109 protein-coding genes, 1 pseudogene and 2 riboswitches (2 of these 112 running past the window's edge) are annotated in these 111,134 nt (G+C 72.1%); of the genes and pseudogenes, 39 read left to right on the forward strand and 71 right to left on the reverse strand.

The features are described from left to right. The 15 genes from ACTWPW_RS01030 to pyrR all read right to left on the reverse strand — a co-directional run. A protein-coding gene (locus tag ACTWPW_RS01030) for a primosomal protein N' (RefSeq protein ID WP_443167696.1) crosses the window boundary here: on the reverse strand, positions 1–1,465 show its 5' portion. Its footprint begins 644 nt before the window's first position; the window shows 1,465 of its 2,109 coding nt (coding positions 1–1,465); it begins with the start codon at positions 1,463–1,465; the stop codon falls past the left edge of the window. 389 nt (positions 1,466–1,854) lie between these two features. Next, positions 1,855–3,048, reverse strand: coding sequence for a methionine adenosyltransferase (gene metK, locus ACTWPW_RS01035; RefSeq protein WP_364134946.1), 1,194 nt, complete (start codon positions 3,046–3,048; stop codon positions 1,855–1,857). 128 nt (positions 3,049–3,176) lie between these two features. Next, entirely contained in the window at positions 3,177–3,500 is a 324-nt protein-coding gene (locus tag ACTWPW_RS01040; RefSeq protein WP_443167697.1) for a hypothetical protein, read from the reverse strand. A 167-nt stretch (positions 3,501–3,667) separates the two neighbouring features. After that, the gene (coaBC, locus tag ACTWPW_RS01045; RefSeq protein WP_443167698.1) at positions 3,668–4,879 is read right to left on the reverse strand and encodes a bifunctional phosphopantothenoylcysteine decarboxylase/phosphopantothenate--cysteine ligase CoaBC; all 1,212 of its coding nucleotides are present in this window, start codon (positions 4,877–4,879) and stop codon (positions 3,668–3,670) included. An 8-nt stretch (positions 4,880–4,887) separates the two neighbouring features. After that, positions 4,888–5,157: a DNA-directed RNA polymerase subunit omega gene (rpoZ, locus tag ACTWPW_RS01050; RefSeq protein WP_043638590.1), complete on the reverse strand. Its 270-nt coding sequence runs from the start codon at positions 5,155–5,157 to the stop codon at positions 4,888–4,890. A gap of 5 nt (positions 5,158–5,162) precedes the next feature. After that, positions 5,163–5,756, reverse strand: coding sequence for a guanylate kinase (gmk, locus tag ACTWPW_RS01055; RefSeq protein ID WP_364134994.1), 594 nt, complete (start codon positions 5,754–5,756; stop codon positions 5,163–5,165). A gap of 115 nt (positions 5,757–5,871) precedes the next feature. Continuing rightward, complete coding sequence (gene mihF / locus ACTWPW_RS01060; RefSeq protein WP_020541698.1) at positions 5,872–6,195, reverse strand: integration host factor, actinobacterial type; 324 nt, start codon at positions 6,193–6,195, stop codon at positions 5,872–5,874. Between the two features lie 527 nt (positions 6,196–6,722). Next, entirely contained in the window at positions 6,723–7,415 is a 693-nt protein-coding gene (pyrF, locus tag ACTWPW_RS01065) for an orotidine-5'-phosphate decarboxylase (protein WP_375109225.1), read from the reverse strand. Between the two features lie 25 nt (positions 7,416–7,440). Further along, positions 7,441–8,418 (reverse strand): dihydroorotate dehydrogenase, encoded by a 978-nt coding sequence (locus ACTWPW_RS01070; protein ID WP_364134958.1) that lies wholly within the window; start codon positions 8,416–8,418, stop codon positions 7,441–7,443. After that, entirely contained in the window at positions 8,408–9,259 is an 852-nt protein-coding gene (locus ACTWPW_RS01075; RefSeq protein ID WP_443167699.1) for a dihydroorotate dehydrogenase electron transfer subunit, read from the reverse strand. The genes ACTWPW_RS01070 and ACTWPW_RS01075 overlap by 11 nt, the downstream gene beginning before the upstream one ends. Positions 9,260–9,297: 38 nt before the next feature. Further along, positions 9,298–12,585, reverse strand: a complete 3,288-nt coding sequence (carB, locus tag ACTWPW_RS01080) for a carbamoyl-phosphate synthase large subunit (RefSeq protein WP_364134963.1) — start codon at positions 12,583–12,585, stop codon at positions 9,298–9,300. Continuing rightward, positions 12,572–13,678, reverse strand: a complete 1,107-nt coding sequence (carA, locus tag ACTWPW_RS01085; protein ID WP_375109224.1) for a glutamine-hydrolyzing carbamoyl-phosphate synthase small subunit — start codon at positions 13,676–13,678, stop codon at positions 12,572–12,574. The genes carB and carA overlap by 14 nt, the downstream gene beginning before the upstream one ends. After that, positions 13,675–14,961, reverse strand: coding sequence for a dihydroorotase (locus tag ACTWPW_RS01090; RefSeq protein WP_375109223.1), 1,287 nt, complete (start codon positions 14,959–14,961; stop codon positions 13,675–13,677). Before ACTWPW_RS01090 ends, carA begins: the two co-directional genes overlap by 4 nt. Next, positions 14,958–15,875: an aspartate carbamoyltransferase catalytic subunit gene (locus tag ACTWPW_RS01095; protein ID WP_375109222.1), complete on the reverse strand. Its 918-nt coding sequence runs from the start codon at positions 15,873–15,875 to the stop codon at positions 14,958–14,960. The genes ACTWPW_RS01090 and ACTWPW_RS01095 overlap by 4 nt, the downstream gene beginning before the upstream one ends. After that, on the reverse strand, positions 15,872–16,417 hold the full coding sequence (pyrR, locus tag ACTWPW_RS01100; protein ID WP_364134974.1) for a bifunctional pyr operon transcriptional regulator/uracil phosphoribosyltransferase PyrR: 546 nt from the start codon (positions 16,415–16,417) through the stop codon (positions 15,872–15,874). The genes ACTWPW_RS01095 and pyrR overlap by 4 nt, the downstream gene beginning before the upstream one ends. Positions 16,418–16,691: 274 nt before the next feature. On the opposite strand from pyrR, the gene ACTWPW_RS01105 reads away from it, so the two are divergent. From ACTWPW_RS01105 to bldD, 6 genes are all read left to right on the forward strand, one after another. Next, a complete protein-coding gene (locus tag ACTWPW_RS01105) occupies positions 16,692–17,936 on the forward strand; it encodes an arginine deiminase (RefSeq protein ID WP_375109221.1) in 1,245 nt (414 codons plus the stop codon). 18 nt (positions 17,937–17,954) lie between these two features. After that, positions 17,955–18,959 carry an ornithine carbamoyltransferase gene (gene argF / locus ACTWPW_RS01110; RefSeq protein WP_375109522.1) on the forward strand — a complete coding sequence of 335 codons (1,005 nt, stop codon included), beginning with the start codon at positions 17,955–17,957 and terminating at the stop codon, positions 18,957–18,959. Continuing rightward, positions 18,960–19,895: a carbamate kinase gene (gene arcC, locus ACTWPW_RS01115; protein ID WP_375109220.1), complete on the forward strand. Its 936-nt coding sequence runs from the start codon at positions 18,960–18,962 to the stop codon at positions 19,893–19,895. Between the two features lie 10 nt (positions 19,896–19,905). Next, the gene (locus ACTWPW_RS01120) at positions 19,906–21,327 is read left to right on the forward strand and encodes an amino acid permease (protein WP_443167700.1); all 1,422 of its coding nucleotides are present in this window, start codon (positions 19,906–19,908) and stop codon (positions 21,325–21,327) included. Then, positions 21,328–22,194: a universal stress protein gene (locus ACTWPW_RS01125; RefSeq protein ID WP_375109218.1), complete on the forward strand. Its 867-nt coding sequence runs from the start codon at positions 21,328–21,330 to the stop codon at positions 22,192–22,194. 301 nt (positions 22,195–22,495) lie between these two features. Then, on the forward strand, positions 22,496–22,990 hold the full coding sequence (bldD, locus tag ACTWPW_RS01130; protein WP_026214021.1) for a transcriptional regulator BldD: 495 nt from the start codon (positions 22,496–22,498) through the stop codon (positions 22,988–22,990). Between the two features lie 563 nt (positions 22,991–23,553). Here the strand turns inward: bldD and ACTWPW_RS01135 are convergent. From ACTWPW_RS01135 to ACTWPW_RS01145, 3 genes are all read right to left on the reverse strand, one after another. Continuing rightward, entirely contained in the window at positions 23,554–24,504 is a 951-nt protein-coding gene (locus ACTWPW_RS01135; protein WP_443167701.1) for an SAV_6107 family HEPN domain-containing protein, read from the reverse strand. Between the two features lie 272 nt (positions 24,505–24,776). Beyond that, positions 24,777–24,968, reverse strand: coding sequence for a ferredoxin (locus tag ACTWPW_RS01140; protein ID WP_364136727.1), 192 nt, complete (start codon positions 24,966–24,968; stop codon positions 24,777–24,779). Positions 24,969–24,974: 6 nt separating this feature from the next. Further along, positions 24,975–26,165 (reverse strand): cytochrome P450, encoded by a 1,191-nt coding sequence (locus ACTWPW_RS01145; RefSeq protein WP_375109217.1) that lies wholly within the window; start codon positions 26,163–26,165, stop codon positions 24,975–24,977. A 96-nt stretch (positions 26,166–26,261) separates the two neighbouring features. Between ACTWPW_RS01145 and ACTWPW_RS01150 the strand changes: the two genes are divergently transcribed. Together ACTWPW_RS01150 and ACTWPW_RS01155 are read left to right on the forward strand one after the other, a co-directional pair. Beyond that, positions 26,262–26,867, forward strand: coding sequence for a TetR/AcrR family transcriptional regulator (locus ACTWPW_RS01150; RefSeq protein WP_375109216.1), 606 nt, complete (start codon positions 26,262–26,264; stop codon positions 26,865–26,867). Positions 26,868–26,977: 110 nt separating this feature from the next. Further along, a complete protein-coding gene (locus ACTWPW_RS01155) occupies positions 26,978–27,511 on the forward strand; it encodes a hypothetical protein (RefSeq protein ID WP_375109215.1) in 534 nt (177 codons plus the stop codon). 11 nt (positions 27,512–27,522) lie between these two features. On the opposite strand, the gene ACTWPW_RS01160 is transcribed toward ACTWPW_RS01155, so the two are convergent. Both ACTWPW_RS01160 and ACTWPW_RS01165 read right to left on the reverse strand, forming a co-directional pair. Then, positions 27,523–29,217: a hypothetical protein gene (locus tag ACTWPW_RS01160; protein WP_443167702.1), complete on the reverse strand. Its 1,695-nt coding sequence runs from the start codon at positions 29,215–29,217 to the stop codon at positions 27,523–27,525. Between the two features lie 88 nt (positions 29,218–29,305). Beyond that, complete coding sequence (locus tag ACTWPW_RS01165) at positions 29,306–30,136, reverse strand: L,D-transpeptidase family protein (RefSeq protein ID WP_443167703.1); 831 nt, start codon at positions 30,134–30,136, stop codon at positions 29,306–29,308. Between the two features lie 98 nt (positions 30,137–30,234). Here ACTWPW_RS01165 and ACTWPW_RS01170 point away from each other — a divergent pair, with 98 nt between their 5' ends. Further along, positions 30,235–30,711 (forward strand): YbaK/EbsC family protein, encoded by a 477-nt coding sequence (locus tag ACTWPW_RS01170; RefSeq protein ID WP_443167704.1) that lies wholly within the window; start codon positions 30,235–30,237, stop codon positions 30,709–30,711. Positions 30,712–30,721: 10 nt separating this feature from the next. Then, the gene (locus tag ACTWPW_RS01175; protein ID WP_375109211.1) at positions 30,722–31,294 is read left to right on the forward strand and encodes a GNAT family N-acetyltransferase; all 573 of its coding nucleotides are present in this window, start codon (positions 30,722–30,724) and stop codon (positions 31,292–31,294) included. A 152-nt stretch (positions 31,295–31,446) separates the two neighbouring features. Here ACTWPW_RS01175 and metF read toward each other — a convergent pair whose 3' ends face one another. Next, complete coding sequence (gene metF, locus ACTWPW_RS01180; RefSeq protein WP_375109210.1) at positions 31,447–32,367, reverse strand: methylenetetrahydrofolate reductase [NAD(P)H]; 921 nt, start codon at positions 32,365–32,367, stop codon at positions 31,447–31,449. Positions 32,368–32,460: 93 nt separating this feature from the next. On the opposite strand from metF, the gene ACTWPW_RS01185 reads away from it, so the two are divergent. Further along, a complete protein-coding gene (locus ACTWPW_RS01185; RefSeq protein ID WP_375109208.1) occupies positions 32,461–33,528 on the forward strand; it encodes a polyprenyl synthetase family protein in 1,068 nt (355 codons plus the stop codon). Positions 33,529–34,023: 495 nt separating this feature from the next. Here ACTWPW_RS01185 and thiE read toward each other — a convergent pair whose 3' ends face one another. Genes thiE through ACTWPW_RS01200 form a run of 3 tightly spaced genes read right to left on the reverse strand, consistent with a single transcriptional unit; the run spans position 34,024 to position 36,208 of the window. Further along, positions 34,024–34,662: a thiamine phosphate synthase gene (gene thiE, locus ACTWPW_RS01190; protein ID WP_375109207.1), complete on the reverse strand. Its 639-nt coding sequence runs from the start codon at positions 34,660–34,662 to the stop codon at positions 34,024–34,026. Next, complete coding sequence (locus ACTWPW_RS01195) at positions 34,640–35,014, reverse strand: Rv2175c family DNA-binding protein (RefSeq protein ID WP_364136707.1); 375 nt, start codon at positions 35,012–35,014, stop codon at positions 34,640–34,642. Before ACTWPW_RS01195 ends, thiE begins: the two co-directional genes overlap by 23 nt. 30 nt (positions 35,015–35,044) lie before the next feature. Continuing rightward, a complete protein-coding gene (locus ACTWPW_RS01200) occupies positions 35,045–36,208 on the reverse strand; it encodes an NAD(P)/FAD-dependent oxidoreductase (RefSeq protein ID WP_375109206.1) in 1,164 nt (387 codons plus the stop codon). 58 nt (positions 36,209–36,266) lie between these two features. Then, positions 36,267–36,383, forward strand: a riboswitch (TPP riboswitch). Between ACTWPW_RS01200 and ACTWPW_RS01205 the strand changes: the two genes are divergently transcribed. From ACTWPW_RS01205 to pknB, 4 genes are all read left to right on the forward strand, one after another. Continuing rightward, positions 36,373–37,557: an FAD-dependent oxidoreductase gene (locus tag ACTWPW_RS01205; protein ID WP_443167705.1), complete on the forward strand. Its 1,185-nt coding sequence runs from the start codon at positions 36,373–36,375 to the stop codon at positions 37,555–37,557. (Overlaps the previous riboswitch by 11 nt.) Continuing rightward, on the forward strand, positions 37,554–37,754 hold the full coding sequence (gene thiS, locus ACTWPW_RS01210; RefSeq protein ID WP_443167706.1) for a sulfur carrier protein ThiS: 201 nt from the start codon (positions 37,554–37,556) through the stop codon (positions 37,752–37,754). Before ACTWPW_RS01205 ends, thiS begins: the two co-directional genes overlap by 4 nt. Next, complete coding sequence (locus ACTWPW_RS01215; protein ID WP_375109203.1) at positions 37,747–38,502, forward strand: thiazole synthase; 756 nt, start codon at positions 37,747–37,749, stop codon at positions 38,500–38,502. Before thiS ends, ACTWPW_RS01215 begins: the two co-directional genes overlap by 8 nt. Before the next feature lie 153 nt (positions 38,503–38,655). Continuing rightward, the gene (gene pknB, locus ACTWPW_RS01220; RefSeq protein WP_443167707.1) at positions 38,656–40,563 is read left to right on the forward strand and encodes a Stk1 family PASTA domain-containing Ser/Thr kinase; all 1,908 of its coding nucleotides are present in this window, start codon (positions 38,656–38,658) and stop codon (positions 40,561–40,563) included. A gap of 39 nt (positions 40,564–40,602) precedes the next feature. On the opposite strand, the gene alc is transcribed toward pknB, so the two are convergent. The 4 genes from alc to ACTWPW_RS01240 form a co-directional block, all read right to left on the reverse strand. Beyond that, positions 40,603–41,547, reverse strand: a complete 945-nt coding sequence (alc, locus tag ACTWPW_RS01225; protein WP_443167708.1) for an allantoicase — start codon at positions 41,545–41,547, stop codon at positions 40,603–40,605. Then, entirely contained in the window at positions 41,548–42,870 is a 1,323-nt protein-coding gene (allB, locus tag ACTWPW_RS01230; protein WP_443167709.1) for an allantoinase AllB, read from the reverse strand. It abuts the gene before it with no gap. Continuing rightward, complete coding sequence (locus ACTWPW_RS01235) at positions 42,867–44,024, reverse strand: glycerate kinase (protein ID WP_375109199.1); 1,158 nt, start codon at positions 44,022–44,024, stop codon at positions 42,867–42,869. The genes allB and ACTWPW_RS01235 overlap by 4 nt, the downstream gene beginning before the upstream one ends. Positions 44,025–44,122: 98 nt before the next feature. Further along, on the reverse strand, positions 44,123–45,433 hold the full coding sequence (locus tag ACTWPW_RS01240) for a nucleobase:cation symporter-2 family protein (RefSeq protein ID WP_375109198.1): 1,311 nt from the start codon (positions 45,431–45,433) through the stop codon (positions 44,123–44,125). A gap of 153 nt (positions 45,434–45,586) precedes the next feature. Between ACTWPW_RS01240 and ACTWPW_RS01245 the strand changes: the two genes are divergently transcribed. Next, on the forward strand, positions 45,587–46,750 hold the full coding sequence (locus tag ACTWPW_RS01245) for a winged helix DNA-binding domain-containing protein (RefSeq protein ID WP_443167710.1): 1,164 nt from the start codon (positions 45,587–45,589) through the stop codon (positions 46,748–46,750). On the opposite strand, the gene ACTWPW_RS01250 is transcribed toward ACTWPW_RS01245, so the two are convergent. From ACTWPW_RS01250 to ACTWPW_RS01285, 8 genes are all read right to left on the reverse strand, one after another. Further along, positions 46,745–46,957 carry an EF-hand domain-containing protein gene (locus tag ACTWPW_RS01250; protein ID WP_364136688.1) on the reverse strand — a complete coding sequence of 71 codons (213 nt, stop codon included), beginning with the start codon at positions 46,955–46,957 and terminating at the stop codon, positions 46,745–46,747. The two genes, ACTWPW_RS01245 and ACTWPW_RS01250, sit on opposite strands and share 6 nt — an antisense overlap. Before the next feature lie 113 nt (positions 46,958–47,070). Continuing rightward, positions 47,071–48,474, reverse strand: coding sequence for an 8-oxoguanine deaminase (locus tag ACTWPW_RS01255; RefSeq protein ID WP_375109196.1), 1,404 nt, complete (start codon positions 48,472–48,474; stop codon positions 47,071–47,073). Continuing rightward, positions 48,471–48,941 (reverse strand): (2Fe-2S)-binding protein, encoded by a 471-nt coding sequence (locus tag ACTWPW_RS01260; protein ID WP_375109195.1) that lies wholly within the window; start codon positions 48,939–48,941, stop codon positions 48,471–48,473. Before ACTWPW_RS01260 ends, ACTWPW_RS01255 begins: the two co-directional genes overlap by 4 nt. Continuing rightward, positions 48,941–49,801 carry an FAD binding domain-containing protein gene (locus tag ACTWPW_RS01265; protein ID WP_443167711.1) on the reverse strand — a complete coding sequence of 287 codons (861 nt, stop codon included), beginning with the start codon at positions 49,799–49,801 and terminating at the stop codon, positions 48,941–48,943. The genes ACTWPW_RS01260 and ACTWPW_RS01265 overlap by 1 nt, the downstream gene beginning before the upstream one ends. Positions 49,802–49,805: 4 nt before the next feature. After that, positions 49,806–50,669 (reverse strand): factor-independent urate hydroxylase, encoded by an 864-nt coding sequence (gene pucL / locus ACTWPW_RS01270; protein WP_375109193.1) that lies wholly within the window; start codon positions 50,667–50,669, stop codon positions 49,806–49,808. Next, on the reverse strand, positions 50,670–50,969 hold the full coding sequence (gene uraH, locus ACTWPW_RS01275) for a hydroxyisourate hydrolase (RefSeq protein ID WP_364136678.1): 300 nt from the start codon (positions 50,967–50,969) through the stop codon (positions 50,670–50,672). Then, positions 50,966–51,466: a 2-oxo-4-hydroxy-4-carboxy-5-ureidoimidazoline decarboxylase gene (gene uraD, locus ACTWPW_RS01280; RefSeq protein ID WP_443167712.1), complete on the reverse strand. Its 501-nt coding sequence runs from the start codon at positions 51,464–51,466 to the stop codon at positions 50,966–50,968. The genes uraH and uraD overlap by 4 nt, the downstream gene beginning before the upstream one ends. A gap of 95 nt (positions 51,467–51,561) precedes the next feature. After that, a complete protein-coding gene (locus ACTWPW_RS01285) occupies positions 51,562–52,506 on the reverse strand; it encodes an NADP-dependent oxidoreductase (protein WP_443167713.1) in 945 nt (314 codons plus the stop codon). Between the two features lie 182 nt (positions 52,507–52,688). Here ACTWPW_RS01285 and ACTWPW_RS01290 point away from each other — a divergent pair, with 182 nt between their 5' ends. Beyond that, a complete protein-coding gene (locus ACTWPW_RS01290) occupies positions 52,689–53,528 on the forward strand; it encodes a deoxyribonuclease IV (RefSeq protein ID WP_364136672.1) in 840 nt (279 codons plus the stop codon). A gap of 380 nt (positions 53,529–53,908) precedes the next feature. On the opposite strand, the gene ACTWPW_RS01295 is transcribed toward ACTWPW_RS01290, so the two are convergent. The 5 genes from ACTWPW_RS01295 to ACTWPW_RS01315 form a co-directional block, all read right to left on the reverse strand. Then, on the reverse strand, positions 53,909–55,399 hold the full coding sequence (locus tag ACTWPW_RS01295; protein WP_443167714.1) for a sodium:solute symporter family transporter: 1,491 nt from the start codon (positions 55,397–55,399) through the stop codon (positions 53,909–53,911). After that, positions 55,396–55,689 (reverse strand): hypothetical protein, encoded by a 294-nt coding sequence (locus ACTWPW_RS01300; RefSeq protein WP_375109189.1) that lies wholly within the window; start codon positions 55,687–55,689, stop codon positions 55,396–55,398. Before ACTWPW_RS01300 ends, ACTWPW_RS01295 begins: the two co-directional genes overlap by 4 nt. A 13-nt stretch (positions 55,690–55,702) precedes the next feature. Beyond that, positions 55,703–56,443 carry a LytR/AlgR family response regulator transcription factor gene (locus tag ACTWPW_RS01305; protein ID WP_375109188.1) on the reverse strand — a complete coding sequence of 247 codons (741 nt, stop codon included), beginning with the start codon at positions 56,441–56,443 and terminating at the stop codon, positions 55,703–55,705. 66 nt (positions 56,444–56,509) lie between these two features. After that, positions 56,510–57,682: a sensor histidine kinase gene (locus tag ACTWPW_RS01310; RefSeq protein ID WP_443167715.1), complete on the reverse strand. Its 1,173-nt coding sequence runs from the start codon at positions 57,680–57,682 to the stop codon at positions 56,510–56,512. Between the two features lie 52 nt (positions 57,683–57,734). Beyond that, positions 57,735–58,331, reverse strand: coding sequence for a molybdopterin-dependent oxidoreductase (locus tag ACTWPW_RS01315; RefSeq protein ID WP_364135903.1), 597 nt, complete (start codon positions 58,329–58,331; stop codon positions 57,735–57,737). A 252-nt stretch (positions 58,332–58,583) separates the two neighbouring features. Here ACTWPW_RS01315 and aroF point away from each other — a divergent pair, with 252 nt between their 5' ends. Both aroF and ACTWPW_RS01325 read left to right on the forward strand, forming a co-directional pair. Next, positions 58,584–59,615, forward strand: coding sequence for a 3-deoxy-7-phosphoheptulonate synthase (gene aroF / locus ACTWPW_RS01320; RefSeq protein ID WP_443167716.1), 1,032 nt, complete (start codon positions 58,584–58,586; stop codon positions 59,613–59,615). 122 nt (positions 59,616–59,737) lie between these two features. After that, positions 59,738–60,025, forward strand: coding sequence for a YiaA/YiaB family inner membrane protein (locus ACTWPW_RS01325; protein WP_375109184.1), 288 nt, complete (start codon positions 59,738–59,740; stop codon positions 60,023–60,025). Here the strand turns inward: ACTWPW_RS01325 and thiI are convergent. The 3 genes from thiI to macS form a co-directional block, all read right to left on the reverse strand. Continuing rightward, the gene (gene thiI, locus ACTWPW_RS01330; protein WP_443167717.1) at positions 60,022–61,218 is read right to left on the reverse strand and encodes a tRNA uracil 4-sulfurtransferase ThiI; all 1,197 of its coding nucleotides are present in this window, start codon (positions 61,216–61,218) and stop codon (positions 60,022–60,024) included. The genes ACTWPW_RS01325 and thiI overlap by 4 nt on opposite strands. 62 nt (positions 61,219–61,280) lie before the next feature. Further along, the gene (locus tag ACTWPW_RS01335) at positions 61,281–61,934 is read right to left on the reverse strand and encodes a response regulator (RefSeq protein WP_443167718.1); all 654 of its coding nucleotides are present in this window, start codon (positions 61,932–61,934) and stop codon (positions 61,281–61,283) included. Between the two features lie 201 nt (positions 61,935–62,135). Continuing rightward, on the reverse strand, positions 62,136–63,281 hold the full coding sequence (macS, locus tag ACTWPW_RS01340) for a MacS family sensor histidine kinase (RefSeq protein ID WP_443167719.1): 1,146 nt from the start codon (positions 63,279–63,281) through the stop codon (positions 62,136–62,138). A gap of 112 nt (positions 63,282–63,393) precedes the next feature. Here macS and ACTWPW_RS01345 point away from each other — a divergent pair, with 112 nt between their 5' ends. Both ACTWPW_RS01345 and ACTWPW_RS01350 read left to right on the forward strand, forming a co-directional pair. Further along, a complete protein-coding gene (locus ACTWPW_RS01345) occupies positions 63,394–64,245 on the forward strand; it encodes an MHYT domain-containing protein (protein ID WP_375109180.1) in 852 nt (283 codons plus the stop codon). Positions 64,246–64,383: 138 nt separating this feature from the next. Further along, positions 64,384–65,124 (forward strand): MHYT domain-containing protein, encoded by a 741-nt coding sequence (locus tag ACTWPW_RS01350; protein ID WP_443167832.1) that lies wholly within the window; start codon positions 64,384–64,386, stop codon positions 65,122–65,124. Between the two features lie 136 nt (positions 65,125–65,260). Here the strand turns inward: ACTWPW_RS01350 and ACTWPW_RS01355 are convergent, their stop codons facing one another. Continuing rightward, the gene (locus tag ACTWPW_RS01355) at positions 65,261–66,286 is read right to left on the reverse strand and encodes a 6-phosphofructokinase (protein WP_375109178.1); all 1,026 of its coding nucleotides are present in this window, start codon (positions 66,284–66,286) and stop codon (positions 65,261–65,263) included. Between the two features lie 130 nt (positions 66,287–66,416). On the opposite strand from ACTWPW_RS01355, the gene ACTWPW_RS01360 reads away from it, so the two are divergent. Further along, entirely contained in the window at positions 66,417–67,886 is a 1,470-nt protein-coding gene (locus ACTWPW_RS01360; RefSeq protein WP_443167720.1) for an FGGY family carbohydrate kinase, read from the forward strand. Here the strand turns inward: ACTWPW_RS01360 and ACTWPW_RS01365 are convergent. Next, positions 67,874–69,205: a N,N-dimethylformamidase beta subunit family domain-containing protein gene (locus ACTWPW_RS01365; protein ID WP_443167721.1), complete on the reverse strand. Its 1,332-nt coding sequence runs from the start codon at positions 69,203–69,205 to the stop codon at positions 67,874–67,876. The two genes, ACTWPW_RS01360 and ACTWPW_RS01365, sit on opposite strands and share 13 nt — an antisense overlap. Before the next feature lie 52 nt (positions 69,206–69,257). Next, positions 69,258–70,160, reverse strand: coding sequence for a lactonase family protein (locus tag ACTWPW_RS01370; RefSeq protein ID WP_443167722.1), 903 nt, complete (start codon positions 70,158–70,160; stop codon positions 69,258–69,260). Between the two features lie 94 nt (positions 70,161–70,254). Between ACTWPW_RS01370 and ACTWPW_RS01375 the strand changes: the two genes are divergently transcribed. Then, a complete protein-coding gene (locus ACTWPW_RS01375) occupies positions 70,255–71,103 on the forward strand; it encodes a bifunctional helix-turn-helix transcriptional regulator/GNAT family N-acetyltransferase (RefSeq protein ID WP_443167723.1) in 849 nt (282 codons plus the stop codon). Between the two features lie 12 nt (positions 71,104–71,115). On the opposite strand, the gene ACTWPW_RS01380 is transcribed toward ACTWPW_RS01375, so the two are convergent. Together ACTWPW_RS01380 and ACTWPW_RS01385 are read right to left on the reverse strand one after the other, a co-directional pair. Beyond that, positions 71,116–73,281, reverse strand: a complete 2,166-nt coding sequence (locus ACTWPW_RS01380) for an MMPL family transporter (protein ID WP_443167724.1) — start codon at positions 73,279–73,281, stop codon at positions 71,116–71,118. 34 nt (positions 73,282–73,315) lie between these two features. Beyond that, positions 73,316–74,122 carry an SDR family NAD(P)-dependent oxidoreductase gene (locus ACTWPW_RS01385; RefSeq protein WP_443167725.1) on the reverse strand — a complete coding sequence of 269 codons (807 nt, stop codon included), beginning with the start codon at positions 74,120–74,122 and terminating at the stop codon, positions 73,316–73,318. A gap of 90 nt (positions 74,123–74,212) precedes the next feature. Here ACTWPW_RS01385 and ACTWPW_RS01390 point away from each other — a divergent pair, with 90 nt between their 5' ends. Further along, positions 74,213–74,806 carry a TetR/AcrR family transcriptional regulator gene (locus ACTWPW_RS01390; protein WP_375109171.1) on the forward strand — a complete coding sequence of 198 codons (594 nt, stop codon included), beginning with the start codon at positions 74,213–74,215 and terminating at the stop codon, positions 74,804–74,806. A gap of 95 nt (positions 74,807–74,901) precedes the next feature. Here ACTWPW_RS01390 and ACTWPW_RS01395 read toward each other — a convergent pair whose 3' ends face one another. Then, on the reverse strand, positions 74,902–75,924 hold the full coding sequence (locus ACTWPW_RS01395; protein ID WP_443167726.1) for an alkaline phosphatase PhoX: 1,023 nt from the start codon (positions 75,922–75,924) through the stop codon (positions 74,902–74,904). Positions 75,925–76,323: 399 nt separating this feature from the next. Continuing rightward, positions 76,324–76,791 (reverse strand): Dps family protein, encoded by a 468-nt coding sequence (locus ACTWPW_RS01400; protein WP_375109169.1) that lies wholly within the window; start codon positions 76,789–76,791, stop codon positions 76,324–76,326. Positions 76,792–76,907: 116 nt separating this feature from the next. On the opposite strand from ACTWPW_RS01400, the gene ACTWPW_RS01405 reads away from it, so the two are divergent. Both ACTWPW_RS01405 and ACTWPW_RS01410 read left to right on the forward strand, forming a co-directional pair. Next, positions 76,908–78,035 carry a MerR family transcriptional regulator gene (locus ACTWPW_RS01405; RefSeq protein WP_443167727.1) on the forward strand — a complete coding sequence of 376 codons (1,128 nt, stop codon included), beginning with the start codon at positions 76,908–76,910 and terminating at the stop codon, positions 78,033–78,035. Next, complete coding sequence (locus ACTWPW_RS01410) at positions 78,032–80,539, forward strand: VIT domain-containing protein (RefSeq protein WP_375109167.1); 2,508 nt, start codon at positions 78,032–78,034, stop codon at positions 80,537–80,539. Before ACTWPW_RS01405 ends, ACTWPW_RS01410 begins: the two co-directional genes overlap by 4 nt. A gap of 73 nt (positions 80,540–80,612) precedes the next feature. Here ACTWPW_RS01410 and ACTWPW_RS01415 read toward each other — a convergent pair whose 3' ends face one another. After that, on the reverse strand, positions 80,613–80,876 hold the full coding sequence (locus ACTWPW_RS01415; RefSeq protein WP_375109166.1) for a YciI family protein: 264 nt from the start codon (positions 80,874–80,876) through the stop codon (positions 80,613–80,615). Positions 80,877–80,948: 72 nt separating this feature from the next. Here ACTWPW_RS01415 and ACTWPW_RS01420 point away from each other — a divergent pair, with 72 nt between their 5' ends. The 3 genes from ACTWPW_RS01420 to mmuM all read left to right on the forward strand — a co-directional run bounded on the left by ACTWPW_RS01420 (position 80,949) and on the right by mmuM (position 83,522). Then, positions 80,949–81,719 carry a Crp/Fnr family transcriptional regulator gene (locus ACTWPW_RS01420; protein ID WP_443167728.1) on the forward strand — a complete coding sequence of 257 codons (771 nt, stop codon included), beginning with the start codon at positions 80,949–80,951 and terminating at the stop codon, positions 81,717–81,719. Between the two features lie 109 nt (positions 81,720–81,828). Then, entirely contained in the window at positions 81,829–82,659 is an 831-nt protein-coding gene (gene otsB / locus ACTWPW_RS01425) for a trehalose-phosphatase (RefSeq protein ID WP_375109164.1), read from the forward strand. Continuing rightward, positions 82,656–83,522: a homocysteine S-methyltransferase gene (mmuM, locus tag ACTWPW_RS01430; protein WP_375109163.1), complete on the forward strand. Its 867-nt coding sequence runs from the start codon at positions 82,656–82,658 to the stop codon at positions 83,520–83,522. Before otsB ends, mmuM begins: the two co-directional genes overlap by 4 nt. Before the next feature lie 111 nt (positions 83,523–83,633). On the opposite strand, the gene ACTWPW_RS01435 is transcribed toward mmuM, so the two are convergent. Beyond that, a complete protein-coding gene (locus tag ACTWPW_RS01435; RefSeq protein WP_375109162.1) occupies positions 83,634–84,059 on the reverse strand; it encodes a DoxX family protein in 426 nt (141 codons plus the stop codon). A gap of 83 nt (positions 84,060–84,142) precedes the next feature. Here ACTWPW_RS01435 and ACTWPW_RS01440 point away from each other — a divergent pair, with 83 nt between their 5' ends. Further along, positions 84,143–84,604, forward strand: a complete 462-nt coding sequence (locus tag ACTWPW_RS01440) for a MarR family winged helix-turn-helix transcriptional regulator (RefSeq protein ID WP_375109161.1) — start codon at positions 84,143–84,145, stop codon at positions 84,602–84,604. 43 nt (positions 84,605–84,647) lie between these two features. On the opposite strand, the gene ACTWPW_RS01445 is transcribed toward ACTWPW_RS01440, so the two are convergent. Next, on the reverse strand, positions 84,648–85,355 hold the full coding sequence (locus ACTWPW_RS01445) for a lysophospholipid acyltransferase family protein (RefSeq protein WP_364135978.1): 708 nt from the start codon (positions 85,353–85,355) through the stop codon (positions 84,648–84,650). Positions 85,356–85,540: 185 nt separating this feature from the next. On the opposite strand from ACTWPW_RS01445, the gene ACTWPW_RS01450 reads away from it, so the two are divergent. Then, positions 85,541–86,299, forward strand: a complete 759-nt coding sequence (locus tag ACTWPW_RS01450) for an alpha/beta hydrolase (protein ID WP_443167729.1) — start codon at positions 85,541–85,543, stop codon at positions 86,297–86,299. A gap of 46 nt (positions 86,300–86,345) precedes the next feature. Next, entirely contained in the window at positions 86,346–86,825 is a 480-nt protein-coding gene (locus ACTWPW_RS01455) for a hypothetical protein (RefSeq protein ID WP_375109159.1), read from the forward strand. A gap of 16 nt (positions 86,826–86,841) precedes the next feature. Here ACTWPW_RS01455 and ACTWPW_RS01460 read toward each other — a convergent pair whose 3' ends face one another. From ACTWPW_RS01460 to ACTWPW_RS01490, 7 genes are all read right to left on the reverse strand, one after another. Beyond that, a complete protein-coding gene (locus ACTWPW_RS01460; protein ID WP_375109158.1) occupies positions 86,842–87,948 on the reverse strand; it encodes a hypothetical protein in 1,107 nt (368 codons plus the stop codon). 37 nt (positions 87,949–87,985) lie between these two features. Next, entirely contained in the window at positions 87,986–88,681 is a 696-nt protein-coding gene (locus tag ACTWPW_RS01465; RefSeq protein WP_443167730.1) for an endonuclease/exonuclease/phosphatase family protein, read from the reverse strand. Positions 88,682–88,696: 15 nt separating this feature from the next. Further along, positions 88,697–89,629, reverse strand: coding sequence for an ROK family glucokinase (locus ACTWPW_RS01470; protein ID WP_375109156.1), 933 nt, complete (start codon positions 89,627–89,629; stop codon positions 88,697–88,699). A gap of 14 nt (positions 89,630–89,643) precedes the next feature. Further along, positions 89,644–90,066, reverse strand: coding sequence for a DUF5304 family protein (locus ACTWPW_RS01475; protein ID WP_375109155.1), 423 nt, complete (start codon positions 90,064–90,066; stop codon positions 89,644–89,646). Positions 90,067–90,109: 43 nt separating this feature from the next. Then, positions 90,110–91,312 carry an ArsA family ATPase gene (locus tag ACTWPW_RS01480; RefSeq protein WP_443167731.1) on the reverse strand — a complete coding sequence of 401 codons (1,203 nt, stop codon included), beginning with the start codon at positions 91,310–91,312 and terminating at the stop codon, positions 90,110–90,112. A 1-nt stretch (position 91,313) separates the two neighbouring features. Next, a complete protein-coding gene (locus ACTWPW_RS01485; protein ID WP_375109153.1) occupies positions 91,314–91,751 on the reverse strand; it encodes an SRPBCC family protein in 438 nt (145 codons plus the stop codon). Positions 91,752–91,849: 98 nt separating this feature from the next. Next, a complete protein-coding gene (locus ACTWPW_RS01490) occupies positions 91,850–92,617 on the reverse strand; it encodes a metallophosphoesterase family protein (RefSeq protein ID WP_375109152.1) in 768 nt (255 codons plus the stop codon). Positions 92,618–92,743: 126 nt separating this feature from the next. On the opposite strand from ACTWPW_RS01490, the gene ACTWPW_RS01495 reads away from it, so the two are divergent. After that, a complete protein-coding gene (locus ACTWPW_RS01495; protein ID WP_375109151.1) occupies positions 92,744–94,492 on the forward strand; it encodes an AMP-dependent synthetase/ligase in 1,749 nt (582 codons plus the stop codon). On the opposite strand, the gene ACTWPW_RS01500 is transcribed toward ACTWPW_RS01495, so the two are convergent. Next, positions 94,477–96,315, reverse strand: a complete 1,839-nt coding sequence (locus ACTWPW_RS01500; protein ID WP_443167732.1) for an ABC transporter ATP-binding protein — start codon at positions 96,313–96,315, stop codon at positions 94,477–94,479. The two genes, ACTWPW_RS01495 and ACTWPW_RS01500, sit on opposite strands and share 16 nt — an antisense overlap. Before the next feature lie 40 nt (positions 96,316–96,355). Next, a pseudogene (locus ACTWPW_RS01505) lies at positions 96,356–96,868 on the reverse strand (DeoR/GlpR family DNA-binding transcription regulator); the annotation flags it as partial. A 251-nt stretch (positions 96,869–97,119) separates the two neighbouring features. On the opposite strand from ACTWPW_RS01505, the gene ACTWPW_RS01510 reads away from it, so the two are divergent. Genes ACTWPW_RS01510 through ACTWPW_RS01520 form a run of 3 tightly spaced genes read left to right on the forward strand, consistent with a single transcriptional unit; the run spans position 97,120 to position 100,189 of the window. After that, a complete protein-coding gene (locus ACTWPW_RS01510) occupies positions 97,120–98,403 on the forward strand; it encodes an ABC transporter substrate-binding protein (protein WP_443167733.1) in 1,284 nt (427 codons plus the stop codon). Next, positions 98,403–99,275, forward strand: coding sequence for a carbohydrate ABC transporter permease (locus tag ACTWPW_RS01515; protein WP_443167734.1), 873 nt, complete (start codon positions 98,403–98,405; stop codon positions 99,273–99,275). Before ACTWPW_RS01510 ends, ACTWPW_RS01515 begins: the two co-directional genes overlap by 1 nt. Further along, positions 99,272–100,189 carry a carbohydrate ABC transporter permease gene (locus tag ACTWPW_RS01520; protein WP_443167735.1) on the forward strand — a complete coding sequence of 306 codons (918 nt, stop codon included), beginning with the start codon at positions 99,272–99,274 and terminating at the stop codon, positions 100,187–100,189. The genes ACTWPW_RS01515 and ACTWPW_RS01520 overlap by 4 nt, the downstream gene beginning before the upstream one ends. On the opposite strand, the gene ACTWPW_RS01525 is transcribed toward ACTWPW_RS01520, so the two are convergent. From ACTWPW_RS01525 to ACTWPW_RS01550, 6 genes are all read right to left on the reverse strand, one after another. Continuing rightward, a complete protein-coding gene (locus tag ACTWPW_RS01525; protein ID WP_375109147.1) occupies positions 100,186–101,319 on the reverse strand; it encodes a glycosyltransferase family 4 protein in 1,134 nt (377 codons plus the stop codon). The genes ACTWPW_RS01520 and ACTWPW_RS01525 overlap by 4 nt on opposite strands. Continuing rightward, on the reverse strand, positions 101,286–102,956 hold the full coding sequence (locus ACTWPW_RS01530; RefSeq protein WP_443167736.1) for a M48 family metallopeptidase: 1,671 nt from the start codon (positions 102,954–102,956) through the stop codon (positions 101,286–101,288). The genes ACTWPW_RS01525 and ACTWPW_RS01530 overlap by 34 nt, the downstream gene beginning before the upstream one ends. 11 nt (positions 102,957–102,967) lie before the next feature. Then, positions 102,968–103,789: a hypothetical protein gene (locus ACTWPW_RS01535; protein WP_443167737.1), complete on the reverse strand. Its 822-nt coding sequence runs from the start codon at positions 103,787–103,789 to the stop codon at positions 102,968–102,970. A gap of 98 nt (positions 103,790–103,887) precedes the next feature. Further along, positions 103,888–104,409, reverse strand: a complete 522-nt coding sequence (locus tag ACTWPW_RS01540) for a C40 family peptidase (protein ID WP_375109144.1) — start codon at positions 104,407–104,409, stop codon at positions 103,888–103,890. A 73-nt stretch (positions 104,410–104,482) separates the two neighbouring features. Continuing rightward, a riboswitch (cyclic di-AMP (ydaO/yuaA leader) is annotated at positions 104,483–104,647 on the reverse strand. 444 nt (positions 104,648–105,091) lie between these two features. Then, positions 105,092–105,994, reverse strand: coding sequence for a C40 family peptidase (locus ACTWPW_RS01545; RefSeq protein ID WP_375109143.1), 903 nt, complete (start codon positions 105,992–105,994; stop codon positions 105,092–105,094). Positions 105,995–106,151: 157 nt separating this feature from the next. After that, positions 106,152–107,474 carry an NYN domain-containing protein gene (locus ACTWPW_RS01550; protein WP_364113431.1) on the reverse strand — a complete coding sequence of 441 codons (1,323 nt, stop codon included), beginning with the start codon at positions 107,472–107,474 and terminating at the stop codon, positions 106,152–106,154. A gap of 144 nt (positions 107,475–107,618) precedes the next feature. Here ACTWPW_RS01550 and ACTWPW_RS01555 point away from each other — a divergent pair, with 144 nt between their 5' ends. Continuing rightward, on the forward strand, positions 107,619–108,695 hold the full coding sequence (locus ACTWPW_RS01555; protein WP_443167738.1) for a phosphotransferase family protein: 1,077 nt from the start codon (positions 107,619–107,621) through the stop codon (positions 108,693–108,695). Here ACTWPW_RS01555 and ACTWPW_RS01560 read toward each other — a convergent pair. Then, positions 108,677–109,351, reverse strand: coding sequence for a response regulator (locus tag ACTWPW_RS01560; protein WP_443167739.1), 675 nt, complete (start codon positions 109,349–109,351; stop codon positions 108,677–108,679). The genes ACTWPW_RS01555 and ACTWPW_RS01560 overlap by 19 nt on opposite strands. Beyond that, complete coding sequence (locus ACTWPW_RS01565; protein ID WP_443167740.1) at positions 109,348–110,592, reverse strand: sensor histidine kinase; 1,245 nt, start codon at positions 110,590–110,592, stop codon at positions 109,348–109,350. Before ACTWPW_RS01565 ends, ACTWPW_RS01560 begins: the two co-directional genes overlap by 4 nt. 110 nt (positions 110,593–110,702) lie before the next feature. On the opposite strand from ACTWPW_RS01565, the gene ACTWPW_RS01570 reads away from it, so the two are divergent. After that, complete coding sequence (locus tag ACTWPW_RS01570) at positions 110,703–110,930, forward strand: hypothetical protein (protein ID WP_443167741.1); 228 nt, start codon at positions 110,703–110,705, stop codon at positions 110,928–110,930. Continuing rightward, positions 110,927–111,134, forward strand: partial view of a PH domain-containing protein gene (locus tag ACTWPW_RS01575; protein ID WP_375109137.1) — the start only. 284 nt of this gene lie beyond the right edge of the window; 208 of the gene's 492 nt are visible here — the first part of the coding sequence; it begins with the start codon at positions 110,927–110,929; the stop codon falls past the right edge of the window. The genes ACTWPW_RS01570 and ACTWPW_RS01575 overlap by 4 nt, the downstream gene beginning before the upstream one ends.

Consider the following 111,134-nt stretch of genomic DNA (forward strand, 5'->3'; position numbering starts at 1 on the left):
TGACGACCGCGCGCAGCCGGGGGCTGCCGCAGGACGGGCACCGCCAGCCGGCGTCCACCCGGCCGCACCAGCGGCAGTAGGGGGCCGCGTGGCCGCCCCTGAGCGCGAGCGGCCCGTGGCACAGCAGCCGGCTCTCGTCCTGGCCGCTCAGCTGGACCTCGGCCTGGCCGTCCGCCTCCGGGACCCGGGGGGCCGTCCGGGTGGGCGGCAGGACACAGCGGGCGGGGGTGCGGCAGTGCCCGCAGGCCAGGGCGGGCAGGTAGCCGCGCCTGGGCACCTGCACCAGCACCGGGCCGCTCTCCAGCCCGTGGCGCAGGGCCCGCCAGGCGATGCTGGGCAGGCGGGCCTGCCGGGCGGCCTGGTCCTTGGCCAGCTCGGCGTCCTCGCCGGCGGGGTGTACGCGGGGGGCCAGGCTCCTGATCGTCGTGCGGGCGGCCACGATGGGCCTGGCCCACCGGGTGGCGACGAGCTGGGTGGCCTCGGCGGTACGCGCGTAGCCGCCGATCAGCATCCCCGCGCCGGTCCGGTGGGCCCGCAACCCGAGCACCTCGCGGGCGTGCGGGTAGGGGGCCAGGCGCTCGGCGTGCAGGTCGTCTCCGTCGTCCCAGATGGCCACCAGGCCGAGCCCGGAGACGGGGGCGAACATGGCGGCCCTGGTGCCGACAACGGCGCGCACCTGGCCTCTCAGCACCTTCAGCCACCGTCTGTACCGCTCCGCCGGGCCCAGGTCCGCCGTGAGCGCCACGTGCCTGCCGGGGCCGAGCAGCCGCCCGAACGCGGCGTCGGCCAGCGCGACGTCCTTGCCGTCGGGGACCACGACCACCGCTCCCCTGCCGCCGTCCAGCGTGGCGCGCACCGCCTCGGCCATGGCGTCCGCCCAACCGCCGCCGCCGGGCAGCGCCGACCACACGGCCCGGGGCGCGCGGCCGGCGCGCAGGGCGTCGAGGAAGGAAGGGCCGGTCGGGTACGCCGCCCAGGCGCTCGTGGCCGGTTCGGCAGGTTCGCCCGGCGGGTCCTCCTTGGGCGGCTCCGCCTCGGCCTTGGCGTGGCGGGGCGGGACGGCGAGGCGCAGCACGTCGGCCAGGGTGCCGGCGTAGCGGTCGGCGACCGCCCTGGCCAGGCCCACGATCTCCGGGGTCAGCACCTGCTCGGGCGACACCACGCGTTCGAGCGGGGTGAGCTTGCCCTCGTGGTCGCTCCCGGCCGCCCGCTCCAGCAGGAACCCGTCGACGAGCTTGCCCGCGAAGCGCACCCGCACGCGCACGCCCGGCTCGGCCGTCTCGTGCAGGGCGGCCGGGACCAGGTAGTCGAAGAGGCGGTCGAGGTGCGGCAGCGGGCTGTCCACGGCCACCCGCGCCACCGGATCGTCGGGGGCGGGGACGACGGCGCCCTTGGTGTCCTTCGACGACGTCGCGGGCCGCACGGCTTCGAGCGGCAGGAGGGCGTCGTCGGAGGAGTCGGTCACGCATAACGTCTACCAGACCCCCACGCCCGGCCACGCCCGCTGCCCGAGAGCCGCGCACCCGGCCTCCGGGCACCACACCCTCGGATCCGGAGTGCGGGCGTCACGGGACGGCACGCCTCCCGGCCGGGCCCGCTTTCCGCACGTCACCACGCCCGCCCCGCTGAGGTCCGTGGAGAGGGGCGGCCCGTGGGAGGGGACGGCGAGGTGGCGGGAGCGGCGGTGCACCGACCGGGCGCCGCCACGGCTTTCCAGCAGGGCGTCACCGCGGACACCCGCGAAGGCCATCCCCGGGGAACGCCGAAGCCGGCGCCGCCGCTCAGGTGGAGCATGGCGGCACCGGGCAGGTGAGCTCCCGGACCGGCCAGGTCGGGCCGGTCCGGGGGGAGCCGTCAGAGGCCGGCGGCGGTCCTGAGGGCCTCGGCGCGGTCGGTGGACTCCCAGGAGAAGCCCTCGCGGCCGAAGTGCCCGTAGGCGGCGGTCTCCGAGTAGATCGGGCGCAGCAGGTCGAGGTCGCGGATGATCGCGGCCGGGCGCAGGTCGAACACCTGCAGCACGGCGTCCTGGATCTTCTCCACCGCCAGCTTCTCGGTGCCGAAGCACTCCACGAACAGGCCGACCGGCTGGGCCTTGCCGATCGCGTACGCCACCTGGACCTCGCACCGGTCGGCGAGCCCGGCGGCGACGACGTTCTTGGCGACCCAGCGCATCGCGTAGGCGGCCGAGCGGTCGACCTTGGACGGGTCCTTGCCGGAGAAGGCGCCGCCACCGTGGCGGGCCATGCCGCCGTAGGTGTCGATGATGATCTTGCGGCCGGTGAGGCCGGCATCGCCCATCGGGCCGCCGATCTCGAAGCGGCCGGTCGGGTTGACCAGCAGGCGGTAGCCCTCGGTGTCGAGGTCGGGGTCGAGCTCCGCGAGCACGGGGTCGACCACGTGCTCCTTGATGTCGGGCGCCAGCATCTCCTTGAGGTCGATCTCGGCCGCGTGCTGCGTGGAGACGACCACGGTGTCGAGGCGGACGGGCGTGTCGCCGTCGTATTCGATCGTGACCTGCGTCTTGCCGTCGGGGCGGAGGTAGGGGACCTTGCCGGTCTTGCGCACCTCGGCCAGGCGCTGGGCCAGGCGGTGGGCCAGCGTGATCGGCAGCGGCATCAGCTCGGGGGTCTCGCGGCAGGCGTAGCCGAACATGAGGCCCTGGTCGCCGGCGCCCTGGCGGTCGAGCTCGTCGGCGTCGCCGCCGATGCGGTGCTCGTAGGCGTCGTCGACACCCTGGGCGATGTCGGGCGACTGCGCGCCGATGGACACCGACACGCCGCAGGAGGCGCCGTCGAAGCCCTTGTGGGAGGCGTCGTAGCCGATCTCCAGGATCTTCTCCCGGATGACGCCGGGGATGTCGACGTAGGTCTCGGTCGTGACCTCGCCTGCGACGTGGACCTGGCCGGTAGTGATCAGCGTCTCGACGGCGACCCGGCTCTTGGGGTCGTCCTTGAGCATGGCGTCGAGAATCGCGTCACTGATCTGGTCGGCGATCTTGTCCGGGTGGCCCTCGGTGACCGACTCGGAGGTGAACAGGCGACGTGACAACTCAGTGGCTCCTCATGCAGCGGCTGCTGACGTATGTAAGGCCCGGGGCAGATGGGCATGCCTGGGCCTCGCCGAAGTCTAGCCCTACCCGGTGCCCGGTCGCGAAACCGTCCACCATCTGGCTCCCATCACAGATCGGGCAGGGGGTCGGGTGGCAGCGTCTCCGGCGCGAAGATCTCCGCGTCGGCGGCCGACACCACCGCGGCGTACTCCTCATCGAACTCGAACACCATCGAGCCGAGCTCGAGTACGTGTCCAGTCAGGATGGGGCCGAGCCTGGTGTCGCGCGGGAACTCGGCGAACACCGACACCGGCCGATCGATCCTGAGCGTCCTGGTGGCCAGCACGGAAATGGCCGAGTCGGTGACGACGATCAGGAAGTTCCCCGTACCGGCCGGCCCCGCGGAGAACGCGGGGAAGACGTACTGGATCTCCCCTTGGTCGCCGAGCAATGTTCTACAACGATCCCTGACAGCAGAACCCACCGGCATTCCATCCCCCTTTGCCCCAAGTATCCGCAGGCGTCCGGGGGTGTTGCAACAGGTGATCGAGTAATTGGCTCTGCACGCTTTGTACGCGATACGGGTAGCGCGTCCCCTAAATGACCGTTTCGGGGGAATCAGTGGAGGCGGGCGGCCACCAGGTCCCACACGGCGTCGGCCAGGTCCTCCTTGGGCCCGAACGGCACCTCCACCGGCTCGCCGCCCGCCACCAGCACGGTGGCCGCGTTGCCGGGGGTGCCGAACGCCAGCCCGTCCCCCACCTGGTTGACGACCAGCAGGTCGCAGCCCTTGCGCGCGAGCTTGGCCTGCCCGTTGGCGAGCACGTCGTGCGTCTCGGCCGCGAACCCGACGATCACCTGGGCCCGCGCCCCGCCGACGGCGCCGGCCGATCCGGCACGGCGGCGCTCGCCCAGCTCGGCGAGAATGTCGGGGTTCTTGGTCAGCCGAATGGCCTCGGGCTCGCCGTCCGTCTTCTTGATCTTGGCGTCATGGCGTGTCGCGGGCCGGAAGTCGGCCACGGCCGCGGCCATGACCACCACGTCGGCGCCGGCCGAGGCGGCCAGCACGGCCTCGCGCAGCTCGGCCGTGGACTCCACCCGCACCACCGTGGAACCGGCGGGGTCGGGGAGGGTGACGTTGGCGGCGAGCACCGTCACCTCGGCGCCGCGGGCGGCGGCCGTGCGGGCCAGGGCGTAGCCCTGCAGCCCGGAGGAGCGGTTGCCGATGTAGCGGACGGGGTCGATGGCCTCGCGGGTGCCCCCGGCGGAGACCACGACCTTGCGCCCGGCCAGGTCGCGGGGCCGGCCGCGCGACACGCGCAGGCAGACCTGGAAGATCTCGGCGGGGTCGGGCAGCCGCCCGGGGCCGGTGTCGGCGCCCGTGAGCCGGCCCACCGCCGGGTCGATCACGACGGCTCCCCGCTCGCGCAGCGTCGCGACATTGGCGCGGGTGGCGGGGTGCTGCCACATCTCGGTGTGCATCGCGGGCGCGAACACGACCGGGCACGTGGCCGTCAGCAGCGTGTTGGTGAGCAGATCGCCCGCCATGCCGTGCGCCGCCCTGGCGAGCACGTCGGCGGTCGCCGGTGCCACCACGACGAGGTCGGCGCTCTTGCCGATCCGTACGTGGGGCACCTCGTGAACGTCGTCCCACACCTCCGCCGACACGGGGTTGCCCGACAGGGCGGCCCAGGTGGGCGCGCCCACGAACTTCAGGGCCTCGCGGGTCGGGACGACCCGCACCTCGTGGCCGGACTCGGTGAAAAGGCGCAACAGCTCACACGCCTTGTACGCGGCGATGCCGCCGCTGACGCCCAGGACGACCTTCATCGAAGGGGTCAGACCGCGCCTTCGATGGGCTCGGCGTTGAGCAGGCCCTCGGAGACCTCGCGCAGCGCGATGGACAGTGGCTTCTCCTGAGCATGCGTCTCGACCAGTGGCCCGACGTATTCCAGCAGGCCCTCGCCGAGCTGGGAGTAGTAGGCGTTGATCTGGCGGGCGCGCTTGGCACCCATGATCACCAGGGAGTATTTGCTGTCGACGATGTCGAGCAGCGCGTCGATCGGCGGGTTGGTGATGCCCTCCGCGGCCGGGGTGGTGCCTGCCACGATTGTCAGACCTCTCGGTTGGTGGTTGTCGTGACCCCCTGAGGGTCAGTCATCAAGGCTATCAGCCGATGGCACACGTCTTGGACGCTCGTGTTCACCAGGGTGAGGTCGAACTCGCCCTCGGCGGCCATCTCGATCCGTCCGGCCTCCAGCCGGCGCGCGATGACCTCCTCCGGCTCGGTGCCGCGCCCGCGCAGCCGCTTCTCCAGCTCCTCCCACGTGGGCGGGGCCAGGAAGATCAGCAGCGCCTCCGGCATGCTCCGGCGTACCTGCCTGGCTCCCTCGAGGTCGATCTCGAGCAGGGTCGGCACGCCGTCGGCGAGCTTCTTCAGCACCGGCTCGCGCGGCGTGCCGTAGCGGTTGCCCGCGAACTCCGCCCACTCGAGCAGCTCGCCCGCCTCCACGAGGCGGTCGAACTCCTCTCCGTCGACGAAGAAGTAGTGGACCCCGTTGACCTCACCGGGCCGGGGCCTCCTGGTTGTCACCGAGACCGACAGCCACACCTCTGGGTGTGCCCGCCGGAGCTCGGCGACGACCGTGGACTTTCCGACGCCCGACGGCCCTGAAAGGACCGTCAGCCGCCTTTCGCTCAAGGGCAGGAAGCCGACCTCCGCTACCGATCCGACCGCCTCGTGGGCACTGACATCGCCGGACCAGGACCTGTCGGTCACTTCCTACCCCCCGTTGAACCTGCGATTTCGTGTGGAACAGAGATTAGCTCTCGTTGCCACCGAACTCGCGCTCGAGGGAGGCCCTCTGGTTCGCACCGAGACCCCGCACGCGGCGGGACTCGGCAATGGCAAGCCGCTCCATGAGCTGCTTGGCGCGGACCTTGCCCACGCCAGGGAGCGATTCCAACAAAGCCGACACCTTCATCTTGCCGATGACGTCGTCGGTCTGCCCATCCTTGAGCACCTCAGCCAGAGAAACCGCGCCATGCTTGAGCCGGTTCTTGACCTCGGCACGCTCTTTACGGGCCTTGGCAGCCTTCTCCAGGGCTGCGGCGCGCTGCTCAGGGGTCAGGGGAGGAAGAGCCACGCCGGGTCACCTCGAATTTCTGTCGATGTACTCGGACGGGAAGGGAAACTAGCTGGTCATCGCCCCCTAAGCAACGTCAAGAGCGGTTTCTCTCGCCACAAAATCCACTTCATCACTCTGCGTATTCGTAAAATCACATTCCGCTGATCAAATCGCCCTCACATCCGTCTTCGCGCGTCGGCTCGCGCCGATGTCGCGAAACGCAACGATGATCGCATTCCCGTCATCGGCCGATGTCCGAAACCCGCCCCGCACCAGGGCCGAAACCCGATGCGGCGATGGTGCGCGACCTCCCGCACGGATGCATTACGATCTTGTGAGCGGGGGTCTTCCGGGCGTGTCCTGCGCGTCCACTTCCGAGGGTCCGTCCTGTCACCGGGTGACCGTCTGGTGGGCGGGGCGACCGGAGGGGTTCGTGCGGCGGCGGTGACGTACGGCCACGGCCGGGTCCGCGCGGGCGCGGCAGTCCGGGCGGGCAGGTAAGCCGGGCGGGCGCGGACCGGAGGCGGCCGAGGTTGCCGAGGGCGTTACGAGGCGCGGCGGAGTGAGGCGGCGATGGCGGCGGCGGTCGCCCCCGGGTCCGGCGAGCCCGTGATGGGCCGCCCGATGACCAGCAGGTCCGCCCCGTCGGCCAGCGCCTGCTCCGGCGTGGCCACGCGCACCTGGTCCTGCGTGGCGGCTCCGGTGGGCCGCACGCCGGGCGTGATGAGGGTGATCCCCTCCCCCACCTCGGCCCGCACGGCCGACACCTCGTTGGGCGAGCACACGAGCGCCGTGGCGCCCGCCTCGACCGACAGCGCCGCCAGGCGGCGTACAGCGTCCTCGGCGGGCCCGGCGAGCCCGATGCGGTCAAGGTCGGCCTCGGTCAGGGAGGTCAGGACGGTCACGGCGGCGATCTGGGTGTGCGGCGCGGCCTCCACGGCGGCCCTGATCATGGCTCGCCCGCCGGCGGCGTGCACGGTGAGGATCGAGGGCCGCAGCCGCGACACCGCGCGCGCCGCGCCGGCGACGGTGTTGGGGATGTCGTGCAGCTTGAGGTCGAGGAACACGCGCACGCCGCTGGCCCCCCGCACGGAGGCGATCACGTCGGGGCCGTAGCGCAGGTAGAGCTCCAGGCCGACCTTGACCGTGCTGACATGGGGCGTGACCAGGGCGGCCCACCGGGCGGCGGTCTCCAGGTCCGGGGCGTCGAGAGCGACGGCTATGGGCGCGGGGGTCAAGACGGGCTCTCCTGGGATTCGGGAGTCAAGGCGTGCTCTCCTCGGTATCGACCAACAGGTGCCGGGGGGCACTCCCCGGCGGGCGGTGCGCGAGGCCGACGGCGTCGGCCAGCCGCTGGAAGCCACGGGCCCTCAGGAGGTCCTCGAGCTCGCGTTCGATGCGCAGGCAGGCGTAGGGGTCGTGGAACAGCGCCGTGCCCACTCCGACCGCGCAGGCGCCCGCCAGGACGAGCTGGAAGGCGTCCCGGCCGGTCATCACGCCGCCGATGCCGATCAGGGGCACCCCGGGCAGCGCCGCGTGGACCTGCCAGACGCACCGTACGGCCAGCGGCAGGATGGCCGGCCCCGACAGCCCGCCGGTGACGGCGGCGAGCGAGGGCCGCAGCGCCTCGGTGTCGATGGCCATGCCGAGCGGATTGTTGATCATGGACAGCGCGTCGGCCCCGGCGTCCACGCAGGCCCGCGCGACGGAGACGATGTCGGCCACGTCGGGCGCGAGCTTGGCGACGACCGGCACGTCGTAGCGCATGATGGAGCGTACGGAGGCGATCACCTCGGCCGCCGCGCTGCCCTCGCGGGCGAAGACGCGGCCCCGGTCCTCCATGTTCGGGCAGGAGAGGTTGACCTCCAGCGCGGTCACCCCGGGCGCGTCGGCGAGCCTGCGGGCCAGCTCCGAATACTCGGCGACGGTGCCCCCGCCGATCGAGACGATGGTCTTGATGCCCCGCTGGGCCAGCCAGGGCAGCTCGCGCTCCAGGAACGCCTCGATGCCCGGCCCCTGCAGCCCGACGGCGTTGAGCATGCCGGAGGGCGTCTCCGCCATGCGCGGCGTGGGCCGGCCGGCGCGCGGCGCCATGGTGATCGAGCGGGTGGTCAGCGCGCCGAGCCGGTGCAGGTCGAAGAACTGGGCCAGCTCCCGTCCCGAGGCGGCGCAGCCGGCGGCGGTGGTGATGGGGTTGGCCAGTTCCACGTGCGCCAGGAACGTACGCATATCAACTGACATGTCGTGCACCGCCTCCGGGGGCGCCGAGCGCGTCGAACGGGATCGTTCCCACGTCCTCGAAGCGCACCCGCTCCCCCCGGAACACCGGCCCCTCCGCACACGCCCTGACCATCCTGGTCGCCCCGTCGTCCCCGATCACGGGCAGCACGCACGTCATGCACACGCCGATCCCGCAGGCCATCGACTCCTCGACCGCCACCTGCACCGGGATGTCGAACTCCATCGCCACCGCCGTCACCGCCCGCAGCGTCTCCATGGGCGCGCACGCGTAGACGGCGTCGGCGCGCGTGTCGGCGATCACCGAGGGCAGCGCGTCGGTGACCTTGCCGCGCAGCCCGAGCGAGCCGTCCTCGGTGGTCAGCGTGGTCGTCTGGGCCATCCTGCGGGCCCGCATCGCCCCGAACACCCGCTCCGCCCCGGTGCCGCCGAGCACGAAGTCGACCCGGCAGCCACGCGCCAGCAGCGCGTCGGCCAGCGGGAAGAGCACGGCGGAGCCGTAGTCGGAGCCGACCAGCACGCAGTTGACGGGGTCGCGCGGCAGCGGGAAGGGGCGCCCGAGCGGTCCGACCAGGTCGAGCGTGTCACGGGCGCGCCGGTCGGCCAGCCACGCGGTGCCCGGGCCGCGCACGGTGAAGACGAGCTCCACCGTGCCGCCGTAGTCGGACTTCACGTCGTGGATGGACAGCGCGCGGCGCGTCACCATCGACGTGTGCGCCCCGCCGACCGCCACGGAGACGAAGTGACCGGGGCGGTAACGCTCGGCGATGCCGGGCGCCACCACCGTCAGCGCATGATAGGCGTCGACCCGGCGCGTCGTGAGCACCGTGCCCGTCACCTGCACCGGTGTGCCGGCCAGTCGTCTTCACCTCCCGTGCGGGGTCAGCCCCGGAGTGCCTGTGCGTGCTCCTGGAGGGACCGCACGCCGACGTCGCCGCGTACGATCGCCTGGATGCCCGCGGCCGCCGCGGCGAGCCCGGCCACCGTGGTGATGCACGGGATGCCGCGCAGCACGGCGGCCGTGCGGATGTCGTAGCCGTCGAGCCGCGGCCCCGACTGCCCGGGGCTGCCGAAGGGCGTGTTGACGATCAGGTCGACCTCGCCGTCGAGAATGGCCTGCACGCTCGTGGGCTCACCTCCGGGACCCGTTCCCTCGCTGTGCTTTCGCACGATCTTGGCATGGACGCCGTTGCGGCGCAGCACCTCGGCGGTCCCCTCGGTGGCCAGGATCTCGAATCCGAGATCCGCCAGCGCCTTCACAGGAAAGATCATCGCACGCTTGTCCCTGTTGGCCACGGATACGAACGCGCGTCCCTTGGTCGGCAATTCGCCGTAGGCGCCCGCCTGGGACTTGGCGAAGGCGATCCCGAAGAACTCGTCAATGCCCATGACCTCGCCCGTGGAGCGCATCTCGGGCCCCAGGACGGTGTCCACGCCGCGGAAGCGGTTGAACGGCAGCACCGCCTCCTTGACCGCGATGGACGCGTCGAGGGGCAGCGTCCCGCCATCGCCGGTGGCGGGCAGCATGCCCTCCTCGCGCAGCGAGGCGATCGACGCGCCGAGCATCACCCTGGCCGCCGCCTTGGCCAGCGGCACCGCCGTGGCCTTGGACACGAACGGCACGGTACGGCTGGCGCGCGGGTTGGCCTCCAGGACGTACAGGACGCCGGCGGACATGGCGTACTGGACGTTCAGCAGCCCGCGCACGCCCACCCCGGCGGCGATGGCCTCCGTGGCGGCGCGGATGCGCTTGATGTCGTGGCTGCCGAGCGTGATGGGCGGCAGGGCGCACGCCGAGTCGCCGGAGTGGATCCCGGCCTCCTCGATGTGCTCCATGACGCCGCCCAGGTACAGCTCCTCGCCGTCGTAGAGGGCGTCCACGTCGATCTCGATGGCCTCGTCGAGGAACTTGTCCACCAGCACCGGGTGGCCGCCCTCCTGGGCCGCCATGTACGTGGTGAGCGTCTCGTCGTCGTACACGATGGCCATGCCGGCCCCGCCGAGCACGTACGAGGGGCGTACGAGGACGGGGTAGCCGATCTCCTCGGCGATCTCCAGCGCCTCGGACACGGTCAGCGCCGTGCCGTGCTTGGGCGCGGGCAGGCCCGCCTCGGCCAGCACCCGCCCGAACGCGCCGCGCTCCTCGGCCAGGTGGATGGACTCGGGCGAGGTGCCGACCACGGGCACGCCGGCGTCCTTGAGCGCCTGCGCCAGCCCGAGCGGCGTCTGCCCGCCGAGCTGCACGATCACGCCCGCCACCGGGCCGGTCTGCTGCTCGGCGTGGACGACCTCCAGGACGTCCTCCAGCGTGAGCGGCTCGAAGTAGAGCCGGTCGGAGGTGTCGTAGTCGGTCGAGACGGTCTCGGGGTTGCAGTTGACCATGACGGTCTCGAACCCGGCCCTGGACAGCTCGAACGAGGCGTGCACGCACGCGTAGTCGAACTCGATGCCCTGGCCGATGCGGTTGGGGCCGGAGCCGAGGATGATGACCTTCTGCCGCTCCCCGGTGGGGACCTCGTTCTCCTCGTCGTACGTCGAGTAGAGGTAGGGCGTCTTGGCGGCGAACTCGGCGGCGCAGGTGTCGACGGTGTTGTAGACCGGCCGCAGCCCGAGCGCGTGCCGCAGGTCGCGCACCCTGGCCTCGTCGATGCCGCGGATCTCGCCGATCTGCACGTCGCTGAACCCGAGGTGCTTGGCCCGCTCGAGCACCTCGGCGGTCAGCTCGGCCGCCTCGGCGACCGCGCCGGCCTCCTCGTGCAGCAGGAAGAGCTGGTCGATGAACCACGGGTCCACGTTCGTGGCCGCGAACAGCTCCTCGGGCGTGGCGCCGGCCCTGATGGCCTGCTGCATCGTGCGCAGCCGGCCGTCGTGCGGCGTGCGGCACGCCTCCAGCAGCTCGTCCTTGGGCCGGACGTCGCCCGCCCAGGTGAAGGACGAGTCCTTCTTCTCCATCGACCTCAGGGCCTTCTGCAGCGCCTCGGGGAAGGAGCGGCCGATGGCCATGGCCTCGCCCACCGACTTCATGTGCGTGGTGAGCGTCTGGTCGGCGCCCCGGAACTTCTCGAACGCGAAGCGCGGCACCTTCACCACGATGTAGTCGAGCGTCGGCTCGAAGGAGGCCGGGGTCTCCTTGGTGATGTCGTTGGGGATCTCGTCGAGCGTGTAGCCGATGGCCAGCTTGGCCGCGATCTTCGCGATCGGGAAGCCGGTGGCCTTGGACGCCAGGGCGGAGGACCTGGACACGCGCGGGTTCATCTCGATGACGATCATGCGCCCGGTGCTCGGGTCCACCGCGAACTGGATGTTGCAGCCGCCGGTGTCGACGCCGACCTCGCGGATGACCGCGATGGCGACGTCGCGCATGTTCTGGTATTCGCGGTCGGTCAGGGTCAGCGCGGGCGCGACGGTGACGCTGTCGCCGGTGTGGACGCCCATCGGGTCGATGTTCTCGATGGAGCAGACGATGACGACGTTGTCGGCCTTGTCGCGCATGACCTCCAGCTCGTACTCCTTCCAGCCGAGGATGGACTCCTCCAGGAGCACCTCGGTGGTCGGGGAGGCGTCGAGCCCGGCGCCGGCGATGCGCCGCAGGTCCTCCTCGTCGTAGGCGAAGCCGGAGCCGGCCCCGCCCATGGTGAACGAGGGCCGCACGACCACCGGGTAGCCCAGCTCGCCCGCGGCGGCCAGGCACTCCTCCATCGTGTGGCAGATGAGCGACCTGGCCGACTCGGCGTTGAGGCCGCGCTCGCGGGCGACCTTGGCGACGATCTCCTTGAACCGCTCGCGGTTCTCGCCGGCCTGGATGGCGTCGAAGTCGGCGCCGATGAGCTCGACCTCGTACTTGTCCAGCACGCCCGACTCGTGCAGCGCGACCGCGGTGTTGAGCGCGGTCTGGCCGCCCAGCGTCGGCAGCAGCGCGTCGGGGCGCTCCTTGGCGATGATCTTCTCGACGAACTCGGGGGTGATCGGCTCGACGTAGGTGGCGTCGGCGAACTCCGGGTCCGTCATGATCGTCGCCGGGTTGCTGTTGACCAGGATCACCCGGAAGCCCTCGGCACGCAGCACGCGGCACGCCTGGGTGCCCGAGTAGTCGAACTCGCACGCCTGTCCGATCACGATCGGCCCCGAGCCGATCACCAGGACGGACCTGATGTCATCACGCTTGGGCACGGCTCATGACCTCGCAAAACTCGTCGAAAAGGTAGGCGGCGTCGTGGGGGCCCGCGGCGGCCTCCGGGTGGTACTGGACGCTGAAGGCCCGCCCGTCGAGCAGGCGCAGGCCCTCCACGCAGCGGTCGTTGAGGTTGACGTGGCTGACCTCGGCCGGCCCGTACGGGGTCTCGAACGGCCCGTCGAGCGGCGCCTCCACGGCGAACCCGTGGTTGTGCGCCGAGATCTCCACCTTCCCGGTGCGCACGTCCTGGACCGGCTGGTTGACCCCCCGGTGCCCGTAACGCAGCTTGTACGTGGACAGCCCCAGGGCCCGCCCGAAGATCTGGTTGCCGAAGCAGATCCCGAAGAACGGGACCCTGGCCTCCAGGACCTTCCGCAGGGCGGTGACGTCCACGGTGGCCGGGTCGCCGGGCCCGTTGGACAGGAACACCCCGTCCGGCTCGACCGCCATGATCTGCTCGAACGTGGCGTCGGCGGGCAGCACGTGCACCTCGCAGCCGCGCTCGGCCATGCGGTGCGGCGTCATGCCCTTGATGCCCAGGTCCACGGCCGCGACCGTGAAGCGCCTGGCGCCGACGGCGGGGACGACGTACGGCTCGGCCGTGCTGACCTCCGGCGCGAGGGCGGCGCCCTCCATGCGGGGCGCGTGGCGTACGCGCTCGACCAGCTCCTCGACCGGCTCGGCCGGGGCGCTGAAGATGCCGGCCCGCATGGCGCCGCGCTCGCGCAGGTGGCGGGTGAGCGCGCGGGTGCCGGGGATGGCGATGCCGACGACGCCCTGTTCCTTGAGGTAGTCGTCGAGCGAGCGGTTGGCCCGCCAGTTCGAGACCACCCTGGAGGGCTCGCGCACGACGTATCCGGCCACCCAGACACGCCGCGACTCGGGGTCCTCGTCGTTGACGCCGGTGTTGCCGATGTGCGGCGCCGTCATGGCGACGATCTGCCGGTGGTAGGAGGGGTCCGTCAGGGTCTCCTGGTAGCCGGTCATGCCGGTGTTGAAGACCATCTCGCCGAACGTCTCACCTTCGGCGCCGTATGGAATCCCGTGGAAGACGCGGCCGTCTTCCAGGACGAGCACCGCTGTGTTCAAACCAGCTTCCCTTCGAGAACGGTCGGCCTGCCGCGCAGGAACGTGGCCACTACCCGGCCAGGCAGCGTCATCCCCTCGTAGGGGGTGTTCCTGCTCTTCGACGCGAAGGCGGCGGGGTCCACCTTGGTGCGTACGGACGGGTCGTAGAGCGTGATGTTGGCCGGAGCCCCCGCCTCCAGCGGCCGGCCGTGGCCGCCGAGGCGGCCGATGCGGGCGGGCACGACGGACATGCGCTGGGCGATGCCGGCCCAGTCGAGCAGGCCCGTCTCGACCATGGCCTCCTGGACCACGCTGAGCGCCGTCTCCAGGCCGACCATGCCCATGGCCGCGGCCGACCACTCGGTCTCCTTGTCCTCGACCGGGTGGGGCGCGTGGTCGGTGGCCACGATGTCGATCGTGCCGTCGGCCAGCGCGGCGCGCAGCGCCTCGACGTCGGCGCGGGTGCGCAGCGGCGGGTTGACCTTGTAGATCGGGTTGTACGCGCCGACCGGCGACTCCTCGACGAGGTCGTCGGTGAGCAGCAGGTGGTGCGGGGTGACCTCGGCGGTGATGTTCCAGCCCTTGGACTTGGCCCAGCGGATGATCTCGACCGAGCCGGCCGTCGAGACGTGGCAGACGTGCAGCCGGGAGCCGACGTGGGCGGCCAGGAGGCAGTCGCGGGCGATGATCGCCTCCTCCGCGACGGCCGGCCAGCCGGTCAGGCCGAGGCGGCCGGAGACCACGCCCTCGTTCATCTGGGCGCCGGAGGTGAGCCTGGGCTCCTGGGCGTGCTGGGCGATGACGCCGTCGAACGCCTTGACGTATTCCAGGGCGCGGCGCATGAGCACCGCGTCGTCCACGCACTTGCCGTCGTCGGAGAAGACGCGCACGCGGGCGGCCGAGTCGGCCATCGCGCCCAGCTCGGCGAGCTGCCTGCCCTCGAGCCCGACGGTGACCGCGCCGACCGGGTGGACGTCGCAGTGCGCGAACTCGCGCCCGAGCCGCCACACCTGCTCGACCACGCCGGCCGTGTCGGCGACGGGCGAGGTGTTGGCCATGGCGTGCACGGCGGTGTAGCCGCCGCGGGCGGCCGACTGGGTGCCGGTCTGCACGGTCTCGGCGTCCTCGCGGCCGGGCTCGCGCAGGTGGGTGTGCAGGTCGACGAGGCCGGGCAGCGCGATCGCGCCCGCGCCGTCGACGACCTCGGGCCCGTCGAGCCCCGGGCCGATCTCCGCGATCACCCCGTCGGCGATCCGGATGTCGGCCGGCTCCCCGCCCAGGATCCTGACATTTTTAATGATCATGCGATCTCTCCCCCGAGGAGCAGATACAGGACGGCCATGCGGATGGTCACCCCGTTGGCGACCTGTTCGACGATCGTGGACCGGGCCGAGTCGGCCACCTCGGCGGCGATCTCCATGCCCCGGTTCATCGGCCCGGGGTGCATGACGATCGCGTCGTCGGGCATCTTGGCGAACCGGTCGCGGTCGAGGCCGTACCGGCGGGAGTATTCGCGCTCGCTCGGGAAGTACGCGGCGTTCATCCGCTCCTTCTGCACCCGCAGCATCATCACCACGTCGGACTTGGGCAGCACGGCGTCGAGGTCGTACGACACCTCGCACGGCCAGCTCCCGACGGAGACGGGCAGCAGCGTGGGCGGCGCGACCAGCGTGACCTCCGCCCCCAGCGTGTGCAGCAGCAGCACGTTGGAGCGGGCGACCCGGCTGTGCAGCACGTCGCCGACGATGGTGACCCGGCGGCCCTCCAGGCCGCCCAGGCGGCGGCGCATGGAGAAGGCGTCGAGCAGCGCCTGCGTGGGGTGCTCGTGGGTGCCGTCGCCGGCGTTGACGACGCTGCCGTGCACCCAGTTGGCCAGGCGGTGCGGCGCGCCGGAGGCGCTGTGGCGGATGACGACCGCGTCGGCGCCCATGGCCTCCAGGGTGAGCGCGGTGTCCTTGAGCGACTCGCCCTTGGACACGCTCGACCCCTTGGCGGAGAAGTTGATCACGTCGGCGGACAGCCGCTTGGCCGCCGCCTCGAACGAGATCCGCGTCCGGGTGGAGTCCTCGAAGAACAGGTTGACCACCGTGCGCCCGCGCAGCGTGGGCAGCTTCTTGATGGAACGTTCCGAGACCCTCGCCAGCTCCTCGGCGGTGTCGAGGATGAGCAGCGCGTCGTCCTTGGTCAGGTCTCCGGCGGAGATCAGGTGCCGGTTCACTTGGCGCCCCCCTTCATGAGCAGGACGGCGTCGCGGCCGTCGATCTCCTGCAGGTAGACCTTGACCTTCTCGCTCTTGGCGGTCGGCAGGTTCTTGCCGACGTAGTCGGCGCGGATGGGCAGCTCGCGGTGACCGCGGTCGACCAGCGTGGCGAGCTGTACGGCGGTGGGGCGGCCCAGGTCGTTGAGCGCGTCCAGCGCGGCCCGCACGGTGCGGCCGGAGTAGAGGACGTCGTCGACGAGCACCACGACCCTGCCGTCGATGCCGTCGGACGGCAGCTCGGTGCGGCCGAGCGGGCGGACGGGCCCGCGCCGCAGGTCGTCGCGGTACATCGTGATGTCGATCGAGCCGACGGGGATCTTGACGCCCTCGAACTGCTCGATGCGGTCGCCGAGCCGGCGGGCCAGCGTCGCGCCGCGGGTCGGGATGCCGAGGAGGACGACGTCGTCGGCGCCTTTGGTGCGCTCGAGGATCTCGTGCGCGATCCGGGTCAGCGCCCGATGGATGTCCGGGCCCTCTAGGACGGCCCTGGAATCGGACATGGCGAATCTCACCACCTTTCCCGCCTCACGGGACGGGTCTTAAAAGGGTGTTGGTCGGGACACACAGTACCAGGGGCTACCAGCTACAACGTGAGAGCCCCCGGTGAGGCCCGTACGCGGAGCAACGGTCCGGTAGCGGATTCAGCCGACGTCCTCGATCAGGTAATTTCCCGGGCCGCCGCCGTGTCAGCGCCCCGCGGCCGGGGCACGTCACCGGCGCGCGGGGGCGGTCGGGGCGCGTGACTTCCGCTCCCTGGAGGGGGATACAGCAGAGATGACTTTCCATGTCGATTCCGAGGTCGGGCGCCTGCGGCAGGTGCTGCTGCACAAGCCCGACCTGGCGCTGAAACGGCTGACCCCGACCAGCAAGGACGCGTTCCTGTTCGACGACGTGCTGTGGGTCCAGCGCGCGATCGAGGAGCACGAGGAGTTCCAGCAGGTGCTCACCGCCCGGGGCATCCGCGTCCACCTCCTGGCCGACCTGCTCAGGGAGACGATCGACATCCCCGAGGCCCGCAAGCACATCCTCGACGCGGTCATCGACGAGCGCTGGCTCGGCCCGGTCGCCCTCGACGACATCCGCAACACCCTCGACGGGATGGACTCCGCGACGCTGCAGGTCTACCTGACCGGCGGCATCACCAAGCGGGAGCTGATCGCGCTGGGCTGCGACCCCAAGGCGGTGACCTTCCACGCCACGGCCGACGACGACTTCATCCTGCCGCCGCTGCCCAACCACCTGTTCACGCGCGACACGTCGTGCTGGATCTACGACGGCGTGTCGATCAACGCGATGAAGAAGAAGGCCCGCATGCGGGAGACGGTCAACATGGAGGCCGTCTACATGTATCACCCGACCTTCGCCGGCGGCTTCAACCGGCCGGGGCAGGGCGGCTACCACTGCTGGATGCCCGGTCAGTCGGTGGCCCCGGCGACCATGGAGGGCGGCGACGTCCTGGTCATCGGCCGGGGCGCGGTGCTGGTCGGGATGAGCGAGCGCACCCAGCCGCAGGCGGTCGAGATGCTGGCGCAGCGGCTGTTCAGGGCCGGCTCCGCGCGGCGGATCGTGGCGCTCGACATGCCGAAGGCGCGGGCGTTCATGCATCTCGACACCGTGATGACGATGCTGGACGTCGGGGTGTTCACCAAGTACGCGGGCCTGGGCATGCTGCCGGCGTACACCATCGAGCCCGGCGCGACCTCCAAGGAGCTCGAGGTCACCGACCACCCGCCACAGGACATGCACAAGGCCATCGCGCACGCCCTCGACCTGCCGGACATCACGGTCCTGACACCCACCCAGGACGTGTACGCCGCCGAGCGGGAGCAGTGGGACGACGGCTGCAACGGGCTGGCGCTGGAGCCCGGCGTGGTCGTGGCCTACGAGCGCAACGCCACCACCAACAACCACCTGCGCGACAACGGCATCGAGGTGATCACGATCAGGGGCAGCGAGCTCGGCCGCGGGCGCGGCGGGCCGCGGTGCATGAGCTGCCCGCTCGAGCGTGACGCCGTCTAGGGGGACCGCTTTTCCATGATGGCCTTCAACCTGCGCAACCGCAGCTTCCTCAAGGAGCTCGACTTCACTCCGGGGGAGCTGGGCTTCCTGCTGCGGCTGTCGGCCGAGCTGAAAGCCGCCAAGTACGCCGGGACCGAGCGGCAGCGGCTCCGGGGCAGGAACATCGCGCTGATCTTCGAGAAGACCTCCACGCGCACCCGCTGCGCCTTCGAGGTGGCCGCCCACGACCAGGGCGCGCACACGACGTACCTCGACCCGCTCGGCTCGCAGATCGGGCACAAGGAGTCGGTCGGCGACACCGCGCGGGTGCTGGGCCGGATGTTCGACGGCATCGAGTACCGCGGCAGCGAACAGGCCCACGTCGAGGAGCTGGCCGCGCTGTCGGGGGTGCCGGTGTGGAACGGCCTGACCGACGAATGGCACCCCACGCAGATGCTGGCCGACATGCTGACCATGCGCGAGCACAGCGACCGGCCGCTGCGCGAGGTGTCCTACGCCTATCTCGGCGACGCGCGCAACAACATGGGCCACTCGCTGCTGGTGACGGGGGCCATGTTCGGCATGGACGTACGGCTCGTCGCGCCCAGGGCGCTGTGGCCGGACCCCGCCCGGGTGGTCGGGCCCGCCGAGGAGCTGGCCGCGGCCACCGGCGCCCGGATCACCGTCACCGACGACTTGAACAGGGGCGTGCGCGGGGTCGACTTCCTCTACACCGACGTGTGGGTGTCGATGGGCGAGCCCGCCGAGGTGTGGGACGAGCGGATCAAGCTGCTGCTGCCGTACCAGGTGAACGACGCCGTGGTGAGGGCCACCGGCAACCCGGCGGTGCGGTTCATGCACTGCCTGCCCGCCTTCCACGACCGGGAGACGGCGGTCGGGCGCGACATCTACGACAAGACCGGGCTCGACGCGCTGGAGGTGACCGAGAGCGTCTTCGAGTCGCCGCGCTCGATCGTCTTCGACCAGGCCGAGAACCGGCTGCACACGATCAAGGCCATCATGGTCGCGACCTTGGGGGACTGAATGCGGGTCATCGTGGCACTGGGCGGCAACGCGGTGCTCAGGCGCGGGCAGCGGCCGGACGCGGACGTCCAGCTGGCCAACGTGCGCACGGCCGTCAAGACGCTCGCCCGGCTCGCCGGCGAGCACGAGCTGGTCATCACCCACGGCAACGGCCCCCAGGTCGGCATGCTGGCCATGGAGAGCGCGGCCGACCCCAACCTGACCAGGCCGTACCCGTTCGACGCGCTCGGCGCGCAGACGCAGGGCCTGATCGGCTACTGGATGCAGCAGGCCCTGCAGAACGCGCTGCCCGGCAGGCAGGTGCTGACCATGGTGACGCAGACGCTGGTGTCGGCGGTCGACCCGGCCTTCGAGCACCCGGCCAAGTTCGTCGGCCAGGTCTACGAGCAGGAGGAGGCCGAGAAGCTGGCCGCCGAGCGCGGCTGGACGGTCGGGCAGGACGGCCGCCACTGGCGGCGTGTCGTCCCCTCCCCCGCGCCGCAGCGCGTGGTCGAGACCCGGCTGATCCGCCGGATGATGGGCGAGGGAGTGATCGTGGTGTGCGCGGGCGGCGGCGGCATCCCCGTCGTACGCGACGAGCGCGGCCGCCTCACCGGCGTGGAGGCCGTGATCGACAAGGACCTCACCACCTCGATGCTGGCCGAGGCCCTGGAGTGCGACGCGTTCCTGAGCCTGACCGACGTGCCGCGCGTCATGCGGGACTTCGGCACGCCGCAGCAGAGCGAGATCGGTCACACCACGCCGCACGAGCTGCGGGCCCTCGACTTCCCGGCGGGCTCGATGGGGCCGAAGGTGGAGGCGGCCTGCCGGTTCGTGGAGACGACCGGCGACATGGCGGCCATCGGGAAGCTGGACGAGGCCGAGCGCATACTCGGCGGCTCAGCGGGAACGATCGTCACGCCCAACGGCAGGTGGCCGCTGACGAGCACGCTTTAGGGGGTGCCGGATGACCATGGCCACTCGGCTCCTGCGTACCAAGCCGACCGAGCGCATCGTGGCGGAGGGCGGGCACGGCGAGGGCGGCGAGCTGCGGCGCACGATGTCGCTGTGGCAGCTCACGCTGTTCAGCGTCGGCGCCACGCTGGGCACGGGGATCTTCGTCATCCTCGGGCAGGCGGTGCCCAAGGCGGGGCCGGCCGTGGTGCTGGCGTTCGTGCTGGCGGCGATCACGGCGCTGTTCTCGGCGCTGTCGTACGCCGAGCTGGCCGGGACGATCCCGGTGTCCGGGTCGTCCTACTCCTACGCGTACGCGACGCTGGGCGAGCTCGTGGCCTGGATCTGCGGCTGGTGCCTCATGCTGGAGTACGCCGTGTCGGTGGCGGCGGTGGCCGTGGGCTGGGGCGAATACCTCAACTCGTTCCTGCGCTCCCTGTTCGGCTTCACGCTGCCCGAGGCGATCACCCGCTCCCCCGGCCAGGACGGCGGCGTCGTCAACGTCACCGCGATCGTCATCGTGGCGCTGGCCACGTGGCTGCTGCTGTACGGCGCCTCCGAGAGCGCCACCGCGAACGCGTTCTTCGTGCTCATCAAGATTGCGGTGCTGCTGTTCTTCTGCGTGGTGACGTTCACCGCCTTCCAGTCGGGCAACCTCGCGCCCTTCGCCCCCATGGGGGTGGCCGGCATCACGGCCGCGGCCTCGCAGGTCTTCTTCTCCTACATCGGCTTCGACGCCGCCTCCACGGCCGGTGAGGAGGCCAAGAACCCCAAGCGCGACCTGCCGCTGGCGATCATGCTGTCCCTGGCCATCGTGACGGCCGTCTACGTGCTGGTGGCCCTGGCCGCGGTCGGGGCCATGCCGTGGACCGAGTTCGACCCGGGCCGCACCGAGGCCAGCCTGTCGTACATCGCCGACCTGGCCGTGGGCGCCACCTGGCCCGGCCTGATCGTCTCGTTCGGCGCGGTCATCGCGATCGCCAGCGTCGTGCTCACCGTCATCTACGGGCAGACCCGCATCCTGTTCGCGATGTCCCGCGACGGGCTCATCCCCCGCGTCTTCCAGAAGGTCAACCCCCGCCGCCAGGTGCCCGTGGCCAACACCCTCATCGTGGCCGCGTTCATCTCCGTGCTGGCCGGGCTGGTGCCGCTCGGGCAGCTCGCCGAGGCGACCAGCATCGGCACGCTGTTCGCCTTCGCCATCGTCAACGTCGGCGTGCTCGTCCTGCGCTACCGCAGCCCCGAGCTGCCGCGCAGCTTCCGCACGCCGCTGTTCCCGGCCACGCCGGTGCTCGGCGCGATCATGTGCGTGGTGGTCATGGCGGGGCTGGCCGGGGTGACCTGGCTGGCGTTCGGGCTGTGGATGCTCGTGGGCCTGATCTGCTACTTCCTGTACGGCTATGGCCATTCGCGGCTGAATGCCGAGGTGGGGTGAATGAAGCTCGACAACGTACTGGCCGGATACGTCCAGGGGAGCCGGGGCAGGGACGGGCTGGCGCTGGCCCTGCTGCTCAGGGACCAGGCGCACGCCCGCCTGACGGTGGCGACCGTCCAGCCGCCCGCCGCGTCCACGCCCGGGCCCGCCCGGGCCGAGGAGAGCGCGTGGCGCGCCTACCTGCGCGAGCAGTCCGAGGCGACGCTCGCGCAGGCCCGCGAGCTGGCCGGCGACGACGCCGAATACCTGACGCACACGCACCGGGGCAGCGGGCGCGGGCTGGTGGAGCTGGCGCGCAAGCGGGCCGCCGACGTCGTGGTGATCGGCTCGGCCCCGGGCGGCGGCAAGGGCCGCATTTCGGTGGGCAGCACGGCCGACCAGCTCCTGCACTCCTCCTCCGTCCCCGTCCTGCTCGCGCCGCGCGGCTACGCCGACGAACCGCCCGCGACGCTCGACCGCCTCACCGTCGCCTACCGCCGCGGGCCCGGCTGCGACGCCGCGGTCAAGGACGCGGCCCGGACGGCCGCGGCGCTCGACGTACCGCTGCGGCTCGTCACGCTGGTGATCAGCACGGGCCGGCGCGCGCGGATCGAGGAGGAGATGCTCGTACGCCTGCGCGACCAGGCCGCGGCCGACCTGCGTGCCGCGGCACGGGGTCAGCGCCGGCGCGCGCCCGTGGAGGTCGAGGTGCTGGAGGGCCGCAACGTGGCCCAGGCGCTCGGAACGACCTCGTGGCTGCCCGGCGAGATGATCATATGCGCTTCCAGCGACACCGGGCCACTCCGGCGGGTCTTCCTCGGGGACACCTCGATCAAGATCGTAAGGGCCTCGACCAGCCCTGTCATGATTCTCACCCGCCAGCCCTGACTCGCCGCGGTCCCTCGTCAAACTATGACGAAGTAGGGTTACCACTGGGACATGGGGGGCGTTTGTGGCGATCCCTACCGGACCGGATTCGGCATCTTTTTTCCAATCAGCTTGACCTTAGGCGTCCACCCCTTTACCGTCACTGTGCGTAACCACACCGCGCGGCGTTCTGGGGTAAACCCAGGGCCATGGCTACCGATGGTGCCGAGCCTGGCACCAGACCCCCCGGTGGCCCGGGCATACGCCGCAAGGGAGCACAATCTACTGAGAGCGATACATACGAGAGCCGGGGGGCCACACGATGCCGTCTGAGTACGCAAAGTCGCTGGGTGCACGACTCCGCGCCATCCGCACCCAGCAGGGGCTGTCCCTGCATGGAGTCGAAGAGAAGTCGCGTGGCAGGTGGAAAGCCGTAGTCGTGGGCTCTTATGAGCGCGGCGACCGAGCGGTGACCGTGCAGAAGCTTGCCGAGCTTGCCGACTTCTACGGGGTGCCCGTATCCGAGCTGCTGCCGGGCGGCGCCGCCCCCAGCCCGCTCGGGCCGACACCCAAGCTTGTGATCGACCTGGAGCGCCTGGCCACACTGCCGAAGGAGAAGGCGGGCGCCCTCGCCCGTTACGCCGCGACGATCCAGAGCCAGCGCGGCGACTACAACGGCAAGGTGCTGTCGATCCGCCAGGAGGACCTGCGCTCCCTGGCCGTGATCTACGACAAGTCGCCGAGCGAGCTGACCGAGGAGCTCATCAGCTGGGGCGTCCTCGACGCCGAGGCCCGCCGGGCCGTGGAGTCCTTCTGAGGCCTGTCCCCAGGCCGCACCACCGGCCTCGGTCCGCCCCTCCGGCGGGCCTGAGGTCGTCAGTTTGAGGTCGCCCGCTCGAACCGAGGGCCCGCCGCACACCGGCGGGCCCCTTGGCATTGAGGCCCCTTCCCGGCCGGGCCGCACGTGAGCAGGCGGGGCTCAACCGGACACGCGTGAGCAAGGCGACCTGCCGCCAGGCAGCACCCGACCGAGCAACCCTCGACCGTGGACGTGACCTGCGGCCGACCGGTCAAGCAGGGCCCGGCCACGCGGCGTGCGAGCACGCGGCCACGCACCGGACGACACCCGAGGCGGCGCGAACAGGCGGCATGCGGCCCAAGGCTCCGGAGCAAACGGCACGCGATCGAACGCGCGCGACCAGGCGCCTGCTGCCCAGCTGTCGTCCGCGACCAAGCGGTGCTCGACCTCGCAGCGCGCGAGCAGGCCGGTCCCGGCACGGCCGGCCCGTGAACTCAGGCGCGCCGCTGTGGGCCCGCGACCGAAGCGGCCTCCCATCCAGCGGCCTGCGAGCCAAGTGGGCGCGGGGCGGGGAGCCGTGGTCAGCCGGCCAGCGGCACGTCCACCGGGAGTTGGGGTTGGGACGGGACACCCAGGAGGGCCTCGACCGTCGAGACGAACGTCTCCGCCTCGGCCAGGATCTCGTCGGCGTCGGCCGCCGAGATCCGGCGCACCATGCCGGCCTCCGCGGCGGCGCGCTTGTCGGCGGTCTGAGCGAAGTAGGCGGCCCACTCCTCCAGGTGCGGCTCCGCCTCCGGCAGCAGCTCCCAGGCGCTGCGCAGCCGGCGTCGGCGCCCCTCCGTGGGACGGGGATGGGCGGCCAGGATCGCCGCCGCCGCTCGGAGAGCTGCCAGGTGAGCGGCCACATATCGGGATGCCGGGGTGCGAGCGCCGGTCGCCTCCGCCAGGCAGGAACGTGAGTCGGTCAGGTGTGCCCGAACCGCAGGCGACAGCCGGGGCCCGGGCGTGTCTCTAGGCCGTGGTGCCATCTTGCGCGCCTCCTTGGAGTCGTGGGCGGCGGCCGGCGTCTCCACCGGTGAAGCCAACAATCGCAGACGCCACCGACATTTCCGCCGGGCAGGCCGGACGAGGAGCTTCCCCTCTCCCCGTCCGGCCAGGACACGCCCACTCGTCTCCGCCGACGACGAGGACGCACCCTTCGCCCGTGGGCCTGGCCGCGGGGTATCGCTTGGGGAAGCGAACGGCCCGCGACCAGGTCCTGGTGACGTTGAGCCGCGAGCCTCACCGTCACTAGGTCGAACATAATTTCGATCACGCTCGGTGTCAACTGGTTCCACGAACATAGGTTCGATGACCATGGACGGAAAGGACCGACACGCGGCAAGGGACGCCCTGTTCGCAGGAGCGAGAGCCCACTCCTCCCGTTTGCAGGGGTGCAAGGTCCTGTGTGTCGCACCGCCTTGCGAATCGCAGGGGTCGGGGTCGGGGCATTGCGGGATGCAGGGACCGGGATCGGAAGCCTGGGGCCTCATAGGAGCCCGCCGAGTATCGCAGGAGCCCGCCAGGTGTCACAGAAGCCAGGTGGGTGTCACAGGGGCCCGCCGGTGACAGGGCCGGGTGGGTTCGCCGGAGAGACGTGTCGTGGGCCGCAGGGGGCGAGCGTCTCGCGGGTTCGCGGGATCGCGCGACGAACCGGCCGCCGCCCCACTTCGCCGGAGGCGGCGGATGAAAGGGCCGCCGCCGCGCGATCGGCGCGGCGGCGGCCGGGTGTCGTGTCAGGGGGGTGTCAAGGCAAAGGAGGGCGTCACGAGACCGAGATGGCCCCGGACGGGCAGAGGGTCACGGCGCGGCGGACGGCGTCCTCCAACTCCTGCGGCGGCACGTCCTGCAGGAGCACGACCGTGCCCTCGTCCTCGCTCTGGTCGAACACCTTCGGCACTGTCAGCGCGCACATGCCCGCGCCGATGCACACCGTTGTATCTGCCTTGATTTCCATGGCGACCTACCAAGTGACAGGGAGGCGGTGCACTCCATAGATGCTCATGTCCGAGCGCATCGGCACCTCCTCGGGCGTTACCGCCAAGCGTAGGCCAGGCAGGCGCCGCAGCAGCGCAGGGTAGGCGATGCGCATTTCGGCGCGGGCGAGCTGCTGGCCGAGGCACTGGTGGATGCCGTGGCCGAAGGTGAGGTGCCCGGTGACGGGTCGGGCGACGTCGAGCCGCTCGCCGTCGGCGAAGCGGGACTCGTCGCGGTTGGCGGCGGGCAGGTGGATGGTGACCGTCTCGCCGGCCTTGATCGTGGTGCCCTCGATCTCGACGTCCTCGACCGCCGTACGCAGCGGGCCGAGGTGGATGATCGTGAGGTAGCGCAGCAGCTCCTCGACGCCGTTGTCCACCACCGAGGGGTCGTCGCGCATGGCGGCGAGCTGGTCGGGGTTCGTGAGCAGCGCGTACGTCCCCAGCCCCAGCATGTTGGCCGTCGTCTCGTGCCCCGCGATCAGCAGCAGCATCGCGACCCCGGTGAGGTCCTGGTCGTCCAGTTCCCCGCTCTCGACGAGCCCGCTGAGCAGGTCGTCGGCCGGCTCCTCGCGCTTGCGCTCGATCAGCCCCGCCAGGTACGCCCAGATCCGCCCCATCGCGTCCAGCGCGTCGTCGGCCTTGGTCTCGAGGTTGACCAGGATCCTGGAGTCCTCCTGGAAGCGCGCACGATCCTCGTACGGCACCCCGAGCAGCTCGCAGATCACCAGCGAGGGGATCGGCAGCGCGAACGCCTCGACGAGGTCCACAGGGCCGCCCGCGGCCTCCATGGCGTCCAGGCAGGCGTTGGCGATCTCCTCGATCCTGGGTTCGAGCATCTTCATCCGGCGCACCGTGAACTGCCCGGTCAGCAGTTTGCGGAAGCGCGTGTGCTCGGGCGCGTCCATGCGCAGGAAGAACCCGGGCGGAACCTTGAACCGCCCCTTCTCGACCAGCTCCATCCTGGACGGGAGCGGCGGGTGCATCGTCTCCGGCCGGTTGCTGAAGTGCGGGCTCGCCAGCACCGCGCGGGCGGCCGCGTAGCCGGTCACGAGCCAGCCCAGGTGGCCGTCCGCGTACGTCATGCGGTGCATCGCGCCCTGTTGTCGCAGTCGCGTCACCTCCTCCGGCGGGTCGAACGGGCGCTGGCGGGCGGTGGGCAGGGTCAGTTCGGACATGTTCCGGCTCCTTTCCGAGCTCCTCCCCCAGAAAACCTCAATGGATGCAAAACTTCAATGGGTGAAAATCCTAAGCGCGTGCAGTATAGTTCCGGCATGGTGGGACTACGGGAGCGCAAGAAGCAGCGCACGCGCCAGGCGCTGATCGAGGCGGCGCTCCGGCTGTTCGAGGAGAAGGGCTTCGAGGAGACCACGCTCGCGGAGATCGCGGCGCGCGCCGAGGTGTCGACGCGCACGTTCTTCAGCTACTTCGTCAGCAAGGAGGACGTGGTCTTCTACGACTCCCAGTCCCGGCTGGACCTGGCCGTGGCGGCCCTGGCGGCGCGGAAGCCCGACGAGTCGGTGACCGACCTGCTGCTCAGGATCATCGACGTGAGCTTCGACCACGTGCTCGTGGCCCAGGACCTCACGTTCGAGGACGCGGCGCTGCGGGCGCGGCTCGTGCTGACCGAGCCGGCGCTGCAGGCGCGGGCGCTGCACCTGCTGTTCGACAGCCAGCTCAAGCTGGCCAGGGCGCTGCACGAGGCGTTCCCCGAGCGGCTGACGCTGGTGGAGTCGGCGGCGGCGGTGGGGGCGCTGATCGGGGCGGTCAAGGTGGCGGTCATCGCCAATCTGGAGCAGGACCACTCCCTGGAGGAGATCATCGGCACCGCGCGCCGCGCGGCCGACGTGGCGCTCGCCGGCCTGCGTTCCCTCGGGTAGGGCTCCCGCGCCCCCTCGGGTGGGTCGAGGGCGGGACGCGCGGCCGGCTCGCCCCGGATGGCGCATTTTTGAGAAGCTGTCCCCGGAACGCGGAGCGGAGAGGAGCGCGGATGTCGGGGAGCGGTCGCGGACGGCCGGTCGATGTCGTCCTGCTGGCCCTGGGGCCGGTCCTGGTCGCCGCGTACGCGGGCACCGGTCACCTGGCCGTCCGTACGGCGGTGCGCGCGCAGATCGCGGGCCCCGAGTGGGAGGGCGGCTCGATCGACTCCTCCGGGATGACCTCGCTCGGCATCGACACCTGGCGGGTGACCTGGTGGACCGCGCTGGTCGTGGGCCTGGTGGCGGTGGCCTACACGGCCATCGGGACGCTGCTGCGGCGGGCGGGCCGGGGCCGCGCGCTCCTCCTGGTCGTCTCGGGCGTCCTCATCGTCCCGTACGCCCTGGGGGTCTTCGTCGCGATGAACAACCCCGTCAAGCTCCTAGCCCAGTTGTACGACTCCCCCGACTTCGCCGCCGGCCTGCCCCCGTGGCAGCCGTACATCTTCCTCCTCCTGCTCGCCGCCGGGCTGATCCAGGCCGTCGGGCTGCCGATGGCCTCCGCGAAGGGCAGGCGCGCCACCGTCGGCGAGCCGGCCCCCTCCTGAAGCGGCGGCGGTCACCGGCAGAGCGGGTTCGACCAGGTCGTCCAGCCCTGCCTGACGCCGCCCGCGCCGGTGGCGGCCCAGCCCAGCGGCGGCGGCCCGGCGTCCGGCGGGACGACGGCCGTGCACACGCCCCGGGGAGGCACCCCGTCGAAGCGTTCGATCTCGGTCCACCACACCCGGTACGACAGCGGCACCCACACGTTCCAGTTCACCCCGGCCGCCACCGCCACCCGGCCGGGCGGCGGCGCGGGCAGCCAGTCCGGGCCCGGCGCGGGCGGGGCCGCGGGCGCCAGATGCGCGATGAACGCGACGTGGATCAGTGCCAGCACCCCCGTGACCAGCGGCCGGGCCCGGCGGGCGGTGAGCAGGGCCCGGCGGGCGGTGAGCAGGGCCGCGCCCGCCAGGCAGGCCAGCAGGACGAGCGCGGCCAGGGAGGCGGCGACCAGGTCGAGCGAGTCGCGCGTCCCCGTGAGGAAGATCACCTCGGGGAAGTCGAACGCGATGAACGCGTGGCGCCGCAGCCGGTCCCCCGCGTACCAGGCGGCCACGCCGCCGGACACGGCCAGCAGCCCCGCCGCGGCGGGCGCGCTCCGCGCCACCGCGAGCCGCCCGCCGCGCAGCAGCACGAGCATGCCGGCCAGCGTCCAGGCCACGGCGACGCAGGCCAGGTAGCGGCCGTAGGCGTGGTTGCCGACGCGGTGCTCGTCCGGCAGGGCGGCCGAGGAGGCGTACGCGATGCCGAGGGTCACCAGCAGCAGCGCGCCCGCCAGGACGCGGTGCGGGAGGGGCGCGGCCCGCCGGGCCAGCAGGGCCGCCGCCCCCGCCAGCCCGACGCCCGCCAGGCCCCACGTGCCGGCGACGAGGTACCAGAGCTGCCCGGCCGCTCCCGACAGCGCCCACGCCTGCCCTTCCAGGCTCGTGAGCCGGGCCAGCAGCAGTCCCGACAGGTCACGGGGCCCGCCGGGGTACAGCGCGGCCTCCAGCGCCCCGTTGAGCGCCTGGCCCGCCACCGCGCCGGCGACCGCCGAGGCCGACACCGCGATCGCCGCCCCGCGCGGCAGCCGCCGCAGCACCACGGCCACGACCACCAGGCACACCGCCAGGATCACCGTCCCCCGCAGGTGCACCGCCATCGCGTACGCCGCCAGCCCGCCCGCCGCGATCCCCGCCCCGGCCGAGCCGTACGCGACCAGGTCGTGCACCGCCACCAGCCAGGCCAGCACGAGCACCGGCAGGATCGCGTCGGCCAGCGCGTACCCGGAGAAGACCAGCAGCCCGGGCGACAACCCGGCCGCGAAGGCCAGGACCAGCGCCGCCCGCCGGCCCAGGCGGAGCCGCCGCAGCAGCAGGTACGCCACCGGGTACGCGCCCGCCGCCACCACCGCCCCGATCCCGGTCACCAGCCGGTACGCCGTCTCCGGGTCGGAGGTCAGCCAGAAGACCGGGACGAGCGGCAGCGCGTAGCCGGCCTGGTAGAACGTCGAGCCGGACAGGTCGGCCCCGGCACCGCCGGCCAGCCACCGGGCGGCGAGGAGGTAGCCGGTCTCGTCCGGGTTGGCCACGGGCCCGGCGTGATAGCGGTGCAACCACAGCCGCAGCGCCACCTGCGCGACCCATCCGGCGGCCAGCGGCCACCACACCCAGGACCGGCCACCGCTCCGGCGCACGGCCGGAGCGGGCGTCCCCACCATGAACGCGGTTGTCATGAGCTCCCCCCAAAGTCAGGAGGAAGCCCACCAGAACGGCGATAATCCGCCCGTCACCGAATCCGGTTATGCGGACGTTACGCCGGGCTCAGGGGCGCTTGAACTTGCCCCGCACGTGCACCGGCACGCCCTTGCCGAGCATCCCGGGCAGCACCTCGGCCACGTTCATCGGCATGCGCACGCACCCGTGGGAGGCCGGGTGGAGCGGCACGGACAGCGCCCCGTGGAACGCGATGCCGCCGTTGAAGAAGATCGGGTTGTAGAGCTCGCCCAGGTACGACTTGTGCCAGCCGCTCGTGCGCCACGTCGTCCGGTAGTTGCCGGTCGGGGTGCTGGCCGAGCCGCAGAACTGCTGCTCCTTGCCCTGCCAGGTGGTGGTCTCGCAGTAGGGGACGCCGCTGCCGGAGGAGATGTGGGTGATCAGCTCGACCTCGCCGTCCACGTACATCACCATGACCTGCTTGGTCAGGTTGACCTCGGCGCGGGTCGGCTTGCCGTTCCTGACCAGGACCTTGGGCGCCTTCGGCGTCTCCAGGGCCTCCCAGGTCCGCTTCGCGACGGTGCTGCTCGGCCTGATGCCGTTGACCTTCTGGAACGCCCACACGGCCGCCAGCGTCGTGCCGCCGTACCGGCCGTCGACCTTGCCGGGCCGGTAGCCGAGCTCGATCAGCCGCTTCTGCAGCCAGGTGACGGACTTGCCCTTGGCGCCCAGTTTGAGGGTCTTGCGAGGGGCGGTGACCGCTGGCTCGGTGGTGGAGGGTGTGGCGGACGGGCCGCTCCGGCCGGCCGCCGAGGAGGTGGCGGCCGTGGCGCCGGGCGAGGCGTCGGTACGCCGCTCCGCCTGCGTGCCGCAACCCGAGACGACGACCGCGCAGGCCGTCAGGAGAGCAGCCACCCCGGGCAGCCGTCGAGCCACCACGCGTACCACCTCTCACCGACTTAAAGAACAGATCAGAGGACCCTACACCACTCACCATGAATAGGTAATCAAGCCGTCAACCTGTTTAGAGTGTCTTCATGTCTGAGAAGTTGCCGGCGAATGCCGTCGTCGTTGAATCCGCGCTGCGCGAACTCGGGGCGAGCGGCGAGATCGTGGTCCTGCCGGAGAAGGCTCCGACGGCGGCCACCGCGGCGGCCCAGCTCGGGTGCGAGGTCGGCGCCATCGCCAACAGCCTGATCTTCGACGCGGACGGGGCCCCGCTGCTCGTACTGACCAGCGGCGCGCACCGCGTGGACGTGGAGCTCGTCGCACGTACGGCGGGCGTCCGGCGGGTACGCCGGGCGACGCCGGAGTTCGTCAGGGAGGCCACCGGCCAGCCCATCGGCGGCGTGGCCCCGGTCGGGCACCCCGCGCCCGTGCGCACCCTGGTGGACACCTGGCTGAGCAAGCACGAGGTGGTGTGGGCGGCGGGCGGGCATCCGCTGACGGTGTTCCCGACGACGTTCGACGAGCTCGTGCGGATCACCGGGGGCACCCCGGTGGACGTCGAGTAGTGTGCGACGGGTGATCGAGTTTCGCGGGGCCGGTCCGGCCGAGTTCACCGAGCGGCTGGAGACGGTGATCGAGATTTACACGGCGGCGATGGACCCACCCGTGGACCAGATCACCGGCCGCAAGACCATCATGCGAAATCATGGGACATATCCCCATTTTCAGTGTTATTTCGCGGAATTGCGTGATTCATCCCCCGAGTTGCCCGCCCCCGAACCCAGAGTCGTCGGTTTCGCGTACGGTTTCCGGGGCGCGCCCGGGCAATGGTGGCACGACGTCGTCCTCAGGGGCCTGGAGGATCAGCTCGGCCAGGAGGCCGCCAACGCCTGGCTCGGGTTCGCGTTCGAGCTGGCCGAGATCCACGTGCACCCCGACTACCAGGGCAAGGGCATCGGCCGCGCGATGATCAGGACGCTGTGCGCCGGCCGCCGCGAGCGGTCGGCCGTCCTGTCCACCCACGACCGGCCCACCGCCGCCCGCCACCTCTACGCCAGCATGGGCTTCACGGACCTGCTGACGAGGTTCGTCTTCCCGGGCGGCCACGAGGAATACGCCATCGCGGGCCGCCCCCTGCCGCTGACCTGAGTGTCACGCCTGATGAACCTGTGACCTGAGGGTTTGCCGTGGCATGACGCCGGGCAGACCTTAATCACGGAAAGTAACCGACCCTTTACCGATCCGGCCGCCGTCCGACACCCGCCCGGTCCCCCTGCGGGCGGGTGGCCGGACTGGCCGGCTCAGGCGGTCAGCGGGATGCGGTCGAGCCGCTGGAACACCTCGCGGGACGCGCTCGACCGGTTGAACGTGATGAAGTGGATGCCCGGCGCGCCCTCGTCGAGCAGCCGCTGGCACAGCTCGGCCCCGTGCTCGATGCCCAGCCGCCGCACCGCCGCCGGATCGTCCTTGACCGCCTCGAACCTGGCCGCCACGTCCGGCGGGAACGGCGCCCCCGACAGCTGCTCGGAGCGCGCGATCGTGCTCATCTGGGTGACCGGCATGATGCACGGGATGATCGGCGTCTCGCAGTCCCTGGCCGCCACCCGGTCACGCAGCCGCAGGTAGTCCTCCGCCTGGAAGAACATCTGGGTGATCGCGTAGTCGGCGCCCGCCTCGCACTTGCGGACGAAGTATTCGGTGTCGGACTCGATGGACGGCGAGCGGGGGTGCTTGTAGGGGAAGGCGGCCACGCCCACGCAGAAGTCGCCCGACTGCCTGATCAGGCGCACCAGCTCCTCGGCGTAGAGCACGCCCTCCGGGTGCTGCACCCACTCGGCCGTCGGGTCGCCCGGAGGGTCGCCGCGGACGGCCAGGATGTTGCGCACGCCGGCGTCGGCGAAGCGCCCCACGAGGTGGCGCAGCTCGCGGACGGAGTGGTTGACCGCGGTGAAATGCGCCACAGGCGTGAGCGTGGTGTCGTGGGCGATCCGCTCCACGATGTCGACCGTGCGGTCACGCGTGGAGCCGCCCGCGCCGTACGTCACCGAGACGAACGTCGGCCGCAGCGACTCCAGCTCCCTGATCGCCCGCCAGAGCTGCCGCTCGCCCTCGTCGGTCTTCGGGGGGAAGAACTCGAACGAGAACGACCGGCCACCAGCGGCGAGCATGTCGCGGACGGTGGGAACACGATCGGGCCGGATGGAGGGTCGACCAAGCGCCATGGCCCCAAGGCTACCGCTACATCTTCCGAGCCACCGGGCCAGACGGGACACCTGGCAATCCGATCGCGTACATCCGGCCACTAGTCTCATGACATGACCACTGACGCCGCCGGCATGGACACCTTGCGCACGCAGGTGGAGCGTGCCCTCGGAGAGTTCGTCGAACGGCAGCTGCCCCCCGGCGGCGACCCCGAGTTCGCCCCGCTGCGCACGGCGGCCGACGAGCTGCTGTCCGGCGGCAAGCGGCTGCGTCCGGCGTTCTGTTACTGGGGCTGGCGCGGCGCGGGCGGCACGGACGAGCCCGGCGTCTTCCGCGCCGCCGCCTCTCTTGAGCTGCTCCAGGCCAGCGCGCTGGTGCACGACGACGTGATGGACAAGAGCGACCTGCGCAGGGGCATGCCGTCCGCGCACCGCCGCTTCCAGGCGATGCACGAGAAGTCCGGCTGGTACGGCTCGGCGCAGCAGTTCGGCGAGGGCGCCGCGATCCTGCTGGGCAACCTGCTGCTGATCTGGTCGGGGGAGATGTGGCGGGCCAGCGGCCTGCCGCGCGAGTCGCTGGAGGCCGCCCAGCCGGTCCACGACCACATGCGCACCGAGCTGATGTGCGGGCAATACCTCGACCTGCTGGAGCAGGCGCACGGGGAGAACACGTTCGACTCGGCGCTGCGGGTGGCGCTGTACAAGAGCGGCAAATACTCGGTGGAGCAGCCGCTCAGGCTCGGCCTGGTGCTCGCCGCCCGGGAGCTCGCGCCGTGGATGGACGACCTGTGCACCGGCTACGGCAGGCGGGTCGGGATCGCGTTCCAGCTCCGCGACGACATCCTGGGGGTGTTCGGCGACCCGGCCCAGACGGGCAAGCCCGCGGGGGACGACCTGCGGGAGGGCAAGCGCACGATGCTGGTGGCCCGCACGCTCGCGGCCGCCTCCCCGGCGCAGGCCGCCACGGTGCGGCGGCTGCTGGGGGATCCGGCGCTGGACGAGCGCGGGGTGGCGTCGCTGCGGCGGATCATCGACGACACGGGTGCGCTGCAGGAATGCGAGGACCTGATCGGCGACTACCTGGGGGAGGCGCTGGCGGCGCTCGACGCGGCCCCGGTCACCCCGGACTCCCGTGCCGCCCTGACCGACCTCGCCATCGCCGCCACCTCCCGCAAAACCTGACCACCCCGCTCCGCTGGCCACCGGGCCTGGACCCAACGCGCCGTTACGGGCCGACGGCCTCGCACCCCGAACACACCGCACGTACGCAGCGCACGGAGACGGCGCACAGACCCCGGGCACAGGCGACGACCGGACAGGCCACGCTCGAAGGAGGCGCGGCACCGCAGCGCGAAGGACGGGCGCGGGAAAGCGGCACGAATACCGGCAGGGGGCCCCGAGCCCGCCACCACATCTCCCGGACGTGACGCCCGGAAGGCGGCGCCCGAAGAACGGGCACGGAAGCAACGGGCACGGAAGCTAGGCGCGGCGGCGGGCGCGGAAGCCGGGCGCGGCGGCGGCGCGTGAAAGCGGCACGGGCAAGCGGCGATCGGGCAGGCCAGGACCGCGGAGCCGGGGCCGCCAGGACCGCGGAGCCGGGCCCGCGGAGCCGGAGCCGCCGGGACCGCGGAGCCGGGTCCGTTGGAGGCGCCCGCTGTCAGGGCGGGCGCCTCGGGGTCAGCGGGCCGACAGCCGCTTGGCGAACTCCGCCGCCGCGGCCCCGGGGTCGTCGGCGTCGGTGATCGCCCGGACCACCACCGCCCGGCGCACGCCGTACGACATCACCTCGTCGAGGTTGGCGAGGTCGATGCCGCCGATCCCGAACCACGGCCGCGACGTCCCCAGCGACGCCACATGCCTGAGCAGCGGCGGGCCGGGGGCCGGGCGGCCCGGCTTGGTGGGCGTGGGCCAGACGGGGCCGCAGCAGAAGTAGTCGACGCCCTCCTCCACGGCCGCGGCGGAAGCCTCGGCGGCGGAGTGGGTGGACCGTCCGATGACGATGTCGTCGCCGAGTATCTCTCGCGCGACCGTCACGGGAAGGTCGTCCTGCCCCAGGTGGAGCACGTCGGGCCGGGCGGCGTAGGCGATGTCCGCCCGGTCGTTGACGGCCAGCAGCTTGCCGTGCCGGTCGCAGGCGTCGCGGAAGATCTCGAGGAGCGCGAGTTCTTCGCGAGCCTCCAGGCCCTTCTCCCGCAGCTGGATGATGTCCACGCCCCCGGCCAGCACCGAATCGAGGAACTCTGCCAGGTCGCCGCGGTCGCGGCGGCCGTCTGTGCAGAGATAGAGGCGGGCCTCAGAAAGCGAGGGCTTGGGCACGCCGCTTGACCTCGGTATGACGGCCGGCCTTGATCGCCTCTATGGGCGATCCGGGCAGCGACTCGTCTGGGGTGAAGAGCCAGCGCAGCGACTCGACATCGTCGTAGCCGGCGTCCTGCAACACGGTCAGCGTGCCGGGCAGGCCCTTCATCACGTCCTTCCCATCGAGGAACACCGCGGGCACCTGTGGCCCGCCGCTCCCGCGGCGCACGCCGAGGAGCTTGTGGTCCTTGAGGAGCTGCTTGGCCCGCCCGATCGAAAGGTCAAGGCGCGAGGCCACTTCGGGGAGCGTGAGCCACTCGTCGACGAGCTGCTCGGTCTCCCGGTCGATCTGTGCAACAGAAAGCGTCACGAAACCACAACTACCACATGCCGTCCTTGCTCAAACAACACAATCCCGTAGGGGGACTTGTGGATCTACCAGGCGTTCCGCGTCGAGGCGGTGGCCCGCCTCGATGATCCGCCGCCCCTGTACGAGATCGCGCGGCCGGTCCACGGCGAGCACCGCGGCGAGGGTGTCGCCGGCGGTGAGCCAGACGGCCGACCACTTGCCCTCGGGCTCTCCTCGATAGACCAGCCGTTCCCCCGCGGGGTGGTGGCCGGAGTATTGCACCATGTGCCCGAACTGCTCGGACCAGAAGTATGGCACCGGATCGTACACGGCTTCCTCCCCCAGCAGTGTCGCGGCGGCGACCTCGGGGGCGTTGAGCGCGGTGTCCCAGTGTTCCACCCTGAGCCTGACCTGCCAGCGGCGCGACCACCAGGCGGCGCAGTCGCCCACGGCAACCGTGTTCGGGAGCGAGGCGCGCAGGTGCTCGTCGGTGACGACGCCGTTGTGGAGGTCGATGTCGGCGCCGGCCAGCCATTCGACCGCCGGGCGCACGCCGATGCCGGTGACGACCGCGTGGGCCTCGACGAACTCGCCGCCCACCAGCCGCACGCCGCCCTCGTCCACGGAGTCGACCATGGTGCCGAGCCGCAGGTCGATGCCGTCGTACCAGCGCTCGGTGCGGGCCCCGATCTCGGTGCCGACGGCGGTCGCGAGCGGGGTCTCGGCGGACTCGATCACCGTCACCTCGCAGCCGGCGCGGCGGGCCGCCGTGGCCACCTCCGCGCCGATCCAGCCGGCGCCGACGATGGCAAGGCGGGCGCCGGGGACGAGCATGGCCCTGAGCTCGTGGGCGTCGTCGATGGTGCGCAGCACGTGCTGGGGGCCGTCGCCGGGCAGCCTGATCGGCTCGGCGCCGGTGGCGATGACCAGGCTGTCGTAGCCGATCTCGCCCTCGGTGGTCTCCACGACGCCCTCGCGCAGCGACTTGGCGCTGACGCCGGGCCAGAAGTCGACGCCCATGGACTCGAGGTCGGTCTCGACGTAGCTGGAGTCGGCGTCGCCGGCCAGGACGGCCTTGGACAGGGGCGGGCGGTCGTAGGGGCGGTGGCGCTCCTGGCCCACCAGGGTGATCCGGCCGTCGAACCCGCGCCCGCGCAGTGCCTCGACCGTACGCACTCCGGCCAGGCCCGCTCCCACCACCACGACATGCTTCACGTTGATGACCATAACGGGGGCGGTGCGTGGACGTCGCACCGAGGCCGTAGGCTGTGGACGTAAGACGCGCGGGAGTCCGGCCGTAACCGGGCTGAGAGGAAGGCTGCACCGGGCCTTCGACCGCAAGACACCTGATCCGGATCATGCCGGCGAAGGGAGCGCATGTGGACGTGATCGTGGGTGGCGGGGTCGTCGGGCTTTCCGTCGCCTGGCGGATGGCCCGTGAGGGGCGGCAGGTCACCGTGGTCGACCCGGCTCCGGGCACGGGTGCCTCGCACGCGGCGGCGGGGATGCTGGCCCCGGTCAGCGAGGTGACCTACACCGAGGCGCCGCTGCTGCGGCTGGGGATGGCCTCGCTGCGCCGCTGGCCCGCCTTCGCCGCCGAGCTCTCCGCGGACGCCGGCCTGGACGAAGCCGCCGGACCGGGCGCGGAGCAGGGGCCGAAGCGGCCCGGCGCGGGTCGGGGGCTGAACCGGCCCGGCGCGGGGCGAGGGCTGGATCTCCGGTCGGACGGGACGCTCGACGTGGCGTTCGGGGCCGACGACCTGGCGGCGCTGGACGAGCTGGCGGCGTTCATGGACAAGCTGGGCCTGCCGGTCGAGCGGCTGACCGGGCGGGAGTGCCGCCGGCTGGAGCCGATGCTGGCACCCTCCGTGCGCGGCGGGCTGCTGGCGGCCGGTGACGCCTGGGTCGACCCGCGCCGCGTGACGGCGGCGCTGCTGGCCGCCCTGGAACGGAGGGGCGTGCCGCTGGTCAGGGCCCGCGCGACTGGGCTGCTGCGCGAGGGCGGGCGCGAAGGTGGGGCGGTCACGGGCGTGCGCCTGGACGGCGACCCCGCCGAGCTGCGGGCCGAGCGGGTCGTCGTGGCGGCCGGGGCCTGGAGCGCCGAGCTGGCCGAGGTGCCGGTGCGGCCGGTCAAGGGGCAGATCATGCGGTTGCGCTCGCCGCAGCCGCTGCTCGGCCGGTGCGTACGCGGAACCGTGCACGGCTCGTACGTCTACCTGGTCCCCCGGGGCGACGGCGAGCTGGTGGTCGGGGCCACGCAGGAGGAGCTGGGATTCGACACCCGGGTGACCGCCGGCGGGCTCTACGAGCTGCTGCGGGACGCCAGGGAGCTGGTGCCGGGCGTCACCGAGCTGGAGGTCGCCGACGTGGTGGCGGGGCTGCGGCCGGGGACACCGGACAACCTGCCGGTCATCGGGCCGAGCGGGACACCGGGGCTGGCGTTCGCGACCGGGCACCACCGGGGCGGCGTGCTGCTGGCCCCGCTCACGACGGCCATCCTGCTGGGCGAGGAGAGCGAGCTGGCGGCCCTGTGCACGCCGGAGAGATTTCGGGAAATTTCATGATTGTTACCATCAACGGGGCCGCGCACGAGGTGGTCGACGGCATCACCGTGGCGCAGGCCGTACGCATATTGACCGCGGTCACCACCGGAGTGGCCGTGGCCGTGAACGACGAGGTGGTCACGCGCGGCGCCTGGGACTCGACGGCGCTGCGCGACCGTGACCGCGTGGAGGTTCTGACGGCGGTGCAAGGTGGATGATCTGATCATCGCCGGGGAGAAGTTCTCCTCCCGGCTCATCATGGGGACCGGCGGCGCGCCCTCGCTGGAGGTGCTCGACCAGGCGCTGGCGGCGTCGGGGACCGAGCTGACCACGGTGGCGATGCGGCGGCTCGACCCGGGCTCACGGGGCTCCGTGCTGGACGTGCTGCACAGGCGCGACATCAAGGTGCTGCCCAACACGGCCGGCTGCTTCACCGCGGGCGAGGCCGTGCTGACGGCCCGGATGGCCAGGGAGGCCCTGGGCACGAACTGGGTCAAGCTGGAGGTCATCGCCGACGAGCGGACGCTGCTGCCGGACCCGATCGAGACGTTCGACGCGGCCGAGCGGCTGGTGGCGGACGGGTTCGTGGTGCTGCCGTACATCGGGGACGACCCGGCGCTGGCCCGGCGGCTGGAGCAGGCCGGCTGCGCCGCCGTGATGCCCCTGGGGGCGCCGATCGGCTCGGGGCTGGGCATCCGCAACCCGCACAACATCGAGCTCATCGTGGAGGCCGCCGGCGTGCCGGTGATCCTCGACGCGGGCATCGGCACGGCGAGCGACGCCGCGCTGGCGATGGAGCTGGGCTGCGACGCCGTGCTGCTGGCCACGGCCGTCACCAGGGCGCAGCGGCCCGACCTCATGGCGGCGGCCATGAAGGGCGCCGTGGTCGCCGGGCGGCTGGCGCGGCAGGCGGGCCGCATCCCGCGCCGCCGCTACGCCGAGGCGTCCTCCCCGATGACGCCGTGACCCCGGAGGCGCCCGTGACCCCGGTGGCCGTCGTGACCTGGGAGGGGTCGTGTCCGCTTCGCCGGAAGCTGGGACGTTCCAACGGGAACGTCTCCGCATCGGTTTCGGGCGCCCGGGCCCTGCCAGTGGCAAAACGCCCGTAAACTCAGCGGGGTGGATACGACGACTGCGGACCCCCTGGTCGGGCGGCTCCTCGATGGGCGCTACCGCATCGAGAGCCGGATCGCCCGGGGCGGTATGGCGACCGTCTACCTCGCGCTGGACATCCGGCTCGACCGGACGGTGGCGCTGAAGGTCATGCACCGCTCGCTCGCCGAGGACCCGGCCTTCGTCAGGCGGTTCATCGGCGAGGCCAAGTCGGTGGCCAGCCTCTCCCATCCCAACGTGGTGCACGTCTTCGACCAGGGCACCGACAACGACGTCGTCTACCTGTCGATGGAATACGTCCCGGGCCGCACCCTGCGCGACATCCTGCGCGAGCGGGGCAGGCTGCCGGCCCGTGAGGCGCTCGAGATCATGATCCCGGTGCTCGCCGCCCTCGGCGCGGCCCACCAGGCCGGGTTGGTGCACCGCGACGTCAAGCCCGAAAACGTCCTGATGACCGACGACGGCCGGGTCAAGGTCGTCGACTTCGGCCTGGCCAGGGCGATCGAGGCGACCAACCAGACCCGTACCGGCGTGATGATCGGCACGATCGGCTACATGGCGCCGGAGCAGGTCACCACCGGCGCCGCCGACGTGCGCAGCGACGTCTACGCCGCGGGCATCATGCTGTTCGAGCTGGTGACCGGGCAGCAGCCGTACGACGGTGAGACGCCGATGTCGGTGGCCTACCGGCACGTCCACGACACCGTGCCGGCGCCGTCGTCGGTGGTGCCCGACGTGCCGCCGCTGATCGACACGCTGGTGGCGCACGCGACCGCCCGCGAGCCGCACGACCGGCCCGCCGACGCGACCGCGATGCTCGTGGCGGCGGTCGAGGCGCACCGGATGCTGCCGCGCACGACCACACCGCCGGGCACGGGGCCGGTCTACGCGCACTCGCAGCCACCGAGGGCCGGGAGCGCGTCGGCCGCCCGGTCGGTGCCGCTGGCCGCCCCCGCCCACACGCTGGTCCAGCCGCGGGCCGAGGTTCCGCAGCGGCGCGGGTTCCGGCCCAACTGGTTCCTGGTGGTGCTCGCCGCCGTGATGGTGGTGGCGGTCGGGCTGACGGGCTGGTATTTCGCGCAGCCCGAATACGTCACCGTGCCCAACCTGGTCGGCAAGAACCTGGCGGTGGCCCAGAAGAACCTCGCCGCGCTCGGCCTGAAGATGCGCGAGGCCGACGGCCAATATGACGAGAAGCTGGCCGAGGGCCTGATCCTGCGGTCCGACCCGGCGGCCGAATCCCAGCTGGAGAAGGGCTCCACGATCACGCTGGTGCCCTCGCTGGGCCCCGAGCGCATCGTGGTGCCCGACGTGTCGGCCATGACCGGCAACGAGGCCCGCGCCGCGATCGCCAAGGCGGGCCTGACGGTCGGCTCCGTCAAGCGCCTGGCCAACCAGGAGGTCGAGCGCGACAAGGTGATCCGCACCTCGCCGCAGGTGGGCGAGAAGGTCAAGAAGAACGCCTCGATCGACATCTACGTCAGCGCCGGGCTCGTCATGCCCGACGTCGGCGGCATGCCGAAGGACGAGGCCGCCGGCTACCTCGGGCAGCAGGGCTTCCAGGTGCAGGTCAACGAGGTCGATGACGACGCCGAGCCGTGCACGGTCATCGCCCAGTCCCCCAAGGCCAAGTCCGAGGTGGACAAGGGCGCGCCGGTCATGATCACGGTGGCGCGCTGCCAGACGGACTTCTGGCAGTGGTTCCGCGGCGACAACGAGGGCCGCGACGACCAGCAGTTCAGCCTGGTGCCCGGGGTGATCGGGAAGAACATCAACGACGCCAAGGCGGAGCTGGAGGCGCTGGGGTTCAAGGTCCGGGTGCAGCGGCTGGGCAACCGGGGCGTGGTGCAGTACCAGCGGCCGCTCCCGAACAGCGAGCGGCCGCCCGGCACCACGGTCTACCTCTGGCAGTGAGCCGGCGAGCGCCCCGGGGCTCCGGGGCGCTCGATGCCGTCAGGCGAGGTGGCCGTGCAGGCGGACGCGGGCCAGGCCGCCGTCCGGGTGGATGTCCACCCGCACGTGCGTCACCGGCTCCGCGTGGCCGAGGCGGAAGCGGTGCGGCGTGTCGGGCTGCAGGCGGGTCCTGGGCAGGAGCTCCACCTCGCGCTCCCCGTCCAGCCCCGTCAGCGACACCGCGCCGGGCGCGTTGAACAGCAGGTTCGTGGTGTCGATCTCGGCCAGCCGGACGATCCCGCGCCCGGCCAGCCGGATGACGAGCCAGTCGTTGCCCTCGCCCCGCCGCCGGGCCGTCTCCCAGCCCTCCGCCTGGTGCCGGGCCAGCCCCGGCGCGATGACGTTGTTGGGCGCGGAGTAGAACTCGTCGGAGCAGGCGGTGACCAGACCGCCGTTGGCGAGGGCGGCCAGGTCGAGGCCGAGGCCCTCGTACAGGGACAGGTCGGGGCGCGCCTCGCCGTGCACCCGCAGGCGGGCGACGCCGCCGTCGGGGTGGATGCTGAGCCGTACGTGCGTGTACCGGGACTCGTCGGCGACCTCGAAGTGGTGCTCGGCGTCCCCCTTGAGGTCGGACCTCGGCACGATCTCCGTCCACGGCGCCGCCAGCAGCTCGGCCGGTGACGGGTAGCCCGCCACGCAGGTGGCCGCCACGGAGGCGTGGGGCGGGTAGTTGCCCTTGAACCAGGCGGTGTCGATCACCACGCCGCGGATCACCCCGGGCAGGCCGAGCCGTACGAGTGCCCAGTCGTGGCCGGGTTCGCGGCGGCGGCGGGTCTCCCACCCGTCGTACACCTGCCCCTTGTTGCCGAACGTCGCGGGCGAGAACTCCGGCCGGCCCGGCCTGATCAGGCTCTCCTTCTCGGCGAACGACTCGTCGCTGGCCGCCACGACGGACCCGCCGAGGGTGCGCAGGGCGAGGTCGGGCAGGGTCGTGAAGCGGATCATCTACTGCGCTCCCGGCAGGAATCGTCCGTGCGGCGTGCCGTCCACCGGGCGGCCGCGCAGCCAGGTGGTCAGCACGGCGCCCTTGAGGGTGCGGCCGTGGTAGGGGGTGACGGGGTTCTTGTGGTGGAGGCGGGCGGCGTCGATCAGGTTGTCGGCGCCGGGATCGAAGGCCACCAGATCGGCGTCGTTTCCGACCTTTATCCCGCCTTTTCCGGAGATGCCGGCCAGGGCGGCGGGGTTGGCCGACATCCAGCGGACCACGTCCCCCAGCCGGTGCCCCCGGCGCGCGGCCTCCGTCCAGACGGCCGGCAACCCGAGCTGGAGCGAGGCGATGCCGCCCCACGCGGCGGCGAAGTCGGGCACCTTGAGCTCGGCCGTGGACGGCGAGTGGTCGGACACCACGCAGCTCAGCACCCCCCGCGCGAGCCCGTCCCACAGCAGGTCGCGGTTGGCCTCGGAGCGGATCGGCGGGCAGCACTTGTACGCGGTCCCGCCCTCGGGCACCTGCTCGGCCGCCAGCGTCAGGTAGTGCGGGCAGGTCTCGGCCGAGACCGCCACGCCCCGGGCCTGGGCGGCCTCCAGGACGTCCAGGCAGGCGGCGCTGGAGACGTGCAGGACGTGCACCCGGCAGCCGGTCTCGGCGGCCAGCCGGACGACCCGCTCGACGGCGCTGCGCTCGGACTCCCCCGGCCGGGAGTCGAGGAACTCCCGGTAGGTCGGCCCGCCGGGCTCGGCCAGCAGCGCCGGGTCCTCGGCGTGCACGACCATCATCCCGCCGAACCCGGCGATCTCCTCCAGAGCCTCCCGCAGCTCGTCGTCGGCCAGCGGCGGGAACTCGTCCACGCCCGAGGGCGACATGAAGCACTTGAACCCGTAGACGCCGCGCTCGTGCAGGGGCGCGAGGTCCTTGACGTTGCCGGGCACCGCGCCGCCCCAGAAGCCGACGTCCACGTGGCACTGCCCCTCGGCGGCCCGCTGTTTGACCTCGAGCGCCCCGGCTGAGACGGTGGGCGGCAGGGAGTTGAGCGGCATGTCCAGGATCGTGGTGACGCCTCCCGCGGCGGCGGCCCGGGTGGCGGAGTCGAAGCCCTCCCAGTGGGTGCGGCCCGGCTCGTTGACGTGGACGTGCGTGTCGACCAGGCCCGGCAGGAGGGCCACGTCGCGCAGGTCGATGTCCTCGGTGGCGGGGACCGGGGCGGCGTAGTCGTACAGGGCGGCGATCACCTCGCCCCGTACGGCCACGGCGACGGCCCGCTCGCCCTCCGGCGTGACGGTCCTGCGCGATCTGACGACGGTGTCGAACTCGGTGTCGAATCCGGTCATCCGGTCCCCTCCAGGAGGCGGTCGGCGGCGAGCCGGGAGGCCAGGCGTTCGAGCAGCGGGCCGGCCTCGGCCATGCAGCGGGCCGGGTCGGGCTCCAGGTCCGTCAGGGCGTAGGCGGCCTCGATGCCCGCGGCCTTCAGGTCGGCGTCGCTGAGCGTACGGCGCCCGCAGACGGCCACCACCGGCACGCCCGCCCTGGCGGCGGCCTGCGCCACGCCGACGGGCGCCTTGCCGCGCAGCGACTGCTCGTCCAGCGACCCCTCACCCGTGATCACCAGGCGCGCGCCCTGGACCAGCTCGCCGAACCCGAGCAGGTCGAGCAGGTAGTCGATGCCGGGCCGCAGCTCGGCGTGCAGGAACGCCAGCGCCGCGAACCCGACCCCGCCGGCCGCCCCCGCCCCCGGCGCTCCCGCCACGCCCATGGCACGCGGGACGTCGTCGTGCTCGACCGCCCCCATCAGCCCGTGCGTGGCCGTGGCCACGGCGGCCAGGCGGGACAGCGCGGCCTCCAGCGTCTTGACGTCGTCGGGTGTGGCGCCCTTCTGGGGCCCGTAGACGGCGGCGGCGCCGTGCGGGCCGAGCAGGGGGTTGTCCACGTCGCTGGCCACCACGAACTCGACGCCCGAGACGTCCAGGAAGCCCGACATGTCGATACGGGCCAGCGCCTGCAGCGCCGCCCCGCCCCGGGACAGCTCGGCGCCGCCGGCGTCCAGCAGGCGGGCGCCCAGGGCCTGCGCCATGCCCGCTCCCCCATCGGTGCACGCGCTGCCGCCCAGGCCCAGGACCACCCGCTCGGCGCCCCGGCGCACGGCGTCGGCGACCAGCTCGCCGGTGCCGTAACTGGTGGCGGTCAGGGGCTCGCGCCCGCCGGGCAGCCGGCGCAGCCCGGACGCCTCCGACAGCTCGACCACGGCGGTGCCGTTGGGGTGCCAGGCGTAGGAGGCGGGGATCCGCTCGCCGGTGGGGCCGGTGACCTCGATCGTGATCCGGCCGAATCCGGCCGCCACCGCCGCGTCGACGGTGCCGTCGCCCCCGTCGGCGACGGGCAGCTCGACCGTGGGCACGCCGAGCCCTGCCGACACCCGGGATGCCACCTCGGCCGCCGTCAGCGTCCCCTTGAACTTGTCGGGGGCGACCAGTACGTGCTGAACCACTACGAACTCCCACCTGATGATGAACAATGTCCTGACACGCCTTCCTGCCCGGTGCGAGCGGGCAGGAAGGCGTGACTCATCATCACATCCCGGCCCGCTCAGCTCGCGCGCTGGGCGGGGCGCAGGTGGTTGAAGACGAGGTTCAGGAGGATCACCAGCAGGCTGCCCGTGCTGATGCCGCTGTTGAGGATGGTCTGGGCCCAGTCGGGGAACTTGTCGTAGAAGTCCGGCACGCCGACCGGGATGGCGGCCACGCCGAGGGAGACCGCCACGATGACCAGGTTGTGGTTGCCCTCGAAGCTCACCTTCGCCAGCGTGCGGATGCCGGAGGCGGCCACGGTGCCGAACATGGCGATGCCCGCGCCGCCGAGCACCGGCTGCGGGATGGCCGCGATCACCGCGCCGAGCACGGGGATCAGGCCGAGCAGCACGAGGATGCCGCCGGCGGTGGCGACGACCCAGCGGCTGCGTACACCGGTCAGCCCGACGAGCCCGACGTTCTGGGCGTAGGCGGTGTAGGGGAAGGTGTTGAACACGCCGCCCAGCGCGGTGGAGAACCCGTCGGCCCGCAACCCGTCGGCCAGCCGCCGCGGGGTGAGCTCCGAGCCGGTCATCTCGGCCACCGCCACGAAGTCGCCGGTCGTCTCGGTCATGGAGACGAGCATGACCACGCACATCGAGATGATCGCCGTGACCTGGAACGTGGGCATCCCGAACGCGAACGGCGTGCTGATCCCGAACAGGTCGGCCGAGCCGACGTTCGAGAAGTCCGTGAACCCGAGCGGGATCGCCACGAGCGTGCCCGCCACGATGCCGGCCAGCACGGCCACCCGGCCCAGGAATCCCTTGGACAGCCGGTAGATCGCGAGGATGAACAGCAGCACGGCCGCGGCCATGGCGATGTTGCGCGGTTCCCCGTACGACGGGCTGCCCGCGCCCCCGGCGGCCCAGCGGGCGGCGACCGGCAGCAGCGAGATCCCGATGATGGTGATGATGGTGCCGGTGACCAGCGGCGGGAAGAACCTGACGATCCGGGCGAAGTAGGGGGCGACGGCCACGACGAGCAGCCCCGACACGATGACCGCGCCGTAGATGGCCGGCAGGCCGCCCTGGGTGGTGCCGATCAGCACCATCGGGGTGACGGCCGCGAACGTGCAGCCCTGCATGATCGGCAGCCGGACCCCGAACCGCCACACCCCGACGCACTGGATGAGCGTGGCGATGCCGCTGATCAGCAGGTCGGCGTTGATCAGGTACGCGAGCTGGTCGGGAGGCAGGTCGAGCGCACCGCCCACGATGAGCGGCACCGCGACGGCGCCCGCGTACATCGCCAGCACGTGCTGCAGCCCGAGCGTGCCGAGCTGCGCGGCCGGCAGGCGGGCGTCGACCGGATGCACCTCACTCTTCATGAGTCACTCCAGGTTCAGGGGGTGACCTCAAGTGAAACAAGCGATCTCCCCGCGAACCTATGCACAAGCCCATCAACCGCTGCCCGCCGCACCTGTCGTCAGGTGTGTGATCCTCCAACTAGGCTCACTGCGGGAAAGGGGGCCTTTGTGCGGATGACGACGAGACAGCGGCAGGTGCGGCTGGCCCTGCGGCACCGGCTGGCGCGCAAGGCCGCCACGCCGGAGGAGGCGGCGGAGTCCGTGGTGGCGCTGCACGGCACCGACCCGGCGACGGTGTTCCTGTCGGCGGGCGCGCGCCTGGCGGCCCCCGGCCCGGAGCCGGTCGAGCGGGCCCTGTACGCCGACCGCACGCTGGTGCGGATGACCGGCATGCGGCGCACGGTCTTCGTGGTCCCGGCGGAGCTGGTGCCGGTCGTGCACCACTCCTCGATGCCGGCGATCGCCCGCAGGGAGCGCGCGTCCGTGCTGAAGGTGATCGCGTTGGGCGGCTGGGACGAGACCCGGCTCAAGGACGTCGAGGCGTCGGTGCTGCGGCTGCTGGCCGAGTCGGGCGACGCCACGGCGGCCGAGCTGGGGGCGCTGGAGCCGCGGCTGCGCGAGCGGTTCACGGTGGCGGTGGGCAAGCCGTACGAGGGCGTGGTGAGCCTGGGCTCGCGCCTGCTCGCCCTGATGGCGATGGACGGCCTCCTGGTACGGCGGGCCCGCGTGTCCGGCACGTGGGTCAGCGGCACGCACTACTGGGGCCTGGCCCCGGAGATGGCCGAGCTGGCCGCGCACGAGGCGCAGGCGGCGCTGGTGGCCCGGTGGCTGGCGGCGTTCGGCCCGGGCACGGAGGCGGACCTCAAGTGGTGGACCGGCTGGACGCTCAAGGACGTGCGCCGGGCCCTGGCCGCCACCGGCGCGGTGGCGGTGGAGCTGGACGAGGGCACGGGCTACGTGCTGCCGGACGACCTGCCTGACGAGCGGGAAGAGGTCGTGGCGCCCGAGCCGTGGGCGGCGCTGCTGCCCGCGCTCGACCCGACGCCGATGGGCTGGCAGGCCCGCGACTGGTACCTGCCGCCGGAGCACCGGGCCGAGCTGTTCGACCGCAGCGGGAACGTGGGCCCCACCGTCTGGTGGGACGGCCGGGTGGTGGGCGGCTGGGCGCAGCGGCCCGGCGGCGAGATCGTGTGGCGCGCCCTGCCGGGCGCGGACGTGGGTGCGGACGCGCGGGCCGCGATCGAGGCCGAGGTGGCCGGGCTGGCCTCCTGGCTGGGCGGGATCACGGTGACCCCCCGCTTCCGCACCCCGCTGGAACGCGCGCTGTCGGCCCTATGAGAGCGTCCGGATGAACTCCTCCAGCGAGTAGCGGCCGTCCTGGTCGGAGTCGGCCTCCTGGCTCATCGCCCCGAGCGCCTCCGCCGGGAGGTCGGGGAAGTGCCGCTTCAGCTCGGCCTCGCTGATGTAGCCGTCGCCGTCGGTGTCGATCGACGCGAAAGTGTTCCTGAGCTGCGCCAGCCGCTCGTCTGGGAGTTCCGCCGACACGGGACCGCCTTTCCTGCTCGTTTCGGACATTTACACCTTAGTGGCCCGGACACGATGGGTCCCATGACGAGTGACAGCAAGCACGAGAGCGCCAGAGTGCGGCAGGGGTCCCGTCAGGTTCCGGCGTCGCCCTGATCCTGGTGGACCTCCTTGGCGGCGGTGATCCCGCGTTCCTCCGCGAGCCGCATCAGCCGCCGGTGCGCCGCGGCGCCCGCCCGCCCGGCCGCGTCCTGGGCGACGGTCCTTAACTCGCCGTCGGCCACCACCGTACGCCCCCCGACCAGCACCCTGGCCAGCGGCGGCACGGGCCCGAAGACGAGCGCGCACACCGGGTCGGCGACGGCGGCGGTGTACGGCCCGTCGACCCGCCACAGGGCGACGTCGGCCAGCTTGCCGGGCTCCAGCGACCCGAGCTCGCCCTCCCGGCCGAGGTTGCGGGCGCCGCCCAGCGTGGCCAGCTCCAGGGCCTGCCTGGCGGTGAGCGCCTCGGGGCCGTACCTGGCGCGCTGGAACAGCAGGGCCTGCCGCATCTCCCCGGCCAGCGCGGTCAGCTCGGAGGAGGCGTTGCCGTCCACGCCGAGTCCCACGTTCGCGCCGCGGCGCAGCAGCTCCGACACGCGGGCGATCCCCGCGCCGAGGCGCCCGTTCGAGGAGGGGCAGTGCGCGGAGCCGGTGCCGGTGGCGGCCAGCTTGCCGATGTCGGCGTCGCTCAGGTGCACGGCGTGCGCGAACCACACGTCCGGGCCCAGCCAGCCCAGCTTCTCCATGTAGTCGACCGGGCGCAGCCCGAACTCCCGCAGGCAGTGCTCGTCCTCGTCGAGGGTCTCGGCGAGGTGGGTGTGCAGGCGTACGCCCTTGGCCCGGGCCAGGGCGGCGGACTCGGTCATCAGCTCGGCGCTGGCCGAGAACGGCGAGCACGGCGCGACCACCACGCGCAGCATGGAGGAGAACGAGGGGTCGTGATAGGCGTCCACGGCCTCGGCAGTGGCGGCCAGGATGTCGTCCAGCTCCTCGACCACGACGTCCGGCGGCAGCCCGCCCTTCGACTCCCCCCGGTCCATGGAGCCGCGCGCGGGGTGGAACCTGAGGCCCACCTCGCGGGCGGCCTCGATCTCGGCCGCGAGGAGGTCGCCCCGGCCCTTGGGGAAGACGTAGTGGTGGTCGCTGGAGGTGGTGCAGCCCGACAGCGCCAGCCAGCTCAGCCCGGCCTGGGCCGCGCCCTTGACCACCTCGGCGTCCATGGCCGCCCACACCCGGTAGAGCGCCACCAGCCACTCGAACAGCGTCGCGTCCTGCGCCAGACCCTGCGAGGCCCACTGGTACAGGTGGTGGTGGGTGTTGACCAGGCCGGGGGTGGCCAGGCAGCCGGTGCCGTCGATGCGCGAGGCGCCGGGGACGGCGGGCGCGGGCCCGGCGCCGAGCTCGGCGATCCGGTCCCCATCGATCCTGATATATCCGGATTCGATCTCGGGGCCGGCGACAGGGGCGATGTACACGTTCTCGATGAGGACGCTCATCCGGCCGCCTTCCGGGAGGCGGCCAGGCGCACCGCGTCGAGGATCTTCTCGTAGCCGGTGCACCGGCACAGGTTGCCCGCCAGCGCCTCCCTGATCTCGGCGTCCGACGGCCGGGGCACGCGTTCGAGCAGGTGGTGGGCCTGCACCAGCAGCCCCGGCGTGCAGAAGCCGCACTGCACGGCCCCGCACTCGACGAACGCCTCCTGCACCGGGTCGAGCCGGTCGCCGTCGGCCAGCCCCTCCACGGTACGCACCCGCCGCCCCTCGGCCTGCCCGGCGGCCACCAGGCAGGCGCAGACCGGCAGGCCGTCGAGGTAGACCGTGCACGAGCCGCACTCGCCCTGCTCGCACGCGTTCTTGGAGCCGGGCAGGCCGAGGCGCTCGCGCAGCACGTACAGGAGGCTCTCGCCCTCCCAGACGTTCTCGGCGATCTCCTCGCGGCCGTTGACGGTGAAGGTGACGCGCATCAGGCGGCCCTCTTTTCCAGGTGGTCGTTCCAGGCCCAGGTGAGCGTGCGGCGGGCCATCACGCCGATGGCGTGCACGCGGTAGGCGGCGGTGCCGCGCACGTCGTCGATCGGCGCGGCGGCCCGCGCGCACAGCTCGCCGAAGCGCCGCAGCAGCGCGGGGTCGAGCGGCGCGTCCCAGTCGAGCTCGCGGGCCAGCAGGTCCTCGGCCTCCAGCGCCCGGCGCGGGGTGGGCGCGGCCGAGCCGATGCCGGTGCCGACCCGCCGCTCCCGGGGGTGCAGCGCGACCGCGAACGAGCACACCGCGATCACCATCGCGTTGCGCGTGCCGACCTTGGAGAAGTACTGGGGCCCGGTGGCGGGCGGCACGTGCACGGCCCTGATCAGCTCGTCCGGCTCCAGCGCGCTGCGCTTGACCCCGAGGTAGAAGTCCGTGGCCGGGATCATCCGGACCCCGCGCTCGCGCGACTCCACCTCGACCACCGCTCCCGCCGCCAGCAGCGGCGGGTGGCTGTCGCCCGCGGGCGAGGCCGCGCCCAGGTTCCCGCCGACGGATCCGCGGTTGCGGATCTGCGGCGAGCCGACCGTGCGCGAGGCCTGGGCGAGCCCCGGCAGCGGCCCGCCGAGCTCCGCGACGACCGTCGCGTACGACACCCCGGCCCCGACCCGGCACAGGCCGCCCGCCATCGACCAGTCCCGCAGCTCGGCCACCCGGTTGAGGTCGAGCAGCGCCGGCGGCCTGCGCACGTCGAAGTTCAGCTCCACCATCACGTCGGTGCCGCCCTGGATGGGCACCGCCTCCGGCTGGTCCGCCTTGGCGGCCAGCGCCTCTTCCCACGTCGTGGGCCGCAAGAAGTCCATCTGCCTACTCCCAGGCGAATCCGGCGTCGGGCGCGTCCTCGCGCAGCACGCCGCCCTCGATGAGTCCGTAGGGGCGGTCGGCGGCGTGGAAGACCTCGTTGTCGTTGTCCAGGCCGAACGGGGTCAGGTCGACCGCGAAGTGGTGCTTGTTCGGCATGACCATCCTGACCTCGCAGATCTCGGGGCAGGTGGTGAGGGCGCGCTCGCCCATGGCGTACAGGGTCTGCTGGAGGGAGAGGCTGTGCGTGCCGGCGAACGCGTCGATCAGGGCCCGCCGGACCTCCTCGTACGACTTGGCGTAGGAGGAGGTGCCGTCGCCGGCGTGCCGCCAGCGGGCGGTGACGGCGGTGGCCAGGACGCGGTCGGTGGTGGGCGGGAGGGTGGTGTACTCGTCCACGATGTAGCCGTGGAACTCCGAGCCCGTCGAGTTCAGCACCACCAGGTCCTTGAGCCCGGACACGACCGTGTCGCGGCCGTCGCGGTCGTGGTGGACCACGCACGTGCGCACCTCACCGCCGTCGCGCACGAACGAGTGCGGCCCGGCGCGGTTCCAGCCGTACTCCTCGATCTCCACCCTGGCGTGGTGGACGGTGGGCTGCGACTCGACGAAGTGCCTGGCCAGCCGGAGGGCGAACTCCTCGATCTGGCCCACGCCGTGCTTCCTGGCGAAGGCGTACACGGTGTTCTTCTGCGAGTCGGTCGGCAGCACGGCGGCGTTGTCGCCGGTCAGGTGGACGGCCTCCATGTCGCCGGACAGGGAGGTGCTGACGCTGACGTCCTTGACGTGGTGCACGGGGCCGTCCCTGACCACGTGGACGAGCCTGGTCTCCGCCTTGCCGTAGCGGTTGGCGCCGAGCCTGACGGTCATCTAGCTCCCTCGGTAGGTCGAGTAGGCGTACGGGCTGAGCAGCAGCGGCACGTGGTGGTGCTGCTCGGGGTCTGTCACGGTGAAGGTGACGACGACCTCGGGGTAGAAGGTCTCCGCCAGGTACGACCCGGTGTCGAAGACGACGCGGTGGACCCCGGCCCCCGGGTTCCAGCCCTTGATCCGGCCGTCGCCGTCGGTGTGCCCCTCGGCCACCACGCGGCCGTCGTGCTCGAGGCGTACGCGCAGGCCGGCGGCGGGGCGGCCGGTGACCGCGTCCAGCACGTGGGTGGAGAAGCTCATACTCCCTCCTTCATGAGCTTGCCCAGCCGTAGCTTCGTGATGGCGGCCAGCTCGCCGCGGACGACCGCGCGCTCGCGCTCCTCGTCGTTGCCCAGCCGCTCCCGCAGCCGGGCCAGCATCTGGGCGCCGGTCAGCCCGGTGGCGCAGACGAGGTAGACGTGCCCGAACCGCTCCTCGTAGGCCCGGTTGCCCTCGGCCAGCTCCGCGCGCAGCCCGTCCTCCACCCCGGCCTGCTCCTGCCGGGACCAGGACGCCTCCCGGCCGTCCCCGCCGGGCCGCCCTCCGATCCTGGGGTGCGCCGCCAGCGCCTCCAGCACGTCGTCCCAGCCCAGCTCCAGCACGGCCGCACCGGCGGCGGCGAGGAGCCGGTCGAGGTCGCCGTACGGCCGCCCCGAGGCCACCTTCCCGGCGAAGGCGCGAGAGGCGCAGCAGGCGAGCAGTCCGGCCTCGGCCTCGGCCGGGGACCGGGCGTTGAAGGCGTCGAGCGTGTCGGGCATGTCAGAAGTACACACATGCGCTAGGTGCCCGGTCCATCCGCGAGAACTCCCAACTCGCGGCCCGGATGCCCGGAACTTTTCGTGTCATGCTCCAATCACATGGTGATGACGGTCTTGCCCCGGGCGTGCCCGGTGGCCAGGCCGGCCAGCGCGGCGGGCGTCCGCTCCAGCGGCACTTGGGCCTGCACGCGCACCCGCAGCCGCCCCGCGTCGATGAGGTCGGCCAGGTCCGAGAGCACCTGGGGGGTGAGCCGGTTGATCACGTTCACGCCGCGCAGCTCCCGGGCGGCCAGGGCGTCGGGGTCGAGCGCGTGCAGGACGCTGCAGATCACGCCGCCCGGGCGCAGCAGCTCCTCCAGGGGCCGGGTGGCGCCGGCCGGCGAGACGAGGTCCAGCACCGCGTCGATCCCCTCGGGGTGGGCCGCGCGCACCTGGTCGGCGACCGGTCCGGCGGTGTGGTCCACGGTCTCCGCCGCCCCGAGGGCGCGGACGAGGTCCTCGGCCCCGGGCGAGCTGGTGGCGATGACGCGGGCCCCGCGCAGGGCCGCGAGCTGGATCGCCGACTGGCCGACGCCGCCCGTCGCCCCGACGATCAGGACCGTCTGCCCCTCGTCCAGCCGGGCCGCCTCGACCAGGTCCCTGGCCGTCCCGGTGGCGGTGGGCACGGCGGCGGCCTGCTCGGGGATCATGCCCTTGGGCATGCGGGCCACCGGCCCGTCCTGGGCGACCACGCCGTACTCGGCGTAGCTGCCCAGGCCGCGCGCGGGGTCGGTGAAGCGGCCGTACACCTCGTCGCCGGGGCGGAACCCGCTCACCTCCCGCCCCACCGCCGTCACGACCCCGGCACCGTCCTGGCCCATGATGAACGGGAACCTGGGCGACACCCGGTCCTTCATGGCCCCGCTGGCGATCTTGTGGTCGACCGGGTTGTAGGCGGCCGCGCGCAGGCGTACGAGCAGTTCGCCGGGCCGCGGCTCGGGCTCGGGCGCCTGGATGAGCTCGGGGTCGGCCCCGAAGTCGGAAATGGCGATGGCACGCATGGGCTCTCCCCGTCTGACCGAGCGTCTGGCCGCGCTTCCGGTCGCGCGTCTGCGGACGCGGTAGGGCGTTCCCCGCCCGCGTCCCCGCCAAGGCTCGCGGCCCGGCGTCTTGGAACAAGCTTTGTGCGCGCCGCGCGGGTCAGCGGGAAGTGTCCGCCGCTGCGCCTACACTGAGAGTCATCATGACCCTGAAATCCCTGATCGGCGGACACGTGTCCGTCACGGGCGGCCTGGCGACGGGCGGCCTGAAATACATGGCCGAGATCGGCGCCGAGATGATCCAGGTGTTCGTCACCAACCCGCGGGGCTGGGCGCTCACCGAGGGCAAACCCGACCAGGACGCCAAGCTGGCCGAGTCGGGCGTGGAGGCGTTCATCCACGTGCCCTATCTCGTCAACTTCGGCTCGCCCAGCCCGGAGACGCTGGCCAACTCCATCGCGATCGTGCGCCACACGCTGCGGCGCGGGGTGGAGACGGGCGCCAAGGGAGTCGTGGTCCACACCGGCTCGGCGGTGACGCAGTCGCGCGACGACGCGCTGCGGCAGGTGCGCGACAACCTGCTCCCCCTGCTGGAGGAGATCCCCGAGGGCGGCCCCGACCTACTGCTGGAGCCGATGGCGGGCCAGGGCGCCATGTTGTGCGCCACCGTCCAGGACCTCGAGCCCTACCTGGCCGCGCTCGACTGGCACCCGCGGGCCTGCGTCTGCCTCGACACCTGCCACGCCTTCGCCGCCGGTCACGACCTGGCCGCCGAGGGCGGGGTGAAGGAGACGTTCGACGCCCTGCACGCGATCGCGCCCGGGCGGCTCAAGCTGATCCACGCCAACGACTCCAAGGACGTCTGCGGCGCGAAGAAGGACCGCCACGAGAACATCGGGGCCGGTCACATCGGCGCCCAGCCGTTCGCCGACCTCATGCGGCACCCGGCGGTGGCCGGGGTGCCGATCTGCATCGAGACGCCGGGCAAGGCGCCCAAGCACGCCGAGGACATCACCCTGCTGAAGAAGCTCCGCGACGGCTGACCCGGTGCCTGGCCGGCACCGCCCAGCCGGATAAAACCCCCACCATCGTTGACATCGTGATAGGGGCGCCTGCTCGCGCGATCCGGCCGCCCCCGAAGGCCGGATCGCGGGGCCTGGTCCAGCGGCCTCGCAGGCGCCCCTTCACGGATCCGGCGTGGCGGGCCCCACCCCCCGGTCAAGGGCCCGACAAGCCGCGGCGACCTGCGCGTCGCCGGTGAAGCCGGCGCATCAGACCTGTTGTGAGCCTTGCGGCTCGTCCCCCCCGATGCGCCGGAATGGCTTCCGATGCCGAAACACTACGGTTGCGATCTTGTGGGCGAAACCCTGTTTACGGACAGCTCGTCGAACGGTCAGTAGTCATCGTTATACGGAGAGTAGGATCACGACCAGCGGTCGCCGTGCGTCGACGAACGGTAGGTCAGGGGGCCCGCAAGATGCTCGGGCAGATGCATCCTGACCATCATCCGGCCCACTTCCCGCGGGATGCGACCCGGTGTGACCAGGGAAATCACTACCATCGCGGCAAAGGCGACCGGCACGGCGACCAGGACGGGGCAGGAAGTCAGCGCGCCCATGTTCACGCCTGCCTGTCCTCCGGCCACAAGCACGGCCGTCACGCCCCCACCGAGCGCGAACCCGGCCGCCACCCCCGCGTCCGTCAGCCGCCACCACCAGATCCCGAGCACGAGCAGCGGGCAGAACGTGGCGGCCGAGAGGCTGAAGCCGAGCAGCACCAGCGCCACCGTCGTCCCCGGGGCGGTGGCCGCCGTCAGGACGAACGCGCCCAGCAGCACCACCACCACGGCGACCCGGAACGCGCCCACCCCGGCCCGGCTCACGAACGTCGACACCGCGCCGCCCACGGCCACCAGCACGCCCCCGGCGGTGGCCAGGAAGGCCGCGAACGCCCCCGCGGCCAGCAGCCCCGTGAGCACGTCTCCCACGGCCCCAGGATGCATCCTGGCGGGCAGCAGGAGCACGATCTCGTCCGCCGCCGCGTCGCGGGCGTGCGCGTGCCCCATGACCCCGTAGAGCGGCGGCACGACGCAGAAGACGGCCAGCATGATCTGCGTGGCCACGATCGACCGCCGGGCCCCGCTCCCGTCCCTGTTGGTGTAGACCCGCACGATCACGTGCGGCAGCCCCATCGTGCCCAGCGCGCACGCCAGCAGCACGGCCAGCACCCCCGGCAGCGACGGGTCGCCCACCCCCGCCAGCCCCGCGCCCGCGGCCCGGTAGGCGCCCTCGAACCGGTCGAGGGGCCACGTCCCGGCCATCCAGCAGCACGCCACGCCGACCCCGAGGAACACGACCAGCTTCAGCAGGAACTGTGAGGCCTGCACGCTCGTCGCGCTCCCCTGCCCGCCGGCGAACGCCACCGCCAGCGCCGCCGCCGCGACGCCCGTCCACCCCAGCCACGGCGGCAGGCCGGTCAGCAGCCGCACCACCACCCCGGCGGCGTGGAGCTGGGCGACCAGGAAGGCCAGCCCGATGACGAGCGCGAAGCAGGTGGCGAAGCGGCGCAGCGGCGCCGAGCGCAGCCGCCATTCGGCGAAGTCGGGCAGCGTGTACGTCCCCGAGCGCCGCAGCGGCGCGACCACCAGGGCCAGGATGACGACGAACCCGGCGGCGGCCCCCGCCGGATACCACAACATCGGCGAGCCCCGGGTGGCGATGAGCCCGGCCGTGCCCAGGCAGGCGGCGGCCGAGGTGAACTCGGAGGAGATCGCGGCGCCGTTCCACCAGGGGTGAACCGCCCTGGCCGCCACGTAGAAGTCGGAGACGCCGCCGGCGCGGCGTGGTCGCGCGGCGCCCACCATGACGCCCAGAACCAGCACGAAGGCGATCCCGGTGAGCACCGCGACGGTCATCTCTCCAGCCGCTCCGCCCGTCTGAGCTGCAGCACGGCCAGACCCACCCACGCCCCCTGGACGGCCAGCGACAGCAACACCCAGGCCCAGGGGGCGGGCACCCACACCGCGATCACCGGGGCGCCCAGCAGCAGGGCGACGACGGCGGCCACGGTGCGCAGCGCCTGCCGTAACTGCAGGCCCACGATGGCGGGCACGTCGGTCACGCCCTCGTCGGGACCCGGCCGGCCGCGGTCCCGCCCGAGCGCGGCGGGCCGTCTCGACACGACGACGCGCCGCTCCGCCTTCACCGCTCCCCACCCCTCACGAGATCGCGCCCCGGTGCTGGCGTACGAGCTGCTCCCGCACCTGCCGGCTGTGCCGCCTGCTGACCTGCAGCGTCTCGGTGCCGACGGAGAGCGTGACCCGCCCGCCCTCGAACCTGAGCTCGCTGACGTGCCGGCCCGACACCAGCGTGCTGCGGTGGATGCGGATGAACCCGGCATCCGACCAGCGCCGCTCCAGCGCGGCCAGCGACATGCGCACGAGGTAGCTGCCGTCCACGGTGTGCAGGCGCACGTAGTCGCCCTTGGCCTCGGCGTACCAGACGGCCTGCTGCGGCACGAAGCGGGTGCGCCCGCCCAGCTCCACCGGGATCACGTCGTCCTGGCCGGGCTCGGGAGCCGGGCCGGTGGCCGCCTCCAGCCGGCGCACCGCCTCGGACAGCCGCTCGGCCCTGACGGGTTTGAGCAGGTAGTCGACCGCCTCCAGCTCGAACGCCTGCACCGCGCACTCCTCGTGCGCCGTGACGAAGACCAGCCTGGGCGGGCTGGGGAAGCCGCCGACCAGCCTGGCGAGGTCGAGACCGTCGAGCCCGGGCATCCGGATGTCGAGGAAGACGCCGTCGAGCCGCTCGCCCCCGCCGATCATCTGGACCATGTCCTGCAGGGCCGTGACCCCGTCGGCAGCGGTCGTGACGTGTTCGATTCGGTCGTCCTGGCGCAACAAGTAGGCGAGCTCTTCCAGAGCAGGCACTTCGTCGTCGACGGCCAGCACTCTCAGCATGTCCACCACGCTGTCGTATGAAAGCAGAGGTCACAAGAGACACGCCAGCATAGCGTAAGTATTTGACTACAACGAGCTAAGTTGTGTCTTGGGAACGCGCAGCCGCACCTTCGTGCCCGCGCCCAGCGCCGTCTCCACGACGAGCCCGTAGCCGTCGCCGTAGATCTGGCGCATGCGCAGGTCGACGTTCGCCAGCCCGATGCCGCTGCCCTCGCGGGCCGGGTCGTCGTCCAGCATGCGCCGGGCGCACTCGGGGTCCATGCCGGCGCCGTCGTCCTCGACCGTGATGTGCGCCTCCGGGCCCGCGTCGCGCACCACGACCCGCACCTCGCCGCCGCCGCCGCGGCCGCGCATGCCGTGCTTGATGGCGTTCTCGACGAGCGGCTGCAGGCACAGGAACGGCACCGGCACCGGCAGCACCTCCGGGGCCACCTGCATGCTGAAGCGCAGCTTGTCGCCGAAGCGGGCGCGTTCGAGCAGCAGGTACCGGTCGACGCAGGTGAGCTCGTCGGCCAGGGTGGTGAAGTCGTGCGCGCGGCGCAGCGCGTACCGGGAGAAGTCGGCGAAGTCGAGCAGCAGCTCGCGGGCGCGCTTGGGGTTGGTCCGGACGAACGAGGCGATCGTGGTGAGCGCGTTGTAGACGAAGTGCGGCGAGATCTGCGCGCGCAGGGCGCGCATCTCGGCCTCCAGGGCGCGCCGCCGGGAGGCGTCGAGCTCGGCCAGCTCCAGCTGCCCGGAGACCCAGCGGCCGACCTCGGTGACGGTACGCACGAGCGCGGCGCTCACCTCGGCGTCGAAGGCCGCCAGCGTGCCCACGACCGTGCCGTCCACGGTCAGCGGCACCACGACCGCCCCGGAGGCCGGGCCCTGCGGCTTGCCCGGGTACACCTGCGCCCGCCCGGCGGCCAGCGTGGCCCGGGCGTAGGTGAGCACGTCGTCGGTGCACGGGCCCTCCCAGGCCAGCGCGGCGTCCATCGAGGTGATCGCGACGGCGTCGGTGCCGAGCAGGGTGCGCAGATGCCGTACGGCCTTGCGCGCGGAGTCGCGGTCGAGCCCCGCGCGCAGGGCCGGGGCGGCCATCGCGGCGATGTGCAGCGCGGTGAACGTGGCGTCGTCCGCCCTGCCCTTCTCCGAGCCCCTCTCCGGCGATGCGGGACGGCGCCACGGAACCCGGGCGACCCCGTAGCCCAGGAGGAGGAAAGTCAGAGAGGACAGCGCCACGCACGCGGTGGTCAGCATGCGGAAACCGTAGCCAAAACGGAGCGTGTCCGGGGGAAAACCCGGAGTGAATCTAGGGTGGCCCCTCGCCGGGTTCTTCCTGGTAGGAGTAGCGCTGCTCGCGCCAGGGGTCGGCCACGTTGTGGTAGCCGCGCTCCTCCCAGAAGCCCCGCCGGTCCTCCAGGAGATATTCGATGCCGCGCACCCACTTCACGCTCTTCCACGCGTAGAGGTGAGGCACCACGATCCGCAGCGGGAAGCCGCGGTCGGGGCTGAGCGGCTTCTCGTCGAGCTCCATGGCGAACAGCGTGCCGGCCGCCGCGAAGTCGGACATGCGCAGGTTGGCGCTGTAGCCGTATTCGGCCCAGATCATCACGTGCCGCACACCCGGGTCGGGCGGGGCGGCCTCCATGATCGTGGCCGGGGTGACACCGCGCCACTCGTTGGCCATGAGCGAGAACTTGGTGACGCAGTGGAAGTCGGCCAGCCGGGTGGCGCGCGGCAGCCGCTCGAACTCGTTCCAGGAGAAACGGTGCTCCTCGCCCGAGGCGGTGGCGCCGAAGACACGGAAGTCCCAGCTCTCCGGCTTGAACGCGGGCACCCTTCCGTAGTGGATCACGGGCCGGCCGCGCGGGACGTACTGGCCTGGAGGCAGGCGCGACTCCTCCACGATCACTCCCCTCACCGGTCTCGCGTCTTGGGCCATCCTGCCATCGGATCGTCCGTGCCTCGGCAGCGGGTGTGGTGCGCTACGATTGGTGGCTATGCGCACCGCGTGGCTGTTTTGGTATGGCGACGGACCCGAGTCCGTTCGCCATCTGACGCTGCGCTAGCAGTCAGGCGAACGAAGGCCCCGGGTCCGACAGGACCCGGGGCCTTCTCGCGTTTCCGGCGGGTTTTCGTAAGGAAGAGGAGACAGCACATGGTGATCGTGATGGGGCCCGAGGCCACCGCGGACGACCTCGCGTCGATCGTGTCCGTCGTCCAGGCGGCCGGGGTCGAGGCTTTCGTGAGCAAGGGCGTGCGGCGCACGATCGTCGGCCTGGTGGGCGACGTGACGCAGCTCGACGCGGCCGGCCTGCGCGGCATGCGCGGGGTGCGCGACGTCATGCGCGTGTCCACGCCGTACAAGCTGGTCAGCCGGGAGAACCATCCGGAACGTTCCACGGTCCACGTGGGCGGCGTGCCGATCGGTCCCGACACCGTGACGCTGATCGCGGGGCCGTGCGCGGTCGAGACGCACCAGCAGACGCTGGGCGCGGCCAGGATGGCCCAGGCGGCCGGGGCGGTGCTGCTGCGGGGCGGGGCCTACAAGCCGCGTACGTCCCCGTACGCCTTCCAGGGGCTGGGCGAGAATGGGCTGCGCATCCTGGCCGACGTGCGCGAGGAGACGGGCCTGCCGATCGTGACGGAGGTCGTCGACGCGCAGGACGTGGAGCTGGTGGCCTCCTACGCCGACATGCTGCAGGTCGGCACGCGCAACATGCAGAACTTCGCGCTCCTGCAGGCGGTCGGCGCGGCCGGGCGGCCGGTGATGCTCAAGCGCGGCATGACCGCCACGATCGAGGAGTGGCTCATGGCCGCCGAGTACATCGCCCAGCGCGGCAACCTCGACATCGTGCTGTGCGAGCGGGGCGTCCGGACGTTCGAGACGGCGACCCGCAACACGCTCGACGTCTCGGCCGTGCCGGTGGCGCAGCGGCTGTCGCACCTGCCGGTGATCGTCGACCCGTCGCACTCGGGCGGGCGGCGCGACCTGGTGCTGCCGCTGACCCGCGCGGCCATCGCGGTGGGCGCCGACGGCGTGATCATCGACGTGCACCCGCAGCCCGAGCAGGCGCTCTGCGACGGCCCGCAGGCGCTGGTGGACGCGGATCTGGGCGAGCTGGCGCAGGTCATGACGGACTTCCCGGCGCTGCTCGGCAAGGCATCCGCCGCCACCGTGGCCGCCTGACCGTCCCGCTGTCGCACCGTTCGCGGCCGGCCGCGCCACAAGCCACCCGCCGGCCATACTCACGAGTAACTTGAGTACGAGACCCCATGTGCCGGGCTTCGCATCGGCAGCACGATGGCCACATGACGAAGCCCATCCAACCCACCCAGACCACCGCGTTCTACGTACAGGCGATCCTGTCGTTCGCCATCTCGCTGACCTCCGTGGTGCTCGCCCTGATCTACCTCCCCACCGAGGGGTGGATCAGGGCGTTCCTCGGGCTCGGCCTGCTGTACGTCGTCACCTCCACGGTCACCCTGTGCAAGGTCGTCCGCGACCGGCAGGAGCTCTCGGAGGTCAGCACCCGCGTCGACCAGGCCAGGCTGGACAAGCTGCTGGCCGAGCACGACCCCTTCAAGGTCGACGCCTAGAGGGTGTACTCCTGGATCGAGTCGGCGAGCTGCACGCACAGCTCCTCCGCGTCGAGCCGCTTCTCGATCTGCTTGAGGTCCTCGATCTTGGCCCGGGTCTCGGCACGCTTGGGAGCCAGCAGCGAGCAGCAGTCCTCGTCGGGCAGCTCCGAGATCTCCAGCGTGCCGATGCGCCGGGCCTCGGCCATGATCTCGGTCTTGTCCCAGCCCACCAGGGGCCGCAGGATCGGCAGCTCGACGGCGTTGTCCTGGGCGGTGATGTTGGCCAGCGTCTGCGAGGACACCTGGCCGAGCGCGTCACCGGTGATCAGCGCCGAGGAGCGGATGCGGTGGGCGACCTCCTCGGCCGTCTTGAGCATGAGCCGCCGCTGCGCGATCACGGCCAGCCGGTCCTGCCCCGAGGTGCGGATCGACTGCTGCGCCTTGCCGAACGGCACCACCCACAACCGCGACCGGCCCTGGAACCTGTCGAGCTTCCTGACCAGCGCGTACGCCTTGTAGATCGACTCGGACGTGGTGAACGGGATGCCGGAGAAGTGCAGGAAGTCGACGTGCAGCCCGCGCCGCATCATCCGGTACGCCGCCACCGGCGAGTCGATGCCGCCCGACATGAGCACCAGCGCCCGGCCGCTGCTGCCGACCGGCAGGCCGCCCTGGCCGGGGATGCCGCCGGTGAAGACGAACACCTCGTCCCTGTCGACCTCGATGAACACCGTCAGCTCGGGGTTCTTCAGATCGACCGGCAGGCCGTACTCGTCGTTGATCGCGCCGCCCACGAGCCGGTCGAGCTCGTTGGAGCGCAGGGGGAAGCGCTTGTCGCGGCGGCGGGAGCGGACCGCGAAGCGGGCGCCCCGCTTGGCCTCCTCACTCTCGCCGACCAGCTCCAGCCCGGCCTTCAGCACGGCGTCGGGGTCCTTGGCGACCCGCCACGCCCGGTGGATCCAGACCAGCCCCGGCACGTCGGCGACCCGCTGTGCCACGGCGTCGGCCTGCTCGGCGGTGCCGCCCTGGGGCAGGAAGATCGCGATCACGCCGTGCCGCTTGCGCACGTCGACCTTGATGCCGAGGCTCTGGAGCGCGTCGCGGATGTTGCTGATCAGGCGGCGTTCGAACAGCTCGCGGTTCTTGCCCTTGAGGACGATCTCGCCCAGCTTGAGCAGAACGCACGGCTCGCCCAGGGCGGACATCGTCATGGTGGAACCTCCGGGATGATGGGGAAAGGCGGCGTTGTTGGAAACGTCGCGACCCATCGAGTTTAGTCCGCGTCGAGCCCCCGCTCGATCGCATATCGCACCAGCTCCACCCGGTTGTGCAACTGGAGCTTGCCGAGCGTGTTCTGAACGTGGTTCTGCACCGTGCGGTGGGAGAGCACCAGCCGCTCGGCGATCTGCTTGTACGACAGCCCCTTGGCGACCAGCCTGAGCACCTCGGTCTCGCGCTCGGTCAGCCGCGGCCCCCGCTCTCCCGGCCCGCCGGGCTCCGGCTGCGCGGCCAGCCTGCGGTATTCGCCGAGCACCAGCCCGGCCAGGCCCGGGGTGAACACGGCGTCGCCGTCGGCGGTGCGGCGGACCGCGTCGAGGAACTCCTCCCGGCCGGCCGACTTCACCAGGTAGCCGGACGCGCCCGCCTTGACGGCCTGGAGCACGTCGTCCTGCTCGGCGCTGGCCGACAGCACCAGCACCCGGGGCGGCGGCTCCATCCCCGCCAGCCGGGCGGCGACCTCGGGGCCGGACATGTCAGGCAGCCGCAGATCCAGCACGACGACGTCCGGCAGCACCGCCGCGGCCACCCGCACCGCCTGCCGCCCTTCGCCCACGGCGGCGACGACCTCGTAACCGGCCTCCGCGAGGTCCCGGGCGACCCCGTCGCGCCACATGGGATGGTCGTCCACCACCATGACCCGCACCATGCCGCAACTGTAACGCCGCCCCGGCCCCCTGACCCGTGGTGCGCGTCCCCGATCAGACCAGGGCGGAGCCGCCCTACGCGCCCGCGTTCGGGCGAACGCGAGCAGGAGGCGACCGGGCCGCCGGCGCGGACAGCCGTGGGCCGGTCAGGCAAGCACCCGGCCACCCGAGGTAGCGGCGCCGGCGAACAGGGGGACGGCGGGTCAGGCGGGCAGGGTGATCTCGACCTCGGTGCCCTGGCCGGGGGTGCTCACGATGGATACCGTGCCGCCCAGCTCGCTCACCCGGCCGCGGATCGAGCGGGTCACCCCCATGCGCCCGGCCGCGGCCGCGGCCTCCAGGCGGCCCGGTGGGATGCCGGGGCCGTCGTCCCGGACGGTGACCGTCACCGTGCCGTCGGCCGACTCCGCCAGGACCCAGGCGCGTGCCCCCGCCCCGCAGTGGGCGCGCACGTTGTCCAGGGCCGCCCCCACCGCGGCCGCCGCGCCCTGGGCTTTCTCCGTGGGCAGGACGAGCGGCGTGGCCGGGGTCGCGACCGTCACCTCCGGGGAACCGTCCGGGGAAGCGTACGGGGAGCCGTAGCGGGTGAGGAGGGTGCGCAGGTCGGTGGTGCCCCGGGGCGGCGGCGGACCGGCCGCGACGAGGTCGCGCAGCGCGGCCTCCTGCTCCCCCGCCAGGCGCCCCAGCTCGGCCGCCTCGCCGCCGATCTGCCGCCCGCGCCGCTGGACCAGCGCCAGAACCTGCAGGACCGAGTCGTGGAGGTCACGGGCCAGGCGCTCCCGCTCGCGCTGGGCGGCCTCCATCTCGGCGGCGCGCTGCTCCCTCTCGGCCGCCCGCTGCATGCGCTCCTCGGCCCGCCGGGCCAGCTGCGCCACGTGGCCGACCACGACTCCTGACAGGAACAGCAACACCGCGCCGTTGACGAGGATCGGCACCTCATCGGTACGCAGCCGCAACCACAGGTCCCCGGCCGCCACGACGGCCGCCGCCAGGGCCCCGGCGCGCCGCCCCCCGTGCACGGCCCAGGCGAGCACGGGCCCGGCCACCCAGGTCGCGGGCACGGGCATGGTGCCGGCCGCGCCCTGCTGGGCGCCCTCCACGTACGGGCTGGCCAGCAGGCAGGCCATCGTCACGAGCAGGTCGAGCGCCAGCAGCGGCCACCGGCGCAGCGCCTCGGCGGAGTAGGCGAACGTCGCCCCCGCCGTCCACAGCGCCATCACCCCGATGACCAGCCAGCCCAGCACCGGCTGCTCGTAGCCGCCGTGCTGGGCCATGAGCACGGCCGCGTACAGCAGCGACGCGGCGCGGAAGACCGCGATCGCGCGCCAGAACGGCCCCTCGATAGCCATGAGACCTTCTCATGTTTCCGACATGACAGTTTGACAGATAGTTGCGGTATCCATGCGAAAGGGACAACCGGGATGGCACAATCCGACAACCCCTAATGCAAGGAACCGATAGATGACCTCCGCCGTGAATCATTTCACCTACGGATTGCTCACGCCGTTGCTCGCATACGTGATGTCCTGCATCGGCTCGATGCTCGGGCTGCGGCTCACCGCGCAGGCGCACGCCTCGCGCGGCGGCGCCCGCGTGCGCTGGTTGCTGGGCGCGGCCATCTCGATCGGCGGCACGGGCATCTGGGTCATGCACTTCATCGCGATGATGGGCTTCGAGGTGGAGGGGACCCAGATCAAGTACGACGTCTGGCTCACCGTGGCCTCCGCGGTGGTGGCCATCGTGGTGGTCGGCACCGGCCTGTTCCTGGTCTCGTACGGCGGCGGCCGGGCCCTGTCGCTGCTCGGCGGCGGCCTGCTCACCGGGCTCGGCGTGGCCTCCATGCACTACCTCGGCATGTACGCGATGAACATGTCGGCCCACGTCTCCTACGACCGCGTCACCGTGGCGCTCTCCGTGGGCATCGCCGTGGTGGCCGCGACGGTGGCGCTGTGGTTCACGCTGCGGGTCAAGCGGCCCATCTGGATCACCGGCGCCGCCCTGGTCATGGGCGTGGCCGTGGCCGGCATGCACTACACCGGCATGTACGCCATGCACGTCACGGTCGACGCCGAGTCCGGCGTGGTCGCCGGCGCCGACGCGCTCGACTTCCTCGTCCCCCTCATGACCGTGATCAGCCTCATCACCCTGACCATGCTCCTGATGGTCATCCTGTCCCCCTCGGAGGAGGAACTGCACGAGGACGCGGAACTCGTGGCCAAGCTCGAACTGCGCCGTCGCACCACCCAGCAGCAACAACTCCGGTACCCCACGCCAATTCCGCGCCAACAGCCGATGCAGGCTCGCCGAAGGTAGTTGCGAAGGTTACGACTCCCTGTTCATACTCCCTTATCGGTGCGTAAGGGATGTGGGTGGGGCATGTCGCCGATCGATCATTTTTCTTTTGGGCTCTTGACGCCGTTATTCGCGTACATCATGTCCAGCGTGGGGTCCATGCTCGGGCTGCTGCTGACGTCGCGAGCACGGCTCATGGGCGGCCGTGAGGCCAAGTTCTGGCTCGTCGGCGCGGCTTTCGCGATCGGCGGCACGGGCATCTGGACGATGCACTTCATCGCCATGCTCGGCTTCTCCGTGTCGGGCTCGGTGATCCGGTACGACGTGCCGCTCACCGTGGCCTCGGCGCTCATCGCGGTCGCCGTGGTGGGGATGGGGCTGTTCCTCGCCGCGTACGGCGGTGAACGGCTGGGATACCTGCTCGGCGGCGGCGTCCTGACCGGCTGCGGCGTGGCGAGCATGCACTATCTCGGCATGGCCGCGATGAACATGTCCGGCCACGTCTCCTACGACCCGGTGGTCGTCACGCTGTCCGTGCTGATCGCGGTCGCGGCGGCCACGGTGGCGCTCTGGTTCACGCTGCGGGTCAGCGGCGCGCTCAGGATCGGCGGCGCGGCGCTGCTGATGGGCGTGGCGGTCTCGGGGATGCACTACACCGGGATGTACTCGATGTCGGTCGCGACGCACTCCGAGGCGGTGCCGGTGCCCGGCGCCAAGGCCATCGACTTCCTGCTGCCCCTCATCGTCGGCATCAGCTTGATCACGGTGGGGCTGCTGCTCACCGTCATCCTGTCGCCGTCGGAGAAGGAGCTGCGCAGCGAGGCGGAGTTCAGGGAGCGGCTGCGCGACCGCGACGAGGGCGCGCCGGAGGTGGATCTCTTCGGCACGCCCCGCGGTTGAGCTATGTACCAGGGGTACGGCTTGCGACGCGTAGTGGGCCGCCGACTCGCTGCGGCGCAAGCCGTACCCTGAGGGGGTTGTAGCGGTAACCCCGCTGCCCAGAAAGTACGGCCGCCCGCTTGCAAGCCGCTTTCAGTCAGCCGAAGAACACCTCGGCCTCGGAGTAACGCGACTCCGGCACGGTCTTCAGCTCGGCCGTGGCCTCGTCGAGCCCCACGCGCACGATGTCGGTGCCGCGCAGCGCGACCATCTTGCCGTAGTCGCCCTCGTGGATCGCGTCGATGGCCTGGAGCCCGAACCTGGTGGCCAGCACCCGGTCGTAGGAGGTCGGGGTGCCGCCGCGCTGGATGTGGCCGAGCACCGTGGTGCGGGCCTCCTTGCCGGTGCGCTTCTCGATCTCCTTGGCCAGCACCTCGCCGATGCCGCCCAGCCGTACGTGGCCGAACGCGTCGAGCTCGCCGGCCTGCAGCTCCATCTGGCCCTCGATCGGGTGCGCGCCCTCGGCGACCACGATGATCGGCGAGTAGCGCGTGCGGAAGCGCGACTCGACGTATTCGCAGACCCGGTCGATGTCGAACGGCTTCTCCGGGATGAGGATGACGTTGGCGCCGCCCGCCATGCCCGCGTGCAGGGCGATCCAGCCCGCGTGCCGGCCCATGACCTCGCAGATGAGCGCCCGGTGGTGGGACTCGGCGGTGGTGTGCAGGCGGTCGATGGCCTCGGTCGCGATGTTGACCGCGGTGTCGAAGCCGAAGGTGTAGTCGGTGCCCGACAGGTCGTTGTCAATGGTCTTGGGCACGCCCACGACGTTGACGCTGCGGTCGTAGAGCTGCTTGGCGACGCCCAGTGTGTCCTCACCGCCGATGGCGATCAGGGCGTCCACGCCGGTCGCCGACAGGTTCTCCCTGATCCGGTCGACCCCGCCCTCGATCTTGATGGGGTTGGTGCGGGACGAGCCCAGGATGGTCCCGCCGCGCGGCAGGATGCCCCGCACGGCCTGGATGTCGAGCGGCATCGTGTCGCCTTCGAGGGGGCCGCGCCAACCATCACGGAAGCCGACGAACTCATGACCGTAGACGCTCACCCCCTTACGCACCACTGCCCTGATCACGGCGTTGAGTCCGGGGCAATCGCCGCCGCCGGTCAGCACTCCAATACGCATGGCGGGTTCCTCCCGATGGGGGTCACGAACCAGTCCTTGATGACAGACTCGCATTGTGCCCGCCCTCACAGGCAGTGGTCTAGACCAAACGCCAGGCTTCGAAACTAAACCCTTACAGGGAGGAAATTTCGTGACTGTGTTGGCCATCGATGCCGGGACAACTGGGGTGACGGCGCTCGTTGTCTCGGAAAACGGGCAGATCGCGTCGAAGGGATACGAGGAATTCGCCCAGCACTTTCCCGAGCCGGGCCGGGTCGAGCACAATCCCGAGGACATCTGGCAGGCCACGCTGTCGGCCTGCGCCTCCGCCCTGCGCGGCACGGACACCACACCCACCTGCGTGGGCATCACCAACCAGCGCGAGACGGCGGTGCTGTGGGACCGGCGCACGCTGGCCGCGCCGCGCCGCGCCATCGTCTGGCAGGACCGCCGCACCGCCGCCATCTGCGGGCGGCTGCGCGAGGCGGGGCACGAGCCGCGCGTGGCGGAGCTGACCGGGCTGCGCCTCGACCCCTACTTCACCGCCACCAAGCTCACCTGGCTGGCCGAGCACGACCCGGGGACGTGGGCGGGCGTCGAGTCCGGAAATGTGGCCGTGGGGACGGTGGACTCGTACCTGATCGCCAGGCTGACGGCGGGCGCGCGGTACGTGACCGACCCGTCCAACGCCTCCCGCACGCTCCTGTACGGCCTGTCGTCCGGCGCCTGGGAGCCGGAGCTGTGCGAGCTGTTCGGGGTGCCCGAGGAGGCGCTGCCGGAGATCGTGCCCAACTACGGCCCGCTGGGGCGTACCGACCCGGCGGCCTTCCTCGGGCTGGAGCTGCCGATCACCGGGGTGGCGGGCGACCAGCAGGCGGCGCTGTTCGGGCAGACGTGCTTCGACGTGGGCGACGTGAAGTGCACCTACGGCACGGGCTCGTTCGTGCTGGCCAACCTCGGCGGGGAGATCGTCCGGTCGGACTCCGGGCTGCTGACCACCGTGGCCTGGCAGACGCCGTCCGGCGAGCGCACGTTCGCGCTGGAGGGGTCGATCTTCGTGACCGGGGCGGCGGTGCAGTGGCTGCGCGACGGGCTGGGGCTGATCGGCACGGCCCCGGAGTCGGAGGCCGTGGCGCGTACGGTGCCCGACAGCGGCGGGGTGGTGTTCGTGCCCGCGCTGACCGGGCTGGGGGCGCCGCACTGGGATCCCCGGGCGCGCGGGCTGATCACCGGCCTCACGCGCGGCACGACGCGGGCGCACCTGGTCAGGGCCACGCTGGAGGCGATCGCGTTCGAGGTGCGCGACGTGGTGGAGTCGATGACCGGCGGGTCCGTGCCGATGCTCAAGGCCGACGGCGGGGCCAGCGCCAACGACCTGCTCATGCAGTTCCAGGCCGACCAGCTCGGCGCGGCGGTGGAGCGGCCGGCGATCCAGGAGACGACGGCGCTGGGCGCGGCGTTCCTGGCCGGGCTGGGCGCGGGCGTGTGGGCGTCGCGGGCCGAGCTGCGCAAGACGTGGCAGCTCGACCGGCGCTTCGAGCCGGGCGAGCGCGACGACGCGGCGTACGAGCGCTGGCGGGCGGCCGTCCGGCTGGCCGTCGAGGGCGCTCACGGCTCCTGAACCGGCCCCTTCGCGAACCGGGTGAGCAGGTTGATCGTGGCGCGGCGAGTGAAGGCGGCGGCGGGCTCGGTGACCCCGTGGCCGCACCGCCTGCCGCGCAGCGCGCACACCCAGCGCATGGTGCCGGAGGCGAACACCCCGGCCCCGCTCGGCGCGACGTAATAGGTGCTGTGGGCGACGCTCGACCGGCCCCCGCACGAGAACGGCGACTCGGCCAGCACCTTGACGTTGTCCGGCGAGCCGCGCGACACGCGGTCGGTCTCCACGCCGACCATCCCGGGGAAGCGCCGCCCCTCGGTCCCGGCGAAGATCCAGTGGCCCGGCCGGCTCACCCGGTAGACGCCCTCCGCCGGGAAGCAGTCGTACATCTGGCCCACCAGCGTGCTCTCCGGCTCCGACTCGCGCCACAGGTCGCAGACGCGCTCCTTGTCGCAGACGACCTTCCTGCCGTTCATGGCGATGCGCCAGTAGACGGCGTTGGCGCCGAGGAAGGCGAGGTTGGTGCCGTGGTCCCTGGCCTGGGTGACGACCTTGCGCATGCCGGGCGACCAGTACTCGTCGTGGCCGAGCGACACCACCGCCCGGGCGCCGTCCAGCGCGCCGGGCCGCAGGTCGAGGTTGGTCAGGTAGGCCAGCGGGACGCCGCTCTGCTCGGCCACCGCCAGGGCCTCCTTCTCGAAGTCCAGGAAGAGGCGGGCGCCGGTCCCGTCGTACGGGCGGTCGAAGGTGACCGCGCGGGAGCGGCCGGCGAACCCGCCGGGGCCCTGGTAGAGGCTGCGGCCGCCCCACAGGTTGTACGCCTGCCAGGTGGTGACCGCGTTCACGATCACCACGCGGCCGGCGGTGGAGGCCGAGCGCACGGTGATCGGGACGTAGCGCTGGGCCCCGGTCGAGGCGTCGAGCCTGACGAGGTACGCGCCCTCGGGCCAGCCGGCCGTGTCCACGGTCAGCGACGGGGTCCAGTGGGCGGCGGTGACCGTGCCGTCCTGGACCCTCATCGGCGCCTGCCGCACCCCCTGGACCTGCGCGGACTCCCACACCCTGGCCGGGTTCGCGCCCATGCGGAAGGCGCGCGCGGAGAAGCGCGGGGCGGTCGTCGAGACGTGCAGCCGGAACCGCTCGCCCGGCAGGACGCTCACCCGGTCGGCGTAGCCCTCGATCTCGTGCTCGGCGCCCTGCCGGGTGAGCCGCCAGGACTCCTGCACGTCCGCCTCGGGTGCGTGGGCCCGCGCGACGGGTGCGGTCACCGGGGGCGTGACGGGAGGCGGTCCGCCGCAGGCGGAGGCCAGCAGGACGAGAACGAGAAGGATCTTGCGCACGTGCCCATGGTCATGACCGGACTGCCCTGTGGGCCGTGACTTGGCGAACTCCTTACATGATCAGCACACAGGCCGGACTCTCCACCTCGTACGCCTCGCCGGCCGGCTCGGGGACGCCGTCGCGCAGCGCGAGGACGGTCACGTCGTTCGAGTGCTGGTTGGCCACGTACATGCGCTCGCCGTCGACGGCGAAGTGCCTGGGCCAGTGGCCGCCGGAGGGCACCTCGGCCACCGGCGACAGGTCGGCGGCGCGCAGCACCGAGATCGTGTCGGGGCCGCGGTTGGCGACGTAGACGAAGTCGCCCTCGACCTGAAGGTGGGAGGGGTCGTTCGGGCCCTCGTGGCCGGAGGCGGGGACGACCGTGCGGCGCTCGCCCTCGATCAGGGTGACGGTGCCGTCGAGCTCGCCCGCCACGTAGAGGCGGCCGCCGGAGAAGGCGAAGTGGCGCGGGCCGGTGCCCGGGCTCATCCGGATCGGCTCCAGCGGGGTGCCGTCGAGGCGGTAGCGGCGGATCTCGTCGGTGCCGAGGTCGGAGACGTGCAGCAGGCCGTCGTGGAAGACGGCCTGGTGGGCGTGCGGGCCCTCCTGGCGCTCGGTGTTCGGGCCGGAGCCCTCGTGGCGCAGCACGATCGGCTCGCCAGCGAACGCGCCCCGCTCGTCGATCCGCTGGAGGAGGGCCGTGCCGTCGCCGTAGTTGGCCGCCGCGAGCAGGGTGCCCCCGGGGTCGACGGCGACGTGGCAGGGGCTGTGGCCCTCGCTGGGCCGCTCGTCCAGCGGGGCCAGCTCCGCCCCCACCTCGTACGCGGTGAGCCAGCCGCGTTCGAGCTCGCCCGCCGCGTACAGCACCGGGAGGGTGGGGTGGGCGGCCAGGAACGAGGGCGCCGCCACCCTGGTGAGGCCGCCGCCGATCGTGACGATGCCGGGGCCGTATCCGCCTATGCGCACGTGCTTCACAGCGGGGATCCTCCTATGGTTGACTATGGCAATGAGTTCGTTGACAGAAGCAAGGGTTTCTGAGATCCGAGCCTTCAACCGGTTCTATACGAAGGTGATCGGCGCGCTCCAGGCGGGGATGCTCGATTCGCCGTACTCGCTGACCGAGGTGAGGGTGCTGTTCGAGCTGGCGCAGGCCGAGCGGATGGAGACCGGCGAGCTGCGCGGGCTGCTCGACCTGGACGCGGGCTACCTCAGCCGGATCCTGGCGCGCTTCGAGGGCGACGGGCTGATCGGCCGCGAGCGCTCCGCCTCCGACGCGCGCAAGCAGCTGGTGCGGCTCACCCCGGAGGGGGCCGAGGTCTTCGCCGGGCTCGACCGGCGCTCCGCCGAGGAGATCGGGCGGCTGCTGTCCGGGCTGCCGGAGGCGGACCAGGAGCGGCTGGTCGCCGGCATGGCGACGATCAGGGCGCTGCTCGGCCCGGCGCGGGAGCGCGAGCCGTACGTGATCAGGCCCCCGCGCACGGGTGACCTGGGCTGGGTCGTCTACCGGCACGGCGTGCTCTACAGCGAGGAGTACGGCTGGGGCACGGAGTTCGAGCAGCTCGTCTCCAGGATCGTCGGCGAGCTGGACTTCTCGCGCGACGCCGGGTGGATCGCCGAGGTCGGCGGGGAGCGGGCCGGCTGCGTGTTCTGCGTGCGGCAGGACGACACCACGGCCAAGCTGCGGATGCTGCTGGTCGAGCCGTCCGCCCGGGGCCTGGGCATCGGGCGGCGGCTCGTGGACGAGTGCCTGCGGCACGCGCGCGCCGAGGGCTACAAGCGGATCACGCTGTGGACCCGCGACAGCCTGGTGAGCGCGCGGCGCATCTACCAGGCGGCCGGGTTCGAGCTGGAGTCGGAGGAGACGGGGACGGAGAACGGCGTCGAGGTCAAGGAGCAGGTGTGGTCGCGCGACCTCTGAGCCCGCCGCCGGTCACCGGCCCCTGGGCCACCAGTTGAGCGGGCCCGCCAGGCGCATCAGGCTCGGCACCAGCACCGCCCTGATCACCGTCGCGTCCACCAGCACGGCCACCGCCATGCCGATGCCCAGCATCTGCACGAACGCCACCTGCGCCGTGGCGTAGGCGGCGAACGTGAGCGCCAGGATCCCCCCGGCCGCGGTGATCAGCGGTGCCCCCCGCTGCAGCCCCGTGGCCACGGCCTGCTCCGTGTCGCCGGTCCGGTCGTACTCCTCCTTGATGCGGGAGAGCAGGAAGACCTCGTAGTCCATCGACAGGCCGTAGGCGACGCAGAGCATCAGGATCGGGATGCTCGGGTCGAGCGTGCCCGTGGGAGTGAAGCCGAGCAGGCCCGACAGGTTGCCGTCCTGGAAGATCCAGACGATGGCGCCGAACATGACGCCGAGGCTGAGGACGTTCAGGAGGGTCGCCTTGATCGGGATGATCAGGCTCCTGGTCATGAGGAACAGGACCACGAACGTCACCCCGAGCATGAGCGCCAGCACCAGCGGCAGCCGGTCCACGACGGAGGAGCGGTAGTCGGACAGCTCGGCCGGGTAGCCGCCGACCAGGACCTCGAAGGGGGGCTCGACCGCGCGTACGGCCTCGACCAGGCGTACGGGGTCGTCCGCCAGGGCCGCGGCCGACGGGACCACGGACAGCCAGGTGCCCTCGCCCCGGAACCTGCCGGTGTCCCCGTCGCCGACGCGGGCGCCCCCGGCGTACGAGCCGGCCGGCGAGTCCACCTGGGCGACGCCGGGCAGGCGGGACAGGGCCGTGGCGTACTGCCGGACGTCTCCCCCCGCCCCCGTGGAGACGAGCTGGATGGCGTCCGTCTCCTCGGCCGGGAAGGTCTGGCGGATGACCTCCTGGGTCTGCCGGGACGACGCCTCCGGGGGCAGGATGCGGTCGTCGGCCACGCCGAAGCGCAGGCCGAGGAAGGGCGAGGCGAGCACCAGCAGCAGGGCGGTGGCCAGCCCGCCGTACACCAGCGGGCGGCGCATCACCCGGGTGGCCAGGCCGTGCCAGAACCCGTCGGCGCGCTCGGGCCCGGCCCGCTTCGGCAGCCCCTTCGGCAACATTGTGCCGCCGATCGTGGCGAGCACGGCCGGCAGCACGATGACCGCCGCGACCAGGCCGCCCGCGACGACCGCGATGCCGGCGTAGGCGAACGAGCGCAGGAAGTCGAACGGCAGCACGAACAGCACCGCCAGGGACGAGGCCACGGTCAGGCCGCTGAACAGCACGGTCCTGCCCGCGTGCTCGACCGCCCCGGCGACCGCCGCCGCCCGGTCGGCGCCGTCGCGCGTCTCCTCGCGGAAGCGCTGGACGACGAACAGGCAGTAGTCGATGCCGAGGCCGAGGCCCATGGCCAGGGTCAGGTTGAGGGCGAAGGTGGAGATGTCGGCGAACGGCAGGACGCCGCTGAGCAGCGCGAGACCGACCACCATGGCGTACACCCCGGCCAGGATCGGCACCAGGGCCGCCATGGCGCGCCGCTGGTAGAGCCAGAGCAGCGCGAACGCCAGCGGGAAGATGACCAGCTCGGCCCGGACGAAGTCCTGCCGGGCCAGCGGGACGGTCTCGCGGAACACCTCCTCCCCTCCTCCGGCCCGCACCTGGAGCAGGTCCGTGCCCTTGGTGATCTCGGGGACGAGCCTGGGGAGCACCCGGGCGCGCACGTGGTCGGCGTCGCCCGGGATGCGCACCACGACGAGGGCGTGCCTGCCGTCCTCGCTGCGCAGGGTGGCGGGCTTGCCGCGGGTCCAGTAGGAGGCCGACTCGGCCACGCCCTCCTCGCGGCCGACGCGCGCGGTCAGGTCCCTGCCCGCCGCCTCCACCGCGGGGTCGTCCACGGTGCCGCTCCTGGCCGTCACCAGGAAGATCATGTCGGGGCTGCCCGTGTCGAACCGCTCGATCAGCTCGGCCTGCGCCCGGTCGGACTCCGAGCCCGGCGCCTCGAACCTGGCCAGCGACAGCCCCGACACCGCCCCCGCGGCCAGCACCCCGGCGCCGATCAGCAGGGCCAGGGCCAGGGAGAGGACGAGCCTGCGGCGGCGTACGAGGAGGAATCCGAGCCTGCGCAGCGGCGGCCCGCCGGTGGCCGCGCGGGCCGGGCGGGGACGCGTGTTCACCGCCATGCCGGCACCGCCCTCGCGCGTGCCGTCCCGGCGGTCATCGTTCGAGCCCCAGGGTCTCGCCGACCAGGCGCTCGAAGTCCTCCTGGGACGTCCGGCGGTGCAGGTCGTACAGGAACTCGGCGTCCTTGCCCACCAGCCGGTGGTAGGCCGCCTCGGGGGCCTCGACGGCCGCGGCGACGGCGTCGGCCACCTCCTGCGGGTCGCCCCGGCCGGCCAGGGAGCGGTCGAACGCCGACCAGAACCGGTCGTGGGCCGCGCGGTCGCGGTGGTCCTCGGTGAACGCCTCGGCCCAGCGGGCGCGGGCGCGGATGGAGGTGCCGTAGTTGCCGGGGGCGATCACGACGACGTGCAGCCCGTACGGGGCGAGCTCGAAGCGGAGCGCGGCCGACAGCGACTCCAGGGCGGCCTTGGCCGCCGAGTAGGCGCCCTCGAAGGGCACGCCGACCGAGCCGGCGATGGACGAGACGTTGACGATCACGCCGCCCGGCCTCATGCGGGGCGCGAGGGTGCGGATCAGGCGGACGGGGCCGAGGACGTTCACCTCGAACTGTGCGCGCAGCTCCTCGTCGGACAGGGTGACGACGGGGCCGCGCAGGATGTATCCGGCGTTGTTGACCAGCGCGTCGAGCTCGACAGGGGCGCCTGCGAAGGGTTCTGTGACGTCCAGCCGCCGCACCTCGAGGGGCAGGCCCTCGTCCGCCGCGGCGCGGCGCAGGCGCTCGGCGCCCTCCGACCGGGGGTCGCGGACGGTGGCGAGCACGCGGTCGCCCCTCCTGGCCAGCGTGAGCGCCGTCAGCAGGCCGAACCCGCTGCCGCACCCCGTTACGAGCACGGTTCTCATGGGGTCTCCCGGAAAGTCGGTAAACTACTCGTGTTTGCTTCCGGAACCAGGAATACAAGTAAATGCTCGCATTTGTCAACGAGGAGACCCATGGCTGAACGCACGGTCCGTCGGCAGGCGCGCGGCCTGAAGCGCATGGCCGAGATCCTCGACGCCGCCGAGCTGGTGATCGCCGAGGTCGGCTACCCGGACCTGACCACGAACCAGGTCGCCGCGCGGGCGGGGGTGTCGCCGGGGTCGCTGTACCAGTTCTTCAGGAACAAGGAGGAGATCCTGGACGGGCTCGTGGCCCGCTACACCGTCGACCGGCAGGAGTTCTGGGCCGCCCGGCTGGCCGCGGTCACGCCGGAGATCCCGCTGGAGGCGCTGGTGGGGCAGCTCGTGGACGAGAGCGTCAAGTTCAAGAGCGAGTCGCCGGCGTACTGGTCGCTGCTGTACGGGACGGCGACCGGCGACCAGTTCGCCGCGGCCTCGCAGCGGCTGCACGAGGACATCGCGCGGCAGCTCGCGGCCATGCTGCGGCGCCGCGCCCCCGAGCTGCCGGAGGAGCGCGCCCAGCTCATGGGGACCATGGGGCTGGCCATGGTGAAGGCGGTGATGCCGATGATCACCTCATCGCCGCCGGAGCGGTCGGCCGAGCTGGTGGACGAGCTCAAGCACATGCTGGTCCGCTACCTGGCCTGAGCCGCGGGGTCAGGCGTTCACGCGGGCCAGGTAGGTGCGTTCGCGCCGGTCAGGTAGGTGCGTTCACGCGAGCCAGGTAGGTGCGTTCACGTGGGTCAGGTGCGGAAGGGGCCCGCCACCTCGAACGTGTGGCCCTCCGTGCGGCCGCGCCGGGCCGAGAAGTAGAGGCGCCGGCCGTCCGGCGAGAACGCCAGCCCGGTCAGCTCGGCCCCGTCGTGGCCCTCGAGCCGCAGGAACGGGGTCACCGCCCGGTCCGGTGCGATGACGTCGATCTCCGGGCGCTCCCTGGCGACGTAGAGGTCGCCGGAGGGGGCGGCGGTGATGGCGCGCACGCCCTCGCACAGGCGGTCGAGCGTCGAGGTCTGCGCGTCGTACGCCCACAGGCCGGTGTCGCCCTTGGTCGTGAAGTAGCACACCCCGCCGGCGTAGTGGCAGCCGTCGCCGCCGTCGAAGTGGCGGGCGTCCTCGACCTGGTGGCGGGCCTCCTTGAGCAGGGCGGCCGGCGAGGGCACCGCCTGCCAGTGGCCCGAGGCGCACAGCACCTCCAGCGTGCCCTCCGTCAGGTCGCCCCAGTCGCCCGGCCGGAATCGGTAGAAGCAGCCGTCGGGCTCGTCCTCGGTCATGTAGATCACCCGCCGCTCCGGGTCGCACGCGGCGGCCTCGTGCTTGAAGCGGCCCATGGACAGGCGGGGGCGCGCGGCGCGCGCGCCGTAGGGGTCGCACTCGAAGACGCGGCCCCGGTGGCCGAGCTCGCACGACAGCCAGGTGTGCCACGGCGTGGCCCCGCCCGCGCAGTTGAGGTCGGTGCCCGACAGGATGCGATAGGCGTCGCCGATGCTGCCGTCGGCCCGGAAGCGCAGCGCCGAGGCCCCGCCGAGCAGCGGGAGCTCGGAGTTGGACACGTAGATCCAGCCGGCGCCGTCGGGGAAGCAGGCGCCGCCGTCGGGCGCCGCGTGCCAGGTCAGGCCGGCCACCTTGTGGCCGGAGCGGGCCACCACCCTGCCGGTGAACCCGTGGGGCAGCGCCAGCCCGCCCGGCCCGGGCAGGGCGAGTGGTCCATACGGGCTTACCCCGCCAGGCAAGAGCGGGCCCGTGCGGAGGAGAGTCTTGTGGGACATCGTGGGGCCTCCCTCTAGGTGCCACGCTAGTCGACCGCACCGACATGAATGGCAGGGACTCGCGACATCAAACTCTGCGCAAACCCCGGCGCCGCTCCGCCCGACCCTCCGCGGGCGGTGACGTTCCGTACGCCTGGCGGACGCACGCCAAGCGGCGACCGCCCACCCCGTGACGTTGCGTGACGGCGAAACCGCTTTCCCGGGCGGGCGAGGAGACGTCCGGGACCGGGACATCTGCCTGCGGAACCGGGTCCCGGTGACAGCACCGTGGCGGAGCCGGGCACGTCCGGTCCGGCTGCGGGTGCCTGCCGCGGCACGCCGGATCCACAAGCGATGATCACCTCTTGCCTCGGCGCATGCGAAAGCCCGGGCCGTACGCCCGGGCTCTCCGCAGATCTGTCAGCGCTGGGCCTGGAACATCCAGTGCTGCTTGTCGATGTCCTGCGCCACCGCGATCAGCAGGTCCTGGCTGACGGGGTCGGGCTCGTCGGTGGCCTGGATGCGCTCGTACATGCGCTTGCTGATGCCGCCCAGGATGTCGGTGAAGGTCGCCACGACCTTGCCGTCCTCGATCCAGCCGCCCTCCGGCTGCGGGAGCTTGGTGGAGCGGGAGATCGTCGCGGAGCGGCCGTCCGGGTTGATCCCGAGGGCGACGGCGCGCTCGGCGATGGTGTCCATGTGCGTTCTGGCCAGCTCGGTCACCTCGTCGAGCTGGAGGTGGATCGGGCGGAAGTGGGAGCCGATGAGGTTCCAGTGGGCCTGCTTGGCGACGAGTGAGAGATCTATGAGGTCGACCAGGGCGCCCTGGAGAGCTTCAGCGACGGTGTTCCTGGCTTCGCCTGAGATGGGACCGGTGATCGTAGCCATGTCGTCATTCCTCCCCGACGGTCGGACTTTACACATTTAGAACGAAATCGGGCGCGTAGTTCTTCCGATCACCGGCGTCGTTGACAGTGTAATAGTGACAGTGTCATTGTGAGGGTATGAGCGAGACCTGGACGATCGGCGAGCTGGCCGAGCACGCGGGGCGCCTGCTGCGCGACGGCGCGCCGCCCCCTGCCAACGGCCGGGTCCGGGACGTGCCCGGGGAGCGGCTGATCCGGTGGTACACGACCATCGGGCTGGTGGACCCGCCGCTGACCCGGCGCGGCCGGATCGCGCGGTACGGGCGGCGGCACCTGCTGCAGCTGGTGGCCGTGAAGCGGTTGCAGGCGACCGGCCGGTCGATCGCCGAGATCCAGGCGATGCTGGCCGGGGCGACGGACCGGATGCTGGAGACGGCGGCCCGGGTGGAGGGCACGCCGGTGCCGGACGCGGGCCAGGCGGGCGGTGCTGCCGGTGGACGTGCCGGTGGCGGTGGGCCGGGGTCGCGGGCGGGCTCGTTCGACGGGGAGACGGCGCGCGGGCGGTTCTGGGCCGAGCGGCCGGGTGCCGAGACCGCGCGCGCCCACGGAGCGGCACCGGACAACGTCCCGCCGAAGCCTGGAGCGGGCCGTGCTGAGGACGCCGGTGTCGCGCCCGGCCATCCGGCCGCGGGCAACGGCAACACCTCCGGACCGGGGCCCGCAGCCGGCCGCCCGCAAGGCACACCCGCTGGGGCGCAGCCCGCGGCGGACCACGCGCGAAACGCACCCGCTGCGCCGGAGTCCCCGGCCGGACACCCGCGAAGCGCAACCGCTGGGGCGCCGCCCGCGGCGGGCCACGGGCGGGGCGCGACCGCGCTGCCCGGCCGTCCGGCCGGACCCGGGGGCGCGTCCGACGAGAGTGCCGGGGCGGGCCCGCGCGGCGCGCATGCCGTGCGCGGTCGGCCGGCCGACGCGGGGCTCGGCCCGGGTGTCGCGCCTGCCCGAGCGGGGGGCGACGACACCGGTGGAGCCGGCGGGCCGACTCATTCCGGGGAGGCGGGCCGTGGAACTGCCGCTTCCGCGAAGTCGGGGGCCGGGCATGGCGGTGTGGCGTCGCGGGCGAGCGTGGTCAGCGGGGTCAGGCTGGGAGACGGGGTGCGGCTGGTGCTGGACGCGGGCCGGGTTCCGTCCGAGGAGGACGTACAGGCGGTGCTGGCGGCGGCGGGGCCGTTGCTCGCGGTGCTCGAAGAGAGGGAGCTGACATGAAGATCACTTCGCTGGAGCCCGCACGGTGCCTGCCGGTGCCGGACGCCGGGATCGGCGCGCTGCTGACCGAACGCGGCAACCTGCCGCTGGAGAGCGTGGACGTGACCGCGGACATCTCCGGGCTCGTCGCCGGGGTCGAGGTCACGCAGGGGTTCAGGAACCCGTTCGACGTCACGCTGGAGGCCACGTACGTCTTCCCGCTGCCCGACCGGGCGGCGGTGACGGGGTTCCGGATGGAGGCCGACGACCGGGTGATCGAAGGCGTGCTGAAGGAGCGCGGGCAGGCCAGGGCGGACTACGACCAGGCGCTGCGCGAGGGCAGGCGGGCGGCGATCGCCGAGGAGGACCGGCCGGACGTGTTCACGATCAGGGTGGGGAACATCCTGCCCGGCGAGCGCGTCTCGGTCCGGCTGACCATGAGCCAGCCGCTGCCGTACGAGGACGGCGCGGCCACGTTCAGGTTCCCGCTGGTCGTGGCCCCGCGCTACATCCCCGGCAGCCCGGTCGACGGGCGGCCGGCCGGTGACGGCACGGCGCCCGACACCGACGCCGTCCCCGACGCCTCCCGGATCAGCCCGCCCGTCCTGCTGCCGGGCTTCCCCAACCCGGTGCGGCTCTCGCTGGCCGCCACCGTGGACGCCGCCGGTCTGGAGTTGCGCGAGCTGGCCTCCAGCCTGCACGTGGTGGAAGACGGTCATGAGGGACCCCCCAACGGACAGGCCCGCACCGTACGCCTGCGCCCCGGCGAGCGCCTCGACCGGGACTTCGTGCTGCGGCTGTCGTTCGACGCCTCCACGTCGTTGCAGCTCGACGGCCGGGGGACGTTCGCGCTCACCGTGCTGCCTCCGCCGCTGCAGGCCACCCGGGCTCCGCGCGACCTGGTGCTGCTGCTCGATCGTTCCGGCAGCATGAGCGGCTGGAAGATGGTCTGCGCCCGGCGGGCGGCGGCGCGCATCGTGGACACGCTGACGCCGCAGGACCGGTTCGCGGTGCTGGCCTTCGACTCGGTGGTGGAGCAGGCGTTCGAGGGGCTGGTGGAGGCCTCCGACCGCAACCGCTACCGGGCGGTCGAGCACCTGGCCCGGGTGGACGCCCGGGGCGGCACCGAGCTGCTCGAACCGCTGCGCCAGGCCATCGCCCTGCTGGGCGGCCAGGCCGGGCGGGAACGCGTCGTGGTGCTGGTCACCGACGGCCAGGTGGGCAACGAGGACCAGATCCTGGAGCAGGCGGGCGGCGCGCTGTCGGCCATGCGCGTGCACACGGTGGGCATCGACCGGGCCGTGAACGCCGGGTTCCTCGGCCGCCTGGCCGGGCTCGGCGCGGGCCGGTGCGAGCTGGTGGAGTCGGAGGACCGGCTCGACGCGGCCATGGAGCACATCCACCGCAGGATCGGCGCTCCCCTGGTCACCGACCTGTCGATCAAGGGTCTCGAGGTCGAGCCGGGCACGGTCACCCACCTCGGCTCGATCTTCCCGGGCGTGCCGCTGCGCGCGTACGGACGGCACCGCGAGGGCACCTCGGCCACCGTACGCGGGCTGGCGGAGGGGGCGCCGTGGGAGGAGCGGGTCGCCGGCGTGACGGTGGACAACCCGGCCATCCGCGCCGTCTGGGCCCGGGCCCACCTGCGGGAGCTGGAGGATCGGTACGCCATGGGCGAGCACGACCTGGAGACCCGGATCGTGCGTACGTCGCTCGAATACGGCGTGCTGTGCCGCTTCACCGCGTACGTGGCCATCGACACCAGGCAGGTCGCCGGCGAAGGGCCGGAGCACCGGGTCATCCAGCCGGTCGAGCCGCCGAGCGGCTGGGAGATGCCGCGGGCGGCGCCGATGGTGGGCGGCTTCGCGGCCAACGCGATGCTGGCCGCCGCCCCCATGAGCGTTTCCCGGATGTCCGGGCCCGGCCTCGACGTGGCGGACATGGAGCAGGGGTTCGTGGCCGGCGGGCCGCAGGCCGGCGGGTTCGGCGGGCCGGCGGGCCGGGGGCCGGGCGGGCCGGAGGCGGCCATGCCGAAGGGGCCGAAGCGTGCTCCGGCGGCGCCCGGTCGTGGGCGGTCCGGCATGTACGCGGGGCGGCCCACGCAGCGGCCGGAGTCGGTACGGCCGCAGCTGGTGGCCGAGCTCGACCGGCTGAGGGCTCTTCCGGTGCCGGATCCGGCGTACCTGGCGGATCTGGGCACGCGGCTGGCGGCGCTGGCGGCGTACCTCGGGGGGAACGAGGAGTTGGAGGCGCTGGCCCGGGAGCTGGAGGCGGCCGAGCGGCCGGGCGCGGCCGACGCCCGGGCGCTGCACGACCGCGCCGTCGAGGTGCTGACCGCGTTGGTCGGCGGCGGCTCACCGCCCCCGGGATCGGGATCGGGACCAATGCCGGGACCGGGGGCCGGGTCGGGACCGGGGGCGTTGCCGGGCTCCGGCGGCCCAGGGCCGATGCCGGGAGCGGGCTCCGGGCCGGGGGCCGGGACTTCCGGTGAGGGCCGGCGCGGCCCCTTCTGGAAGCGCGCCTGACCGGCTGGATCCCACAGGCCGTTGCCGCGCGGGCGCGCCGCCTCCCCGGGGCGGCGCGCCCGCTCCGGGGAGGTCACATGATGGGCGTCCATTCCCGGAGCAGCACGATCTCGTAGCCGTTCACGGCCGTGTACGGGTCCTCCCGGAGGATCTGCCGGAGTTCGGCCTCGTCCGCCACCTCGTAGACGTGCAGCGCGCCGCTGTCGTCCGCCCAGGGCCCGGCGGTCACCAGGCGCCCCCGCTCCTGGAGCCGCCGCAGGTGTTCCCGGTGCGCGGGGCGGGCCGCGAGCCGCCGGGGGTCGCCGTCGAAGGCCAGTTGCAACACGTATCTCGCCATGCCCGCACGCTAGGGCCCGGCGGTCCCGGTGCTCAGCATCGCGGGGCACGGGGGTGGTGTATCAACGGATACATGGCGTACACACTGGCGGACCTGCCCATGTTCGAGGAGCTCGGGGAGGAGCGGCTGCGCGGGGCGGCGGCGGTGGCCCGGCTGCGGCGCTACGCGGCCGGGCAGGTGCTGTGCACCGAGGGGGATCCGGCCGATCACCTGATCGTGCTGCTGGCCGGGCGGGTGAAGGCGGGGAGGGTGAGCGCCGAGGGCAGGGAGGTGGTGCTCGCGGTGGAGGCCGCGCCGGTGGCGTTCGACAAGACGGCCCTCCTGGTGGACGGGCCGCACCGGGCCACGCGCACGGCCCTGACGGAGGTGGAGGTGGCCTACCTGCCGCGGACCGCCGTGCTGGAGCTCGTGGACGCCGAGCCGTCGGTGGCGGCGCGGCTGCTGCGCACGCTGGCCGCCACGGTGCGGGACCTGGACGAGCGGCTGCTGGACGCGGCTGTGCGCGACGTGCCGTCGCGGGTGGCCGCCTGGCTGGTACGCCGCTGCGCCGCCGCCCGCGTACCGGACACGCCGCCGGACGGGCAGGTGGACGGGCCGCCGGACGGGCACGCGGACGCCGGGCCGGTACCGCTGCACGGCGGGCACGCGGACGCCGGGCGGGTGCCGCTGCACGGCGGGCAGGCGGGGCTGGGGGCCGAGATCGGGGCGAGCAGGGTGAGCGTCAACCGTGCCCTTCGCCGGTTCGAGCGACGGGGGTTGATCGCGATCGGCTCCGGGGAGGTGGTGGTGCTGGACCGCCCGGCCCTCGCCCGCCTCGCCGCCGTTCCCGCGCCCTCCGCGTAGGCCCCATGCTCCCGTGATCGCCCAGCCCTCACAGGGTGCGCCGGGAGGCCGGTGCAATTACGTGCGGGTGTCTATCCGAGCCGGTCAGGCTGTTCTATCGTCACTGAGCATGGCGACCTCTCGCGCCCCTCTCCGCTTCGTCGAGGCGGTGTCCGCCACCGTCTCGGAGCACCGGAGGTCAGGTTTCTTCTTCGACTTCGACGGCACGATCGCCCCGATCATGCGAGATCCGGCCGCCGTGTTCCCGGTGGCCGGCGCGGTGGAGCGGTTGCGGGTGCTGGCGGGGCTCGTGAGCAGGGTCGCCGTCGTCTCGGCCCGGCCGGCCGCGTTCCTGTCCGACCGGTTCGCGGGCGCCCCCGAGGTGCGCGTGTTCGGCCTGTACGGCATGCAGACCGTCGTCGACGGCCGCGTACGCACCGACGCCGGCGCCCAGCCCTGGGCCCCCGTCATGGCCCGCCTGGTCGCCGACGCCGCCCGCGAGCTGCCCGGCGAGGTGCTGGTGGAGGACAAGGCGCTGCTGGTGGCGCTGCACTACCGTGCGGTCCCCGCGCTGCGCGGCGCGGTGGAGCGCTGGGCCTCCGACAAGGCGGCCGAGCTGGGACTGCGCGAGCAGTACGGGCGCATGGTCGTCGAGCTCAGGCCCCCGGTCGAGCTGGACAAGGGCACGGTCATCGAGCGCGAGACCGAGACGCTCACCCGCGCCTGGTACTTCGGCGACGACCTGTCCGACGGCCGGGCGTTCGACGCGCTGCGCGGCCGGGAGGAGCGGGACCCGGCGTTCCTGGGCGTCAGGGTAGCGGTGGCGAACGGGGAGACCGGCGACGAGCTGGCGCGCCGGGCGGACTTCACGGTCGAGTCCCCCGAGGACACGCCTGACCTGCTCGACCACGTCATCGGCGCGTTCCCGGGGCATCCGTCGGCTCGTACCCTGGATAAGTGACGACACTTGTCCTGGACGGAGGGCTGGCCACCCAGCTCGAGCGGCTCGGCGCCGATCTGCGCGACGACCTGTGGTCGGCGCGGCTGCTGCTGGCGGAGCCCGAGCTGATCCGCGCCGCCCACGCCGCCTTCTTCGCGGCGGGGGCCGACGTGGCCACCACCGCCAGCTATCAGGCCACGATCCCCGGCTTCGCGCGCCGCGGGCTGGACGTGGCCGAGGCCGAGCGGCTGATCCGGCTGTCGGTGGAGCTGGCCGGGCAGGCCCGGGACGAGGCCGGGCACGGGCTGGTGGCGGCCTCGGTGGGCCCGTACGGCGCCTACCTCGCCAACGGCGCCGAATACACCGGCGACTACGACCTCGACGAGGACGGCCTGTACGCCTGGCACCTGCCGCGCTGGGAGATCCTCGCCGCGGCCGGGGCCGACCTGCTGGCCTGCGAGACCCTCCCGTCCTACCCGGAGGCGCGGGCGCTGGCCCGGCTGCTGGCCGGCACGACCGGCGTGAAGGCGTGGGTGAGCTTCTCCTGCCGCGACGGCGAGCGGCTCAACGACGGCACGCCGATCCGCGAGGCCGCCGCCCTGTTCGCGGGGAACCCGAAGGTGGTGGCCGTCGGCGCGAACTGCACCGCGCCCCGCCACATCCCCGGGCTGATCTCGTGCCTGTCCGGCGGCCTGCCCGTGGTCGTCTACCCGAACTCGGGCGAGACGTGGGACGCCGCCGGCCGCCGCTGGCTGGGGCTGACCGATCCGGTGGAATACGGTCAGGCCGCCACGGAATGGCAGCGGGCGGGGGCGTCGCTGATCGGCGGCTGCTGCCGTACGACGCCCGAGCACATCAGGCAGATCCGCGCGCACCTGTCCTGAGCCACCGGCAGACCGGCAGGCGAACGGCCCCGCCGTGAGCACGGCGAGGCCGTTCGCAGAGGACCTCCGCGGGGTCCTCGATCGTCTGGACCGGCGGAACCGGGCGGCCGGTCAGGCGGTCGCGGGAACCGTGCCGCGCCGGCGGCCCAGCACGCGGTCGAGCGCGAGCGCGCCGCCGCCGGTGAACCCGACGGCCAGGCTGGCCGCGGCCAGCGCCAGGACGAACTCGTAGCCACCCTCGCCGCTGAGGCCGTTGGCGCCGTGCACGAAGGCGATCGCGCCCAGCATGTCGAGGGCCAGCAGCGTGCCCACGATCGGCAGCGCCGCGCCCACGATCAGCGCCAGGCCGCCCACCACCTCCAGCGTGGCCACGGCCGGCGCGGCCACGCCGGCCAGCGGGATGCCGGCGGATTCGAAGAACTTGGTCGTGCCCGCGATCCCCATGGTCGCGAACTTCTGGTAGCCGTGCACCAGGAAGATCACCCCGATGGCGATCCTGGCGAGCAGCAGGACGACGGGACGCGCCTGGTCCACCATGCGGCCTCCTTGATTGTTGTTCAGATTTGAACGACAACTCTAGCAGTGAATGTTCAAATCTGAACGAGCCGTACACTGAGGCGGTGACGGACCCCCGATGGCTTGACGCGACGGAGATGGCGGCGTGGCGCGCCTTCCTGTCCACCTCCCACCTGCTCGAGCGGCGCATCGAGGAGCAGCTCAAGGCCGAGGCCGGGCTCACCCACCCGCAGTACGAGATCCTGGTGCGGCTCGCCGACACCCCGGGCCGCCAGATGCGCATGACCGAGCTGGCCAGGGGCGTGGTGGTGTCGAAGAGCGCGCTGACGTATCAGGTCGGCCAGCTCGAGAAGGCCGGCCTGGTGGAGCGCACGACGTGCCCGTCCGACGACCGCGGCGTGCTGGCGGTGCTCACGGAGGCGGGCCGGCGCTGCCTGGAGCGGGTGGCGCCGGGTCACCTGGAGGTCGTGCGGGCCTACCTGATCGACCGGCTCAGCCGCGAGGAGCTGCACGCGATGACGAGCGCCATGCGGAAGACGGAAGAGGCCTTACGGTCCTCCGTGTGAGCCGTCTCCGGCGGACGCACGGAGGTCACCCCCCAGGCCGCGGCTATCCCTTGGCCGCGGTGGCGCGTGCCGCGCGCTCCATCTCGACCCGGGCGCTGGCGGCGTATTTGTCGACGTATTCCTGCCCGGACAGCTCCATCAGCGCGTACATGATCTCGTCGGTCACCGCGCGCAGCACCAGCCGGTCGTCCTCCATCCCGTAGTAGCGGGAGAAGTCGAGCGGCTTGCCGAACTTCACGCCCGGCCGGATGCCGACCTTGGGCAGCGGGCGTCCCGGCGGCATCATCTCGTACGTGTTGACCATCGCCCACGGGATCACCGGCACCCGGGACTCCAGGGCGAGCCGGGCCACGCCGGTCTTGCCCTTGTAGAGGCGGCCGTCGGGCGAGCGGGTGCCCTCGGGGTAGATGCCCAGGATGTTGCCCTCGCGCAGGATGCGCAGCCCGGTGCGCAGGGCCGCCTCGCTCGCCTTGCCGCCCGAGCGGTCGATCGGCACGGTGCCGACCCCGCTGAAGAACAGCCGGGTGAAGAAGCCCTTGATGCCGCGCCCGGTGAAGTAGTCGGCCTTGCCCAGCGAGATCACCTTGCGGCGGATCTGCAGCGGGCCGAAGAAGTGATCGGCGAAGGACAGGTGGTTGCCGGCCAGGATCGCGGGGCCCTGCCTGGGCACGTTTTCCGCGCCCTCGGTCCACGGCCTGAACACGAGGTGGAGGAACGGCCCCAAGATGGCCTTGACCACCCAGTAGAACACCCTGGCACCTCTTCCCTGCGCCGCTTCGTCGGCGAGCATTGGCGAGCAACGTTGGCGAGCAGAGTCATCTTCCCATCTCGAAGGCCATGCTCCTACATCAGCTCTCGCACAAACACCCCGGAACATGCGACGATCGGGCCGTTCTGGAGGAAATCGCCGGAATGAAACAGCACAGAGGAGCTGTTATGCCGCTCATGCCAGGCGCGGAGCCTTACCACCACGAAGCAGGCCAGGTCGGCGTGCTGCTGTGCCACGGGTTCACCGGCACGCCGCAATCGTTGCGACCGTGGGGTGAGTATCTGGCCGGGCACGGGATCAGCGTCTCGCTGCCCCGCCAGCCCGGACACGGCACCAGATGGCAGGAGATGAACAGGACGCGCTGGGAGGACTGGTACGCCGAGGTGGAGAAGGCGTTCGCCGACCTCCAGGGCCGCTGCGCGGAGGTGTTCGTGGCGGGGCTGTCGCTGGGCGGCTGCCTGGCGCTGCGGCTCGCCGAGGTGCACGGCACGGCCATCCGCGGCGTGGTGGTGGTCAACCCGTCGATCGCGAACGACGTTCCCCTGCTGAAGCTGGCTCCGTTGCTCAAATGGTTCGTGCCGTCGGTGCCCGGCGTCGCCAACGACGTCAAGAAACCCGGCGTGACCGAGCTGGCCTACACCCGCACCCCGGTGAAGGCCGCGGCCTCGCTGCCGGGGCTGTGGTCGCTGGTGCAGGCCGACCTGGCGAAGGTGACACAGCCGTTGCTGGTCTTCCACAGCGCGGAGGACCACGTGGTGAAGCCGACGAGTGTCGCGATCATCCGTGAGAAGGTCTCCCAGGCCACGATCGAGGAGCTTACCGATAGCTACCATGTTGCGACACTGGACAACGATGCCGACAGGATCTTTGCCGGGAGCCTCGACTTCATCCGGACACATGCCTCGGTACCCTTGCAGAGGGACTGATCGCACCCAGGGGGAAGTCGCGATCGCTGCGGAGAGGCCCATCTAGGTGACGCCCCAGAGTGACGAGGACGAGGTCTGGCGGCAGATCGTCGCGTCCTTCAACGACACAGCCGAGCACGACTCGGCCGACCAGCCCTGGCCGGACAGCGAGAACGTCCCCGCCGAGCCCACCCGCCGGGTCGTCAAACCTCCGGAGGAGGAACCCGGGGACCCCGGGGATCCCCGGGACCCCGGGGAGGACGACGACGAGCCGCGGGACGAGGGCGACGACGAGGAAGAGGGGCACTTCACGCCCCCGCCGCCGCCTCCCCTGCCCAAGCTGGACCTGACGACCAAGCTCGCGTGGGTGGCGCTGTTCGGCGGCCCCGCCTATCTGCTGGTCGCGGCGATGGCGAGCTGGCACATGGAGGGGTGGGCGCTGTTCACGGCCGTGGCGGCGTTCATCGGCGGGTTCGTGGCGCTGGTGGTGCGCATGGGCGACGGCCCGCCCAACGACTCCGGCTGGGACGACGGCGCCGTCCTGTAGGACGCGCCCGGCACTCCTACGACTTCTGCGTGGTCGTCCGGGGCGCGAACGACTCCACGACGTCGGTGTATCGGTCGGCGGTGTCGACCGCGTGCCCGACCGCCCAGACCGTGCCCTTGCCCGCGAGATAGGTCACCGCCTGCAGGCGTACGCTGCTCCTGCCCTGCTTGACGGCGCCCCGGATGATCTCGCAGTCGCTCTTCTCGCAGCGCATCATGAACGGCTCCGCCGCCCGCGCGGGGTCGTAGCCGGTCATCCAGTAGCGGCCCTTGCCGTCGCCCGTCACGCCGTAGAGCCTGGCCTCGGAGCCGGGCAGCGACAGCTCGCGCCAGCGCTTGCCGTTCCAGGCCAGCGCCAGCGGGGTGATGTCGCCCGGCCCGCGGTAGACGCCGCCCACCGCCACCGCCCGCTTCGAGCTGTCCACCTGCACGTCGCGCAGGTAGCCCCCGGGGATGGCGGGCAGCGGCATGGACTTCCACGAGCCGCCGGAGCTGTGCACGATCAGCGGCTCGGTGCCGGTGTCGCCGACGGCGAACCCGCCCGCCACCGCGTAGAGCGCGCCCTTCTCCTTGGTCTCCTGCACGGTCCAGGAGTTGCCCTGGCCGGTGAGGATGAGCCCGTTCTTCTCGCGGCTGCCGACCGCCACGACCCGCCCGGACTTCGCGTCGACGCCGCCGAGCCAGTCTCCGGCCCGCAGCCCCTGCGGCCTGACCCGGTCGAACCCGGCCGCGTCGCCGTGCACGATGTACGGCAGCCCGTCGTGCCCGTCGCCGACCGCCCACACGTCGGAGGAGGAGGCGGCGGCCAGCCCGCGCAGGTTGCCCGCGGCCGTGCCGTCGCGCACGCCCACCTCGGCCCACCTGCGGCCGTCCCAGTGGCGGATGGTGCCGCGGTTCTTCCAGACGTCCCAGATCTCCTGCTGACCCACCGCCCACACGTCGCTCGGGGAAACGGCGAGCACGTCGGAGAGCGAGCCGTCGGCCTGGAGGCGCACGCTGGTCGACTGCTGCCACGCCTCGGCGGCGGGCCGTGGATCGGCATGCGCGGCGGGCGTGACCTGCGTCAAGGCCACGGACGTCGCCAAGAACAAGGAGAGCGCACGCCGCTGAGAGCGACGGGTCATGAGGAAATGCTACGGGCTGGAGAGCCGGTCTTGCCCGTTAGTGCCCAACTCGCAACTCGGCGACAACGGGCAGGTGGTCGCTGGCCCCGGCCAGATCGGCGATCGGGGCGTCCACTCCCCCGCACGACACGACACGCGCCTCGCGCGCGGCGAACACCCCGTCGATGCGTACGGAGGGCCCGGCGGCCGGGAAGGTCGGCCCGTCGCCCTTGGGAGCCACCGCGTAGCAGTCGGCCAGCCGCCCGGCGAGATAGCGCCAGGCCGGCTGGTGGGCCTGCTCGTTGAGGTCGCCGGCGAGCACGATCGCCGCGCCGTACGCCGCCGCCACGCGCTCCATCAGCGCCACCGCCTCGGCGGCGTGGTGCACCCTGGCCGGGTCGTTGAGGTCGAGGTGGAGCGAGCCGACGGCCAGCCGCGCCCCCTCGGCCTGCACCACGGCGACGGCCAGCCCCCGCCGCTCCAGCCCGAGGAAGGCCCGCAGCCGGTGGCTCTCGGCGTGCAGCACGCGGGCCCGCCGGCCGGTGAGCACGGCCACGCCCCCGACCCGGCCGGGGGTGGCCACCGTCAGCCCGACGGCGGCGGCCAGGGCACGCCGCCTGGCCCGCCACCGGCCGAACCTGGGCGCCTCCTGCACGCACAGCACGTCGGCGCGCGCGGCACCGATGACCCTGGTCAGCGCGGGAACGCTGTCGCGCAGCCCGTGTAGGTTGTAGGTCGCGACCCTGATCGTCACGTGCGGGCGGCGGCTCTAGCGCTGCCTGGCCAGGTCCGCGGCGCCCACCACCCCGGCGGAGGCGCCCAGCTCCGCCAGCTTGATCTCGGCGAGCGGCCGGTGCCCGCGCCCGGTGATGCGCTCGGCGAAGGACTCTCTGGCCCGGTCGATGAACAGGTCGGCGGCCCGGGAGACGCCACCGCCGACGATGAAGCACCCGGGGTCGAGGATGGCGGCCAGGTCGGCCATGCCCTGGCCCAGCCAGTCGGCCAGGCTGCGGAAGGCGGCCAGCGAGGCGTCGTCGCCCAGCCGGGCGGCCTCGGTCACCTCCTCGCCCTCGATCGTGCCGCCGGCCAGCCCGAGCAGGATGCCCGCCCGCTCCGGCTCGGCCGCGGCGATCTCCCTGGCGTCCTTGACGAGGGCCTGGCCGCTGGCGTACTGCTCCCAGCAGCCGATGTTGCCGCACCCGCACTGCCGGCCTCCGGGCAGGACCTGCATGTGGCCCAGCTCGGCGCCCATGCCCCAGCGGCCCCGGTAGAGGGCGCCGTCGAAGACCAGGCCGCCGCCGATGCCGGTGCCGAGCGTCAGGCAGACCACGTGGGACTGGCCCCGGCCGGCCCCGAACCGGGTCTCGCCCCACGCCATGGCGTTGGCGTCGTTCTCGATCACGACCGGGAGGCCGACGAGGCCGCTGATCTTCTTCTGCAGCGGCTCCTCGCGCCAGGCGAGGTTGGGGGCGAAGCGCACCATCGACCGGGTCTCGTCCACGAACCCGGCCGCGCCGACCCCGACGGCCTCGATCTCTCTACCGTGCGACAGCTCGCGAACGACGTCGGCCACCGTCTCGGCCACCACCTCCGGGCGGTCGGCGGCGGTGGGCCTCAGTGTGTGTTCGACGATCTCGCCATTGTCGTCGACCACACCGGCGGCCACTTTCGTCCCGCCAATGTCGACACCGATCGTGAGCATTTGCGCCGTTCTCCCTATCCGAGATCTATGTGTTCCACATTGTCGCGGCGGCCGTCGTCGGTGTCGCGATCGCGGTCGTCGCGCGGCCTGCGGGGGGCGGCGGGCCTGCCCAACGCGTCGAGCGCGCCGCGGAACGCGGCGAACAGCTCACCGCCGGCGGCCACCAGGTGCCCGGTGACATCACCGCCGGACTCGCGCTGCGCCGCGATCGCCCGGCAGACCGGGCAGGCACGGCAGATGTACTCGTCGTGGGATTCGGACACGGCCTCTTCCCACACGTCCCGCTCCCTGCGGCCGCCGCCGGTGAAGGAGTTGAACATGGTCTTGCCGACCTGGCGGGTGGCCCGCCCCTGGATCGACTCGAACAGCTTGCGCGCCTCGTCGGCTACGGTGCCGATCGGGTCCCTGGCGGGATCCCTGTCATTGCTCTCGGTCATCTTGGCCCTCCCTGCGTTTGGGGTCGCTCATCCATTCAACTCATCAGGTCGCGGATTCGCTCCCCGAGTCGGACGGTAGCGCGGGCGGATCGCCGGCGGCACCGTCCGGGGACCACGTGACGCGGAGCACCCCGTCGCGCAGCACCGCCCCGCTGATCCTCCTGCGGGCCAGCGCCGCGGGCAGCGCCAGGATCCTCCGGTACGGGCCGGCGGTGACGATCAGCTCGTCGCCCTTGCGGGCCAGGTCGATGTCGTCGCGGTCGGCGCCGGGCAGGGCGAGCGCCACCTCGTCGGCGCTCATCCGCAGCGGCGGCTCGACGGAGTGGGCGGCGAACGGGTCGGACTCGCCGTACATCGCGGCACCCACCTCGGCCAGCGCGTCCTTGCCGACGGGCTCGGCGGGCAGGTAGGGGACGACGTGTATGGGCAGCGGCGCGAACGACTGCTCCGCCTCGGACAGCAGCCGCGACTGCGCCGCCACCCACTGGGCGCGCCACTCGTCGGCGCCCTCGGCCGGGAAGACCCGGTTGGCGATGACGGCGTCGACGCGGTAGCCGTACAGGTTGAGCGAGGTCAGGGTGCGCCTGGCCTCGGCGAGCACCACGGACTCGGGCGTGAGCACGAGCCGCACGGACGCGTGGTCGCCGGTGAGCAGCTCGCGCACCTCCATGAGGCCGCGGTGGAAGCGCTCCGCCGCGCTCATGACGTCCTCGCCGGGCGCGCTCACGTGGGCCACGCTGCGCACGAACGGGGAGACCAGCCGCACGATCTTGCGGCCGACCGGCATGAGCCGGGTGACGTGCCAGTCGAGCGCCTCGGGCAGGGCCAGCAGCCGCAGCGTCTCGGCGGTGGGGGCGCAGTCGACCACGATCACGTCCCAGCGGTCCTCGCGGGCGTGCTCGCGCAGCTCCAGCAGGGCGATGACCTCCTCGGCGCCCGGCAGGACGGTGATCTCCTCGGAGGTGATCTCGTCGAGGCCCAGATCGACCAGCACCCCCCGGGCGTAGCTCTGCAGCTCGCCCCAGTGGCGCTCCAGCGTCTTCTGCGTGTCGACCTGGTGCAGGTGCAGGCCCGGCGCGATCTCCCCGGGCTCGGCCCCGAGCGCGTCGGCCAGCGAGTGGGCCGTGTCGGTGGAGACGATGAGCGTCTTGAGGCCGCGACCGGCGGCCAGCGTGGCGGTCGCGGCGGCGGCCGTGGTCTTGCCGACGCCGCCCTTGCCGGTGAAGAGCAGGACCCGCGGGCTCAACTCAGCGGCCTTCGACGCGCTTCTTGAGGCCCTTGAGCGCGGTGTCCACGATCACCTTCTCGGCCTTGCGCTTGATCAGGCCGATCATGGGCACGCTGAGATCGACCGTGAGCTCGTACGTCACGTCGGTGCCACTGCCCGCGTCGGTGAGCCGGTAACTCCCCCGGAGGTCGGAGACCATCTTCCCCGGCTCGACCACCTGCCAGCTCACGCCGCCGTCGCCCTGCCAGGTGTAGCCGAGGGTGTAGGAGTCGCTGATCGGGCCGGCGTCCAGCACGAACCGCACCGTCCGCGCCCTGCCGTCCTCGTCGCTGGTGAGGACCTCGGCGCTCTTGACCTGCCCGGCCCACTCGGGGTAGCTCGGGAAGTCCGCGATGACCGCCATGACCTCGGCGCGCCCGGCGCCGATGGTGGTGCTCGAAGTGGTGCGATCAGCCATGCGACCACCGTAGTGCACAAACCGCTACTTGCGGCGGACCCCTGAACGGGGCCCACCGTAGTGCACAATCCGCTACTTGCGGCGGACCCCGGATGGCGTCACCACTCCAGGACGTAGGGGACGCCCCGGCCCCGGAAGTGGCCCACGTTCACGCACTCGGTACGCCCCACGCGGGCGCGGGCGTGCAGCGGGTTGTGGACGTGCCCGAACAGGGCGTACCGCGGCTGCGTACGCCTGATCGCCTCCAGCGTGGCCTGGCTGCCGCGCTCGAACCGCCGGGCCACCACGTCGTAGAGCAGCTGGGGCAGGGCGGGCGGGATGTGGCAGCACAGCACGTCCACCTCCCCGACGGCCTCGACCTTGGCGGCGTACTCCTCGTCGGTGAGCTCGTGCGGGGTGCGGTAGGGGGTCTTGAGCCCGCCGCCCACGAAGCCGAACCGCAGGCCGCCGATCTCCGCCACCTGCCCGTCCAGGACCTGGTGGCCGGGCCCGAGATAGTCGCTCCACAGCCGCGGGATGTCCACGTTGCCGTAGGTGAGGTAGGCCGGGGCCGGCATGGCGGCGAACAGGGCCGCGTACTGGGCGCGTACGTTCCGCTCGATGTGCTCGCGCGGATCGCCCTCGAGCGTCGCCCACAGCCGCGCCGACATGGCCCTGGCCTCGTCGAATCGCTTGGCCGTGCGCAGCGCGATGAACTCCCTGGCGTTCTCGGCGCCGAACAGGTCGGCGAAGATGCCCTGCGCGTGGTCGTCGTAGTCGACGAACAGGATCAGGTCGCCCAGGCAGATCAGCGCGTCCGCCCCGTCACCCGCCCGCGCCAGGGCGTCGGCTCTGCCGTGGACGTCGCTGACGACATGGACCCTCATGGGGAAAACTCTACGGGCGGCGGCTGCTAGCGTGAGGAATGCCCTTCATAACGCCTCAATGACGGAGCTACCGGCGCGTAACTTAAGGCGGTAACGTCCAGGCGGTCCCCGAAGAGGAGTTGATCCGTGCGCGAGTACAGCGTCCCCGTCCTGGTCGATGTGCCGGCTTCGGCCTGCCTGTCCGACACCGTCTTCCGGCGGGCCGAGCAGGAGCCCGGCGCGATCGTGATGCGCCGCAAGGTCGGCTCCGGCTGGCCCGTGGTCACCGCGGCCGAGTTCCGCGACCAGGTGGTGGAGGTGGCCAAGGGACTGATCGCGGCGGGCGTCGAACACGGTGACCGGGTCGCGCTCATGTCGCGCACCCGTTACGAGTGGACACTGGCCGACTACGCCATCTGGTCCGTCGGCGCGGTGACCGTGCCGATCTACGAGACGTCCTCGGTCGAGCAGGTCAGGTGGATCCTGCACGACAGCGACGCGAAGGCGGCGTTCGTCGAGCTGGACGCGCACGAGGAGACCGTCCGGGAGGCGGTGCCCGAGCTGAAGCCGATCTGGCGGCTGGAGGGCACGCTGGAGACGGGAGCGGTCTCCGCCTCCGACGTCGACGAGCGCAGGAAGCTCGTCTCCGCCTCCGACCTGGCCACGATCGTCTACACCTCCGGCACCACGGGCCGCCCCAAGGGCTGCCGGATCACCCACGACAACCTGCTGTTCACCGCGCTCAACGTGCTGCGGGGGCCGCTGGAGCCGCTGTTCGCCCGCAAGGACCCGGCCGCGCTGCTCTTCCTGCCGCTGGCGCACATCTTCGCGCGGATGATCCAGGTCGTGCTGATCGAGGCGGGCGCCGTCATGGCGCACACCCCCAACATGAAGAACGTCGCCCCCGACCTGCAGGACTTCAAGCCGACGTTCCTGCTGGGCGTGCCCCGGGTGTTCGAGAAGGTCTACAACGGCGCCGAGCAGAAGGCCATCGCCGGCGGCAAGGGCAAGATCTTCGCCCGCGCGGTGGACGTGGCGGTGGCCTGGAGCAAGGCCGAGAGCTCGGGGGGCGCGCCGCTCGGGCTGCGGCTGCAGCGGGCGGTGTTCGACAAGCTGGTCTACTCCAAGCTGCGCGCGGCAACCGGCGGCCGGCTCTCGGCGGCGGTGTGCGGCGGGTCGGCGCTGGGCGACCGGCTGGGCCACTTCTTCCGCGGCGTCGGCATCGAGGTCTTCGAGGGGTACGGGCTGACCGAGACCTCCGCCCCGTGCTCGGTCAACATGCCGGGCGCCAACAAGATCGGCACGGTCGGCAAGCCACTGCCCGGTGTCACGCTGCGCATCGGCGACGACGGCGAGATCCTGGCCAGGGGCAGGAACGTCTTCCCCGGCTACTGGCACAACGACTCCGCCACGGACGAGGTGATCGACTCCGAGGGCTGGTTCCACACGGGCGACGTCGGTGAGCTCGACGCGGACGGCTACCTGCGGATCACCGGGCGCAAGAAGGAGATCCTGGTGACGGCGGCGGGCAAGAACGTGGCGCCCGGCCCGCTGGAGGACGCGCTGCGGGCCCATCCGCTGATCTCCCAGGCCATGATCGTGGGCGACGGGCGGCCGTTCGTCGCGGCCCTGATCACGCTCGACCCGGAGGCCATGCCCGCCGGCTCGACCGTCGCGGACCTGCGCTCCGACCCGAAGGTGCGCGACGAGATCCAGGCGGCGGTGGACCGGGCGAACCTCTCGGTGTCCAAGGCCGAGCAGATCAAGAAGTTCGCCATCCTGGACGTGGACATCACCGAGGAGAGCGGGCACCTCACGCCCACGCTCAAGGTCAAGCGCAATCTCGTGATGCGGGACTTCGCCAAGGACATCGACGACCTCTACAGCGGCCACTGACCCGGCCGGGGGGTACGGGGCCCCTCCTGGTAGCCGCCGGCCTGGACGCGGAACAGTCGCGCGTACCGGCCGTCCGCTGCCATGAGCTGCTCGTGGCTGCCCAGCTCCGCGATCGCGCCGTCCTCGAGGACCGCTATCACGTCCGCGTCCCGCACCGCGTCGAGCCGGTGGGAGATCAGCAGGCTGGTGCGGTCGGAGCGGTAGCGTCGCATGCGCAGTTGCACGTCGTGCTCGGCCTCCGGGTCCAGGCCCGAGCTGGGCTCGTCGAGGATCATGAAGTCGGCGTGCTCGCGCAGGAACGCCCTGGCCAGCGCCACCCGCTGCCACTGCCCGCCCGAGAGCGTGACGCCGGTGCGCACCTTCTTGCCGGGCTTGAGCGTCAGGGCGAACAACCTGGTCAGCGCGGTGTCGTAGCCGTCCGGCAGGTCGCTGATCGCCTCGTCCACGCCCGCTTTGACGGCGGCGGCGCGGATGCGGTCGAGGTCGCCGATCGCGGTCAGGTCGCCCACGGCGATGTTGTCGCGGGCGCTGAAGTCGTAGGTCATGTGGTCCTGGAACACGGCGCCGAGCCTGGCGCGCAGCTCGGCCGGGTCCAGGTCGCGCAGGTCCACGCCGTCCCAGTGGATAGACCCGCGCACCGGGTCGTGGAAGCGGCACAGCAGCTTCGCGAGGGTGCTCTTGCCCGCGCCGTTAGGCCCCACCACCGCGACGGCCTGCCCGTACGGGATCGTCAGGGTGACCCCGCGCAGCACCCAGGGCAGGTCGTCGGCGTAGCGGAACCACACGTCGCGCAGCTCGACGCCGGTGGCGAGCGGGCGCGACGGGGCGGGTTCGGCGGCCATGGGGAGGTCGGGCTCGCTGTGCGCGATCTCCGCGTGGTGGCCGAACAGCAGGAGCCACTGATGCACGCCCGCGATGCCGTTCACCAGCGACGACAGCCCGGCCTGCAGCCCCGCCACCGCGGCGATGAACATCGACACGTCGCCGATCGTGAGCCCGCCGCTCCGGGCGGCGACGACCGCCCACACCAGGCCGCCCCCGGCGATGAGGACGCCGAGCAGTTCCAGGCCGACCTGGATGAACAGCTCGCCGCGGTCCATGTCCCGTTCGGCGGCGTTGGCGGTGGCGCGCTCGTCCAGCATGCGGCGGCGCATGAACGCCCCCAGGCCGAAGAGCCGGACCTCCTTGGCCGCCTCGACGCTGCTGAGGAGGTGGGAGTAGAAGAACTCGCGGCGCCGCACCGGCGTCATGTCCAGCATCACCCGCGCCCGCCGCCGGGCCAGGGCCAGCTGCGCGAGCAGCGCGGGGACCCCGGCGACCAGCACGATGCCGGCCATCATCGGGGAGATCACGATGACCGAGGTGATGAAGCCGCCGATCGTCAGGACCGTCCGCATCAGGTCGAAGGCGCTGCTGATCAAATGCCTGGCCATCTGGCCGCCGGTCGCGGCCAGGCGGAGCCGGTCGAGGAACGCCGGGCTCTCGTACGGGCCGAGGCCGACGAAGCGCTCCAGTGCGACGAACAGCCGGTCGAGGGCGCGCATCGAGACCTGCCTGCCCATCTCCGCCCCGAGGTACATCCCGAGCCGCGGCAGCGCGGCCATGGCCATGCCGACGAGCACCAGGGGCGGGAGCAGGACCGCCAGCTCGCTCAGCGGAGCCCCGCGGACCAGGTCGTCGATGACCAGCTTGGTGAACCAGGCGACCGCGACGGGGAGGGCGGCCTGGATCAGGGTGACGCTCGCGTAGCACACCGCCCGTACCGGGCCGGCGTGCCAGACTAAACCCGCTGCCTCGGCGGCACTGCGCCGTATCGACCCCATGTCGCCACGGTAGGTCGCGTGGGGGCCTGCCGCGGGTGGGTCAGGGTGGGGCCGAAGTGGCGGTTTCCGGGGGGTCGGCGATGAGGAGCTCGCCGACGTGACCGGCCAGCGCGTCCCTGGCCGGAGGTGGCAGGCCGGCGTCGGAGACGAGTACGTCGGCCTCGGACAGCTCGGCGATGGTGCTGATGCCGACCGTGCCCCACTTGGTGTGGTCGGCGGGCACGACCAGGCGGGTGGCCGCCTCCACCAGGGCCCGGTCCGTATCGGCCTCCATCAGGTTGGGCGTGGTGAAGCCGGCCCTGACGGTCATGCCGTGCACCCCGAGGAACAGCACGTCGACGTTGAGCCGGCGGATCGAGGCCACCGCCATCGGGCCGACCAGGGCGTCGGAGGGCGTGCGTACGCCGCCGGTCAGCACGACCGTCTGGTCGGGGCGGCCCGCGTGCCGGAAGACGTCGGCGACGCGCACCGAGTTCGTGACCACGGTGAGGCCGGGGACGGTGGTCAGGTGGTGGGCGAGGGTCCAGGTGGTGGTGCCGGCCGACAGGCCCACCCGCCGCGTACCTCGGCCAGCAGCCCGCGTTCGGGCGCTGCGGGGCGAGCATCGGCATCACCAGATCCCAACAGGTTCCGACACGTCCGCGTTCGCATCATGACATGACTCCGGCGCCACGGCTTCCGGCAAATCATCACGAAACCGGGCGTTGACAGTCCGAAATGTTGGCCCTTCGATGAAGGAAGGTGTGTGAACTCGGGGGAATCTGAAGGGTCCGGCTCGGAAGGGTCCGGCAAGGAGGAACCACGATGGACCAACGATCGCCGATCTCCCGCCGTAATCTCCTGCTCGGAAGCGCCGCCGCGTTCGGCGTTCCGGCCGTCCTGACCGCGTGCGGCTCCGACTCCCCAGCGCCCGGGCAGCCGACCGGCGGCGGCCTGGGCACCGTCACGATCGGCTCGAACGCCTCCGACGAGATCCCGAAGAAGTCCCTGGACACCGTGGTGAAGGGCTTCACGCAGGCCACGACCCGGATCAACACGGTGGACCACAACACGTTCCAGGAGAACATCAACCGCTATCTCAGGGGCACGCCCGAGGACGTCTTCACCTGGTTCGCGGGCTACCGGATGCAGTTCTTCGCCGAGCAGGGGCTGGCCATCGACATCTCGGACGTGTGGCGGGAGATCGGCGCCGACTACACGCAGGCGTTCAAGGACCAGTCGACCGGCATCGACGGCAAGCAGTACTTCGTGCCGTTCACGTACTACCCGTGGGCGGTCTTCTACCGCAAGAGCGTCTGGCAGGAGAAGGGGTACGAGCCACCGGCCACGCTGGACGAGTTCACCGCGCTGGCCAGGCAGATGAAGACCGACGGGCTCATCCCGATCGCGTTCGCCGACAAGGATGGCTGGCCGGCGATGGGCACGTTCGACATCCTCAACATGCGGATGAACGGCTACGACTTCCACATCGCGCTCATGGGCGGCAAGGAGTCGTGGACGGATCCCCGGGTCAAGCAGGTCTTCGACACCTGGCGGGGGCTGATGGAGTTCCACCAGCCGGCCGCGCTGGGTCGTACGTGGCAGGAGGCCGGGCAGTCGCTGGCGCAGAAGAAGACCGGGATGTACCTGCTCGGGATGTTCGTCGCCCAGCAGTTCCCCGAGGCCGACCGCGACGACCTCGACTTCTTCACCTTCCCGGAGATCAACCCGACCTACGGCACCGACTCGATCGACGCCCCCATCGACGGGTACATGATCTCCGCCAAGGCCAAGAACGTGGAGGGCGCCAAGGCCCTGCTCAAGCACTTCGGCCAGGCCTCCTCGCAGAACATCGCCACCAGGCTGGACCCCGGCACGCTGGCCGCCAGCTCCAAGGCCGACACCTCCGGCTACAGCGCCCTGCAGAAGCGCGGCGCGGAGCTGGTGTCGAAGGCCACGCACATCGCCCAGTTCCTCGACCGTGACACGCGGCCGGACTTCGCCTCCACGGTGATGATCCCGTCGCTGCAGTCGTTCGTGAGCAAGCCCGACGAGATCGACTCGCTGCTGACGAGCATCGAGAAGCAGAAGGCCAACATCTTCCGCTGATGGCAGTCAAGACCCGCCGCTACTCCGCCCGGGACGTGACCGTCCTGGTCATCGGGCTGGGGATGGCCATCGCCGTCAACGTGAGCTTCATCTGGGGACCCACGCTGGCCTCCATCGGGCTGTCCGGCACCGACTGGGGCGGCATCGGGCCCATCGACTGGGTGGGCGGGCAGAACTACCACGACCTGTCGGCCGAGTACCCGCCGTTCTGGTCGGCGGTCCGCAACAACGTGTTGTGGCTGGCCTTCCTCGGGCTGGTCGCGACGCCGTTCGGGCTGTTCTGCGCGGTGCTGCTGGACCGGCGGCTGCGGCTGTCGCGGGTCTACCAGAGCGCCCTGTACATGCCGGTCGTGCTGTCGCTGGCGGTGGTCGGCTTCATCGCGCAGCTCGTCTGCTCCACCGACTACGGCGTGCTGAACGCGGTGACCGGGCTGAGCGTGGACTGGCTGGGCGACAGCTCGGTCAACATCTGGGTGGTCATGGTCGCGGCGGGCTGGCGGCACGTCGGCTACGTCATGATCATCTATCTGGCGGGGCTCAAGGCGGTCGATCCGGCACTGAAGGAGGCGGCGGCCATCGACGGGGCCAGCGAGCGGCAGGCGTTCTTCCGGGTGGTGTTCCCGACGCTGCGGCCGGTCAACGTGATCGTGCTGGTCATCACGGTGATCGAGGCGCTGCGGGCGTTCGACATCGTCTATGCCATCAACAAGGGCAGGAACGGGCTGGAGCTGCTGTCGGTGCTGGTCACCGAGAACATCGTGGGCGAGGCCAGCAGGATCGGGTTCGGCTCGGCGATCGCGGTGATCCTGCTGGTGATCTCGATGGGGTTCATCATCACGTACCTGTCGCAGCTGTTCAGGGAGGAGCGATGACCCTCACCGCCCCGGCCCCCGCTCCCCCGGCCCAGGAGCGGCGCGTCCCCTCGCGGCGCCCGGTCCGGCCGCTGCGCGTCCTGCTGCACGCCTTCCTCGTGCTGGTGGGGCTGGGCTGGCTGCTGCCGCTGGTGCTGGCGGTGTACGCGTCGCTGCGGCCGTACGACGAGACCGCCCGCCTGGGGTACTTCTCGCTGCCGGAGAACCTCACGCTCGACTACTACGGAAAGGCGTGGAGCCAGGCCGAAATACCTCACTACTATCTGAACACGTTGATCATCGTCGTTCCCGGCGTGCTGATCACGTTGGCGCTGGCCTCGTTCACGGCCTTCGCGATCGCGCGGCTGCGCATCCCCGGGCGCAAGACGCTGCTCATCGTGTTCACCGCGGGCAACCTGCTGCCGCCGCAGGTCCTCATCACGCCGCTCTACACGCTCTACACGCTCGTCCCGCTGCCCGCCTGGCTGTCGGACTCGCAGTCGCTCTACGACTCCTACCTGGGGCTGATCCTCATCCACGTGGCGTTCCAGTTCGGCTTCTGCGTGTTCGTGATGGCGAACTTCATGCGCACGATCCCCGTGGAGATCACCGAGGCGGCGCTCGTGGACGGGGCCGGGGTGTGGACGCGCTACTGGCGGCTGACGCTGCCGCTGTGCCGTCCGGTGCTGGCGGCGCTGGCCACGCTGCAGTTCACCTGGATGTACAACGACTTCCTGTGGGCCCTGGTGCTGATGTCGTCGGGCGACAAGCTGCCCGTCACCTCGGCGCTGAACAACCTGCGCGGCCAGTTCTTCACCGACTACAACCTGCTGGCCGCCGGCTCGGTGCTGGTGGCGCTGCCGACGCTGATCGTCTTCCAGATGTTGCACAAGCAGTTCGTCGCCGGGCTCACGCTGGGGTCCACGAAGGGTTAGAGCAGCGCACGGAATCGGGCGGCCACCTGGTCCCACGCCCATTCGCGGGCGACCCAGTCGCGGCCGCCCGCGCCCATCTTGCGCGCCTTGTCGGGGTCGGTCAGCAGCTCGACGATGGCCTGCGCCACCTCGTCCGCGTCCTCCCCGTTCACCACCAGCCCCGTCTCGTCGGCCCGCACCGCGTCGGGCGCGCCGCCGGACGCGCCCGCCACCACCGGCAGCCCCGTCGCGGACGCCTCCAGGAACACGATCCCGAGCCCCTCCACGTCCACCCCTCCGAACCGGGTACGGCACGGCATCGCGAACACGTCCGCCGCCGCGTAGTAGCCGGGCAGGTCGGCCGCCGGCACCGTGCCGGTGAACCTGATCGACTCCCGCCCTGCCGCCAGCCGCTCCAGCCGCCCCCGGTACGGGCCGCCGCCCACCAGCAGCAGCACCGCCTCCGGCACCGCGCGCAGCACCTGGGGCCAGGCCCTGATGAGCTGGTCCTGGCCCTTGCGCGGCACCAGGCGCGACACGCACGCGACGACCGGCCGGCCCGGCAGGCCCAGCTCTGCCTTGGGCGCGCCGGGGTGGAACTGCCCGACATCCACGCCGGGCGCGAGCCGTACGAGCTTGTCCGCGGGGATGGCGGCGGCCAGCCGCTGGCGCGTGTACTCCCCCAGGTACGTCACCACGTCGGCGTGCCGGCCGATCCTGCGCAGCACCGAGCGGAAGCCCGGCGCGCTCGCCCACGACGCCTCGTGGCCGTGGGTGAGCATCACCACCCTGCGCGCGCCCGCCCGGCGCAGGCGCGGCGCGAGCAGGCCGAGCGGCGCCGCCGCGCCGAACACCACGGTGTCCGCGCCGTGCTCGGCCACCAGCCCGGCCGCCGTCCGCGCGACGGCCGGGGTGGGCAGCATGAGCCGCGTCGGGTGCCGCACGATCCGGTACGGCTGGCGCCGGTCGAACTCCGCGCACCCCGGCCAGGCGGGGGCGTAGACGGCCACGCCGGGCGTGCGCAGCGCGAGCCCGTGCACGAACGACTGGATGCCGCCCGGTCGGGGCGGGAAGTCGTTCGTCACGAAGACCACTCTGGGCCCGGCCGCGGGGTCGGTCACGGTACGGGTACGCCGTTCAGCTCGGCCCATGAGCGGGCCATGGCGATGCGCTCGGGGCTGGAGGGATGGGAGGCATAGAGCACATATTCCACCGCATTAGGCGACAAGTCGGAAATATTGGTCACTGCCAGGCGTTTCTGCATGGCGATGAACGTGGCGGGATCCTTCGTCAGGTCGAGCGCGTGGACGTCGGCCCGGGCCTCGATGTGCCGGCTGACCACGTTCTGGAACGGGCCGACGAGCAGCGAGCCGACGGTCGCGAGCCCCACCAGCGCGCCGACCGCCCGCGGATCGGTGATCGAGGCGACACCGGCGCGCCGCCGGACCGGGGTGAAGACGAGGAACAGCGCGATCGCGCCCAGCCCGGCGCCCAGGCCGCCGATGAGCGTGCCGTGGAGCACGTCGTCGTACTTGGCGTGGCCCAGCTCGTGCGCCACGACCAGCTCGACCTCCGGCTGCGGGGCCCGGAGCAGCGTGTCGTAGACGACGATGCGGCGCGTGGCGCCGAAGCCGGACACGTACGCGTTGAGCGCCGTCGTCCTGCGCGAGGCGTCGGCCACCAGCACGTCCTCGACCGGCACGCCGTCCCGCTCGGCCATGTCGAGCAGCTTCGTCCGCAGCGCGCCCTGCGGCATGGAGGTGAAGTCGTTGAACATCGGCTCGAACACCACCGGGTACACGAACGACGCCACCACCGTCAGCGCGAACGCCCCCACCGCGGCGGGGATCCACCACCGCCGCACCTTGCGGGCCAGCGCCACCAGGGCCGTCAGCATCACGCAGAGCAGGAACACCTCCACGCCCAGGTTCTTCAGCCGGTCGCCCGCCCAGCCGGCCCAGTCCTGGGTGGACAGGCCGTAGTCGCGCATGATCGTCTCGAACCAGGCGCCCAGCGGCCACCTGACCAGCTCGACGATCGCGGTGATGACCACGACGCCGAGGATCACCCGCACCCACCAGGGGCCCTTGAGCCACCCCACCGCCCTGGCCCCGAGCGGGGTGGCGAGCAGGAGCCCGGCGAAGACGATCGTGAGCGCGAGCGACAGGTAGCTCGGCAGGCTCGTGGCCGCGTCGAACGCCTCCGCCCTGGCGATCTGGGCGGCGGTGAAGTCGCGGGCCGGATCGGGCGGCCCGCCGGTCAGCACGTGCCACGGAGTGGTGAAGGCGGTCACCGCCAGGATCACGACGCCGAGGAGCACCAGCGCGACGGCGGCCTGCCGCCTCAGCCCGCTCTCCCCGGCGGGCGGCCCTCCGTTCACGGGCGTCTCCCCACCGTCTCGTGTCCACGCTCGGGCTCCGGCTCGGGTCCGGGCCCCGGGCTCGCCCGGCACCGCCTCTCCGGCACCCTGGAGGACCGTCTCAGGAGCCGCCCCACGAGCCGCCCCACGAGCCGCCCCACGAGCCGCCCCACGAGCCGCCCCACTGGCCGCCCCACTGGCCGCCTCACCCGCCGCCTCACTGGCCGGTTCCCCGGCGGCCGCCCCGCCGCCGTGTCCGGCCGTCCCCGCCGCCGTGGCCGCACCCTCCGGCCGCCCGGCGCCCGGCCGCCCGGGGCCCGGCTTCCCGACGCCCACGGCGGCCATCGCGCCGTCCGGTGCGCCGTCCGGTGCGCCGTCCGGGGGCTCGTCCTGCCGTGCCGCGTCGTCCTCGTCCTGCCGTTCGCTCATCTGCCTCCCCTTCACACGAGCTGATCCCGCACGTATTCGCGCCACCGTGCCGTCAGCGTGGCGACGGAGAGCCCCAGTGAGGCGAGTGCCCGGTCGAGGCCGGCCGCCTGAGCTTCACGGTAGAGCCTCACCAGGGTCCCTTCACCGAACCGGTCAGCCAGGAAGCGACACGCCAGCCAGGCCTCCTGGTAAGCCCGCGCCAGCCGGTCGGGGTCCCGCCCGTCGGCCGCGAAAGCCGCAGGTCCCGGCAAAGCGTTCGGCAGGCGCCCGGCGCGGACCTCGGCGGCCAGCTCGGCGGCGGCCGTCGCCACGGGGAGCCCGGCGTCGCGGTAGCCGACGTAGTCGGCGAAGCCCTCGTAGAGCCAGACGGGGAGGTGGTCGGTGCCGGCGGCGACGTGGGTGAGCTCGTGGGCGAGCACGACGTCCCTGCCGGTGGGATTGAGGGTGGCGAAGAGCTCGGGTACGACGATCACCCGCCCGCGGTCGGCCACCGCGGCCAGGCCGTCCAGCCGATCCACGCCGGCCAGCCGGGCGGCCTCGCGGGCGGACTCAGGGACGACGACCAGGGGGCGTACCGGCCTGCCGAGCACGGCCGAGACCCGCAGCCCGGCCCGATCGGCGAGCCGCGCCATCTCGTCGAGCGAGCCCGCGCCCTGACCGACATAGCTGACATGGCCGACGACGACGGACCGACCACCGCGCCGGACGACCGTGCGGCCGCCGGGCCACAGGTCGAGGATCCCCGAGGGCAGGACCGGGGGTTCGGGGCCACCGGCCAGGGCGAGGAGCAGCAGGCCGGCCACCGCGGCTCGTCGGCTCACCTGCTCGGACACGATGCCCGATCGTAGCCCCACCACATGAGTGCTCCCGCGGACGCGCGAGAGCCCCGCCCGAATCCAGGAAGGTCTCCAGGAATCCGGACGGGGCTTCTTCACATGCCGGGACGGACCGCGCCGACGAATGACGACTTACGCCATCCGCCCAGCTTGTCGATGCGCACCCGTTCGCCTGTCCGTGGCGAGTGGATCATCTTGCCCTTGCCGACGTACATGCCCACGTGGCCGAGCCCGCTGAAGAACATCAGGTCACCCGGCTGGAGGTTCCGCCAGGAGATCCTGCTCTTGATGCGGGCGAACTGGCTGCTCGCCACGCGCGGGAGCGTCACCCCGGCCCTCTTCCAGGCGAACTGGACGAGTCCGGAGCAGTCAAACGAACCAGGTCCTGTGCCACCGTAACGGTACGGGTCACCGATCTGATCCTTGGCCACGGCGACGGCCTTGCGGGCCTTCGCTTTCTGCCGAGCGATCCTGGCCGCCCGTCGCTGGGCTGCCGTGGCCGACGTCGACGTCTTGGCGGTGGTCTCCGCCTTCGCCGTCTCAGCGGCCGATTCGCTCGTCGTCGCCGCCTGAGCCGTTGGGGCAGGGAGGATCAGACCTCCGGCCGTCACGGTCATCGTGAGCGCTACGCCGCTCAGGGCAAGGCGGGACAGGCGGGGGTTCTGCAGGGAGGTAGACAGGATTTCTCCTTGTGTCTTCCACGAACGCCTACCGGGTTAGCTGACGGATTCGGGCCTGGAAGTCGCCCTACGGCGCGATGACGCGCCGATTCACCCCTGATCCCTGGGGAAACGTGGGATCGCTGGGTCCCCGGCTCCGTGCCTCCTGGCTGCACGGACTCGGCAGGTCGTCACCCCGATTGATTGCGATATGCAGATATCTGGGGATATCGGGGACGACCGGCGGATTCTTTTCTGTCTCGCATCGGGAGGGACCGATGCGGGTTCGCGGTGTCATGGCTTGTTCACCGCGACGACGCCAGAAGCTACGCCGAAAGGTCAAGGATCGGCAAAGCGCGAGTCAGGTTGTAAAGATCAGACAGCAGGGCCAGTAAGGAAGGAAACCCCTGCTGGAACACCAGGTTCCGTTATCCAAATGTGACCCTGCTCACACTTCTGACAGCCCGCGCTTGTCAGGCGTCGTTTGTCGCGTTTGTCACATTTTTCGCAGGAATTGACGGCCGTTTCGCGCCGTGGGAACGCTCCCGCCCCGGATCGCACGCCGGCAGACGCCACCTACTATGTGGCATCGTAGAAGCGGATGTGAGGCCGAAATCCGGTCGGGCGGGAGCCGAAAATGTTACGGGCGGACCGCGCCGACCAGGGAGCGGCCGTACGCGGAGAGCGCGACGACCTTCACGACGTCGCCCGTCTGCGGCGCGTGGACGATCTGCCCGTTGCCCGCGTAAATGCTGACGTGGCCCAGGCCCTCGCTGAAGATGAGGTCGCCGGGCTGCAGGGAGTCGAGGTCCACCTTGCGGCTCGCGCCCCACGCCCACTGCTGCCACGTCGTACGCGGCAGCGTGACGCCGGCCGCCGCCCAGGCCGCCTGGGTCAGGCCCGAGCAGTCGTACCCGCGCGGCCCCGTCCCGCCGTAGATGTACGGCTTGCCCACCTGCGCGTACGCGAACCGCAGCACCGCCGCCGCGCTCCCCGAGGCCGGGCCCGTGTACTTGATGCCCGTGCTGTTCGGGTTGCCGGGGTTGTAGGCACCCAGCTTGTCCAGCAGCTTCTTCTGGTCGACGATCAGCTTGCGGATCTCCGAGCGCTCCTTCTCGACCGCGTCGCGCTCCTTGTCCGCCTCCTCGAGGGCCTCCTGCGCCTTGTCGCGCTCGACCTTCAGCCCGCGGTTCTCCCGGTCGAACGCCGCCAGCTTCTCCGCGCGCTCCTGCGCGAGCTGACCCGCGACGGCCAGCCCCGACAGCGTGCTCTGGGGGTCGTCCGAGGTCATGATCCCGGGCCAGGAGGTGACGTCCTCACCGAGCTGGTAGCTGTCGACGGCCATGCCGATCACCTGCGCGCGCAGGTCCGCGACCGTCTCCAGCTTGCGCTTGTAGCTGTCGTTCAGCTTGGTGAAGGTGCTCTTGGCCTTCTTGTAGCGCTCGTTCGCCGTGTTGAACCGGTCGACGACCTTGTCAGCCTTGTCGTTGAGCTTCTCGAGCTTGGCCTTGGCCTGGCCGAGAGTGGGTTTGGGATCAGCCATCGCCGCTCCCATCGGGCACATCACCAGCCCGAACGCGAGACCCGCGGCCACCGGCACCCGGCCAAACCTCACAGTGTCGCCTCCCAGGGATTACATCTGGGGCGAAATAGTACAGAAGTGGCGGGTGGGGTCTGCCCCAAACGCACCAATTCGTAATCTAGGCGCGGCCCAGTCTGCGCAGCAGCAGACCTGACGGAACCGGTCTGGCACCCATGCGCCTGACCGACTCGGCGACCTCGCGGTCCGACGACACCACGGCGATGGCCCGGCCGGGCGGCTCGGCGCGTACGAGCTGGCGGATGAGGTCGTCGGCGATCTCCCCCGGCGCGCTGAACAGCACCCGCACCCCGCGCGGCGCGACCACCTGCACGGGGGCGTTGAGCTCCGCCCCGTCGAACACCACGGTGACCTCGACCCTGGTCTGCGCCACCAGCCCGCCCAGCGCGGTCATGAGCCGGTTGCGCTGGTCGGCGAGGGTGAGGGTGCCGTAGCCGGTCTTGGTGACGTTGTAGCCGTCGATGATCAGGTGCACCTGCGGCAGCGCCAGGAGCTGGTCGAGGAGCTGCGGGTCGTCGTCGGCCAGCGCCCGCGCGGGCACCCCGCGCACGCCGGGACGCTCGCCGGTGACGGCCGCGACCGAGTCGGCGGGCCGGCTGATCGTGGTCGGCAGGGCCAGCTCGCGGCGCAACCCGGCCGAGGCGTCCTGCAGCGCGTCGAGCAGCACCCGGACGCGCGCGTCCTCGATGCTCCGGCCCTCGCGGGCGGCCCGGCGCGAGGCCTCCAGCTGCTTCTCCACGTCGGCCAGCCGCTCGCGCAGCCGCCGCAGCTCGGACTCCCCGGCGCTGCCGGCGGCCGAGGCGGCCGTCTTGGCCTCCTCCGCCGCGTGCTCCATCTCCTCGGCCCGCCGCACCGCGGCCTTGGCCCGCTCGCGGGCTTCGTGCAGCTTGCGGCGCAGGTCGGAGTTCTCCGCGCGGGCCGCCTTGATCTGCTCGCGCAGCCGGTCGGCCTCCTCCTTGGCGGCGCTCTTCTGCGCGGCGAGCTGCTCGCGCAGCCGGGTGACCGCCTCCTCGCGCTCCGAGCCCTCGGCCGCCACCGCCGACTGCTCCAGGTCGGTGCGGGCGGCTTCGATCATCTCCGCCCAGCCCGGCGGCCGGGTGAGGTAGGCCGCCGCGGCCACGAGCACCGGGTCGGCGGCGGGCGGCACGTTGCCCTCGGCCAGCGAGGTGACGAGCTCCGGCCAGCCCGCCGCCACCGACTCGGCGACCAGCTCGCGGAACTTCTTGTCGTTCTCCAGCTGCGCCGCGATCGGCGCGCTGCCCAGCTTGGCGCGCTTGCGGGGGTCGAACTTGGCGATGCCGCGCAAGGGCGGCGGTATGGAGGTGGAGGGCATCGTCCCGAGGACTTGAGAGGCCAGATCGACCACATTGAGCCGCACCTGCTCGGGAAGCGGGCGAGACAGGCCTTCACCCGCTGAACTCATCCCACTTGTCCCTTCGTGACATGCCCTTTCAGACAAGGGTACGGCTGTTGCGTACCTGACCGTAACGGCCACTCCTGTATGGACAAGCGCTTGCTAGGCGGTATACGACTGTCGAAGGGCAGATGTCCAGGCGGGAGACCCACGGTGACCGAGCAGATGCGCACCTCCACACGTGACCTGGAAGAACTGCGTCGACGCGCCACCGCCTGGCTGCGCGGCCGGGTCGGCGGAGACGCCACGGTGTCCGAGATGTCCAGGCCCTCGGGCAACGGCCTGTCGAGCGAGACCCTGTTCTTCACCGCTACGTGGAGTGGGAGCTCCTCGCGCTGCGTGGCCAGGCTCGCACCTGCGCCGGAGGCCGTTCCGGTCTTCCCTTCCTACGATCTGCGGGCCCAGTTCGAGATGATGCGGCTGGCCAGGGAAAAAGCTGGGATCCCAGCGCCCCTGGCCCTCTGGTTCGAGCCGGACCCCGAGCCGCTGGGCACCCCGTTCTTCGTCATGGAGCAGGCGGAGGGCGAGGTGCCGCCGGACGTGATGCCGTACACGTTCGGGGGCTGGCTGCACGACGCCTCCCCCGAGGACCAGCGCGCGCTGCAGGACGCGAGCGTGGGGATCCTGGCGGCGCTGCACGAAAGCGCGTTCACGCCGCGGGAGCTGGCCCCGTTCGGGCCCGCCGGGCTGCGCGCGCACGTCGACGCGCAGCGCGCCTACTACGAATGGGCGCACGGCGCGCACCGCATCCCGGTGCTGGAGCGCGCGTTCGGCTGGCTGGAGGAGCACTGGCCGGAGGATCCCGGGCCCGACGTGCTCACCTGGGGTGACTCCCGGATCGGCAACATCATGTACCAGAAGTTCCGCCCGGTCGCGGTGCTCGACTGGGAGATGGCCGCCGTGGGGCCGCGCGAGCTGGACCTGTCCTGGATGATCTTCCTGCACCGGTTCTTCCAGGACCTCACGGTCGGTGCGGGCCTGCCCGGCATGCCCGGCTTCATGCGCCGCGAGGACGTCTGCCGCACCTACCGGAAGCTGACCGGCTACGAGCCGCGCGACCTGGACTTCTACGAGATGTACGCCGCCCTCCGCCACGGCGTCATCATGGCCAGGGTCTGGCAGCGCCGGATCCATTTCGGCGAGCAGCCCATGCCGGACGACCCCGACGACCTGGTGCTGCACCGGGCCACCATCGAGCAGTTGCTGGACGGCTACGAGCCCGCGTCGTAGACGAGCAGCGCCACCTGGACGCGGTTGTTGAGGTGGAGCTTGGTGAGGATGCGCGAGACGTGCGCCTTGACCGTGGGCACGCTCATGTAGAGCTCGCGCCCGATCTCGGCGTTCGACTTGCCCTGCCCCACGGCGGTGGCCACCTCCCGCTCGCGCTCGCTGAGCCGCCCGAGCAGCTTCCTGGCCCGTTCGGTACGCTCCCCCGCCCCGCCGTCGGACACGTGCGTGATGAGCTGCCGCGTCACCGCCGGCGACAGGATCGGCTCCCCGGCGGCCACCTTCCTGATCGCCTGCACCAGGTCACCCGGCGCGATGTCCTTCAGCAGGAACCCGGCCGCCCCCGCCCGCAGCGCCCGCAGCACCTGGGCATCGGCGTGGAACGTGGTCAGCACCACCACCTCGGGCGGCGCGGCCGTGCGGCGCAGCGTCTCGGTGGCGGTGAGCCCGTCGATGCCGGGCATGCGGATGTCCATCAACACCACGTCGGGCCGGTGCCGGGTCACCAGGGGCGGCACCTCGGCCCCGTCGCCGGCCTCCGCGACGATCTCGATGTCGCCCGTGCCGCCGAGGATCATCGACAGCCCGGCCCGCACCATCGCGTCGTCGTCCACGATCAGCACCCTGATCGGGCCGCCCTCGGCCGTGGGAATGGTCACTGGTCTTCCTCCCGGGTGGTCTCCACCGGCCACGGCAGCCACGCGCGCACCACGAACTCGCCCTCCGGTGTCGCGCCGTGCTCCAGCCGGCCGCCCGCCAGCTCCGCCCGCTCCGTCAGACCGATGAGCCCGGCGCCGGCCCCCGGGATGCGCGCGCCGTGGCGCACCCACAGGGGGTTGCGCACCTCCACCGACAGCCCCCCGCCGCGCGTTCCCTCGACGGTGACGGTCACCGGCACCCCGCCCGCGTGCTTGCGCGCGTTGGTGAGCGCCTCCTGGACGATGCGGTAGAGGTTGCGGCCCGGCCCCTCCGGCGCCTCACCGGCCCGCAGGTCGAGCCGTACGTCCATGCCCGCCTGCCGGCACTCCTCGACCAGCGCCGGCAGGTTCGCCAGCGTGGGCTGCGGCCGGTCGGGCACCATGCCGCCCCCGTCGTCGTCCCCGTCGGAGGTCGAGTGGCGCAGCACGCCGATCACCTCGCGCAGGTCCTGCAGCGCCAGGTGGGCGTTGGTCCTGATGGCGCCGGCCGCCCTGGCGATCTCCGCGGGCGGCGCGTCCGGCCGGAACTCCAGCGCCCCCGCGTGCAGGCTGAGCATCGAGATGCGGTGCGCCAGCACGTCGTGCATCTCCCTGGCGATGCGCTCGCGTTCGAGCCGCTTGGCCTCCTCCGCGGCGGTGTCGGCGCGCTCGCGCAGCGACCAGACGAGCTGCCGCCTGGCCCTGATCACGATGCCCCACGCGAACACGGTCAGCACGATCGCCACGCCCAGCGCGGCCGCCCAGCCCCTGTCCAGGTCGCTCTGGGGCCGCAGGATCACGTAGGGGGCCAGCGTGATGAGGCTGAGCAGCGTGATCGGCCCGGAGACCTTGAACGGCCGGTGCACCGCCACCGTGAACAGCGCCACCACCGAGGCCCCGCCGACCAGCTCCAGGTAGGAGGACAGGACGGTCAGCACCACCGCGAGCCCGACCGGCCACCTGCGCCGCAGCCACACCGACGCGCACGCCAGCGCCCCCGTCACCTGCTCGACGGTGAGCAGCGGCTCGGGCTGTTGCTGCGTCTCGAGCTCGATCAGGGACAGGAACGTCAGGCCGCAGGCCATCAGGAACATGACGGTGTCGACGATCCAGTCGCGCGTCGAGCGCCGCACGCGCCGGCCCTCGCGGGCGTCACCGAGCAGCACGGACGGCAGCGCCCACCGGTATTCGTGGGCGGGACCGTCTCCCCGCAGTTCCGTCACGTTCATCGAGGTTAGGCCCTGCCGGCGGTACGGCGACAGCGACCAAAGTCGGTGTCGGCCGAGACCTACGGCCGACGCGGGCGGCCCGCGCGAGCGGCGAGGCTGATGGCATGCAAGCGGTGTTTACGGTGTTCGGCTGGCTGCTGGTCCTCCAGGGTGTGGGCGGCCTGGTGAACACCCTGTTCGGATGGTGGCGGTGGGCGCACGACCTGCTCGTGGTCAACCTCCTGCCGTTCTTGAAGGGATATGAGGTGTTCGCGGCCATCGTGATCGGCGTGCTCGGCTTCGTGCTGCTCGCCGTCGCCGAGTCGGTGAAGAGCACGGAGGGCGGGGAATGAGCGGGACCACGTTGCGCCCGCCGCGCAACCAGGCCGATCCGCGGGCGGTCCCGTGGTGGACGGTGCAGTGGCTGATCCTCATGGTGCCGGTGGCGGGGGCGGCGGTGGCGGCGTACTGGATCTTCACGGACCGGGCCGTCTGGCTGGGCGCCGTCGTGGCGGTGTTCGCGGCCGGGTGCCTGGTGCTGGCCGTGGTGGCGCCGC

Source organism: Nonomuraea sp. KM90 (assembly GCF_052246675.1).
In the GTDB taxonomy this organism is placed as follows: Bacteria; Actinomycetota; Actinomycetes; order Streptosporangiales; family Streptosporangiaceae; genus Nonomuraea.

What these genes read in the sequence shown, in the direction of transcription:
- uraD (WP_443167712.1), bottom strand. Translation starts at nt 51,466, where the DNA reads ATGCCCGACACGCTCGACGCCTTCAACGCCCGGTCCCCGGCCGAGGCC.
- ACTWPW_RS01390 (WP_375109171.1), top strand. Translation starts at nt 74,213, where the DNA reads ATGGCTGAACGCACGGTCCGTCGGCAGGCGCGCGGCCTGAAGCGCATG.
- uraH (WP_364136678.1), bottom strand. Translation starts at nt 50,969, where the DNA reads ATGAGCTTCTCCACCCACGTGCTGGACGCGGTCACCGGCCGCCCCGCC.
- ACTWPW_RS01105 (WP_375109221.1), top strand. Translation starts at nt 16,692, where the DNA reads ATGACTTTCCATGTCGATTCCGAGGTCGGGCGCCTGCGGCAGGTGCTG.
- ACTWPW_RS01570 (WP_443167741.1), top strand. Translation starts at nt 110,703, where the DNA reads ATGCAAGCGGTGTTTACGGTGTTCGGCTGGCTGCTGGTCCTCCAGGGT.
- ACTWPW_RS01325 (WP_375109184.1), top strand. Translation starts at nt 59,738, where the DNA reads ATGACGAAGCCCATCCAACCCACCCAGACCACCGCGTTCTACGTACAG.
- thiS (WP_443167706.1), top strand. Translation starts at nt 37,554, where the DNA reads ATGATTGTTACCATCAACGGGGCCGCGCACGAGGTGGTCGACGGCATC.
- arcC (WP_375109220.1), top strand. Translation starts at nt 18,960, where the DNA reads ATGCGGGTCATCGTGGCACTGGGCGGCAACGCGGTGCTCAGGCGCGGG.
- ACTWPW_RS01170 (WP_443167704.1), top strand. Translation starts at nt 30,235, where the DNA reads ATGTCTGAGAAGTTGCCGGCGAATGCCGTCGTCGTTGAATCCGCGCTG.
- alc (WP_443167708.1), bottom strand. Translation starts at nt 41,547, where the DNA reads ATGATCCGCTTCACGACCCTGCCCGACCTCGCCCTGCGCACCCTCGGC.
- ACTWPW_RS01520 (WP_443167735.1), top strand. Translation starts at nt 99,272, where the DNA reads ATGACCCTCACCGCCCCGGCCCCCGCTCCCCCGGCCCAGGAGCGGCGC.
- otsB (WP_375109164.1), top strand. Translation starts at nt 81,829, where the DNA reads ATGGCGACCTCTCGCGCCCCTCTCCGCTTCGTCGAGGCGGTGTCCGCC.
- ACTWPW_RS01295 (WP_443167714.1), bottom strand. Translation starts at nt 55,399, where the DNA reads ATGACCGTCGCGGTGCTCACCGGGATCGCCTTCGTGCTGGTTCTGGGC.
- ACTWPW_RS01155 (WP_375109215.1), top strand. Translation starts at nt 26,978, where the DNA reads ATGTCGGGGAGCGGTCGCGGACGGCCGGTCGATGTCGTCCTGCTGGCC.
- ACTWPW_RS01290 (WP_364136672.1), top strand. Translation starts at nt 52,689, where the DNA reads ATGACCCTGAAATCCCTGATCGGCGGACACGTGTCCGTCACGGGCGGC.
- ACTWPW_RS01395 (WP_443167726.1), bottom strand. Translation starts at nt 75,924, where the DNA reads ATGTCCCACAAGACTCTCCTCCGCACGGGCCCGCTCTTGCCTGGCGGG.
- ACTWPW_RS01310 (WP_443167715.1), bottom strand. Translation starts at nt 57,682, where the DNA reads ATGCTGACCACCGCGTGCGTGGCGCTGTCCTCTCTGACTTTCCTCCTC.
- ACTWPW_RS01405 (WP_443167727.1), top strand. Translation starts at nt 76,908, where the DNA reads ATGAGCGAGACCTGGACGATCGGCGAGCTGGCCGAGCACGCGGGGCGC.
- metF (WP_375109210.1), bottom strand. Translation starts at nt 32,367, where the DNA reads ATGGCGCTTGGTCGACCCTCCATCCGGCCCGATCGTGTTCCCACCGTC.
- ACTWPW_RS01545 (WP_375109143.1), bottom strand. Translation starts at nt 105,994, where the DNA reads ATGGCTGATCCCAAACCCACTCTCGGCCAGGCCAAGGCCAAGCTCGAG.
- ACTWPW_RS01380 (WP_443167724.1), bottom strand. Translation starts at nt 73,281, where the DNA reads ATGGCGGTGAACACGCGTCCCCGCCCGGCCCGCGCGGCCACCGGCGGG.
- ACTWPW_RS01435 (WP_375109162.1), bottom strand. Translation starts at nt 84,059, where the DNA reads ATGGTGGACCAGGCGCGTCCCGTCGTCCTGCTGCTCGCCAGGATCGCC.
- ACTWPW_RS01415 (WP_375109166.1), bottom strand. Translation starts at nt 80,876, where the DNA reads ATGGCGAGATACGTGTTGCAACTGGCCTTCGACGGCGACCCCCGGCGG.
- ACTWPW_RS01510 (WP_443167733.1), top strand. Translation starts at nt 97,120, where the DNA reads ATGGACCAACGATCGCCGATCTCCCGCCGTAATCTCCTGCTCGGAAGC.
- ACTWPW_RS01350 (WP_443167832.1), top strand. Translation starts at nt 64,384, where the DNA reads ATGCTCGGGCTGCTGCTGACGTCGCGAGCACGGCTCATGGGCGGCCGT.
- ACTWPW_RS01490 (WP_375109152.1), bottom strand. Translation starts at nt 92,617, where the DNA reads ATGAGGGTCCATGTCGTCAGCGACGTCCACGGCAGAGCCGACGCCCTG.
- ACTWPW_RS01145 (WP_375109217.1), bottom strand. Translation starts at nt 26,165, where the DNA reads ATGTCCGAACTGACCCTGCCCACCGCCCGCCAGCGCCCGTTCGACCCG.
- allB (WP_443167709.1), bottom strand. Translation starts at nt 42,870, where the DNA reads ATGACCGGATTCGACACCGAGTTCGACACCGTCGTCAGATCGCGCAGG.
- ACTWPW_RS01090 (WP_375109223.1), bottom strand. Translation starts at nt 14,961, where the DNA reads ATGATCATTAAAAATGTCAGGATCCTGGGCGGGGAGCCGGCCGACATC.
- ACTWPW_RS01160 (WP_443167702.1), bottom strand. Translation starts at nt 29,217, where the DNA reads ATGACAACCGCGTTCATGGTGGGGACGCCCGCTCCGGCCGTGCGCCGG.
- coaBC (WP_443167698.1), bottom strand. Translation starts at nt 4,879, where the DNA reads ATGAAGGTCGTCCTGGGCGTCAGCGGCGGCATCGCCGCGTACAAGGCG.
- ACTWPW_RS01140 (WP_364136727.1), bottom strand. Translation starts at nt 24,968, where the DNA reads ATGGAAATCAAGGCAGATACAACGGTGTGCATCGGCGCGGGCATGTGC.
- ACTWPW_RS01255 (WP_375109196.1), bottom strand. Translation starts at nt 48,474, where the DNA reads ATGAGCGTCCTCATCGAGAACGTGTACATCGCCCCTGTCGCCGGCCCC.
- ACTWPW_RS01305 (WP_375109188.1), bottom strand. Translation starts at nt 56,443, where the DNA reads ATGCTGAGAGTGCTGGCCGTCGACGACGAAGTGCCTGCTCTGGAAGAG.
- ACTWPW_RS01485 (WP_375109153.1), bottom strand. Translation starts at nt 91,751, where the DNA reads ATGGCTGATCGCACCACTTCGAGCACCACCATCGGCGCCGGGCGCGCC.
- ACTWPW_RS01120 (WP_443167700.1), top strand. Translation starts at nt 19,906, where the DNA reads ATGACCATGGCCACTCGGCTCCTGCGTACCAAGCCGACCGAGCGCATC.
- ACTWPW_RS01515 (WP_443167734.1), top strand. Translation starts at nt 98,403, where the DNA reads ATGGCAGTCAAGACCCGCCGCTACTCCGCCCGGGACGTGACCGTCCTG.
- thiI (WP_443167717.1), bottom strand. Translation starts at nt 61,218, where the DNA reads ATGACGATGTCCGCCCTGGGCGAGCCGTGCGTTCTGCTCAAGCTGGGC.
- ACTWPW_RS01540 (WP_375109144.1), bottom strand. Translation starts at nt 104,409, where the DNA reads ATGACCGTGACGGCCGGAGGTCTGATCCTCCCTGCCCCAACGGCTCAG.
- ACTWPW_RS01530 (WP_443167736.1), bottom strand. Translation starts at nt 102,956, where the DNA reads ATGAGCGAACGGCAGGACGAGGACGACGCGGCACGGCAGGACGAGCCC.
- ACTWPW_RS01410 (WP_375109167.1), top strand. Translation starts at nt 78,032, where the DNA reads ATGAAGATCACTTCGCTGGAGCCCGCACGGTGCCTGCCGGTGCCGGAC.
- ACTWPW_RS01450 (WP_443167729.1), top strand. Translation starts at nt 85,541, where the DNA reads ATGCCGCTCATGCCAGGCGCGGAGCCTTACCACCACGAAGCAGGCCAG.
- ACTWPW_RS01470 (WP_375109156.1), bottom strand. Translation starts at nt 89,629, where the DNA reads ATGCTCACGATCGGTGTCGACATTGGCGGGACGAAAGTGGCCGCCGGT.
- ACTWPW_RS01400 (WP_375109169.1), bottom strand. Translation starts at nt 76,791, where the DNA reads ATGGCTACGATCACCGGTCCCATCTCAGGCGAAGCCAGGAACACCGTC.
- ACTWPW_RS01460 (WP_375109158.1), bottom strand. Translation starts at nt 87,948, where the DNA reads ATGACCCGTCGCTCTCAGCGGCGTGCGCTCTCCTTGTTCTTGGCGACG.
- bldD (WP_026214021.1), top strand. Translation starts at nt 22,496, where the DNA reads ATGCCGTCTGAGTACGCAAAGTCGCTGGGTGCACGACTCCGCGCCATC.
- ACTWPW_RS01385 (WP_443167725.1), bottom strand. Translation starts at nt 74,122, where the DNA reads ATGAGAACCGTGCTCGTAACGGGGTGCGGCAGCGGGTTCGGCCTGCTG.
- pucL (WP_375109193.1), bottom strand. Translation starts at nt 50,669, where the DNA reads ATGACCGTCAGGCTCGGCGCCAACCGCTACGGCAAGGCGGAGACCAGG.
- ACTWPW_RS01355 (WP_375109178.1), bottom strand. Translation starts at nt 66,286, where the DNA reads ATGCGTATTGGAGTGCTGACCGGCGGCGGCGATTGCCCCGGACTCAAC.
- ACTWPW_RS01335 (WP_443167718.1), bottom strand. Translation starts at nt 61,934, where the DNA reads ATGGTGCGGGTCATGGTGGTGGACGACCATCCCATGTGGCGCGACGGG.
- ACTWPW_RS01150 (WP_375109216.1), top strand. Translation starts at nt 26,262, where the DNA reads ATGGTGGGACTACGGGAGCGCAAGAAGCAGCGCACGCGCCAGGCGCTG.
- ACTWPW_RS01125 (WP_375109218.1), top strand. Translation starts at nt 21,328, where the DNA reads ATGAAGCTCGACAACGTACTGGCCGGATACGTCCAGGGGAGCCGGGGC.
- ACTWPW_RS01420 (WP_443167728.1), top strand. Translation starts at nt 80,949, where the DNA reads ATGGCGTACACACTGGCGGACCTGCCCATGTTCGAGGAGCTCGGGGAG.
- ACTWPW_RS01525 (WP_375109147.1), bottom strand. Translation starts at nt 101,319, where the DNA reads ATGGGCCGAGCTGAACGGCGTACCCGTACCGTGACCGACCCCGCGGCC.
- ACTWPW_RS01345 (WP_375109180.1), top strand. Translation starts at nt 63,394, where the DNA reads ATGACCTCCGCCGTGAATCATTTCACCTACGGATTGCTCACGCCGTTG.
- ACTWPW_RS01240 (WP_375109198.1), bottom strand. Translation starts at nt 45,433, where the DNA reads ATGAAGAGTGAGGTGCATCCGGTCGACGCCCGCCTGCCGGCCGCGCAG.
- ACTWPW_RS01185 (WP_375109208.1), top strand. Translation starts at nt 32,461, where the DNA reads ATGACCACTGACGCCGCCGGCATGGACACCTTGCGCACGCAGGTGGAG.
- ACTWPW_RS01285 (WP_443167713.1), bottom strand. Translation starts at nt 52,506, where the DNA reads ATGCGTGCCATCGCCATTTCCGACTTCGGGGCCGACCCCGAGCTCATC.
- ACTWPW_RS01265 (WP_443167711.1), bottom strand. Translation starts at nt 49,801, where the DNA reads ATGGACTTCTTGCGGCCCACGACGTGGGAAGAGGCGCTGGCCGCCAAG.
- ACTWPW_RS01135 (WP_443167701.1), bottom strand. Translation starts at nt 24,504, where the DNA reads ATGAGGCCCCAGGCTTCCGATCCCGGTCCCTGCATCCCGCAATGCCCC.
- aroF (WP_443167716.1), top strand. Translation starts at nt 58,584, where the DNA reads ATGGTGATCGTGATGGGGCCCGAGGCCACCGCGGACGACCTCGCGTCG.
- ACTWPW_RS01070 (WP_364134958.1), bottom strand. Translation starts at nt 8,418, where the DNA reads ATGTCAGTTGATATGCGTACGTTCCTGGCGCACGTGGAACTGGCCAAC.
- ACTWPW_RS01550 (WP_364113431.1), bottom strand. Translation starts at nt 107,474, where the DNA reads ATGAGTTCAGCGGGTGAAGGCCTGTCTCGCCCGCTTCCCGAGCAGGTG.
- ACTWPW_RS01260 (WP_375109195.1), bottom strand. Translation starts at nt 48,941, where the DNA reads ATGCGCGTCACCTTCACCGTCAACGGCCGCGAGGAGATCGCCGAGAAC.
- pyrR (WP_364134974.1), bottom strand. Translation starts at nt 16,417, where the DNA reads ATGTCCGATTCCAGGGCCGTCCTAGAGGGCCCGGACATCCATCGGGCG.
- argF (WP_375109522.1), top strand. Translation starts at nt 17,955, where the DNA reads ATGGCCTTCAACCTGCGCAACCGCAGCTTCCTCAAGGAGCTCGACTTC.
- ACTWPW_RS01500 (WP_443167732.1), bottom strand. Translation starts at nt 96,315, where the DNA reads ATGGGGTCGATACGGCGCAGTGCCGCCGAGGCAGCGGGTTTAGTCTGG.
- ACTWPW_RS01475 (WP_375109155.1), bottom strand. Translation starts at nt 90,066, where the DNA reads ATGACCGAGAGCAATGACAGGGATCCCGCCAGGGACCCGATCGGCACC.
- macS (WP_443167719.1), bottom strand. Translation starts at nt 63,281, where the DNA reads ATGGCTATCGAGGGGCCGTTCTGGCGCGCGATCGCGGTCTTCCGCGCC.
- ACTWPW_RS01245 (WP_443167710.1), top strand. Translation starts at nt 45,587, where the DNA reads ATGACGACGAGACAGCGGCAGGTGCGGCTGGCCCTGCGGCACCGGCTG.